Here is a 115,343-nt window from a genome sequence, read left to right as displayed (position 1 = left end):
GGCAAGAATGTTTCAGAAGCATCCAATACCGTTACTTGGCTGCCCAAGGTATTATAGAGATGAGCAAATTCCAATCCGATTGGTCCACCACCAAGGACACCCAGGCGTTTAGGTAGGTTTTCCAAACGTTGAATGCCGGTTGAATCCACGGCAAATTTACTTTCAGCCAAACCTGGAATCGGAAGGACAGTTGGCACAGCACCAGTATTAATAATAATGGTTTCAGCTGTCAATTCTTCCTTTTCATCTCCAGCTTGAATTTCGATGACCTTGTTAGAAACGAAACGAGCCGTCGCGTCGATAATGTCTACACCAGTTCCAGCAATAGTTGCATAGTTCTTGCCATTGAGACGAGTAGTGACTGCATTTTTCTCATTCATGGCTTGCTCAAAATCCAAGCCTTTTTCTGCTGCGACGATTAAGGTCTTAGTTGGAATACAAGCGATATTGATACAAGTACCACCATACATAGACTTGCTCTTTTCAATCAGAGCAACTTTTTTTCCTTGGCTTGATAATTTCGCTGCGAGTGTTTTACCAGCTTTACCAAATCCAATCACAATAACATCATACATTAACATATGTTACACCTTCTTTCGCTTTCTATTGTATCAAACCCATTTTAAAAAGTCTGAAATCTGCTACGGTATTTTTTAGGAGCTCATGAGAAGGGGGAAAGAGGGACAAGAAGTCTTGTTTCATGGTATAATAAAGGGTCGGTGGCCCGGATGGTCACACAAGAGTTAGAAAGAGCAAATCAGATGGACGGAATTATCAATGTAAAAAAGGAAGCAGGCATGACCTCACATGATGTGGTCTTTAAACTGCGAAAAATCTTAGGAACTAAGAAGATCGGCCATGGGGGAACGCTGGATCCAGATGTGGTGGGAGTGCTTCCGATTGCAGTTGGAAAGGCGACCCGGATGGTCGAATTCATGCAAGATGAAGGTAAGGTCTATGAAGGAGAAATCACTCTGGGATTTTCTACCACGACGGAAGATGCCAGCGGGGAAATCGTAGAGCGGACCCCAGTGGAAGCGCCTTTAGATGCAACAGAGGTCGATCGCATGATTGCCCAGATGGTGGGAGAGATCGAGCAGGTACCACCTATGTATTCAGCGGTCAAGGTTAATGGACGTAAGCTCTATGAATATGCGCGGGCAGGAGAAGAAGTGGAACGTCCTGTCCGGCAGGTAACCATTTATGAATTCACACGCACCAGTGAGATTGGCTACGAGGAAGGTCTAGCCCGTTTTCGTTTCCGGGTCAAATGCAGCAAGGGCACCTATATCCGGACCTTGTCTGTGGACCTTGGTCAGAAACTGGGCTATGCTGCCCATATGTCTCATCTGACACGGACCAGTGCTGCCGGTTTGTCACTGGCTGATGCCCTGACCTTGGAAGAAGTGGCTGAAAAAGTAGCCCAAGGAGATTTGAGCTTCCTTCACCCACTTGAAATTGGCACCGGGGATCTGGAAAAAGTAGAGCTGACAGTAGAAGAGGTTAGCGAAGTCCAAGTGGGACGCTTTATTCCAGTTGAGAGTGACTCCAAAGAGTTAGCTGCTTTTTACCAAGGAAAATTGGTAGCCATTTTAGAAAAAAGAGAAGAACTTTACAAACCTCGAAAAGTCTTTCTAACAGAAAGTGTGTTACAATAAATTCATGAATATTCGTACGATTACTACTGCTAACCAGATCCATTTGGAGAATGAGACAGTTTTGGTTCTGGGCTACTTTGATGGCCTGCATCTGGGGCATCAAGAACTCTTTAAAAAGGCGCGTCAGATCGCGGATGAAAAAGGCTTGAAGGTTGCTTTGTTAACCTTCCCTGAATCTCCTAAGTTAGCCTTTGTTCGCTACCAACCAGAATTACTACTTCATTTGCAGAGCCCTGAGGATCGGTTCCAAAAATTAAACGAACTAGGAGTGGATGAGCTCTTCCTCATTGATTTTACGACCGATTTTGCTTCTAAAACTGCGAAAGAATTTGTCGATCAATTTGTCAAAGCCTTGAGAGCCCGAGTTTTAATTGCTGGATTTGATTATAGTTTTGGCTCTGATAAGAAAACGGCCTCTGACTTAGTTGCTTATTTTGATGGTCAAGTGGAAGTCATTTCTCCTGTATTGGATCAGGGGGAAAAGATTAGTTCGACCCGCATTCGTCAAGCTGTCCTAGAAGGACGCGTCAAAGAAGCTGCCCGTCTACTTGGTCACCCTTTATCCAGTCGGGGAATCGTCGTGCACGGGGATGCGCGTGGCCGCACCATTGGCTATCCTACCGCCAATTTAGCGCCGATTGACCGGACCTATTTACCATCAGATGGGGTTTATGTAGTTGATGTCGATTTTAAAGGGCAGACCTACCGTGGGATGGCTTCTGTCGGGAAAAATGTCACCTTTGATGGGAAAGAGCTTCGTTTCGAAGTCAATCTCTTTGATTTTACAGGAGATATCTACGGTCATACCCTGACCATTCATTGGTTAGATAAGATTAGAGAAATGGTTAAATTCGATGGGATCGATCAACTAGTGGCGCAACTAGAAGAAGATGAAGCAGTTTCACGAAACTGGACCAAGAGGCTGGGACAAAAGTCCTAGCCTCTCAATTGTTTTTGGATTGTCGAGCAAAACGCAGTGGTTGAGTGGGCTCTACTACGCTGATTTCATCAGCTTTCACAGCCCTACTCAACTGTGCGGAGGTGGGACGACGAAATCGAATTCTAACGAATTACCGATTTCTGTCCCACTCTCTTTTTTCGGGCCTCTTCTTGGGAAAAATGAAAGGGATTTCTTTTTTCCACTGAAATTCAGAAAAATCGTCGAGAAATCAAAAAAGCGCTTTTCAAGCACCTATTTTTTTTGTATAATAGAGTCAGATAGTTATATATAAAAAAAGAAGTGAACCACATGATTACATTATTTTTATCGCCGAGTTGTACATCATGTCGAAAAGCTCGGGCTTGGTTAAAAAAGCACGATGTTCCATTTAAAGAACACAATATTATGACAAGTCCTTTGAGCAAACAGGAGTTGACAAGTATATTGGCCTTGACCGAAAACGGAACAGACGACATTATTTCAACTCGTTCAAAAATTTTTCAAAAATTGGATGTTGATGTTGAAGATTTATCCATCTCAGCCTTGATCCATCTGATTGAGGAAAATCCTAGTCTCTTGCGGAGACCGATTATTTTAGATAACAAACGCATGCAGATTGGCTTTAACGAAGATGAAATTCGGGCCTTCTTGCCACGGAGTTATCGCAAACAAGAGTTACGCTCTGCCACTCTAAGAGCAGAAATAAACTAAGAAGTATGTCGAATGCAAAAAAATTATAGTTACCCACTGGACTTATCGTGGAGCACTGAAGAGCTTGCTTCAGTGCTTTCTTTTTTCAATAAAGTTGAAGAAGCCTATGAAAGTAAGGTAGAAGCCAAAGAATACATGGAAGCCTACCGCGCTTTTAAGAAGGTCGTGCCTAGTATCGGAGAAGAAAAGCGTCTTGGACGGGAGTTCGAAGAAGTGAGCGGTTATTCTCTTTATCGTGCTACCCAGGCTGCAAAGCAAAAAGAGGAAGGATGGTTTTCTCTTGAAGAATAAATTAGAGTTTGCCAAACAAATCGTTTTAGAGGCTGGAGACTACTTGCGTCTTCATCTCCATGATGACTTGATGATCTCAAAAAAGACTGGGCCGACAGATTTAGTCACCCAGATGGACCAACAGGTTCAAAAGGATTTGGTTGAAAAAATCACACATCGCTACCCAGATGATCGGATTTTTGCGGAGGAAGATGGCCTTCGTTCACCGATTTCAGAAGGATCCGTTTGGGTGATTGATCCTATTGATGGGACCAATAATTTTGTGACCCAAAAGGAAGATTTTGCGGTAATGGTGGCCTATTTTGAAGACGGAATTGGTCAGTTTGGCCTGATCTACGATGTGATGCGGGATCACCTTTTTTACGGGGGTGGAGAATTCCCTGTTTATCGAAATGAGGTTGAACTAACACCCTTTGTGGACCAACCTCTAGAAAACTTTTTGATTGCTTCAAATGTCGGCATGCTTGAGAAAAATGACTGGGGCATGGCCGATCTTGGCATGGATTCTCTTGGAATTCGGGTTTACGGAAGTGCCGGTATTAGTTTTTCAAAAGTTCTCTCAGGTGGGATTCTAGCTTATTTTAGCTACATCTGGCCCTGGGATTATGCCGCAGCAGCGATCATGGGCGAACAGTTGGGCTATACCGTTTTAAATCTAAATGGAAATAAACCAAATTACCAGACGGTGGAACCCATTATGATGGTTCCAAAAGTGAAGTTAACAGAAATTCAAACCTATCTTAAGAAAGGGAGAAGTTAAATGAATTTTCCCAATGGTTTTAAAGAAAAATACCAGCATCTTCTAGGTGAGGATGCTGCTGCTTTTTTTACGACTTTTGAACAAGAAGCAGTATCGGCCTTTCGCACTAATCCCTTGAAAGAAGCTCAAAAAGTATTTGATGATCCGATTCCCAATACTCCTTGGGGACATTATGGAAAGGTCTCAGGAAAATCCATCGAGCACGCAACAGGCTTGGTCTATTCGCAAGAGCCAGCTGCACAGATAGTGGCCCAAGTCGCTCAGCCGAAGCCAGGGATGAAGGTCTTAGACTTAGCCGCAGCTCCTGGGGGAAAGACCACCCAACTCTTGTCTTATTTGGACAATCAGGGACTCTTGGTCTCCAATGAAATCCACAAGGGCCGCTCGAAAATTCTTGTAGAGAATGTCGAACGCTTTGGTGCGCGAAATGTGCTACTAACCAATGAGTCTGCCGATCGTCTGGCCAAAGTTTTCTCAGGCTTTTTTGATCTGATTGTACTAGACGCCCCGTGTTCAGGTGAGGGGATGTTCCGCAAGCAACCAGATGCCATGGACTATTGGTCCATCGATTATCCTCGAGAGTGTAGTCTTCTTCAAAGAGAGATTCTAGAGGATGCTCTCAAGATGTTGGTTCCAGGTGGTTCCTTGGTTTATTCAACCTGTACCTGGGCTCCTGAGGAAAATGAAGAGATCGTATCCTGGCTCTTAGATAATTTTGATCTAGAATTGGAAACGATCGAGAAGATCAATGGTATGGCAGAAGGCATTGACCATCCAGAAACGGCGCGCATGTATCCTCATCTCTTTAAAGGGGAGGGACAATTTGTTGCTAAGTTTCGTTATCTAGGAGAGAATCAACCTGCCAAAGTCCCTTCGAAGAAGGACCAATTATCTGCAGAACAAAAGAAATTATGGCAGGAGTTTGCTAAGAAACACTTGAAGATCACTCTAGAAGGTGTCCTCGAAACCTTTGGGGACGAACTCTACTTGGTTCCACTTGGTTTACCAGATTTGCGTAAAGTAAAAATTGCCCGAAATGGCTTGCACCTAGGGACCTTCAAGAAAAATCGATTTGAACCTAGTTTTGCCCTTGGTCTAGCATTGAGACCGAGTGAAGTCAAAGAGACCGTTTCGATCACGTCTGAAGACTTTGTTCATTATGTTGCGGGAGAGACGGTTCAATTGAAGGAAACGCATCCAAATGGATGGTACCAGGTCCTGGTTGAAGGCAATGGTTTGGGCTTTGCCAAAGTGACCGGACAGACCCTGAAAAATTTCTATCCAAAGGGGCTTCGTTTTAGGTAAAATGCTGGGCAAAGAACCCGTTCTATGATATAGTGGAAGTACAGGTTTTTTTGAAAAAAACTTGTCAAAATCATAAGTGAAATAGTGAAATATCAAGGAGACATGATTTGAAAAAGTCTAAAAAGCTGATCCTAGGACTAGCGACGATCGCATTAGCAGGAAGTTTATCTGCTTGTGCTTCTTGGATCGATCGCGGAGAATCCATCACTGCTGTCGGATCGACTGCCTTACAACCCTTGGTTGAAGGAGTAGTAGATCGCTACATTGAAGAACATCCTGGTAAGATTGTAAATGTACAAGGAGGAGGTTCTGGTACAGGACTTTCACAAGTTCAATCAGGCGCTGTGGACATCGGAAATAGTGACCTCTTTGCAGAGGAAAAATCTGGGATTGATGCCTCTAGTCTGGTCGATCATCAGGTAGCCGTAGCAGGGACAGCCATCATTGCCAATAAAAATATCTCAATCGACAATTTGACAACAGAGCAATTGCGAAAGATCTTTACGGGTGAATATACCAACTGGAAGCAATTGGGAGGTCCAGATCTTGAAATCACGATTGTGAACCGGGCGGTTGGTTCTGGTAGCCGTGCTGTCTTTGATGCCATTATCATGGATGGCAAACAACCCAAGCAGGCCCAAGAGCAAGACTCTAATGGAATGGTGAAAAACATCGTTTCTCAAACGCCAGGAGCCATCTCTTATCTAGCCTTTACCTACTTGGATAGCAGTGTCAAAACCATGAAGCTTAATGGCTATCAACCAACCAAAGCTAATGTCGTCAACAATAACTGGCCAATCTGGTCCTACGAACACATGTATACCAAAGGAAAACCCAATGAGTTGTCTAAAAAATTCATTGACTACATGATGACCGATGAGGTTCAGCAAAAAGTTGTTGGCAAGATGGGTTATATCCCGATCAATGACATGAAAGTAACCCGTGATTTAAAAGGGAATGTGTCAAAAAAATAAAAGAATTAGGTAAAAAATGAACGAAGTAGCAAAAAAAATGCTGACGAAATCAAAAAACTCCCGCCTAGAAAAATTTGGGAAAACCATTACTTTTTTATGTATGAGTTTGATTGTTGTCGTCGTTGCCATGATTTTGATTTTCGTGGCCCAAAAAGGTTTATCGACTTTCTTTGTCAATAAAGTCAATATCTTTAGTTTTCTATTTGGGAGTACTTGGAATCCTGCTGCAAAGGAATTCGGAGCCCTACCAATGATTCTAGGTTCCTTTATTGTAACCTTGCTTTCTGCCCTCTTGGCAACGCCGTTTGCCATTGGTGCAGCAGTTTTCATGACAGAAGTCTCTCCTAAAGGAGCTCGTTTCTTGCAACCAGCCATTGAGCTCTTAGTGGGGATTCCTTCAGTTGTTTACGGATTCATTGGCCTTCAAGTGGTCGTTCCATTTACGCGTAGTCTCTTTGGAGGGACTGGTTTTGGGATCCTCTCAGGGGTCTTTGTCCTCTTTGTTATGATCTTGCCAACAGTCACCTTTATGACGACCGATAGCCTCCGAGCTGTGCCCCGTCATTATCGGGAAGCTAGTATGGCCATGGGAGCGACCCGCTGGCAAACCATTTGGCATGTCACGCTCAAGGCAGCCCGCTCTGGAATCTTTACAGCGGTTGTCTTTGGTATGGCGCGTGCCTTCGGGGAAGCCTTGGCTATCCAGATGGTAGTCGGAAACTCGGCAGTGGTACCAACCTCGCTCACAACACCAGCTTCCACCCTCACCTCTATTTTGACTATGGGAATCGGAAATACCGTCATGGGTACGGTCAATAACAATGTTCTTTGGTCACTCGCCTTGGTATTGCTCCTGATGAGTCTTGCCTTTAACAGTGTGATTAAACTGATTACGAAAGAAAGAGGTAAGAAGAACTATGCACGCTAAACGAATGGATAAAATTGCGACAGGAGTGCTGTATGCTATTTCAGGGATCATCGTTGCGATTCTTGCCTCATTGATCCTTTATATCTTGGTCCGTGGCTTGCCCCATGTATCTTGGCACTTCTTGACTGGGAAATCTTCTTCTTACCAAGCAGGAGGAGGGATCGGAATTCAATTGTATAATTCCTTCTTCCTCTTGGTCATTACCTTGGTGATTTCTTTCCCACTATCTCTTGGAGCTGGGATTTACCTCTCTGAGTATGCTAAAAAAGGTCGCTTGACCAATTTGGTTCGTACCTGTATTGAGATCTTGTCTTCTTTGCCATCTGTCGTTGTAGGTCTCTTTGGTTACCTGGTCTTCGTTGTCCAGTTTAAATATGGATTTTCGATCATTTCAGGTGCCTTGGCCTTGACCGTCTTTAACTTGCCACAGATGACCCGCAATATTGAAGATAGCTTGCAGCACGTCCACCATACGCAGCGCGAAGCAGGTCTAGCACTGGGTTTGTCTCGCTGGGAAACTGTGATTCATGTCGTGGTACCAGAAGCTCTTCCAAGTATTATCACTGGGGTCGTCTTAGCTTCAGGACGGATCTTTGGGGAAGCTGCTGCCTTGATCTATACAGCAGGTCAATCGGCTCCAGCCCTTGATTGGTCAAACTGGAATATCTTTAGTGTGACCAGTCCGATTTCGATCTTCCGTCAGGCTGAAACCTTGGCCGTCCATATCTGGAAGGTCAACAGTGAAGGAACCATTCCAGACTCGATCGAAGTTTCAGCCGGTTCTGCCGCCGTTCTTTTGATCTTTATCTTGATCTTTAACTTTGGAGCGCGCAAACTCGGAAGTTACCTCCATAAAAAACTAACATCTGCTTAAAGGAGAAGAAATGTCAAAATACAATTGGGATGAGAGACACATCATTACTTTTCCTGAAGAAAAGGTGGTCCTATCGACCAAAGATTTGCATGTCTATTATGGAACGAACGAGTCCATTAAAGGCGTCGACATGCAGTTTGAAAAGAATAAGATTACAGCCTTGATCGGTCCCTCAGGATCTGGGAAATCAACCTACCTTCGTAGTTTGAACCGGATGAATGATACCATCGATATTGCGCGTGTTACGGGTGAAATTTGGTATGAAGGAATCGATGTCAATCGTCCAGATATCAATGTTTATGAAATGCGCAAGCACATTGGGATGGTTTTCCAACGGCCCAATCCTTTTGCCAAATCGATTTATAAAAACATCACCTTCCCGCATGAACGTGCTGGGGTGAAAGACAAGAAGATCTTGGACGAATTGGTCGAAACTTCTTTGAAACAGGCAGCTCTATGGGATCAGGTTAAGGATGATCTTCATAAATCAGCCCTGACACTTTCGGGTGGCCAACAGCAACGACTCTGTATCGCCCGGGCCATCTCTGTGAAGCCAGATATCTTACTCATGGATGAGCCTGCTTCAGCGCTTGATCCGATCGCGACAGCGCAATTAGAAGAAACCATGCTTGAGTTGAAGAAGGATTATACCATTGTCATCGTGACCCACAGCATGCAACAAGCAGCGCGTGCTAGTGATTATACCGGTTTCTTTTATCTTGGAAACCTCATCGAGTACGATAAGACTTCGAATATTTTCCAAAATGCGAAATTGCAATCGACTAACGATTATGTATCGGGTCACTTTGGATAAAGTAATATGACAACAAAAAGGAAAATAGAATGACAGAACCAATTTTGCAAGTCAAGGACTTGTCGGTTTATTACAATAAAAAGAAGGCTTTAAATAGTGTCTCCTTGGACTTTGCTCCAAAAGAGATTACAGCCTTGATTGGTCCTTCAGGATCAGGGAAATCTACCCTTTTAAAAGCCATTAACCGCATGGGGGACCTTAACCATGAGGTTACAACCACAGGCACTATCCTCTACAACGGTCACAATATCTACGGACCACGGACCGATACGGTCGAATTGCGTAAGGAAATCGGAATGGTCTTTCAACAGCCCAATCCCTTTCCAATGTCCATTTATGATAACGTGACCTACGGCTTGATGATTAATGGTGTCAAGGACAAGGCTGTCTTGGATGAGGCGGTTGAAACCTCACTGAAACGCGCTTCCATCTGGGATGAGGTCAAGGATCGCCTGCATGATTCAGCGATCGGACTTTCCGGTGGTCAGCAGCAGCGGGTCTGTGTAGCGCGGGTTCTTGCGACCAGTCCAAAGATTATTCTTTTGGATGAACCAACTTCAGCGCTGGACCCGATTTCAGCTGGTAAGATTGAAGAAACCTTGTATGGACTAAAAGACCGCTACACCATGCTCTTGGTGACACGCTCCATGCAACAAGCAAGTCGGATTTCCGATAAAACAGCCTTTTTCTTGGATGGGGATTTGATCGAGTACAATGACACCAATGAAATGTTCTTGAACCCAGCTAAGAAAGAAACAGAAGACTATGTCTCTGGTAAATTTGGATAGGAAGAAAATAAAATGTTACGAGTTCAATTTGAAGAAGATTTAGAGAAGTTGCATAATCAGTTTTATGCAATGGGAAATGAAGTGTTGAGTCAGATCAACCGTACAGTTCGTGCTTTCGTGACCCATGACCGTGAATTGGCCCGTCAGGTCATCGAAGATGATGCGGAGATCAACGAATACGAAGTGAAGCTTGAGCGCAAATCTTTTGAGATTATTGCTCTTCAACAGCCGGTTTCACAAGACCTTCGTGTCGTGATGACCGTCTTAAAAGCGGTCTCTGACTTGGAGCGGATGGGGGACCACGCAGTATCGATTGCCAAGGCAACGATTCGCATGAAAGGGGAAGTCCGTATCCAATCTGTTGAGGAAGAAATCAGCAAGATGGGCCGTGAAGTCAAAGATTTTGTCGAAGCGACACTAGATGTTTACCTCAAAGGCGATGTGGATTTGGCCTATGAAGTTGCTTCACGAGATGAAGTCATCAACCATTACTTCGATAGCATCCAAGAATTAGCAACAGAAGAAATTCGGAAAAATCCAGAGTCCATCGTGACGGGTCGTGATTATTTCCAAGTGATCAACTTCTTGGAACGCATCGGAGATTATGCAAAAAATATCTGTGAATGGGTAGTTTACTTTGAAACAGGTAAAATTATCGAAATGTAAGATCATGGAGTCTTTTCGATCTTAGACAGGCATTGTTATGCTTGTCTTTTCTTTTATCCCAACTTTGTGATAAAATAGTTTTATTAGGGCTTTTGATTGGAAAAGCGTAAAACATTTAAAGGAGGAAATTATGCAAGCAGTTGCACATTTTGTAGAAACATTCGTTCCAGAACATTATGAAGTGTTTTTGGATTTAAGTCGTAAAACCAAGACCTTTAGCGGTCGTGTGGTGATCACAGGTCAAGCCAAGGCGGACAAGATCTCGCTTCACCAAAAGGATTTGACCATCGAAACAGTAGAAGTAGCAGGTCAAGCCCGTCCATTTACGGTTGATGATGCCAATGAAGCAGTTTATGTTGAATTGGAAGGCACAGGTCAAGTGACAGTTACTCTGACCTATTCTGGTAAGATCACTGACAATATGACTGGGATTTACCCATCTTACTACAGCATTGATGGCGTGAAGAAGGAAGTCCTCTCAACTCAGTTTGAGAGCCATTTTGCGCGTGAAGCCTTTCCAAGTGTGGACGAGCCTGAAGCCAAAGCAACGTTTGATCTTTCTTTGAAATTTGACCAAGAAGAAGGTGAAATTGCCCTTTCAAATATGCCTGAAATCGATGTGAAAAACCGCAAAGAAACAGGAATTTGGAAATTTGCTACGACTCCACGGATGTCTTCATACCTCCTTGCTTTTGCTGCTGGAGATCTTCAAGGGATCACAGCCAAAACAAAAAATGGCACTCTCGTAGGTATCTATTCAACCAAGGCGCATCCGTTGAAAAACTTAGAATTTTCTCTTGATGTAGCGGTACGTGTCATCGAATTTTATGAAGACTATTATGGCGTGAAGTATCCAATTCCTCAATCACTTCACGTAGCGCTTCCTGACTTCTCAGCTGGAGCCATGGAAAACTGGGGCTTGGTGACTTATCGTGAAGTCTATCTCCTTGTAGATGAAAACTCAACTGCAGTTAGCCGTCAACAAGTTGCTCTTGTAGTCGCTCACGAATTGGCTCACCAATGGTTTGGTAACCTAGTAACTATGAAGTGGTGGGATGACCTCTGGTTGAACGAAAGTTTTGCCAACATGATGGAATATGTATCTGTCAATGCCATCGAACCAAGCTGGAATATCTTCGAAGACTTCCAAACAACAGGTGTTCCATTGGCCTTGAAACGCGATGCAACCGATGGAGTTCAATCTGTCCATGTGGAAGTTAAACACCCTGATGAAATCAATACTCTTTTTGACCCAGCTATCGTCTACGCTAAAGGTAGCCGTCTCATGCATATGCTCCGCCGCTGGTTAGGGGATGATGCTTTCCGTAAAGGTCTTAAAGCTTACTTTGAAAAACATCAATACGGCAATACCATCGGTCGTGACCTTTGGAATGCCCTAGGTGATGCATCTGGCCGTGATGTAGCAGCCTTCATGGATTCTTGGTTGGAACAACCTGGTTATCCAGTTCTTACAGCAGTGGTGGAAAATGATACCTTGAAGATCAGCCAAAAACAATTCTTCATTGGAGAACATGAAGACCAAGGCCGCCAATGGGTTGTGCCATTGAACAGCAACTGGTCTGGTATTCCAGACACACTTGAAACAGAAACGCTTGAAATCCCAGGTTATGCTGCCCTTGCTACTGAAAATAGTGAACCGCTTCGTTTCAATACGGAAAATACAGCCCACTACATTACAGATTACCAAGGAGAGCTCTTGGATGCGATTGTAGACAACATGGCTTCCTTGGATAACTTGAGCAAGCAACAAATCCTTCAAGAACGCCGTCTCTTGGCAGAAAGTGGTGTCATCTCTTATGCAAGTCTCTTGCCAGTCATCGAGAAATTGACCCAAGAAACGTCTTATTTGGTTGTATCTGCAGTATCATCAATCCTTCAAGGTCTCAGCCTCTTTGTGGACGAAGGGACTGAAGTAGAAGCAGCCTATAAGAAGTTGCTCGTAACCTTCAACCAATTCAACTTTGAACGCCTTGGTTTTGAACCAAAAGCTGGAGAAGCCGATGAAGATGAAATGGTTCGTCAATTGGTTATTTCAAATATGATCAAGGGGGATGATGCCAAAGCAAGCGCCAAAGCAAGTGAAATCTATGCAGCCCATGCAGAGGATATCAGCAAGCTTCCAGCCGCTATTCGTTTGCAAATCTTGATTAACCAAATCAAACACCATGAAAGCAAAGAATTGACTGATTTGTACTTGAACACTTATGCTCAAGCGACAGATGGCAACTTCAAGCGTCAATTGTCTACAGCTCTGGCTTATACAACCGATGCAGACACAGTTGAAAAGATTTTGACAGAGTGGAAGAACAAGGATGTTGTAAAACCACAAGACTTGGCAATGAGTTGGTATTTCACCTTCTTACACCATGAGTTCACTCAAGAATCTGCCTGGACTTGGGCGCGTGAAAACTGGGAATGGGTCAAAGCAGCTCTTGGCGGAGACATGAGCTTTGACAAGTTTGTCATCTACCCAGCCAATACCTTCAAAACAGCAGAGCGCTTAGCAGAATTCAAAGCCTTCTTTGAACCACAATTGTCTGATATGGCTATCAGCCGAAACATCAGCATGGGAATCAAGGAAATCGCAGCGCGTGTGGATTTAATCCAACGGGAAAAAGCAGCAGTAGAAGCCGCTATCCTTGCGACAAAATAGATTTAAAAAAATCGGTACAGAAATTTCTGTATCGATTTTTTAATGGACTTTGTATCTTATTTGAAATACCAGTGGTGTTTGAGGCTGGCAAAAATCGCCTTGCTGGTGATCGTGATGATGACCAGTTTGATGAGGTCAGCAAGGATAAAGGGAGCAACGACCAAAGTAAATGCTTTTTGGAGATCGGTATGCGTGACCAGCATAAAGCCGATAGCTCCTGACACAAAGAGGAGAGCACTACTGAGGAGATTGGCCAAAAAGATAGTGACAAGGCTGGATTTAGCACTCGTGAACAGAGACGTGATCCATGCTCGGAATGGGAAGAAGAGGAGGAAACCAGCAGTAGGACCAAGGAAATGCGAAGCGCCACCAGCACCGCCGGCAAATACTGGAAAACCTAAGAAGCCTAAAAGTAGGTAGAGACAGACTGTGACAAAGGCATGGCTGGGTTTATAGATGGTCCCGATGATCCCGATCATGAGTGTCTGCAGGGTCAAAGGAATTGGACCAAAGGGAATGGTGAATTGAGATAGGACGGAGATCATGGCCACTCCAATAGAGATGAGAACTAAGGGAAAGATTTTCTTCATAACAGTTAACCTCTTATTTATTTTATGGTAACTATTCTACAATAAGGGGTTCATCCTGTCAATAGCCCACGCTTGTTTTAGGTTTTTTTAAGTAAAAATTTAGTCAGGCTTAAGACTCCTGAAGTATAATCGCCTTACTAAAGGATCGAGCTCCCTTTAAATTTTAAAAGACAAGTACTTGTACAAAAAGATAAAAGGTAAAAAGATGAATCAAAAAGAAACAAAACAAGTTGTCGAAACGCAAGAATCAAAAGAAAAAATGGTTGTCCTCAAACGAAGCCCTAAGTGGTGGATTGGCATGGCAGCAGTTGGTGGATTGTTGGTCGGTGCTGGAAGTGGCTTTGGTGTCGGTGTCATCGCCTCTCAATCTTCCAATAACCAACAATTTTCTCAACCGGTCCAAACGGGTCAAAACCAAGGATCCAATCAGCAACAAAATAGTCAAAATGGCCATGCTTCACAAGGAAACCAGCAAAATGGCGGCCCACAGGAAGGCGGCCCTCAAGGCGGTGGTCCACAAGGTGGTGGCCAAGGACAAGGCGGCCCGCAAGGTGGCGGTCCGGGTCAAATGCCACAAGAAGGCAATGGTGGCCCACAAGGGAATGGTCCAGATAATGGCATGAACCAATCTGGCGGACAAGAAGGGAACCAGGGGTCCTCTAAAAAGTCCAATAAGAAGAATTCAAAAAATAAAAACAAGACGAGTGATAGTCAAAGTAACAAAGAAAACACGACAAATTCATAGAATAAGCCTTCCTCAGGCAGGCTGAATTTGATCATAAAACCAGGTTCTAAACTATAGGAAATGAAGGCAACTCGTGTTATAATGGTTAAGAATAGATTAGAAAGACTCACTCACGAAAGAGAAGAGGATACGACGATGATTAAAATTCTATTGGTCGAAGATGACCTTGGTTTATCAAATTCAGTATTTGATTTTTTAGATGATTTTGCGGATGTCATGCAGGTCTTTGACGGAGAAGAAGGTCTTTACGAAGCAGAAAGCGGGATCTATGATTTGATTTTGCTGGACCTGATGCTTCCTGAAAAGGACGGGTTCCATGTCTTGAAAGAATTGCGTGAAAAAGGCGTGACAACCCCTGTTTTGATCATGACAGCTAAAGAAAGTCTGGATGACAAAGGGCACGGCTTTGAGCTAGGGGCAGACGATTACCTCACCAAGCCTTTCTACCTAGAAGAGCTTAAGATGCGGATTCAAGCTCTCTTGAAGCGCTCAGGAAAGGTCAATGAAAACACCCTTAATTATGGCAATTTGAAGGTCAATTTATCTACCAATTCGACTTATGTGGATGGGAAAGAAGTGGAACTTCTTGGGAAGGAATTTGATCTTTTGGTCTATTTCCTTCAAAACCAAAATGTCATCCTTCCAAAGACCCAGATTTTCGATCGTCTCTGGGGCTTTGATAGTGACACAACCATCTCAGTGGTTGAAGTCTATGTTTCAAAAATCCGTAAGAAATTAAAAGGTACTGATTTCGTTGAGAACTTGCAAACATTGCGCAGTGTGGGGTATATCTTAAAAGATGCTAACCAGAATTAAGAAAACCGTCGGGGAAGATGATTTTTCCTACTTCATCCGATATTTTGGGCTCTTTACCTTGATATTCTCGGCCATGACCTTGATTATCATTCAGGTCATGCGCTCGAGTCTCTATACAACGGTTGATGAGAATCTCAAGACTCTCAGTCAGGATCCCTACTCACTTGTAGCGATTGCTTATCGAGATCAGCGACAGTCAAATACCAAAGGAGATGATAATGATCATGAGATGATGATCCCAGATCATGATAAATCAGAACCTAAAGGGGATGTCACATCCAATACCACTGTTGTTTTGCTCAATAAAAAATATGAAAACTTGACAACCGGTAATGGGTTTTTAAACTTCAAAACGGTGACGTTTGGTCGAAAGCTCCTCAAGAAGGTTTCCCAGCTTCAAATTACAAATAGCTATGGGAAAAAAGAAAGTTACCGGGCCTATATGGCAGAGTTGAGTTTATCTGATGATGAAAGTGATAGTGATATCAAGTATGCGGTTGTCATGACCAATATCAGTCAGCTAGAGCAGACCAGTGAAGAGCACGAAAGCCAAATCGCCCTTGTCATGATCTGCTTCTGGGGAATCTCTTTATTCGCTAGTCTCTTCTTAGCACGTCTCAGCGTCAAGCCCCTTCTTGAGAGTATGCAAAAGCAAAAGGCTTTCGTGGAAAATGCTTCCCATGAGTTGCGGACGCCCTTAGCAGTCCTGCAAAATCGTCTCGAAACGCTTTTTAGAAAGCCTGAAGCGACCATTATGGAATCGAGTGAGAATATTGCATCCAGCTTGGATGAAGTTCGAAATATGAAGCTCTTGACTACCAACCTTCTTAACATTGCCCGAAGAGATGACGGCTTGAAGCCGGAGATGGAAGATATCGAACCAAGCTTTTTCGATCAGACCTTCTCGAATTTTGAGATCATTGCGGAAGAAAATGACAAACTCTTCCGAGGAGACAATCAGGTGGACAAAGTCATTTGTTCTGATAGAACGCTCCTCAAGCAATTGATGACCATTCTCTATGACAATGCCTTGAAATATACCGATGAAGATGGCGAGATCCAGTTTGAAGTTCAATTGAAGGATAAAAATCTTCTTTTGAGAGTGCTGGATAATGGTCCAGGGATTCGAGATGAGGATAAGAAACGGATCTTTGATCGTTTTTACCGGGTCGACAAGGCCAGAACCCGTCAGAAAGGTGGTTTTGGTTTGGGGTTATCCCTCGCTAAGCAGATTGTAGAAGCCTTTAAAGGGACCATTCAAGTCAAAGATAATAAACCAAAAGGGACCATCTTTGAAGTGAAATTATCCATTAAGACGGAAAGTCGTAAAAAAAATCGTTCATAATCTTTAAAAAATAGAAAAGAGGAAAACCTATGAGTTCAAAAATGTTGCACACTTGCCTTCGTGTGGAAAACTTAGAAAAATCAATCGCTTTTTACCAAGATGCTTTTGGTTTTGAAGAAAAACGTCGGAAAGATTTCCCAGACTACAAGTTCACGATTGTTTATTTGGCCTTGCCTGGAGATGACTATGAGTTGGAATTGACTTACAATTATGATCATGGTCCATATGTCATCGGAGATGGCTATGCTCACGTTGCCTTGAGTACTCCTGATTTGGAAGGTTTGAATGCGGAACACAAGGCTAAAGGCTATGAAGTGACGGAACCAAAAGGTCTTCCAGGAACACAACCGAATTATTATTTCGTTGTAGATCCGGATGGATATAAAGTAGAAGTCATTCGCGAAAAATAAGAGGGACTAAAAACAAGGGCCGCTGTCGGCTACGACAGTCGCCCTCTTTTTTATGAAACCATTTACAAAAAAGGAATGTTTTTTCGAGAGAAATTTGCTATAATAAAGTTATGAGATTCAAACACACGAAAACTATTTTATTAATCATTACAAATCTCCTTTTATTGAGTCTTTTGTATATCGGCTATCAAAAGATTCAAAGGGTTCGTGAACAAAAAGCCTATCAGGATCAGTTTGCTAAGGTTACCCAACTTGAGAAAAGCTCTGAAAAAGGGAAAGATGTTCAAGTTCAGGAAGGGATTTTAGGAACTTCTTATGTGACAGCTTATTATCCTACTAAGGATGGACAAGCTGTTGAAATTATTAAAGAGAAGATCCAAAAAGACCTTCAGCGTCTAGGATCCGATGAGAAAACCAAAGAGCCAAAGCATTTGACCTTCTACCATAGTGAAGAAGCAGAAGCGCCTTTTGTCGGCTATCACCCTATCCAAATCAAGCGGGCGGAGTATCAGTACAAAAAAGGGAAATTCATCAAAGATGAGACGGTGAAGTTGCCCCTCTTTTACTTGGATGATGAGAACAATCCTCTGACCCTGAGCCAAGTTTTTGCGGATCCAGATGGAGCCAAACAGATCTTTTTGGAGGAATTACGAGGGAATCTAGCCTTTCGTCAGTTGGATGAGGAAAGCATTGATCAAATGGTTGCCCACTTCTCAGAGTTGGATTTGAGCCAATGGGAATTCCAATATGAAAAAGGAAATTTCACCATTCCATTTCCAACTAAGGTTAAGGGAGATGATACCTTCACTGTTCCCTTGTCTAAATTCTATGACGTGATTGATACAGAGCGCTTGCTTCCTGATGATCTAGCTTCTTATCAATCCTATATTGAAGAACGCCACCGTAAGATGATTGCTCTGACCTTTGATGATGGACCAGATCCAACCACGACTCCTCAGGCACTAGCCATCTTAAAGAAATACAATGCCAAAGCTACCTTCTTTATGGTCGGAAAAAATGTCAGTGCGAATCCCGATATTGCTAAGCAAGTCCGCAAAGAAGGTCATCAAATCGGGAACCATACCTGGGATCATCCTCAGTTGCCAAAATTGAGCTTGGATAATGCTAAAAAAGAGATCTTGGATACCCAAGAAGCTATTCAAAAAGCGACAGGTGTGCAGACCAAGATTACCCGTCCTCCGTATGGAGCTATCAATAACGCCATCCAATACGGTGTCGACCAGTCCTTCATCATGTGGGATGTAGATAGCCTAGATTGGAAGACACATAATACGACGGCCATTCTCAATGAAGTGAAGAAAGAAGTCAAACCGGGTTCGATTATCCTCATGCATGATATCCATCAAACCACGATTGACGCTCTACCGACCGTCCTTGACTACCTCAAATCACAAGGCTATACCTTTGTAACGGTGGATGAATTGTTGGATTATCAACTTGAAAGTCATCGCATTTATTACAATGGAAATTAACATAAAAATCCTCTGCAGTTCATTCACTAGCAGAGGATTTTCTTATTCATTTAAAAAGAGTTCGGAATTTTTTAAAACCAGTTCACGGACAGAAGCGTATTTTTTTAAGGATTTGAGTTCTTCTGGGTGGGTGATAAAGGTGATTACATAGCCCTCATGCCCCATTCGTCCTGTTCGACCGGCACGGTGGGTATAGGTCTCTACATCACGGGGAATATCGTAGTTAATCACACACTCAAGATGTTCAATATCGATGCCACGAGCGACTAAATCGGTGGCCAGCAAGAGGGTCAGCTGATGGTCTTTGAAGCGTTCCAGAATGACCTTGCGGTATTTGACATTGACATCACTGGCGAGAGATATGGCTTCGACCCCACGGTATTGTAGTTTTTCTTCAGCACTACCCAGATCAGACAGGCTGTTGAAAAAAGCCAGACCACGAAAATCTTCAACGTAGGCGAGTTTGCGGAGCAATTCGACCTTGTCCCGCTTATCCACTTGCATATAAAAATGTTGGATATTGTCCAAAGAAACTCCATCAACCGTAACGCGAAGAGTATTTTCCTCTAGTTGGTCTGGATCGACCTTGGCTGTGGCGCTCATATAGATATATTGGTGGTCACGGGGAGCATAGTGGCTGATCTTGTCGACGAAGTGGTACTGAGAATCGCTCAGTAATTGGTCGAATTCATCTAAAATGATAGTTTCCACATTCATCATTTTGATCTTTTTCAGCTTGATCAGTTCAAAGATCCGACCAGGCGTCCCAACCAGGATTTCGGGTCCTTTTTTGAGACGTTCGATTTGCCGTTTTTGACTAGATCCTGAAAGGAAGAGTTGTGTCTGGAGCCCGAGAGGCTCTGCCCATTGTTTGGTGACATCAAAAATTTGTCCTGCTAACTCTGTGTTAGGAGCCAAAATCAAGAGTTGTTGGGCCTTCTTCGGTTTGAGTTTGAGCAAGCTCGGAAAGAGGTAGGCGAGTGTCTTACCAGTACCGGTAGGACTGATTCCGAGGACATTTTCTCCTTCATAGATAGGGGAGAAGATCTGTTCCTGAATTTCAGTGAATGTATCAAATCCAAGTGTTTCTAACTGGTCTTTCCAGCTTTGTGGAAATTGTTCTTTCATTCTTTTTCATCCTTAAATTGTATTCCAGCGCTTTGACGCATCTGGTAGAGGGTTTCATGGACCTGCTCAGCTGTTTGTAACCATTCAAGATAAGCAGCTGGCTTTTGATGAGCGATGGCAAGGGCAAAGGCTTCCGCCTCTTCTTGCATTTGGTGTGGGCAGGACTGGATCGGAAGGTCGATGACTTCCCCAGAATGGCTGACGAAGCGAGCCTGGTTGATGGCTGCTACAGCATTGAGAGTTAGTGTTCCAGTCTTGGTGTAGATTTCAGCAGGTAGATGGCTGGTGATATTTTTCCCTGCCTGAATGGCAACCTGAAACTCTGGATAAATCAAGACACCTTGACCATAGAGATCAACCGAATTGGGTAATTGCTGAGCGGTGTAGTGGCTGGAGATCGGTTCTCCAAAGAAGCCGATCGCCAAGTAGAGGCAGTAGACTCCCAGATCCATCAAGGCTCCACCTGCATAGACATCTGAGAAAATATTGGGCATCTCACCTGCAAGAAGGGCAGGCAATTTAGAAGAATATTTGGCAAAGGTGAAGTTGGCGCCCAGTATTTCCTGGTTAGAGAGGAAGTTTTTAACTACTTGAAAGGCTTCTTCTTGGTAATTTCTGGCAGCTTCAAAGAGATAGACCTGATGCTCATTAGCGAGCTTGACCAGCTCCTTCCATTCAGAAGGGGTGGTCACAGCGGGTTTTTCAATGATGACATGCTTCTTGGCCAGAATAGCAAGCTTGGCCTGAGCGAAATGAAGAGAATTGGGGCTAGCAATGTAAATCACATCCAGCTCACTGTCTAAGAAGTCGATGAAATCCGTGTAGCAAGAGATCGCTCCATAAGGCTCACAAAACTCTTGAGCAGTCTTCATCTTTCTCGAATACACAGCCTGCAAGTGATAGTGACCTGTCTGATGAGCAGCTGTAATAAATTCGTGTGAAATCCAACTCGTACCAATAATTCCCAGCTTTAACATAAGGTGTCCTTCCGTCATCGATTCACTCTATTATACCATGAAAAGGGGGAGGGGACAGTATAAAGTAGAAAATATGCACTGATTATTGTATAATGAAGTGATATGCTTAGAAGGGAAAACAATAGGATTGAGAAATTCAGAATTATTGATCATTATTCCTGCTTATAATGAGAGTGGAAATATTGAAAAAACAATCAAGATGATTGAAGAACATACACCTGAATTTGATTATGTTATTATCAATGATTGTTCTACAGATCATACACTTGAAATTTGTCGCAAGAACAACTTTAACGTTATCGATTTACCGATTAATTTAGGAATTGGTGGTGCTGTCCAGACTGGTTATCAATATGCAGTTAAAAATGGCTATCAATATGCTGTTCAAGTGGATGGAGATGGTCAGCATAATCCTGAATTTATCAGAAAGATGCTTCAAGTCCTTCAAGAGAAGAATGTGAATATGGTGATTGGCTCTCGTTTCATTGAAAATCAAGGTTTCCAATCCTCCTTCGCGCGACGGATTGGAATTTCATTTTTTGAAAAATTAATTAAGATTTTAACTGGTCAAAAGGTAACAGATCCAACCTCAGGATTGCGGGTGGCTGATCGAAAAGTGATTGAAGAATTTGCTAAACAATATCCAAGTGATTATCCAGAACCAGAGACGATTGTGTCCCTCTTAACCTCAGGCTATTCCGTTGCAGAAGTACCGGTCTTGATGAACGAGCGAGAACACGGAGAATCATCGATTACATTCAGTAAGTCTGTTTACTATATGATCAAAGTGACAATGGCAATGCTATTGGCTAGAATTGGTGGAGGATATAAGAAATAACATGTTAAATATTTGGTTAACCCTTATTGTAATTATTTTTATTATTTATATTCTACGCCTAGTAGCAAAGAAAGTCGTTGAAATGAGAAATGTCATTTCGTGGCTTATTCTTTGTTTACTCTCGCTTCCAGTCATTTGGTTTCCTAATTTGATTGGACAGGTGTCAAAAATGTTAGGAATTCAAGTTCCAAGCAATCTAATCTTTTTCTTAGGCTTCTGTTTACTTGTCTATTTAAACTTCTCTTTAACTCGGATTACCTCAAAACAATCCGTTCAAATTCGACAATTGTCTCAGAAGATTGCATTACAGGTAAAAGAGCATGAAGAATAATCAACCTGTTTCAACGGAGAAGGTGTATTTTTGGAATCTGTTAGGGAATTTGGCATTTGCTGGATCATCTGTACTATTTACATTGATCGTTACACGCATGACCTCGCCAATGGAAGCAGATTCTTTTAGTCTTGCCTATGGGATTGCTGCGATTCTAGTAGTAGTAGGCATGTTTCAAGTTCGAAGCTACCAAGGGACAGATGTTCTCTTTAGACACTCCTTTACCAGTTACATTATTGCCAGATGTCTCTCTCTCCTACTCATGATGGCGATCTTTTTTCCTTACCTTTTTGTTTCAGGAATTGATCTACATGAGAGTTCAAAAATTACGATTATTGGCTTGTACGTTCTATTTCGTATGTGTGAGGCAATTTCAGATCTTTTCCAAGGATTGTTTCAACGTCACGAACGATTAGATATCGCTGGCAAATCAATGACCATTCGTTATTCTTTCAGCACGATTCTTTTGTTGGCATTTTTGCTTATTACAAAGTCATTAACACAATCATTGCTTTACTTAGTTGTTTTAAACTTTATCTTTGTATTTTGTTATGATTATGTAAAATCAAAAGAATTTGAAACAATTGATTTCTCAGTAAAAAATCTCAAAAGAGACCTATTTGATGCGATCACTATTTTAAAGAATTGTATTCCTCTCTTCATTAGTGGATTTTTACTAGCTTATATTTTCAATGAGCCTAGAATCGCGATTGACTCTGAAATTAGACTGGGACACTTTATTGCAGGGACACAACGGGACTTTAATATTTTGTTTATGCCTGTGTTTTTTATGAGTCTCTTTATTTTAATTCTTAGACCCTTAACAACGCAATTAGCGATCTTATGGAAGAATAAAGAATTGAAAAAATTTGATGCCATCATTGCGAAGATGTTTGTCATTGTTTTGGGTGTCGGCTTGGTATTAACTGTGCTAGCTTATTTGATCGGGACGCCGATATTAAGTCTTGTTTTTGGTTTACCTTTAAACCAGCATAGTACTACTCTAGCCATCCTTGTTTTTTCTGGAATTCTGTATTCTATTGGGATTGTTTTTGGGGATGTCATGACGGTTATTCGAAAACAAACGTATCTATTGCCTGTGTATTTATTCATGTTTATAGCTTCCAAATTGACAAATAATGATTTGGTACAAAAAATGGGACTTCTAGGTGCGTCTTTAAGCTTTTTCATCGTGATGTCTGTTTATTTTAGTGGAAGTTTACTTGCTTATTTTATTGCAAGAAAAATAGAAAGGAAGGACTATGCTCATTAATCAACAACATACGTGGGTGATTTGTGCTTATGGTGAGAGCGAATACTTGGAAGCTTGTATTCAATCCTTGAAGAATCAAACTCTCCAATCACAGATTATCTGTTACAGTTCAACACCACTGGATTCGATCAAGGAACTTTGTCAGCGTTATGCTATTCCATTTTACACCAAGCAAGGTGGTGGGATTGGTAAGGATTGGAACAATGCCATGTCTTTTGTAGAGACGAAGTATGCTACCATCGCCCATCAGGATGATTATTATGAGCCGGACTATGCTGAGAAAGTTTTGGCTAAGATGGAAAAAAATCAAGATGTGTTGATTGGGTATTCTGATTATTTTGAAGAAAAAGATGGCCATAAAATTCCTGCGAATACAAATCTGAAGATCAAAACCTTGATGTTAAAAACCATGAATCTTTTTCCTGCTAGTCATTTTTGGCGAAACCGTGTGATGGCTTTTGGGAATCCGATTTGTTGTCCAGCTGTTACCTATAATCGTGAAAATTTGAAGAATTTCTATTTTGATGAAGGAATGAGAGTGAGTTTGGATTGGTACGCATGGTATAAGATCAGCGAGTATAAAGGTCGTTTCGCTTATGTATCTGACAAGCTCATGTGCCACCGTATCCATGGAGAATCTGAAACATCAAAAACCATTGCAGACAACACTCGAAGTAAAGAAGATCTATACATGTACCAACTCTTCTGGCCCAAATGGATGGCCAAGTTGTTGATGAGACAATATGTGAAGAGTCAAAATTCGAATAAGTAGGAGAAACTGATGGGATATTTTGTTGATAGTTATGAGCGAAATAAAAAGTATTTAGTAACTTTCGCAGTTTTGGCCTTTTGTATTGCAGTGATTTATACAAAGCGCTTAGTAGATTTTCCTAAAATTGGTGTAGCGTTATTTGTTGTATTGGCTTTTTTCATTTTTCTTTTACCGAAGAAGAGTGTTGGGACATTCCTTGCGATGCTCATTGGTGGTCTGTCCTTTGCTTTCATTACACCCGTTTTGAATACACCAGATGAACAAGTTCACCTTTCAAGAACCATTCATATTGTGGAAGGCAACGTCAATATGGGGAATAAAAACATCCATATTACGGAAGATTACTTTGATGTTTATAAGAACTTCAAAAAACCATTTACTAAATCTTCTTTATTTGAAGAAGGGCAGACGACCAAACAAGTGAAGTTTGGGAAAGAAACAGATTACAGGGCAACCAACTCATATTGGTTTATTGGTTATATCCCTCAGGCTCTTGGATTTGGGATTGGAAAATTTTTGAATTTGAGTGTAGGAGTCTCCTATTATCTTGGTCGAATTTTTAATGTCATTGCTTACTGTATTTTAGCTCTCATTACCATTAAATTAAGTGGGAAAGCGAAGCAGTTGATGACAATGGTAACAATGTTTCCAATGAACCTGGTTCTAGCTGCTTCTTATAATCAAGATAGTGTAGCCTTAGGTTTAACCTACATCATTATTGGACTGTTTTTGAATTATGTAACAGATGATGAAAAAGTAGTTAAAATAAAGGATTTATTGCTTTATGCTTTCCTTTGCGTGATCCTTGTAACAATGAAGCTTCCTTATGTCTTGCTTGTGGGATTATTGCTATTTATACCGAAAAAGAAAACGCAATGTAAAAACTACTATCTCATTTCTCTCGCTTTGATTATCTCAGTCTTTGTCTTTACGATTTTTTGGTATGTTCTTACCCAGCAAGTTCGAATTGAGAACTTTAAACTGGAGGGCGCAGATGTAAAAGGGCAAATTAGTAGCATCATTTCAAAACCTCATTGGTATCTTCCAGTGATTTTGAAGGAGATGTTATTATCAGTCAGTCATTTGAATCAACTCTATACCTTTGGTTGGTTAGATTTGTCGATGTCAGAAGTCCTTATTCCAATTTATGCTCTTTATACTTTGATTACTTTTTCAAATATTGGGAAAATCAAACTTCCTAAAGTATCAGTAGTAGGAGCAAGTTTGGTTTCTTTTGCAATTGTTGGTTTAATTTCTTTGACCTTGTATCTGACCTGGACACCAGTTGGAAATTTTGAAGTTTTAGGAGTTCAAGGCCGATATTACTTAGGTGTTGTCGCTCTTTGTCTACCAGTTATTTGTAGTTTATTTAAGCAAAGAGTTCCAGATGAACAAAAGTTCTCTGATCATTTTGTGGTACAAAGTAGTCTCATTATTTTATCTCTAACATTACTACAAACCATCTCTGTTTTATATGCTGCAGTTTAATTAAAAGACTAAAATAAGTTATCACTAGGGGAAACCCTAGTTTTTTGTTACAATAGAAAGTGAATAAGTCAAGGAGTAAGAGATGACCATATCAGTTGTAGTCCCATGTTTTAACGAAGAAGAATCCATTCCATTGTTTTATCGAGAGATGGAACGTGTTCGGATGAAAATGGGAGAAAAGTTTGAATATATTTTTATAAATGATGGCTCTTCAGATGGTACGCTATCCGTTCTTCGAAAGCTACATGTTACAGATTCAAATGTGCACTACCTTTCTTTTTCTCGAAATTTCGGGAAAGAGGCGGCGCTGTACGCTGGACTTGAACGTGCTAATGGCGAATATGTGACGGTTATGGATGTAGATTTGCAGGACCCACCGGAGTTATTGATCGAAATGAAGCAGAAGTTGGAGGAACAACCAGATCTAGACTGCGTCGGAACGAGACGCGTAACCCGTGATGGGGAACCGCCGATCCGCTCTTTCTTTGCGCGGATGTTTTATAAATTGATCAATCATATTAGCCAAGTGGAAATGGTGGACGGGGCCCGTGATTTCCGTTTGATGCGACGTCCAATGGTTGATGCTATCATGGAATTATCGGAGTACAATCGTTTCTCAAAAGGAATTTTTGCTTGGGTAGGATTTGAGACAGAATACCTCGAATATAAAAATGTAGAGCGTGTGGCAGGAGAGACGTCCTGGAATTTTTGGTCCCTCTTTAAGTATTCGATTGAAGGGATTGTCAATTTCTCGGATGCTCCATTAAACATTGCTTTTATTGGTGGACTGTTATCTTGGATTTTGGCCTTTATCATGATGATTTTGATTGTAATCCGCACCTTGGTCTTTGGGGATCCTACTTCAGGTTGGCCATCTCTTATGACAGTGATTCTTTTCCTGGGAGGGTTCCAATTATTGACCATCGGGATTTTAGGGAAATATATTGGTAAGATCTTCATGGAAACCAAGAAACGTCCAATCTATGTGATCAAAGAGAAAAGTGAAGAATGAAGAATATCCTAAGTATGAGTCTTGCTGCTAAGCAAAGGATAGATAGATTTTACGAGGGAATGGATCGGCTCCTCGATAAGATCAATCAGTTGGATATGGTAAAAGGGATCCGCAGTTATATTGACCGGCTTATAGATGTTTTCAATCAAATCAGCAATAAGTTGGTCTTTCTATTACTAACTTCCTATGCGCTCATTTTTACATTTGTATCTTTCAATCTGATCAATTTTCAAAGTCGCTCATATGACTATGTCTTCCATTTATCCCGCATTGTCGGCTTAGCAGAGTCCATTGAGCATTGGGATTTACTCCCCAATCTGAATTTTTTATTTGCATTCGGTACGGGATATGCTTCTCCTATGTTTTATGGAAATTGGCAGTTTTATCCGTCAGCCATCGTTTATATGATGACCAACGATGGAAATCTTGCTTATTCTATATTTGCATTTTTGATCACTCTTGGTACAAGCCTAACAAGTTATATTGTTGTTTCAAAAATAGTAAAAAATAAGCTGACTGGTATAGTAGTGGCCTTGACCATTCCTTGTTATTACACCTCATTTGGTTTTGGAATGACCATGGTAGTGCCACTTGTCCCAATTCTTATTTATTCTATTTATCGTGTGCTCTACTTAAACAAAAAGAACCCTCTTTATTTGGGGATTGTAGTAGCGCTTTTAATTCAAACCCATATTTTATCAACGATCATATTAGCAATTTTTTCTGCGGTATTTTTATGTTTAAATTATAAAAGGATCACACTTGAAAAGATTATCTCTTTTGTATTTTCTATCTTGTTTGCCTTATGTTTGTCGGCAGGATACATTTTTCAATATCTGGAACAGGTTTCATCACAAAAATTTTTCTTCACATGGACAGCGAGAAATTTTCCTGTCAATGTGAAAGATACTTTTTTGGTTCCTTTTCCATTTCAAGCAGATCGATATGGTTTTTATAAACCTTTCACACCATTAGAGTGGCCGATCCATCAATTCGTACAAGATGGCCTATTCTATGCGAGTATGATGGTGATCTTATTTTATCGCCGTCTAGGGAGTTTAACTAAAACCATATTTTGGACTTGTTGGATCTTATATTTTTCTGCAACGAGTCTTCTGCCTTGGAATTCCGTATTGAAATACACTTTTTTAGGGAGTATGCAGTATTCAGGGCGCCTATTGTTTTTCATTCCCCTCTTGTTCCTATTCTTTCTTGCTGTTACAAATAGAAATGGATTTTTCTCTATTGTCTTATGCCTCTTGACTTTATCTTTTTATTTCAATCATGTTGTCCCTCAATTTGATACATCTTCAAAAAACTATAAACAGATGCGGGATGATAATAAAAAGAATGAAAAATTACTTAAATCAGTATATAAAGGTGACAAATCCAAATATATTGATCCTGTAGGTGATGAATATTATAATCTTGATATCAATAACCAAGATATACGCTTACCACAATTTACAGAATTTCAAACAGCTAAGGATGTAAAAATATCAACTATTAAAAAGAGGTACAATCTTTTAGAATTTGATATAAAGGTTCCTGACGATAAAAAGGAAACTACTATCTCTATACCAATGATATGGTACAAAGGATATCGCGCAGAATATTCTAAGGGAGCAGAAGGTTCTCAACCTGTGTTGAAACAGCGTGCTTTTACCGAATCAGAATTAAAAGAAAATAAAAAAGATCGGAAACCAACTGTCTCAGAAAAAGTTTTAAATGATGGTAAAATTTATTTATCTATTCGAAATTCTGGCCATGTCAAAGTTTCTTATCACAAGACATTTATACAGTATCTTGGTTTCATAATAGAATGGATCTCTTGGATACTGGTGTTCTTCATTTTTAAACAGAAGTATTCAAAAAATAAGGAGCAATTCCCATCCTAAAAAGCAGAAAACTTCTGCTTTTTTTGCTATAATGATAGAGAAAAAGCATTCGAAAGGAACTTAACATGATTTTAATTACAGGTGCAAATGGGCAACTTGGAACAGAACTTCGCCATTTGTTGGATGAACGAAATGAAGAATATGTAGCCGTTGATGTGGCTGAAATGGATATCACAAATGCAGAAAAAGTAGACGAGGTATTCGCAGAAGTGAAACCAACCCTAGTCTACCACTGTGCTGCCTATACAGCTGTTGATGCGGCAGAAGATGAAGGAAAAGAGTTGGACTATGCTATCAACGTGACGGGTACGGAAAATGTAGCAAAAGCGTCTGAAAAACACGGTGCAACCTTAGTTTATATCTCAACGGATTACGTTTTTGATGGGAATAAACCGGTGGGACAAGAATGGGAAGTAGACGATCAACCAGATCCTCAAACTGAGTACGGTCGTACCAAACGTATGGGGGAAGAATTGGTTGAGAAGCATGTTTCTAACTTCTATATCATCCGTACAGCTTGGGTCTTCGGGAACTACGGTAAGAACTTTGTCTTCACCATGCAAAATCTTGCGAAGACTCACAAAACACTTACAGTCGTCAACGACCAACATGGTCGTCCAACCTGGACCCGTACTCTTGCAGAGTTTATGACTTATTTGGCTGAAAACCGTAAGGAATATGGTTATTACCACTTGTCAAATGATGCAGCAGAAGATACAACTTGGTATGACTTTGCAGTTGAAATCCTCAAAGATACGGATGTAGAAGTGAAGCCAGTGGATTCCAGCCAATTTCCAGCTAAGGCAAAACGTCCTCTCAACTCAACGATGAGCTTGGCTAAGGCTAAGGCTACAGGATTCGTTATTCCAACTTGGAAAGATGCTTTGAAAGAATTTTATAAACAAGAAGTGAAATAAGAACAAATAGAAGCGGCCCTCAAGGGTCGCTTTTCTGTTTGGATTAGGCAAAAAGCCTAGAAAATGGTATAATTGAATAGACTGTGAATGATTTGAAAGGGAACTCTATGCAACATGTTTTTATTATCGGAAGTCGTGGGCTTCCGGCTCAATATGGCGGTTTTGAGACTTTTGTGGACCAATTGGTTTCGCATCAAGTGTCTTCAGATATCCAGTATCATGTTGCCTGCCTTTCTAATGATCAAGCTTATTATCATTTTGACTATAAGGGTGTCGATTGTTTTACGATTAAAGCTCCCAAGCTTGGGCCTGCGCGTGTCATCGCCTATGATATGATGGCCATCAACTATGCCTTGAAGCTTATTAAGAAACAAGGAATTGAACAGCCGATTTTTTACGTCTTGGGCAATACAATCGGAGCCTTTGTGGCGCCTTTTGCGCGTAAGATCCATAAGATGGGTGGACGATTCTATATCAATCCAGATGGACTGGAGTGGAAGCGGGCCAAGTGGGCTAAACCAATTCAAGCCTATCTCAAGTATTCTGAAAAAATCATGACACGCCACGCTGACTTGGTAATTTCAGACAACCCAGGTATTGAGTCCTATATCAAGGAAGCCTATCCTTGGTCCAAGACGACCTATATTGCCTACGGAACGGACTTATCTCCTACTAGCCTAAATAGTCAGGATAATAAGGCCCGAGAATTCTATCACAAGTGGCAGACACAGGAGAAGAACTATTACTTGATCTTGGGTCGTTTTGTCCCAGAAAACAATTACGAGACCGCCATTCGTGAATTTATGGCCTCTTCTACCAAGCGGGATTTGGTGATCATTTGTAACCAGGAAGGCAATCCTTATTTTGAGGAGCTCCGAGCTCGGACTGGATTTGATCAGGATCCACGCGTCAAGTTTGTAGGAACGGTCTATGATCAAGACCTATTGAAATATATCCGTAAAGAAGCCTTTGCCTATATCCATGGTCATGAAGTGGGCGGAACCAATCCTGGTCTCCTAGAGGCTCTTGCCCAGACGGATCTGAATTTAGTTTTAGGAGTCTCCTTTAACCAAACGGTCGCTAAGGATTCGGCTCAATATTGGACTAAAGAAACTGGGAATTTAGCGCATTTGATTGACCAGGTAGATTCTTTAGAAGATGTATCTGAATGGGGTCAACGTGCCAAGGCCAATATGAAACAAAACTTTACCTGGGAAAAAATTGTAGGTGAGTACGAGGAATTATTCTTATCATGAAAGTAAATATCTTGTTGTCCACCTATAATGGTGAACAGTATCTAAAAGAGCAGGTCAAAAGTATCCAAGACCAGACCTATCAAGACTGGCAACTCTTGATCCGAGATGATGGATCGACAGATGGTACGGTGGAGATCATTCAAGAGTTGGTGGCCCAGGATGAGCGCATTCGCTTTATCAACCAAGGAGCTATCGAAAATCTCGGTGTTATCAAGAGCTTCCATGCCCTCTTGAAGTATGAGAAAGCAGATCTTTATTGCTTCAGTGACCAAGATGATGTCTGGCTTCCTGAAAAAATTGCTCTTCAAGTAGCAGAAGCCGAGAAGCATCCTCAAGAAGTGCCTTTGCTGGTCTACACAGATTTAAAAGTGGTCGATGAAAACTTGAATGTGCAGCATGAGAGTATGATTCGCACCCAGTCTGATTATGCCAATACCGAACTGATTCAAGAGTTGACGGAAAATACGGTAACTGGCGGAGTTGCCATGATTAACCACGCTCTGGCTGACTTATGGACAGGTCAAGAAAAACATGCGCTCCTTATGCATGATTGGTATTTGGCCTTGTTGGCAACTGCCTTTGGGAAGCTCATCTATATCGATCAACCAACAGAATTGTACCGTCAGCACAGTAGCAATGTTCTGGGTGCTCGAACCCTCAGAAAACGGGTTAAAAATTGGATCCGACCCCATGTGCTGTTTGCCAAGTATTGGAATCTCATAGAGTCTAGTCAAGAACAAGCAAAAAATCTATTGGATCTGCCTGTCAGTTCCCAAACTAAAGAAATTATTGAAAACTTTGTCACCATTATGGATGTTCCACTAAAAGAACGTCTGAGACGGATTCGTCAGTATGGTTACCGGAAGAACCGAGCCTTTCATACGGTTGTGTTTACCAGCTTGATTCTGACAAAGTTTGCATATCGAGGTAAAAAATAATGTTTGACGTTTTTAGTCAGAAAAATCGAATTTTATTACGAGAGTTAATCAAAACAGACTTTAAATTACGCTACCAGGGATCAGCAATCGGTTATCTTTGGTCGATTTTAAAGCCCCTGATGACTTTTACGATCATGTATATTGTCTTCATCCGATTCTTACGCTTGGGTGGAGATGTGCCCCATTTCCCAGTTGCCCTCTTGTTGGCCAATGTAATCTGGGGCTTCTTTTCAGAAGCCACATCTATGGGGATGGTGTCGATCGTTAGTCGAGGCGACTTGTTGCGAAAATTGAACTTCTCCAAACACATCATTGTCTTGTCTGCGATTTCAGGAGCAGCCATCAACTTTGTTATCAACCTTGTAGTGGTCTTGATTTTTTCATTCTTCAATGGGGTGACATTCTCTTGGACAGCCTTGATGGTCATTCCGCTATTCTTTGAGTTATTCTTGATGGCGACAGGATGCGCACTGATCTTAGCGACATTTTTTGTTCGTTTCCGTGACTTAGGTCAAGTATGGGAAGTACTCCTGCAAGCAGGCCTATATGCGACGCCAATTATCTATCCGATTACCTTTATTGCAGACCGCAATCCATGGGCGGCTAAGTTGGTCATGATGAATCCTTTGGCTCAAATTATTCAAGACATGCGTTATTTCTTGATTGATAAGGCCAACACCCCTGTCTGGCTTTTGGTGGAAAATAAGTTCTTGGTTCTGATTCCTTATGTCTTGCCAATTCTTATTTTTGTTGCTGGCTTTGCTTACTTTAACAAACATGCTAAGAAATTTGCGGAGATTCTCTAATGACAGATAAACAAATTGCAGTAAAAGTAGACCATGTCAGCAAGTACTTTAAGTTGCCAACAGAGGCAACCAATAGCCTTCGAACTGCCCTGGTCAATCGCTTCAAAGGAATCAAAGGATACAAAGAACAACATGTTCTTAAGGATATTTCTTTTGAAGTAGAAAAAGGAGACTTTTTCGGGATCCTCGGAAGAAATGGTTCTGGAAAATCGACTCTCTTGAAAATTATTTCTGAAATCTATGTGCCAGAAAAAGGAACCGTCACTATTGATGGGAAACTGGTGTCCTTTATTGAGCTTGGAGTGGGCTTTAACCCAGAACTGACAGGTCGAGAAAATGTCTATATGAACGGGGCTATGCTAGGCTTCTCAACAGCTGAAATTGATGCCATGTATGATGATATCGTAGACTTTGCTGAGTTGCATGAATTCATGAACCAAAAGCTTAAGAACTACTCATCAGGCATGCAGGTTCGTCTAGCCTTTTCGGTTGCCATTAAGGCCCAAGGCGATATCTTGATTTTGGACGAGGTCCTAGCAGTAGGAGATGAGGCCTTCCAGCGAAAGTGTAACGATTACTTCCAAGAACGCAAGAAATCAGGGAAAACCACGATTCTGGTTACCCATGATATGGGAGCCGTCAAGAAATATTGTAACAAGGCTGTTTTGATTGAAAATGGCTTGGTGAAGGCCATTGGGGATCCTTTTGACGTTTCTGATCAATATAGTTTTGACAACTTGGAATCGAATTCACATCATCATGGAGATGAAAATGAGGGCCTGGTCACAACGGTAGTTGAAGATTTTACAGCTAGATTGCTTTCTCCTAAGAAAGTAACTCCTGATGATGAGGTGGTGATTGAGTTTTCATTTAATCTACTAGATGAGTCTGTGAATCCTCATATAGCCTTTTCATTTGTTGATATTTCTACTGGGAATGGACTGTATAACGATAATTCCATGGATGTTCCATTATCTGGTGTCGGACCTAAAAAAATCACTTATAAATGTAAGTTGCCGTACTTTAATCATGTGAAGTTAAGACTAGTAGCATTTTTAAGAGATGAAAATCAAGAAAACTTAGCAATATTATCGACAACGAACCCTCCCGTCTTTTCAATTGATCGGGTTGTGGATCGAACAAATCGTTCAGAATTGGATTCTTCGACTGGTTTGTTGATCCGTCAAGGTAAGTGGGAATAATTTCTTTGGTGTAGGCTATGAAAATTTTATTTGTTTCTCCTGTTGGAGCCATGTTTAGTGGAGCAGAAGTATCAATTCTGAATCTAATGAAGTTATTAGTTCAAGAAGGTCACGAAGTTTATAATGTGATACCGGATAATGCTCCACACATTGATAAAGACTATCTCCGTCATATGGATACAACTGGAATTAAACTATTTCAGTTAAAAACCAATCAGTGGTGGTGGCCTGAGTCTAAGACGCTGAACATTTCAGAGTTAGAAATCCAAGCTTCTCAACAAAAGAATATTGAGGAAGTAAGAGAAATTATCCGGAATGAACAGATCGAACTGGTTATTTCGAATACAGTCAATGTGTTTCAGGGGGCATTTGCAGCTGCGTGTGAAAAGGCCAGACATTTTTATATTATTCATGAATTTCCTTTTGGCGAGTTCGGTTATTATAAGGACCTGATTCCCTTAATTGATGATTTGTCTGATAAAATTTTTGTAGTAGAAGGGGAATTGTATCACACTCTAACGAATTATTTTACGACTGATAAATTGATTCCGTTTATCCCCTATACAGAAGTTCAAGAGCGACCTCTTAAGAATTCTACTGTTTCTCGTTTTGTATCAATCGGTGGAATTAATGAACGAAAAAATCAGCTTGAGTTGCTTGCAGCCTATAATGGTTTAAATCGGAAAGATATCGAACTGGTTTTTATCGGAGGATGGGATGAGCAGTACAAAAAGTTGATGGATGACTATATTCAAACGCATCATCTAGATCGTGTGACTTTTGTTGGTTTTCACTCGGATCCATGGTCCTTGGTGACAGATAAAGATATCCTCGTCTTGCCTGCTAAATTAGAAACATTTTCTTTAGTATTTGTGGAATCAGTCCTCAATGGAGTTCCGGCAATCATTTCCGATAATTTAGGTCATTTGTCTTCGAGTAAATTTTTAGAATCTGGGAATTTATATCCACTAGGAGATAGAGATCTGCTAAGTCAACAAATGGCTACAGTGATTGAGAATTTTGATAGCTATAAAGAAAAACAATTACTGGATCAAGAACTCGCTCGAAAGAAATATAATCTTGAGACGATCTATGCTGTTTTTAAAGATAACATTGAAGTAGAAACGCCAATTGGTAACCAAAAGCTTTCCTCTAAGTATGCTCGATTTTTGGGGATGAAATTCAATAATCGTGATCTCGAAGTAATTGGTAAATCTCAGGTGGTGATTTCAGCTTCTAACGATGGACTTCACTCAGCCTACCATGAAATAACAAAAGAGAGAATGGAAAATAAGGGCTCTATTATCTTCAAGCTTGAAAAGGAAAAGAGTCTAAAAATATTACTTTCAGAATTTCCGGGATCCTATAAAAAATTGTCATTGATTGCATTGGAGGATCAAAGAGAAATTCCTCTTGTAACTTCAAACGGAATTGATTTCGAGGATGTTTTGGTTTTCTTTAATACCCATCCACATATTCTGTTTGATCTTTCGAATAGTTCAGGTAATCAATTTCAATTCTCCTATGAAAAAGAAAGTGACGAAGAATTTAGCAGACACCTATTCAACTTACATGAGAATCATAAAAAATTATCTCATGAATACAATTCCATCATCCATTCTCGCCGTTGGACTATTCCAACAAAGATCTTGAAATTCTTTAGAATAAGGAAATAATATGCAACGTTTACTTTTATATGTTCACTACAATAAGTTTAATTTTATTAGTGGGCATGTACTCTATCAATTAGAAAAGATTCGTCCCTTATATACACGGGTGGTCTTTATCTCCAATAGTCAACTACCAGAAGATGTGAAGTCTAATTTAGTAGCACAACATCTGGTAGACGATATTCTAGAGCGCCAAAATAGTGGCTTTGACTTTGCGGCTTGGCGGGATGGAATGAAGACAGTCGGCTTTGATCAACTGGCTCATTTTGATTCGGTTACCCTCATGAATGATACCTGCTTTGGACCTCTTTGGGATCTAGAACCAATCTATCAGCGGTTTGAAAATGATACTGAAGTGGATTTCTGGGGAATGACCAATTACCGGAAAGACAAGGATTTTAACGAGCATATTCAGAGTTATTATCTCAGTTTTAAAAAACAGGTGTTGACATCAAGCGCCTTCCTAGAATTTTGGCAGGGTGTTCAAGACTTCACCAATGTTCAAGATGTGATTGATAACTATGAAACCAAAGTCACAACGAATTTCTTGGATGCTGGTTTTCGCTATAAGACGGTCTTTGATACCATTCATGAAGACACCACAGGGATGCTCTATCCGGACTTTTCTTACTACAATCCTACAGCGATTCTCCGTCATAAGGTTCCTTTTATCAAAGTCAAAACCATTGCAAACAATGAAGGGATTATGCCTTATATTTTTGATGAGTTGGAGCGTGTTTCGAACTATCCATTAGATTTGATTCTCAACCACATGTCTATGATCGATCGTCCGGACTATCCTTATCTCTTGTCTCGTAAGTACTTGAAAAATCAGGAATTGGCAGGAGATTTTGATAAAAAAGTTGCGGTTCATCTTCATGTCTTTTATGTGGATCTCTTGGAAGAATTTCTAGATGCTTTCCAAGCTTTTCATTTCACCTATGACTTATGGATTACGACAGATGAAGAAGAGAAGAAGCAGGCTATTGAACAAATCCTTTCTAATCGAGCACAAGATGCGACGGTTGTGGTGACTGGAAATATTGGACGAGATGTGTTGCCAATGTTGCTCTTAAAAGAGCAACTCTCTCGTTATGACTATGTTGGCCATTTCCATACCAAGAAATCCAAAGAAGCAGATTTTTGGGCAGGTGAATCTTGGCGCAAAGAATTGATCGAGATGCTAGTTAACCCGGCTGATCAAATCCTGGCCAATATGGAGGCCAATCCAAAAGTCGGAATCACTATCGCAGATATTCCAACTTTCTTCCGTTACAATCGAATAGTGGTTGCCTGGAATGAGGCTCTTATTTCACCAGAGATGAACAAGCTCTGGGAACGGATAGGAGCGACCAAGACGATTGACTTCAAAAATCTCAATACCTTTGTTATGAGTTATGGAACCTTTGTTTGGTTTAAATACGATGCTTTGAAACCACTCTTTGATTTGAATTTGACAGCAGCAGATGTTCCAGCAGAACCTCTACCACAGAATTCAATCCTTCATGCGATTGAACGCTTGTTGATCTATATTGCTTGGGATCAAAAATATGACTTTAGGATCTCTCAAAACCCACATGTTCTGACACCGTTTATCGATAATAAGCAATTGAACAATCGTGAGGATCTCCAACCGCATACCTTTGTGGACTTTAATCAAATAGGAGGGATTAAAGGGGCCTTGAAGTATATTGTGATTGGACCAGCAAGAGCTGTGAAATATATACTAAAAAGAATGATAAAGAAAGTGAAATAATGAAACGGAAAAAAGAGTTTAATGTTAAAGAATTTATCCTCTCAGCATTATCGAAAGTCTCAAGAACTCAGTGGTATTATGGGGTTACTTTCGTTCTATTTTCTTTTTTTAATTTTTACCTAGCTCAGAACAATCTTGCAGTACATAACAAAGCAACGGGGACTGTCCTACAATATGTCAATTTTTTAGGAATTCTATTTGGAATTAGTTTCCTATTGTTAATTCCAATATTATCCCAATTTAATTTTAAAAAATGGTTTCCATTAAAGTTGATTGTCAGTTATTTGGTCTACAATACCCTTTCTTATTTGACGGAAATCACAATTTATTTGAATAATCCGAAATACAAGGTTTGGAATTTTGATCAGAATCCATTCTTTAGAACGGACTCCTTCCTAGTCATTTTCCTTCTGTTTGCTTCTACAGGTGGTTTGGTTCTATTGCGACAGCATTATGATAAGCTACCAAGTCGGAAAAAAGGAGGAGAAGAGATTGGCGAGAACTATCAGTATCTGGTCTTGTCGCAACTCTTGATCACCTTTATCGTAACAGACAAAAATTTTTCGACCCTTATTTATAGAACAGATAATTTTTTGTATAAGGCCTTTGAAATTGGCAAATACTCAGCTCAGCAATTTTGGTTAACAAATGAATTCTTATACATTCTATTTCCATTGATTTCCTTGCTTGGATTCTTGTATACAAAAGGGCAGCGAGATTTCGTCAAGAACAAGCCGAGTTTCTCTTTAGTGTTCTTCTCTAGTACCACTATTGCAATTGTATTGAATTATTTTATCCAATTCAGTTTAGGTCGAACAGAACCCTTCTTAGGCGTTCATTACACGATTCCAGATGCCATCTTATTTCAAATTCTCATTCTGACAGCGATACTTATCTTTGTTTACATTTGTATCAATCAATATTGGATTGCTACCTGTCTCATTTCCATTGTTTCCATTGCTTTTGTAGTTGCAAATTCCATCAAGTTTGGCATGAGGAATGAACCAGTTTTACCGAGTGATTTAACTTGGTTAACCAAGCCAATGACGCTTTTGAGCTTTATGGACAAAGCGCAAATATTTTACATCTTTTTATTGGTGGTCTTTCTGGTTTGTCTACTGATTGTCGGGAAAAAGTACCTCTTTAAAGGAAGAATTATTTCTTCATGGAAAATACAAATCGGAGCTATTGCAGTGATGCTCTTATGCTTTAAGAGTGTCAATGGGATATTCAGTGATAAAGAAAACGGGAAGATCAAGGATAATGTACCAATTATTAGCACCCTGAACAATTACCAAGATATTAATTGGCTAGGGAATACGACCAATGCTCGTTACAAAGGATTGTCTTATGTTTGGATGAATCAATTGACGACGGAGGTTGTTCCAAAACCGGATGGTTATTCCAAAGAACGTCTTGAGAAAATAGCCCAAAAATATACCAACTTGTCGAATGCGATCAATAAGGAGAGAAGTAACTACTTAAACGATCAAACGGTCATTTATATTCTGAGTGAAAGTTTTTCTGATCCTAGAAAAGTCGAGGGAGTTGAGCTTACGCAAAATCCGATTCCCAATATTGAGAACATCATGAAGACCCACACGAGTGGGCAAATGCAATCGGATGGATATGGTGGCGGAACTGCAAATATGGAGTTCCAGACTCTTACAGGTTTACCATTCTATAATTTATCACAAACTGTATCTGTCTTGTATACGGAAGTTCTTCCTAAGATCCATGATGTGCCGTCTATCAGTAATGCATACTCAAAAAAGAATAAGATTGCTGTTCACTTGGCAGGTAAATCGAATTATTCTCGGGATATCGTGTATTCGAGATTGGATTTCAAAGATTTTATTACGACGGATACAAAGGGAATCAAGTACAGAAAAGAAGGAATTAGTCCGAGTGATGAATCCACCTATAATATTGTGTTGGATAATTTAAACGACAAAACCGGACAATTCTTTTCTGTGATGACTATGCAAAATCATACTCCATGGTTAGAAGCAAATCCAGAAACCTTGGATGCAAAAGGTAAAGGGTTTAGTGATGAAGAAAATTCAAAACTGACTTTCTACAGTCGTTTACTTTCACAAACTGACACCGCCACCCAATCCTTCCTGGAAAGTCTTTCTAAAATAGATAAGAAGATTACAGTGGTATTTTATGGGGATCATTTGCCAGGTCTTTATCCTGAGTCCGCCTTTAAGAATAATCCGGAGAGTCAGTATCAGACAGACTACTTTATTTGGAGTAATTTTGATGCACCGAAATTGAACTATCCTTTGGTCAATTCAAGTGATTTCTCTGCTATGGTCTTTGAACAGACCAATTCAAAAGTTTCGCCTTACTATGCTTTGTTGACAGAAGTACTGAAAAAAGCAAGTGTCGATAAAAAGGCCTTGGAAGGAGAAGCACAAGAAATTGCAGAGGATTTGAAAATGGTTGAATACGACTTGATTAGTGGGAAAGGTTACCTTTCTAAAGACTTCTTTAAAGTCCCAACCAACAAATCCAATTAAAAGGAGTGCTAGCAGGTAAAAATCTTTGTGATTTTGGCTGTCTGGCTCCCTTTTTTTTGTTTTTTATGCTAAACTATTAGATGGGGGTACGCTCATGATTAAGATATTTGGAAAGGTCCATTATCATTGGCAACCGGACTTATCTATTCTTGTGACTTATTGGTCCATTGCAGTGATTCCGGTCTTTATTGGACTGGCCTTGATGTATGAGAGCTCTAGTGTGCCAACGCTAGTTTTGTTTTCGTTCTTTTTATTTATGGTCTTGCTCGCGATTGGGGTCCATCGTTACTTCACGATCTATGAGGATGGGATCTTGCGGATTATTACAGCTAATCCTTTTACTCCAATCAAGGTGAAGATTGACTCGATTGAAAAGGTCGAAGTAAATAAGAAATCGATCAAGCTCATTTTTAATGATGGTTCGCGCAGTCGGACATTCTGTATGCGTAAATGGCCGAAGAAATATTTTATCAATGCACTTGCCTTAAATCCTTATTTTAAGGGAGAAGTAATCCTTACGGACAATTTCATCCATGTGGATTACTACGAGATGTATTATGCAAACAAATAAAAAGCCCTCTTAATCTTTTAAGAGAGCATGAGTGGGGCATTCTTTGATAGCGTCGAGAACATCGTTTGTGACAGGAACTTCCTTTTCAAGGAGGTCGTCCTCTTCAGAAGCGAATTTAACGATGCCATTGTCATGGTAATCAAATAATTCAGAATAGGTCTGACAGAGACCGCAAGCGATGCAACGATCTGGAATTAACGTAACTTTCATACTTCTATTGTAATGATTTTTACGAGAAAAAACAAGGAGGAAGTCATGGCAAAAGAACCATGGGAAGAAGATATTTACGATGATGGAGAAGAAACATTGAAAAGAACGAGTAAGTTAAACGGAATGAAGGCAGATCGTCTATTGACAATTTTAGCCATTATTTTCTTTGTAGTAGTAGTGGCGATGGTCTGCTTGTTGATTTTCCTTTCAACAGGTGGCAGCAACAAATCAAAACAAATGTCTGGTTTCTACAATGGAGAGACTAAGGTTGAACAGAAATCATCAGCCCCTGCAGCACAAACTGACCAAGCGGCTAAAGACGATAGTTCAAAAGATGAGAACGCTGAAGAAGGGACGATCACTGTTCAAGCAGGTGAAGGGGAAGCAGCGATTGCTGCGCGTGCTGGTATTTCCATTGCCCAATTGGAACAATTAAATCCATCTCACATGTCTACAGGATCTTGGTATGCCAATCCTGGTGATGTCGTTAAGATTCAGTAGGAGTTGAGGACAACATGAAACAAATTCAAATTGCCATTGATGGACCGGCTTCTAGTGGAAAGTCCACAGTTGCAAAGATCATTGCCAAGGATCTAGGCTATACGTATCTAGATACGGGGGCTATGTATCGTGCAGCGACATATCTAGCTTTGCAAAATAATCTGACAGCTGAACAGGTTGATGACCTCTTAGCCCTTTTAGATCAGTATCCAATTAGTTTCGGTCGATCGGAAGAGGGAGAGCAGCTTGTCTTTGTAGCAGACGTGGATATTACCCACCCAATTCGCGATAACAAAGTGACCAACAATGTTTCATGGGTTGCAGCACTTGCGCCAGTCCGTGAAAAACTTGTCGCTCTACAGCAAGAAATTGCAGCAGAGGGGGGCATCGTTATGGATGGACGTGATATTGGGACAGTCGTCCTTCCACATGCAGAGTTGAAGATCTTTTTGGTCGCTTCTGTTGAGGAGCGGGCAGAACGTCGTTATAAGGAAAATGTTGAAAAGGGCATCACAGCGGATCTTGAATTGTTGAAAAAAGAAATCGCTGAGCGGGACTATAAGGACAGCCACCGTGCCGTTTCTCCTTTGAAACCTGCAGCTGATGCCATTCATTTTGACACAACGGGTGTTGGAATTGCAGACGTTGTTGCATTTATTGAAGAAAAAGCAAAAAAACTTCTTGACAAAGAATAAAAAACTTGATATCATATAAAAGTTGAGAAAAGCAGAAGTGAGAACTTCTCGCCTTGTGACGCAAGTTGCCTGGCCCCTACGGATCAAGTTTCAGTAATGAAATACATCATGTAGTTCGGGCCTGTTTTGCACAGGTCCGTTCTTTGTTTTTCTCGAATAATAAAAAAGAGGTGAAAACCATAGCAAAGCAAGACTTATTCATCAATGATGAAATTCGTGTACGTGAAGTTCGCTTAATCGGTCTTGAAGGTGAGCAATTGGGTATCAAACCACTTAGCGAAGCGCAAGCACTTGCGGACGACGCTAATGTTGACTTGGTTCTCATTCAACCTCAAGCTAAACCTCCTGTTGCGAAAATTATGGACTACGGTAAGTTCAAATTTGAGTACCAGAAGAAGCAAAAAGAACAACGCAAAAAACAAAGCGTTGTGACCGTGAAAGAAGTTCGTTTGAGCCCAGTGATTGACAAGGGTGATTTCGATACAAAACTTCGCAATGCTCGCAAATTCCTTGAAAAAGGAAATAAAGTGAAGGTATCCATTCGCTTTAAGGGTCGTATGATTACCCACAAAGAGATTGGTGCTAAAGTTTTAGCCGACTTCGCTGAAGCGACACAAGATGTGGCGATCATCGAACAACGAGCTAAGATGGATGGACGTCAAATGTTCATGCAATTGGCGCCAGCAACTGACAAGAAATAATCTGTCAGAAAGTTAAAAAAAGGAGAAAATATCATGCCAAAACAAAAAACACACCGCGCATCAGCTAAACGTTTCAAACGTACAGGTTCTGGTGGACTTAAACGTTTCCGTGCTTACACTTCTCACCGTTTCCACGGAAAAACTAAGAAACAACGTCGTCATCTTCGTAAAGCATCTATGGTGCATGCAGGAGATTTCAAACGTATCAAAGCAATGCTTACTCGCTTGAAATAATCGCGTATTCGTAAGTAAAGAATTCTAGGAAATATTGGAGGAAATATAAATGGCACGTGTTAAAGGTGGCGTTGTATCACGCAAACGTCGTAAACGTATTCTTAAATTAGCTAAAGGTTACTATGGAGCTAAACATATCTTGTTCCGTACTGCAAAAGAACAAGTAATGAACTCTTACTACTATGCATACCGTGACCGTCGTCAAAAGAAACGTGACTTCCGTAAATTGTGGATCACACGTATCAATGCGGCAGCTCGTATGAACGGACTTTCATACTCACAATTGATGCATGGTTTGAAATTGGCTGAGATCGAAGTTAACCGTAAAATGCTTGCTGACTTGGCTGTTAACGATGCAGCAGCTTTCACAGCTCTTGCAGATGCAGCTAAAGCAAAACTTGGTAAATAATGTTTATAATAGGCTGGGCAAAAGTTGTCCAGCCTTTGATGTATGATAGAAATAACTGTATGACGCAGTGGTTGATTGGTATCTTTATTCGCTTTTTAAGCTCTAAAGATGACCTAATCAACTGTGCGGGGGTGGAAAACGAACTCTTTTTTACTAGTCAGAGTTCTTTCCCACTCCCTTTTTTTCTTGCTGATTTCATGCTATAATGAAAATAATCGTAACCGATATGAGGAGAGATGGAGGATATAAAGGTGACACACAATCGACTAGCATGGGATGAATATTTTGCAGCACAGGCCTTACTGATTTCGAATCGAGCGACCTGTAATCGAGCTAAGGTTGGGGCTGTACTAGTTAAGGATAATAAGGTCATTGCAACAGGTTATAATGGATCCGTTTCTGGGACAGATCATTGTCTAGAGGATGGCTGCCTCATGGTCGAGGGACATTGTGTCCGGACGATTCATGCGGAAGTCAATGCTATTTTGCAAGGAGCTGAACGTGGAATTCCCAAAGGCTTTACAGCTTATGTGACGCATTTTCCTTGCCTCAATTGCACCAAGCAGTTGCTTCAAGTCGGTTGCAAGCGGGTCGTTTATATCCATCAATACCGCATCGATGAATATGCCGAATACCTCTACCGCGAAAAAGAAGTAGAACTGGTCAATTTACCAATTGAAGAAGTGAAAAGAGCTATTGCAGAGGCTGATTTTATTTAGGGAAGGCTTTTAGTCCATTTCATGATATGTTAGTAATCTAATTGGAAACCTGTCCAAATTAATGTTTAAGAGATAGCATTGAATAGATGGCTATCATGAAAAGAATAATGGAATCAAGTATAATGGTGTTAAAGGAAAAACATAAAAATATAAGAAAGGTAGGAGAAAATGATGACAAACCAAGAGAAACATCTTGAGGAAAATAAAGAACATAGTAAGATCAGTGAAGATCATCCCAATTCTATATTTGTTCAGAATCCTCCAAAAGAAAATAGCTTACATTCTATTTTTCTTTCAGTAACCTTTTACCTATCCATTATCTATCTTGTATTGTTTGTCTTTTTCTTTAATATTTTGGGATTTTTCATGTTGTTGATTTTTCTAACACCAAACTTCTTAGGTGTTGTTATTGGAACCATTTTACTTGGACTAGGGATGAAGAAGGGGAATAAAAGCCTCCTCTATACGAGTGTTGGACTCTATCTGCTGTCTATCATCTTGGGTTTTGAACTAGATTGGGAAATTTTTCGAATCGCTCCGTTACTGCTAGGTATTCTGGTTTTAATTGGAACACTCTTAGTTGAAGAAGAGAAAAGCTCTTAATTAAAAAATGGGTATGGTCAACTCTACTCAATAAAAAGTATTCGGGTCGATCAAAGAGATGGTTAAATCAGTTCTTCCGCTCTATTTTTAAGCGCTATTATTTGAAAAAATAACTAAAAATGTTAGGAGAAAGTTATGACTGATCAACAGAAAAATCTTGAAGTAGATAAAGAAAAAGAGGCATATGCTTCAGATGAAAGTCTTTTTCCGAACAATGAAATGAAGCCAGAGAAGAGAATTGGAAATTCTGTAATCCTTTCTATTGCTTTGTTCTTGGCCATTGTTTATATAGTTTTACTTTTATTAGGTCTCTTTTCAATGGGAGCGTGGGCTGGTGGTTTTTTGTACTTTTTGGGAATCCATATGATTAGCTTTGTGATTGCAATTATCCTGCTTTGGAATGGGAATGTGAATGGCAATAAAGCAACTCTTTATATAGCAGTAGCTATTTATGTTTTTTCATTTATTGCTGCGGGTGATCCGGATTGGGTGATTAATCATATACCACCGCTTGTGGTAGGAGTGCTGGTATTGATTGGAACTGTATTGTTTAAAAATGAAGACTGATGATAGGGGGTAGGGTGTTCAATCCCATCTTTTTTATTTATTTAGTACTGATAACGCACTAAGAAAACGGTTACAAATTGTGTTATAATTTAAATAAATGAATCCTTAAATACTTTTCTTAGAAAGTGGAGGAGAATCTATGTCTAGAAAAAAATGGTATGGTATACTGCTAATTCTTGAAGCAATTCTTTATCTTGTTTCTTATGGTAGTAGTATAGTAGTGAACTATAGTTCCCAAAATTTAAATGGAAATACACCACTGTTCACTGTCTCTAGTATTTTTTCTATATGGAATGGAATGATTATTTGCTGGGTAATTTGGAGAATCATGAATCAGCGTTTAAATGTTGAAGGATTGATAGCTGCTCTTCTCCTCTCAATTACCCAACTACTGATGTTTTTTTTACCACCTTTCTCCCCAACAAATCTGATGAACATTTCCTTTGTGCTAAATATCATTTGTTTAATATGGATTTGCTTGCTTATAAAGAATGTAGAAATGAGGGAGCTTTTAAACAATTGGAAAAGTAAAGATGGTTGGAAATCATCGATAGCTTATTTAGTACTATTTGTTGCCTCTACAAATATTTCTCCACTATTTATATTGATTGGTATGGATAGAACGAGTGATATTTACGCTTTTACACTTCGATACAGTGTAATGGAGTTAATGTTTTTACTTCTGATTAATGTTATGATCACAAGTACAAGTGAGAAACTTCAGAAAGTCTTTTCTCTTTTGCTCATTTTATCTTCCCTTGTTGAGATAGGTATAGTATACTCTTTCATCTCTCGTATAAGCTTTTACGGTCTCTTTTATCTTCTCTTATCGATTTATATTGCTTGTCGTGTTTTTAGTTTACTTGAGAAAGTTGCAGCTAGCTGGGAGTCCAAGGTGAAAGTACAAGAAGTATCATCTATTGAAATTAAACCAGAGATGGAATACCCTCAAGTAGAAGGAGAGATAGATGTAAACGATCAGTTGAATGCTGATATACAATCAAACAATGATAAAGAAAATTCGCCAAAGAGGATCATTCTTCATTCGTCTTGGTTATGGAGCGCCCTTATAATAGCAGTCTGCCACCTTGGTATTATGATTTTTCCTTTATTTTTAGGAAACCCCATGTATCTACTGATCTTATATATTGGTGCCATCCATTATATTTGTTTTATGATTGCGACTATATTACTTTTCATAGGTATGAGGAATGGAAATGTGGGTCTCTTAAATACATCAGCCGTCTTATTTATTGTTTCCATCATAGGTACGCTAGATCCTTATTGGACAGGTCCAAATATTTTATCCTTGGTTTTAGGAGTCCTGGTATTTATTGGAGGTATATTTCCTAAAAATCTAAATAAAGAATAGGAAAATTTGGAGTATTCTACTAAATGTGGCAACTGTTATATCATTCGCGTTCAACTTTCTACTTTAAACAACTTGAAATTTCCTATTAGGGATTAAGGAAAAAGATATAGTTTTAAACTATATCTTTTTCTTTTTAGAAATAAAGAAGTTATGAGAGAAATTGTGTTATAATTAGATGTTATATGGTCCCGATAAGGTGGTAGAAATCTTCTATCAGTACTTTGTAACTCTATAACAATATTTTTTAAGGGGGGACATTTTTATGTCAGAACGTAAACTTTTCACGTCTGAATCAGTATCTGAGGGGCATCCAGATAAGATTGCAGACCAAATTTCAGATGCTATTTTAGATGCTATTTTAGAGCAAGATCCAGAAGCTCACGTGGCTGCCGAAACAGCTGTTTATACTGGTTCCGTGCATGTCTTCGGTGAGATTTCAACGACTGCTTATGTGGATATTAACCGTGTGGTTCGTGATACCATTGCAGAAATTGGATATACTAATACGGAATATGGATTCTCTGCTGAGACGGTAGGAGTACACCCATCTTTGGTGGAACAATCTCCTGATATTGCCCAAGGGGTTAATGAAGCCTTGGAAGTACGTGGAAATGAAGATCAAGATCCACTTGATTTGATCGGAGCGGGAGACCAAGGTCTTATGTTTGGTTTTGCGGTGGATGAAACAGAAGAACTTATGCCATTGCCAATTTCACTCAGCCACAAGTTGGTTCGTCGTTTGGCAGAGCTTCGTAAGTCTGGTGAAATCAGCTATCTTCGTCCAGATGCTAAATCACAGGTCACTGTTGAGTACGATGAAAACGACCGCCCTGTGCGCGTGGATACAGTCGTTATTTCAACTCAACACGATCCAGATGTCAGCAATGAACAAATCCACGAAGATGTGATTAACAAGGTCATCAAAGAGGTGATTCCAGCTTCTTATCTAGATGCTGAGACCAAATTCTTCATCAACCCTACTGGTCGCTTTGTTATTGGTGGACCTCAAGGGGACTCAGGTTTGACAGGTCGTAAGATTATCGTGGATACTTATGGTGGTTACTCACGTCACGGTGGTGGTGCCTTCTCTGGTAAGGATGCCACTAAGGTGGACCGTTCCGCTTCTTATGCAGCTCGCTACATTGCCAAAAATATCGTAGCAGCAGGTCTTGCTAAGAAAGCAGAAGTGCAATTGGCTTATGCCATTGGGGTGGCTCAACCTGTCTCTGTTCGGATCGATACCTTCGGTACGGGAACAGTTGCTGAAAGCAAATTAGAAGCAGCAGCGCGTCAAATCTTTGACCTTCGTCCTGCAGGGATTATCCAAATGCTGGATTTGAAACGTCCAATCTATCGTCAAACAGCGGCTTATGGCCATATGGGACGGACAGATATTGACCTTCCATGGGAACGTTTGGACAAGGTAGAAGCCTTGAAAGAAGCTGTAAAATAATTCGTTGAAATGGAAAAGTTAGGGTCAAGTTGATCCTAGCTTTTTTTCGTTTTGAAAATTCCTACAGATGGAAAAATAGGTCGATCTGTGGTATAATAGATGCAGTATTTTGAATACGTTGTCCCTTTTATTTTCGTTACAAAAAACGATAGTAAAAGGAAAAAGACTTGAAAGAGCTAATAAATTATTAAGATGAAAAAAATTGTAATAAATGGTGGTCACCCTCTAAAAGGAGAGGTGACCATTAGTGGTGCAAAAAATAGTGTAGTAGCCCTGATTCCGGCGACCATTCTGGCGGATGATATCGTGACCCTTGATGGGGTACCGGATATCTCCGACGTGGCGAGTCTGATTGAAATCATGACCATCATGGGGGCTAAGATCGAGCGCAAAGAAGACAGTTTGGTCATTGATCCACGTGGGGTGAAGAATATGCCCATGCCATTTGGAAAGATCAACAGTCTGCGAGCTTCCTATTATTTCTATGGCAGTTTGTTAGGGCGCTATGGTCAAGCAACTGTTGGACTTCCTGGTGGGTGTGACCTTGGCCCACGTCCGATCGATTTGCATTTGAAGGCCTTTGAAGCGATGGGAGCTGCTATGACCATGGATGGCTCTAGTATGAAACTTGCGACTGATGGCAAGCCTCTTCAAGGAGCAAACATCTACATGGATACTGTTAGTGTCGGTGCAACGATCAATACGATTTTGGCAGCAGTCAAGGCTGAAGGTCGGACAGTGATCGAAAATGCGGCGCGGGAACCTGAAATTATCGATGTGGTGACCTTGCTCAACAACATGGGAGCCCATATTCGTGGAGCAGGGACAGATATTATTATCATTGATGGTGTTCCACAATTGCATGGAACGAGACATCAGGTGATTCCAGATCGTATCGAAGCAGGAACCTATATTGCCCTTGCAGCTGCTATTGGGGAAGGTATCCAGATCAATAATGTCCTGTATGAGCATTTAGAGAGCTATATTGCTAAGTTAGAGGAAATGGGTGTGCGCATGACCATTTCTGAAGATAGTATCTTTGTAGAAAAGCAGACGGGCTTGAAGGCCATCCAGATCAAAACGTCTCCTTATCCTGGTTTTGCGACTGATTTGCAACAACCGATCACACCTTTGCTCTTAACGGCTGCAGGACGTGGACGCATTGTTGATACAATTTATGAAAAGCGGGTCAACCATGTACCAGAATTGGCTAAAATGGGGGCCAACATTTCGACCTTGAACGACCACATTATTTATGAAGGGCCAAATCAATTGACAGGATCCAGTGTGAAAGCGACGGATCTTCGAGCTGGTGCGGCTTTAGTGATCACCGGTCTCATGGCTTCTGGAACAACAGAAATTACAAATGTGGAATACATCCTTCGCGGGTATTCAGATATTATTCATAAATTGACCCAACTTGGAGCAGATATCCAGTTGGTAGAGGAATAGTGACAGAACTTGGGATCTGATAGTGGCGGCTGGATACACGAACAATGGAGTTTGAAATGAATATTTGGACGCACTTAGCTGCCTATTCACTAATTGAAACACAAAGGTTGTATTTACGACCTTTTCTCTTTGAGGATGCGGAAGATTTTTATAAGATTGCTTCGAATCCTGAAAATTTACAATTTATCTTTCCTTCACAAGCCGATCTTGCTGAAACTCAATATGTACTAGCCAACTATTTCATGAAAAATCCTTTGGGGGTTTGGGCGATCTGTGATAAGGAAACCAATCAGATGATCGGCTCCATTAAGTTTGAAAAGTTGGATGAGATTAAGGGTGAGGCTGAGTTAGGCTACTTTTTACGCAAAGATTTTTGGGGAAAGGGTCTGATGACAGAAGCGGTCAAAGAGTTGGTTTATCTATCATTTGAGAAATTTCAACTGAAGGAGCTTAAGATTGTCACCCATGTTGAAAATGCAGGGAGTCAAAAGGTCGCTTTAAAGGCTGGTTTTCGTCTTTTTCGTCAATTCAAAGGGAGTGACCGCTATACGCGTAAAATGCGCGATTATTATGATTTCCGCCTAGGTAGAGGGGACTTCTATGAGTAAACACCAAGAGATTTTAGACTATCTCGAAAAATTACCGATTGGAAAACGGGTCAGTGTCCGCAGTATCTCCAATTTTTTGAATGTCAGTGATGGGACGGCCTATCGTGCCATTAAAGAAGCTGAAAATCAAGGAATTGTCGAAACGCGTCCTAGAAGCGGGACCATCCGTGTCAAATCGCAAAAAGCTGTACTAGAGCACCTGACTTATCGGGAAATTTTAGAAATCACCGGTTCTGAAATATTAGCTGGTGAAGAGGGACTCGAAAAAGAATTTAATAAATTTTATATCGGTGCCATGACAGAAAAGCACGTCCTTGACTATGTGTCTGAAGGGGGGCTTTTGATCGTGGGTGACCGCACTAGCATCCAACGATTGGCTCTTAAGCATGACAATGCGGTCTTAGTGACGGGTGGCTTTGAAGTGAGTGAGGATGTGATTGATCTGGCCAATCAGGTACAAATCCCAGTCATCCGAACTTCACACGATACCTATACCGTCGCGACCATGATCAATAAGGCTTTGTCTAACATGCAGATCAAGACGGATATCTTGACAGTCGAGCAGGTCTATCGGCCCTTCCATGAGTACGGCTATCTTTCTGAGACGGATACGGTCCGGGATTATTTAGATTTGGTTCGAAAGAATCGCTTTAGTCGTTTTCCGGTTGTCAATCAGCACCAGATGGTAGTGGGCGTCGTAACCATGAGAGATGCTGGAGATAAGGCGCCTCAGACGACCCTTGATAAGGTGATGTCACGGACCATTTTTACCACTAATTTGTCCACCAGCATTGCGACGATTAGCCAACGGATGATCGCTGAAGATTATGAAATGATTCCTGTTGTTCGTAATAACCAGACCTTGCTGGGGGTTATTACGCGTCGGGATGTCATGGATCGGATTAGCAAGGTGCAGTTTTCGAGCTTACCAACCTTTAGTGAGCAGATCGGTCAAAAGATTCAGACAGAGAACGACCATTACCAATTCACAGTGGAGCCAAGTATGCTGGAGAAAAGCGGTGTTTTGGCCAATGGGGTCATGATCGAAGTGCTGATGAAGATTATTCGCAAGATGATGCAACACAGTGGGCGTAGCTTGATTGTCGAACAGTTGATCATCAATTTTTTACAGGCTGTGCAGGTGGATGATGTGATCCGCATTGAACCACAACTAGTTCGACGAACCAGACGTTCGGCCTTGGTTGATTTTAGCTTGTATTTAGATCTGCAGCTAGTTGCGAAAGCAACCATTACAATTAAGATTAATTAAACAAAAAGAAATGAGGAGACAATGATTACATTAAAATCACAACGTGAAATTGAAGCCATGGATCGTGCAGGTGATTTCCTTGCCAGTATCCATATTGGATTACGTGACTTGATCAAGCCAGGGCTTGACCTATGGGAAGTAGAAGAATATGTCCGTCGTCGCTGTAAAGAAGCCAATGTCTTGCCGCTTCAAATCGGTGTAGAAGGTAGTCTCATGGACTATCCTTATGCGACTTGCTGTGGTTTGAATGACGAAGTAGCCCATGCTTTTCCACGTCACGTCATTCTCAAAGATGGTGATCTCCTCAAGGTAGACATGGTCTTGTCAGAACCGCTTGATAAGTCTGTTTTGGATGTATCGAAATTAGATTTTGATAATGTAGCGCAAGTCAAGAAATACACGGAGTCTTATAGTGGTGGCTTGGCGGACTCTTGCTGGGCTTATGCGGTTGGAAATGTTTCGCAAGAAGTCAAAGATTTGATGGACGTGACCAAAGAATGTCTCTATAAGGGAATTGAGAAAGCGGTCGTTGGCAATCGCTTGGGAGATATTGGTGCAGCGATTCAAGAGTATGCAGAAAGCAAAGGCTATGGCGTAGTGCGTGATTTGGTCGGACACGGTGTCGGGCCTACCATGCATGAAGAACCAATGGTCCCGCATTATGGTCGTGCTGGACGCGGTCTTCGCTTACGTGAAGGGATGGTCTTGACGATTGAGCCAATGATTAATACCGGTACTTGGGAGATTGATACAGATATGGAAACTGGTTGGGCCCATAAGACCCTCGACGGTGGCCTTTCTTGTCAATACGAGCATCAATTTGTGATTACAAAAGATGGTCCAGTGATCTTGACTAGTCAAGGTGAAGAAGGAACATACTAAAACTAGAGAGGAAAGAATGGAGCTGAAGGCAAGTGTCTGGTTTCGCTCTTTGCTCTTTTTTAGTAAAATGGGGAGGTGACGAATGAAAAAGGTCCTACAAAAAGTACTGGGACAGCCATTTATAAAGGGCTTCGTGCGGTTTTATCAGAGTGCAGAGTCTGACATCACTAGCATTGCGGTGGCCTATTATTTGCTGATCTCCATTTTCCCTTTGATGCTGATTGCAGCCAATATTTTACCCTACTTTCATATTCGTCCCACTCAGATTCTTTTAAGCTTACAAAAAGTCTTGCCAGCCTCCTTATATCGAATAGTGGCACAGATGATTTCGAGTGTCTTGACCAAACCTTCGACAGGCTTACTGAGTTTCTCGATTATTTCTGCTTTGTGGATCTTCTCTCAGAGCATTGCCTACCTCCAAAAAGCCTATAACAAGAGTTATGGGGTGGAAAAGGAGCGTGGTATTATCTGGGGGCGACTCTTTAGCTTCCTGATCAGTTTTGCCTTGCAGGGCTTGTTTGGACTCTCGCTGATCCTTTCCATGTTTGGGAAAATGATCGTTCGCTATCTCTATCGGACCTTTTCATTTGATCGGACGATTTATGTGCGCTTACTGAATTTGACAGAGCCGACCATCTATCTCTTGCTTTTTGTCAGTCTGGTCTTGCTCTATTACACCCTTCCAAATGTCAAAATTCCGAAATTTAGATATGTATTGCCAGGGGCGACCTTTGTTGTTGCTGTCCTGTATGCGATCTTGAATATCTTTTGGAAATATGTGGATCGTTATGTGAGTCATTTCTTAGATGCTCGTTTCTTCGGTTCGGTCGTCCTAGCGGTCATCATGTTCTGGTTTATCTTGGTGGCAAAAATCATGATTATTGGTTGTATTTTAAACGCCAGTATCCAATTTGCCAGAGAAGCCAAGTTCCAAACGCGCAGTGGAGAAATTGTCTCTAAGTTAAAATCAGAAGAAGTGGACTTTCGGCATAGAGAAGTTTCACAAACATTAAAGCGTCGATTACGCTTGATAAAAAAAGATAAAAAGGAATAAGGGAGAGTGGGACAGAAATCGGTAATTCGTTAGAATTCGATTTCGTCGTCCCACCTCCGCACAGTTGAGTAGGGCTGTAAAAGCTGATGAAATCAGCGTAGTAGAGCCCACTCAACCACTGCGTCTTGCTTCACAATTCAAAAATAATTGAGAGGTTAGGACTTTTGTCCCAGCCTCTTTTTTCTTATCTATTTTTATTGCATTTGCAATAAAAATGTGTTATGCTATTGTCAATAGGAAAGGAGGAGTGAGATGAGTATTTTGCGTGAGATTGGCATCATTGCGCGAGCACTGGATTCTATAGCAAATATTGAATTTCGAGATTTGGATCTGGCGCGTGGTCAATACCTCTACTTGGTGCGAATTGCCGAGCAACCTGGAATGATTCAGGAAGAACTATCTGAAGTCTTGAAAGTAGATCGATCCACCGTTGCAAGGTCTGTAAAAAAACTAGAAGAACGAGGACTGATTCAGCAGCGTCCAAGGGGTGAAAACCTTAAAACAAAGGAATGGGAATTAACTGAAAAAGGCAAGAAGATTTACCCCTTCATTTTAGGGGAGCATCTTTATTCTGAGGCAACTGCCTTAAAAGGATTTTCCAAAGAAGAAGTCGCACAGTTAGAGGAGTATCTGATCCGAGTTCGTGAGAATATTACCCTAGATTGGGAACTAGTTAAAAAAGGTCAAAAAAGAAATTATAGTGAGGTAAAGCAATGAAAGTAACAGTCGATCAAGAATTTTGGGATTTGTTTCCAACAGCTAGCATTACAGTGATGTCCTTGTATGGCATTGATAATACAGTAGATGAAGCCAAGGATCCTTATTTCAAAGAATTGTTGGACAAGGGTGCCAAGCGAGCATGGGAATTTATCGATGAAGAAAACTATACCCAGAGTGAGTTCGTTCAAGAGTGGCGCCAAGCTTTTAGCAAGTTTAAAACAAAAAAAGGAGCCCGATCTTCCATCGAAGCACTCTTAAAACGGGTTCACCAGGGACGTGAATTCTATCCGATTAATCCTTTGGTGGATCTTTACAATAGCGTGTCGATGGCTTATGCCCTTCCTTGTGGGGGAGAAGATATGGATAAATTGGTGGGTGGCCTCTCACTAGGACAAGCGAAAGGAGGCGAACCTTTCTTTCCATTAGGAGCTGACGAAGATGCGCCAGCTTTGGAAGGGGAGATCATCTACTACGACCAAGAAGGCGCCGTTTGCCGTTGTTTGAATTGGCGTGAGGCTCAAAGAACCATGCTAACGGAAGATACCAAGGACGCTATTTTGGTCATTGAAGCCATCAACGAGGAGCAGGCCAAACGAGCCCAAACAGCCATGCAGGAATTGAAAGATCTAGCCAAGGATTATTTTGGGGTTGAAGGCACCATCTATCAATTAAGTGCAGAGCATGCAAGTATAGAAGTTTAAAAGAATAAGGCTTGAAACAATCGTTTCAAGCCTTATTTTTGTTTTTAAAGACAAAGAGTTTACTAAAGACGTAATTGAGGACCACAATGGCCACTTGTGCAAAGAGGGTTTCAATCAGATTGATTTGACTCTTGTTATTGTGGACAAATTGCCCGATAATTCCTGGGAACTGCTTGACAAAAATCTCAGTCAAGGCCATGTCCAGTATAAAGGTTCCAGAGCGCGCAATCGCAAATCGGATCAAGCGCTGAAACCAGCCCTTTCTTTCTTGTTTAAAGACAATGGTATCGTTGGTCGCAAAGGCAAAGAGGATCCCGGCAATGTTTCCAATCGCTGTCGCTAATCGTTCATCACGAGACACATGATAGATGAAGAGGCGGGTTCCGACGGAAACAATGGTTGTGGCAACCCCAAAAAAGAGATAGGATAAAATTTCATTATCAAAAAATTTTTTAATTAGTATTTTCATAAATTCAGTCTACCATAAAACCTCAAAATATGCTATACTTGAAAGGTTGAAGAAATCAAACCTTCAACCCTTGGTGCTTAAGATCCTTTCGCCAAGCATATTACACGCGGGAAAACCGCTAAAGGAGAATAAATGAAACAGTTAACTGCTCGTGATATGGCACAAATTGCCATTGTTGCTGCGATTTATATCGTATTGACCATTACCCCACCTCTTAACGCTATGGCCTACTATGGCTATCAATTCCGTGTTTCGGAAATGATGAATTTCTTAGCTTTTTACAATAAGAAGTACTTGATTGCGGTGACGCTTGGTTGTATGATTGCTAACTTATTTAGTTTTGGATGGATCGATGTCTTTGTCGGTGGAGGTTCAACCTTTGTCTTCTTAGGACTTGGACTCATTCTATTTGGTCGATTCAAAAACAAGTTCTTGTTTGACGGTCTTATTCGCTTGGACCATTTCTTGTTTGCGATTTTCTTTTCCATCTCCATGTTTACGATTGCCTTGGAACTATACTACCTTCAAGGCCAACCATTCTTCTATAACTGGTTGACTATGGGATTGGGTGAATTCGCATCCTTGATTTTTGGAGCGATTGTGATCAATCAACTTTCTAAACGGATCGATTTTACAAAATAAGAAAAGGGAGCTTTGGCTCCTTTTTTTAATGCTAAGAATGCAGTAAATTCAAGGCTAAATTAAGATTTTATGATAAAATAAGAACATGAAAACCAGAATGAAAGAATTAGTGGAATTACTCAATCGATATGCTTACGAGTATTACACAAAAGACGCTCCATCTGTTTCAGATAGTGAATATGATCAATTATATCGGGAGTTGGTGGAACTAGAAACCGCTCATCCTGATGAGATCTTACCAGAGAGTCCAACTCACCGTGTAGGTGGGGTGGTTTTAAAAGGTTTTACCAAATACCAGCACCAGTATCCCCTTTATAGTTTGCAGGATGCTTTTTCGCGTGAAGAATTAGAAGCCTTTGATCAGCGTGTCCGTAAGGAATTTCCTTCTATCAGCTATGTATGTGAGCTGAAAATCGATGGCTTGTCCATTTCCCTCACCTATGAAAATGGAGTCCTCGTAACGGGGGCGACACGTGGGGATGGTTCTGTCGGTGAGGATATTACAGAGAACCTCAAGCGGGTCAAGGACATTCCTTTGGTGTTACCAGAGCCAGTGAACATTACAGTTCGAGGCGAGTGCTATATGCCACGGGCTTCCTTTGATCGGGTCAATCAGATCCGTCAAGAAAACGGCGAGCCGGAGTTTGCTAATCCACGAAATGCTGCTGCAGGAACGCTTCGCCAATTGGATACGAAAATCGTGGCCAAGCGAAATCTCGCAACCTTCTTGTATCAAGAAGTGAGTCCAACTGATCAAAGCAGTCAGGAAGGCGTGCTTGAGAAATTAGCCCGCTTAGGCTTTGTCGTGAACCAAGAGCGAGTGCTGGCTGAGGATATGGAGCAAATTTGGGACTTCATCCAAAAAGTAGCTCAGCTTCGGGAGGATCTTCCCTACGACATCGATGGGATCGTCATCAAGGTCAATGACCTAGCTGTTCAAGAAGAACTAGGCTTTACCGTAAAAGCTCCTAAATGGGCTGTCGCCTATAAGTTTCCAGCTGAAGAAAAAGAAGCAAAAATCCTATCGGTGGATTGGACGGTTGGACGGACCGGTGTGGTGACGCCAACTGCCAATCTAACTCCAGTCCAGCTAGCCGGAACTACCGTTAGTCGGGCAACCTTGCACAATGTGGACTATATTGCTGAAAAAGATATTCATCAGGATGATACCGTCATCGTCTATAAGGCGGGTGATATCATTCCTGCGGTCTTGCGTGTCGTCAAAGATAAACGGGTATCTGATCAAGCATTAGCTATTCCAACTCATTGTCCGAGCTGCCAGAGTGAGTTGCTTCATTTCGAGGATGAGGTGGCCCTTCGCTGTATCAATCCACTCTGTCCAGCGCAGATCAAGGAAGGATTGAACCACTTTGCAAGTCGGGATGCTATGAATATCACAGGCTTGGGTCCAGCTGTTGTAGAGAAACTCTTCGCAGCTCAGTTGGTAGAGGATGTAGCTGGGATCTATCGTCTGACAGTCGCGGATCTATTGACCTTAGAAGGCTTTAAAGAAAAATCTGCTGAAAAACTCTATGAAGCCATTCAAGCTTCAAAAGAGAACTCAGCTGAAAAGTTACTCTTTGGTTTGGGGATCCGCCATGTCGGTAGCAAGGTTAGTCAAATCTTGCTCCAAGAATTCCATGACCTCGATCAATTGGCTACAGCTGATCCAGAACGGATTGCCAGCATTGACAGTCTCGGTATGGTCGTGGCTGAAAGCCTCAAGCGTTATTTCGCACAAGAAGGATCCAAGCGCCTATTGCAAGAGCTTAAAGAAGCTGGTGTCAATATGGCTTATCTTGGTGAGAAAGTCGCTGCTGATGCGGCCCTATCAGGAATGACAGTCGTTTTGACTGGGAAGCTAGAGCGACTCACGCGTTCAGAAGCCAAGGCAAAATTAGAAAGTCTGGGCGCTAAGGTAACTGGATCGGTTTCCAAAAAAACAGATTTAGTTGTTGCAGGCAGTGACGCTGGTAGCAAGTTAACCAAAGCACAAGAATTAGGAATCCAGGTAGAAGATGAGGCCTGGCTTGAAAGTTTATAGAGGATCTTTATGGTAGAACGAATCAAAAAAGCCCGTTTAATTTATAATCCGACCTCTGGGCAAGAAATTATCAAGAAAAATATTGCGGAAGTCTTGGACGTACTCGAAGACGTGGGCTATGAAACCAGCGCTTATCAAACGACTCCAGAACCATTTTCTGCCCAAAATGAGGCAGAAAGAGCCGCTAAAGCAGGCTTTGATTTAATCATTGCTGCTGGTGGAGATGGTACGATTAACGAAGTGGTCAATGGGGTCGCAGGTCTGGAAAATCGTCCGCAGATGGCCTTTATTCCGACCGGTACCACCAATGACTATGCGCGTGCCTTGAAGATCCCGATGGGAGATCCTGTGGCGGCTGCTCGCATTATCGAAAAGAATCAAACCATTCAGATGGATATTGGTCGTGCCTATGGCAGCAAGTATTTCATCAATATTGCTGCAGCAGGAACCATGACAGAATTGACCTTCAGTGTTCCAAGTAGTGTTAAATCTCGCTTGGGTTACTTTGCCTATGTGGCTGAAGCAGCTAAAATGTTGCCGCGAAACAAGGCTCGTAAGGTGCGGATTGAGCATGACAATGGTGTCTTTGAAGGGCCAGCGTCGATGATTTTCGTGGCCTTGACCAACTCCATTGCTGGTTTTGAAAGTGTCGCGCCAGATGCTAAGCTTGATGATGGGAACTTTACCTTGATTATCGTAAAAACTGCTAAGCTCTTTAACATGTTGTCCTTGATGATTCAGGCCATCAATGGAGGCAAGCATGTGCACGATGAAAATGTAGAATATCTTAAGACCAAGAAGTTGACGATTGAAATGTTAGGGGAAAATGCCCAACCATTCCGCATCAATCTAGATGGGGAGTACGGAGGAGATACTCCAGTTGAATTGGAAGTCTTCCATAACCACTTGGAATTCTTTGCAAATATTGATGAAATCAACAACGATGCTTTGGTTCACACATCTGAAGAATAAAAACAAATAGTTGGATTCCATTACGTGTTTTACGAGGAATGGTTCCTTCGGTATTAAATTGGAAATAGGAAAATGTTATGCGACAATACCATGTAAAGCTTCATTTTCATAAGCAAAAAGGAAATTATTTTGCCTATGATATGTGGCAGTGGCAGGATCAAGTAGAAGGAAAATCAGTCTCTTTCTCCAAGTTGGATTATTTTGGAGTAGAGGGAAATCTGGTATACGAGAGTGAGGATGCCTTGAACCGGGGCCATGTCCTGGTTAAAGAAGGGGATTGGCTCACTAAGACCCGGGACTTTGAAATCGAACTTTTACCAGAAGGGCATGTTCGAGAAGTGTGGATTCTTGATGGAGACGATACAGTCTATTATTCTTTGCAAGCTGCTTTGACGAGTCATGCATACAGCCATCGTCAGCCTCATGCCTACGATATGGCGATGCGCCCTAGAGAGTTTGATGCCAAGTGGGCGTATCAAGGATGGCTCGGTCATCGGGAGGAAGAAGGAGAGCATTGCTTTAAACTGTGGGCTCCTACTGCTAAGAAAGTTGAATTGTTGCTCTATCAATCTACAGACTTGGATGCGCCTATCTGGAAGAGCATGCCGATGACACGTGGCAAACAAGAGTCTAGCTACCACCCAGAAAATACCCATGGTGTTTGGATTTTAGATTTTTTAGGAAATTTAAGTGGCATGGCTTATCAATATCGTGTCCATTTTGAACACCATACTCAAGTGACGCGCGATCCTTATAGTATTGCAACGACAGCGGACGGGATGCGCTCTGCCATTCTTTCAAGAGCAGATCGTCAGTTTGATTGGGGCACTATAAAAGGAGCCGATGCGACTCCTTGGCGCTTGGACAATCCTTGTCAAGCAGTGATTTATGAGATGCACCTTCGGGATTTGACCAAGTCACCGACATCAGGTGTGGACGAGTCTTTACGTGGAACCTATCTGGGGGCTTGCCAAGAAGGAACCATTAATAGCCATGGTGATGCAACTGCCTTTGATTATATCCGTCAGTTAGGGGTCAATGTCGTGCAACTGCAGCCGATTTCTGATCGCTTTAAACAGTATGACGATGAAGGCCAGGTGACCTACAATTGGGGCTACGACGTTCAGAATTATTCTGCACCAGAAACTAGCTTTTCAACGGATCCATCCAATCCGAAACAAACCATGAAAGAGCTCAAAACCATGATCCGGGCTTATCATGAGGCAGGAATTTCTGTGGTCTTGGATGTGGTCTACAATCATATCTATTCGACCGAACATGGTCCTTTCCAAAATACAGTACCCGATTATTATTACCGGATGGAGCCAGATGGTCGTTTCCAAAATGGGACAGGTGTCGGGAATGAAACAGCTAGTGAGCATGAAATGTACCGCAAGTACATGATTGATTCCCTCACGCATTGGGTCAAAGAGTACCAGATCGATGGCTTCCGCTTTGATTTGATGGGGATTCACGATGTAAGGACGATGAATGTTATTCGGGAGGCAATGGACGCTCTGGATCCTCGGATTCTTCTTTACGGAGAAGGTTGGGACATGGGAACAGGTCTCGCCCCAGAGGACAAGGCTAAGAAGGACAATGCAGCGCAATTGCCAAGAATTGGATTCTTTAATGATACGGAGCGCGATGCCATTAAAGGGGCTGAGGTTTATGGTTCCATCAAACGTGGCTTTGTCAGCCGAAAATCGACGGAGAATATCGTTGCCCGTGCTGTTCTAGGTAGTGCAGAGCTTGGCAATTATTTAAGTCCCAATCAGGTCTTGAATTATGTGGAGGCTCATGATAATTATAATCTCTATGACTTGCTTCAGACCCTTCATCCGAATGTAGAAGTAGCAGGCTTGGTCAAGCGCTCAGAGTTGGCTACGGCCATGAATCTGCTCTTTCAAGGCATGGCCTTCATGCAATTGGGTCAAGAGTTTATGCGGACCAAATTGGTAGCGACAGGTCCTGATGGAGAAATCACACCTTTGGATCGTGAACGGGCCATGAATTCCTACAATGCTCCAGATTATGTGAATCAGGTTAATTGGGATCTGGTCAGTCAGAACAAGGAATCAATTGCCTATATCCGAAGCTTGATCGCCTTGAAGACAAGTCTTCCTGTCTTAGGGCTTGAAAGTTATGATAAAATCTACCAACAAGTCTTTATTCAATCTGCAACTGATACCAGTGGCCTTGTCATCTATGAACTAACAGGAGATAAGAAGTACTTGGTCATCTTCAACGCCAGCGGACTTCCATATTACCTCCAAAATTCAAATAAATTGAAATTGATGGTTGGGAATAGTCGTCATAAACGACCATTCTACGTGGAGAATTTAACAGCTTCTGTTTTTGAAGTCCTAGACTAAGTTTTTTTAAAAGAAATCATAAAATCCCTGAGTTTTTAAACTCAGGGATTCTTTTTATTTAGAAGAACTGCTACTGGTCTCTGTTGAGGAAGAACTATCGTCTTCTGGGTGCAATTCTTTATAAGTTGGTGCTTTGAAGAGATCAACGGTAGACTGGTTGCCACGTTGGTTATAAAGGCTGGTTGATTTGTCACCTTTTTCCTTTTCAATCTTCTTCAATGCCTTGAAGGAATTGGTGTAGGAATAATCTTCTGGATTGACTTTTCCAAGATCATTGCCCTTGAAGAAGCGAAGGAGGTCACCGGTCTGGATACTATCGCTAATCTTCAATTGCAGGTTAGCAGCTTCCCTGATCTTGTCCAGTTCTTCCTTGGTTTTTTCGTCTGGGTTCGTGATTTCCTCACCTGTTTTGGTGTAATAGGTCCGGCCACTATAGCTCGTATACTCTGGAGTAACAAAGTAGTTAGCAGAGCGGAAGGCGACGATTTGATCATGTTCTGGTGAGAGCATATCTTGGCCAACTTGGAGGAATTTATTGGATTCAATACCTAGCAAATGTTCCAAGGTTGGGAGCATATCAATTTCGCCACCGTAGGTATCAATGATGCCACCCTTGTCCATTCCAGGAATAACTACCATATAAGGAACGCGTTGCAACATGGCATTGTCATAGCTTGACCACGTTTCAGAGTTCTTACCAAGTAGAGGGGCAAGAGCTGGGTTGCGGGAGTTTGAAATTCCGTAGTGGTCCCCATAGAGAACGATGATGGAATTTTTGTAAAGACCAGATTCTTTCAGGTAATCAAAGAAGGCCTTGATCGAAGAATCTAGGTAGTTAGCGGTCGCAAAATAGCCATTGATGGTTTCGTCCTGAGTCTTAGCTAGAGGGAAGCCGAGATCATCTCCTGACAAGCTAGTTGTATAAGGATAGTGGTTGGAAACCGTAATGAACTTCGTATAGAAAGGCTGTTGCAATCTTTCTAGGTATTTGATGGAATCCTTGAGCATGTATTTGTCATTAAGACCATACTGGAAGGAATTGCTGCTGTTTTGTTTGGTGAAGTAGCTGGCATCAAAGAAGTAATTGTAGCCCCATTGTTTATAGGCGGTATTTCGATTCCAGAAACTTCCAGCATTCCCGTGGAAAACAGCGCTTGAGTTGTAACCATTTTTTGAAAGAATAAATGGTGCAGCCTGTTGGGTATTGGTTCCACCATAGTTCACCATAAAGGAACCTTGGTTGAGTCCGAAGAGGCCTGTTTCAATCATGGTCTCCGCATCAGACGTTTTCCCTGCCTTAACTTGGTTAAAGACATTTGAAAAGGCAAAGGTTTCTTTCGAGTGGTAAAGTGAGTTTAAGAAAGGTGTCACTTCATATTCTTTATCGTCTACTTTCAACTTGTAATCGATCAAGAATTGTTGGAAACTTTCCAAGTGAATGTAGATGACGTTACGGCCTTTGGCCATTCCAAAGTACTCAGGATTAGGCTTGGCGTAATGCTGTTGGATATATTCTTCCACCGGTTTTAGATCTGCTTCGGAGGCTTTGGAACGTTCTTTGTTGGCAGCATAGGTCTGATTAGCGCTATACCCCAGAAAGGCTGGTAATCCTAGGGCACGAACGACATAGTAGTTTGAGAACCCACGAGTCAAGAGCTCAGGTCGGTCAATTTCTGCGAGGAAAAGGTTGGCCGAAAAGAGCATAGCCGATAAAGAGGTAACCGCAAAACTAGCTCGTTTATTGAAGGGACGATTGTCCATTCGAATCCATTTCTTAAAGAAGAAGAAAGCGAGGATAGGGAAATCTAGAATGTAGATCACATCCCAAGGGCGGAACAATTCTAAAGCAGCAGCTCCGAGACCGGCAGAAACCTTGCTGGAAGCCAACATGGTATTGACCGTTACGAAGTCTGTAAACTCTCGATAATAGATGGAATTGGAAATCAACCAAATAAATAAGAGAAGGTAGATCCCAAAGGCCAAACTATAAAAGAGCTTGGTTCGTTTGATATAGAGTGCTAGACCGATGAAGAGCAGACTGATCGGCAATGGGTTGATCACTGCTAGAAAAATCTGATAGGGTCCTTGAATGTCTAAGTTAAAATCAACTGAATAGGCCCACATGGTTTTGAACCAGTAGAGCAACAGAAGGGTCAAGACAAATCCTAGTCTGGTACTCATGAAATTGAGTATCGAATTCGTAATTTTTTTCACAAAATGTTACTTCCTTGTCTTATTTCCTAAAAATTTTCATATACAAGTATACCACAATTTTATGGAGAAAGAAAAAAATGACTGTAAAGCAGAGGAAAGAAATAGGAAAGATCAGGGATATGAAATCGTAAAAAGCTAAAGGATAAGAGCTGAAATAAAATGGTAAAAAAAGTTCTAGTAAATAAAGCCTCCCTTTGTGAAAAACACAGACTTTTGCTATAATAGAGGATATGAAAAAACTCACAGTTAGTCGCCAAGTCGCAACAAAAATCAAACAAGGACAATCCCTTCTTGAAAAGCAAGATTTTGACTCACTTCCCGCTTTGGATCAAGCGGTTCAATTGCTTTCAGGAGATGGACAATCCCTCGGGGTCGGATACTTATCTGAACAAAATAAAGGGATTGGATGGTTTGTTTCACAAGAGTTGGTCGCTTTTGATCAAGACTTTTTTAAAAAGCTTTTCATCAAAGCCAAGCAATACCGTCGTTCTTATTATGCGGGTGAAACGACGACAGCCTTTCGTCTTTTTAACCAAGAGGGAGATGGTTTTGGTGGCTTCACGGTTGACTTGTATGGTGAGTTTGTTGTCTTTTCTTGGTACAATCCCTTCGTATTTCAGATCAAGGAAACCATTCTAGCGGCCTTTCAAGAAGCTTTTCCAGAAGTCCGAGGTGGCTATGAAAAGATTCGCTTTAAAGGCTTGGACTATGAATCGGCTCATGTCTATGGAGAAGAAGCTCCGCAAGAATTTTTGATTCTTGAAAATGGGGTCTCTTACCAAGTCTTTCTCAATGATGGCTTGATGACGGGAATTTTTTTGGATCAGCATGAAGTTCGAGGTAGCTTGGTAGAGGGCTTAGCAGCTGGCAAGTCCTTGCTCAATATGTTCTCCTATACGGCGGCCTTCTCTGTGGCTGCGGCAATGGGTGGAGCAGTTGAGACAACATCGGTCGATCTGGCTAAGAGAAGTAGAGAACTATCAGAAGCGCATTTTGTGGCAAATGGCTTGGCGTTGGATGCTCATCGTTTTGTCGTGATGGATGTCTTTGACTATTACAAATATGCCAAACGCCATGACCTAAGCTATGATGTGATCGTGCTTGATCCGCCTAGCTTTGCGCGGAATAAAAAACGGACATTTTCAGTCGCTAAAGATTATCATCGATTGGTCAGCGAGGCACTCGAGATTTTAAATCCAGGTGGGACCTTGATTCTCAGTACCAATGCAGCAAATGTGACCAAAGATAAATTTAAAAAACAAATCGAAAAGGGATTTCAAGGCCGTAAGCATCGCTATGTAGCGGAATACGGACTTCCGGGAGATTTTCGATGGAACAAGAAAGAAGAAAGTAGTAATTACTTAAAAGTATTTACGATTAGGGTGGATGTATGAAGTTAGTTGTTTCGATTATGCCTCGCTCCTTAGAAGAGGCGCAACAACTAGATAGTTCGCGTTACGAGGATGCAGATGTTATTGAGTGGCGTGCGGACTTTTTAGAAAAAAGCGAGATCTTAACCGTCGCTCCTGCAGTTTTTGAAAAATTTGCTGGACGCGAAATTTTATTCACCTTGCGGACTCGAGCTGAAGGTGGAGAGATGGAGCTGACCAACGAGGAATATGTTGGAATCCTGAAAGATATTCAATCCATCTATCATCCGGATTATATCGATTTCGAGTATTATAGTCACCGTGAAGTCTTTGAAGAAATGTTGGAATTTTCAAATCTTGTTCTCAGCTATCACAATTTCCAAGAGACACCGGAAAATATGATGGAGATCTTATCGGAATTGACCAGCTTTTCTCCAAAATTGGTCAAGGTATCCGTTATGGCCCACAATGAACAAGATGTTCTTGACTTGATGAATTATACGCGTGGTTTCAAGACGCTGAATCCTGAGCAAGAATATGTAACCATTTCCATGGGCAAGGTCGGGAAGATTTCGCGCTTGACAGCTGATTTGACAGGTTCTTCCTGGTCTTATGCTAGAGTCGGAGATGAAAGTGCCCCAGGTCAAATTCCTCTTGAAAATATGAGAAGAATTCGGGAGTTATTGAATGAAGATTGACGGATATACTCGGATGGCAGCGGTCATTGCCCATCCCATTCGTCATAGTATTTCTCCTTTCATCCATAATCTAGCCTATGAATTAACAGCGACCAATGCTGCTTATCTAGCTTGGGATATTGCTGAAGAAGACTTAGAAAGCACCATCAGCCAAATTCGTAAGTTGGATATGATTGGGGCCAATATCTCCATGCCCTACAAGCAGAAGGTCTTTCCTTACTTAGATGAAGTGGATGAGATGGCCCGAAAGATCGGTTCTGTCAATACTATCGTTCACCGCGATGGTAAGCTTAAAGGCTATAATACAGATGGGATAGGTTTCTTTCGTAGTTTACCTCCTGCTTTCTCTATTAAGGGAAAAACAATGGTTCTCTTAGGTGCAGGTGGTGCAGCTTTAGCGATTATTGCACAGGCGATTCATCTAGGTGTAAAACGTATCCTTGTCTTTGTGAGAGAGGAAAGATTGGTTCATTATAGTTCAATAGTTCAGTTGATTGAAGAAGGCTTTGATTTCTTGATAGAATTGTATGCGATTGAGAAAGATGAAGACGTTCAAAGCTCCTTTAATCAAGCCGATCTCATCTTAAATGCGACTGGTGTTGGGATGGATGGTCAGTCTCTTCCGATAGCGAGTCACTTGACCTTTCCCCCACAGGCCTTAATCGTAGAGATGGCTTACTATCCGGCAGTGACCCCCTTTCTGCAATTAGCAGTGAATCAAGGAAACCAGAGGGTAAATGGGCTGGGAATGCTCTTTTATCAAGCTGAAGCAGCCTTTGAATTAATGACTGGGAAAGTATTTCCTACAGAGTCTGTATGGGAAGCATTGACAACAGAATATCGCCAATTTGTATGTGACTAAGAGAGAGTTTTACCTTTCCCTATTGAAAAGCTTTATGAGATTAGAACAGGAACTGATTTTTTAAAAAACAGTCTTGCTCTAGTCTCTTTTTCATTTTGATTGAGACATGTGCCCTATTTCATGATAAGATAGAATCAAAGAAAAACGTGAAGGAGATTCCTATGAACGTATCGGTACCTATTCCAGGACATTCCTATGATATTGTGATTGAAAGAGGTGGTCTCAACCAAGTTGGCGACTGGTTGCGCACTCTTTGGGGCGATAAAAAAGTCGCCATTATTTCCGATAACCGCGTGGCTAAGCTATATGCCTCTATCGTAGAGAAGAGCCTTGAGAAAGCTGGTTTTCAAGTGGTGCGCTTTGAGTTTCTTCAAGGGGAAGCCAGTAAGAATCTAACCACTGTTTCAAAAGTTTATGAATTTCTAGCTACTCAAGGTATGACGCGCAGTGATGGAATCGTCGCTCTTGGGGGTGGCGTAGTTGGTGATTTGGCTGGTTTTGCTGCCTCGACCTATATGCGGGGAATTTCCTTTGTTCAGATCCCGACTAGCTTGACCGCACAGGTGGATTCTTCTATCGGGGGAAAGACTGGAGTCAACACAGCGCTTGCCAAAAACATGGTAGGGACCTTTGCCCAACCAGATGGTGTGTTCATTGATCCTGAAGTGTTGAGTACTTTGGGGCAACGTGAATTGATCGAGGGGATGGGCGAAGTCATCAAGTACGGCCTCATCCAAGATACTGAACTTTGGGAAGAATTGGAAGCCATGGATGGTTCTGTCCAGAGTATTTTAGAGCATGCAGAGAGCATCATTTCCCATTCTTGTCTGGTGAAGCGAGACCATGTTGTGGCAGATGAGTTGGACAATGGCATTCGCCTGTATCTCAACTTTGGGCATACTATTGGACATGCTATTGAAGCGACAGCTGGTTATGGGCAGGTTATGCATGGAGAAGCCGTCAGTATGGGCATGGTGCAGCTCTCCCGAGTTGCAGAAGAAAAGGGCTTGATGCCAAAAGGAATCAGCCAACAAATCGAAGAAATGTGCCGGAAATTTGGCCTTCCGGTGACCTATGAGAACTGGGATAAAGAAGCCCTTTATCAAGCCTTGACTCATGACAAAAAAGCGCGTGGGACGAACTTGAAATTAGTAATTGTTCCAGAGTTGGGGCAAGCAGCGATTCATCAAATCCCTCTTCAAGAAATGAAGGACTTTTTAGAAAGAAAGGTATAAGGTCGTATGAGATATTTAACAGCAGGAGAGTCCCATGGACCTCGACTCACAGCCATCATCGAGGGGGTTCCGGCAGGCCTTCCTTTATCTGAAGAGGATATTAATAAAGAGCTCAAACGTCGACAAGGTGGCTATGGTCGAGGTGCTCGGATGAAAATCGAGAGTGACCGTGTCGAGATCACATCAGGGGTCCGTCATGGCTTGACCATGGGAGGCCCGATTACTCTGAATGTGACCAATTTGGATCACCAAAAATGGCTGGAGATCATGAATGTAGCACCGGTCGAAGAGAAAAAGAAAAATCTGCGTAAGATCACCAAGCCACGTCCTGGTCATGCCGATCTAGTCGGAGGGATGAAATACCGTTTCGATGATCTCCGTAATTCCTTAGAGCGTTCTTCTGCACGTGAGACGACCATGCGTGTAGCCGTTGGTGCAGTTGCTAAACGGATTTTAGAAGAGATCGGCCTTGAAGTAGCCAGCCACATTGTGAATTTTGGGGGAATCGAGATTGCAATTCCCGAGAATCTAACCGTTTCAGAAATCAAGGAAAAGGCAGGTCAGTCGGAAGTTTCGATCGTTGTGCCAGAACAAGAAGAAGCCGTTAAGGCCTATATTGACCAAGTGAAAAAAGATGGCGATACCATAGGGGGAATTGTGGAAACCTTGGTTGGCGGTGTGCCTGTTGGACTAGGATCCTATGTGCAATGGGACAAGAAATTGGATGCCAAAATCGCTCAAGGAGTGGTCTCTATCAATGCCTTTAAGGGTGTTGAGTTTGGCCTTGGTTTTGAAGCAGGTCGCCTAAAAGGTAGTCAAGTCATGGATGAGATCATCTGGTCTCAGGACACTGGCTATACCCGTCGCACCAATAATCTTGGTGGTTTTGAAGGGGGCATGACCAATGGTGAGCCCATTCTGGTTCGTGGCGTCATGAAGCCTATTCCGACCCTCTACAAACCTTTGATGAGTGTGGATATTGAAACTCATGAGCCTTATAAGGCGACGGTTGAGCGCAGCGACCCAACAGCTCTGCCAGCTGCAGGTGTGGTGATGGAAGCAGTGGTCGCAACGGTTCTTGCGACAGAAGTGCTTGAAAAATTCTCATCCGATAACTTGGAAGAATTGAAAGAAGCCGTTGCTAAGCACCGGGACTTTACGAAGAATTTTTAAGAGAAAGAGTTTTCCTTTGGAGAAGAAAGTTGTATATATTGCAGGCTTGGGCTTGATTGGTGCATCCCTCGCGCTAGGCATTAAGAGAGCCCACCCACATGTGACAGTTCTTGGGTACAATCGTAGTGAAGCCTCTCGAACCATCGCCCTTGAAAGAGGAATGGTGGATCAGGTGACGGATGATTTCGCAGCCTTTACCCCTTTAGCAGATATCATTATTTTGGCCCTTCCCATCAAGCAAACCAAGTCTTACTTAGAAATCTTAGCTGGTCTGAATTTGAAAGACCAGGTACTAGTGACAGATGCAGGCTCTACCAAGTCAGAAATTGTCGCACAAGCTGAAAAGGTATTTAAAGATAAGGCTGTACGTTTTGTGGGAGGGCATCCCATGGCTGGTAGTCATAAGACAGGTGCAGCAGCAGCAGATGCCACCTTATTTGAGAACGCTTATTATATTTTTACCCCTTCCAGCTTGACGACAGGGGATGCCATGGAAGAGTTGAAAGAGCTTCTGAGTGGATTGGGATCTCGATTTATTGAAATCGACGCCGAGGAACACGATCGGGTGACTTCCCAGATCAGCCATTTTCCTCATATTTTAGCCTCGACTCTGGTCGAGCAGGCTGTAGCTTATGGGGAAGAGCATGAAATGACCCGTCGTTTTGCAGCTGGTGGCTTTCGGGATATGACACGGATTGCGGAAAGTGAGCCAGGCATGTGGACTTCTATTCTCTTGTCCAACCCTCAAGCGATATTAGAACGGATTGCAGATTTCAAAGAGCGTTTGGATCAAGTGGCTGAAACCATCCAAGCAGATAACGAGGAGGCCATTTGGTCTTTTTTCCAAGAAGGGCGGAAGCACCGAAAAGAAATGCAAATCCATCAGCGTGCTGGACGCGATAGTGCCTATGATCTCTTTATCGATGTCCCCGATAAGGAAGGTGTGATCCTCGAAATCTTACAACTTCTACAAGGGATTTCCTTGGTCAATATTCACATCAATGAAGAGAATCGTGAAGATATCCACGGGATTTTGCAGCTGACTTTTAAAAATGCAGAGGATCAAGAGCGAGCTCAAACATTGATCAGCCAGGCGACGTCTTATACCGTTCTTGCTCGCTAGGTCTACAGAAGGATTTGCATCAAAAGGCCTGCTTCATTTTAGGAATATTGAAGGAAAAGCAGTATAATAGAAGTATCTTATCAGTAAAGGAGCCTAGAAAATGGCAAATATTTATGATGTAGCAAACGAACTCTCTCGGACTCTGCGAGACCTTCCTGAATATAAGGCTGTCGTAGAAAGCAAGCAAGCGATCGAAGCAAATCCAGAAGCGAAAACGCTGTTTGACGAATACGTCGCTTTCCAAAATCAACTACAAGGCTTGATGCAATCCGGTCAACTTCCAACAGAAGCTGTGCAACAAGAAATGAAGGACTATATGGAAAAAATCCAAGCAAGTCCGATTGTGAATGAATTCTTCACCAAACAACAACAATTGTCTATTTATCTTGCAGATCTTGAAAAGATTATCTTTGAGCCAATTCAAGATTTATACAAATAGAAATTTCTACCAGAGTTGTCATTTCGACTCTGGTATTTTCGTTCGCCACTAGAGGAAAACAAGCTCAAAAAATGCTTGGAAACATTCGTTTTTTGTTCCAAATTTTTGATCAAAAATTGAATTCATGTCCTATTTATGATAGAATATGTGGAAAAGCACTCTGGAGATGGCAATGAAATTAAGAACCAATAGCAAGGGTCTAAAGGGAACCATTCGAGTCCCTGGTGACAAATCCATCAGTCACCGATCCATTATTTTTGGAAGTCTTGCAAAGGGCGAAACTAAAGTCTATGATATCTTGCGAGGCGAAGATGTGCTTTCTACCATCCAGGTGTTTCGAGATTTAGGAGTCTCCATCCAAGATGACGGGGATGTGATTCGGATTCAAGGAGTAGGCTTTCAAGGTCTTCAAGCCCCGACATCTCCCCTTGATATGGGCAATTCAGGAACTTCTATTCGTTTGATTTCAGGTGTCTTAGCAGGTCAGGATTTTGCTGTGACCATGGTCGGAGACGACAGTCTTTCCAAACGGCCCATGGATCGTGTCGCGATCCCACTGCGTCAGATGGGGGTAGAGATTGCTGGTCAGAGAGATCGCGATTGCCCACCTTTACATGAAAAAGGGACCCGTCAGCTCCAACCGATTCATTACCGTTTACCAGTGGCATCGGCTCAAGTCAAGTCTGCTCTCATTTTTGCCGCTCTACAAGCTGAAGGTGAATCGACGATTATCGAGAAGGAAAAGACGCGTGACCATACGGAGGATATGATTCGCCAATTTGGTGGAGAGATCCAGGTGGATGGAAAAACCATCCGCATCCAAGGTGGACAAGAGTTCCAAGGTCAAGAAGTCATCGTTCCTGGAGATATTTCCAGTGCAGCCTTTTGGTTAGTGGCCGGCCTCATCCTTCCAGATAGTGTGATCAAGATTGAAAATGTTGGCATCAACCAAACGCGGACAGGGATTCTCGAAGTGATTCAAGAAATGGGGGGAGATCTCACCATGGAGGATCGCGATGAAAAAGCGGTCTCTGCAAGTCTCACTGTTAAGACTTCGTCCTTAAAAGGGATTCGGATTGATGGGGAGTTGATTCCACGCTTGATTGATGAATTGCCGATTATTGCCTTACTAGCGACACAAGCAAATGGTCAAACCGTGATTGCGGATGCTGAGGAGCTTCGTGTGAAAGAAACGGACCGCATCCAGGTCGTAGCAGATAGCCTCAATGCTATGGGAGCCAATGTCGTGCCAACGGAAGACGGCATGATCATCACTGGACCGACTCCTCTACATGGAGCTGACTTAGAGACCTTTGGAGATCACCGGATTGGGATGATGGCTGCCATTGCTGCCTTATTGGTGAGAGATGGAAATGTGGTGTTGGATCGGGCAGAGGCCATCAACACCAGTTACCCTAGTTTTTTTGAAGATTTGGAGACCTTACTGCATGGCTAAAATTTTACTTGGTTTTATGGGAACAGGTAAAACGACCGTTGGTCGCATTCTTGATCCAAAATTCCATGATATGGATGAATTAATTGTTGAAGAGATCGGCATGTCGATCAATGATTATTTCTCAGTGGAAGGAGAAGCTGCCTTTCGTCGTCGCGAGGCTGAAATGTTAGAGCGTTTATTGGAAAATGAAGTGGCCATCATTTCCCCCGGAGGTGGGATTGTGGTCAATCCTCATAACCGTGCGCTCTTGGAAAAAAATCCTCACAACATTTATCTGCGGGTAGATTTTGAAACCTTGTACAGACGAATTCAAAATGACAAAGCTATGCAACGTCCCCTCTTTTTAAACAACACAAAAGAAGAATTTAAGAAGATTTTTGATGGTCGTTTGCCTTTGTATGAAGCGATTGCTACCCATATTGTGGATGTCGAGGACAAAACACCTGAAGAAATTGCGGAGATCATTCGATGCTTGTAGGCTATCTTGGTCCTAAGGGATCTTTTACCCATGATGTGGCCACTCATAGCTTTCCAACTTCTGAACGCATCGCCTATCAGACGATCACAGATGTCATCAAGGCTTATGAGAATCAAGAAATTGATTTTGCAGTCGTCCCAGTTGAAAACTCGATTGAAGGCAGTGTCCATGAGACCCTTGATTACCTCTTTCACCAAGGGACCATCCAGGCCGTTGCAGAAGTGGTCTATCCCATCAAGCAACAGCTCTTGGTGGCTAAAAAAGACCGGCCCATTCGAACGGTCTATTCGCATCCACAGGCCTTGGCCCAAGGGAAGGCTTTTTTAAGAGCCCATTATCCAGATGCGGCTATGGAAATGACGGCTTCAACAGCCTATGCGGCTCGCTATGTAGCAGAGCATCCAGACTTGGAAATTGCAGCGATTGCCCCTCTGGCAGCAGCCAGTGAATACGGCTTGGAAGTCCAGGCCAAAGACATCCAAGAAATCGAGGACAATTATACACGTTTTTGGATTTTAGGGGCCAAAGAGCCAGCGATCTCAGAAACTTTAAGTCCAGCCCTTCAAAAAGTTAGCTTGGCCTTGACCTTACCAAGTAACTTGGCAGGAGCCCTCTATAAGGGCTTGTCTACTTTTGCTTGGCGGGGGATCAATTTAACCAAGATTGAAAGTCGCCCCCTAAAAACAGCTTTAGGAGAATACTTTTTCATTATTGACCTCCTAAACGAAGCGCCTGATCTTCTGCAATTTGCCTATCAAGAATTAGACAGTTTGGGCATTCAGACAAAAGTCTTGGGTCAGTATCAGGTCTATACCTTAAAAGATAACGGAATGGAGAAAAGATGAGTAACGAATCCAACTTTCTATCTCACCACGAGCGAAAGCGATTAGAGTACTTATACTCAAATTTTCATTATTTAAATGAACGAGAACAACTAGAATACAATTACCTGCTCAAGAAGAGCCAAGGAGCTTATGAGGAAGCAGAAGCCCTTCAACCTGAGGTAGACGCTACAGAAGAAGTGCAAGGAGAGATTGCTGAACCGATTGGGGATCTCCCTGTTTACCAATCACGTAGCAAAAAGTCTAAGAAGAAAGCAGTTGCTGCGACGAGCGATATACCTAAGAAACCACGGAAAAAAATTCGCGTCAAGCGGATTCTCAAGTGGATTGCTCTCTTTTTCTTGCTCATTATCGGTGGCATGGTCTTCATGTTTGTAAAAGGCCTCAACAGCAAGCCGACAGGTCCAGATGCCAAACCGGCTGTCGTTGAGAAATTTAACGGCAAGAAGTCAAGAGATGGGGTCAATATCCTGATCTTGGGGACAGATGGTCGGATCGGTGAGAAATCAGATGAGACCCGGACAGACTCCATCATGGTAGTCAATGTCAATAACAAAGAAGGCAAGATCAAGATGGTCAGCTTCATGAGGGATACATTGGTCCATATCGATGGTGTCAGCCAGCAAAATATTCCTGAATATGATGGCTACTACGACCAGAAGCTCAATACTGCCTTCACCATCGGGGAGCAAAATAACAACCAAGGGGCTGAATTGGTGCGTCAGATGCTCAAAGACAACTTTGACATTGATATCCAATATTACGCTATGGTCGATTTCAAGACCTTTGCGACAGCGATCGATACCCTCTTCCCAAATGGGGTCGAGATGAATGCGCAGTTTTCAACGGTTGACGGCGAAAAGGTCAGTGAAGTAGAAGTACCAGATGATTTGAACATGAAAGACGGTGTCGTTCCGCAACAAACCATCAAGGTTGGAAAACAACGGATGGATGGCCGGACCCTTCTCAATTACTCGCGTTTCCGTAAGGATGATGAAGGAGACTTTGGTCGGACCCGTCGCCAGCAAGAGGTCATGTCCGCTATCATGCATCAGATCAAGGATCCAACCAAACTCTTTACGGGATCAGAAGCCCTAGGGAAAGTCTTTGCTATGACGTCCACCAATGTTCCTTTCTCTTTCCTATTGACCAATGGACTTGGACTAGTCGGAAGTGCTGGAAAAGGAATTGAACGAGTGACCATCCCAGAAAATGGGGATTGGGTCGATTCCTACGATATGTACGGTGGCCAAGGCCTGCTGGTCGATTTCGATGCTTATAAAAAGAAATTGTACCAAATGGGACTGAGATGATATAATAAGGGGATAGGAGTTTTGGACTCCACCCCTTTTAATTTGTAGAAAGATAGAAAACGATGTTAAAGAAAAATGAAATTGTAACGGTTGAAATTGTCGATTTGACACACGAAGGAGCAGGAGTGGCTAAGGTCGATGGCCTGGTCTTTTTTGTGGAGAATGCCCTGCCAGGAGAAGTCATCCGCATGCGCGTGCTCAAGGTCAACAAGAAGATCGGCTACGGAAAAGTAGAGGAGTACTTGGAAAAATCACCTCACCGCAATGAAGAGCTAGACCTAGCTTACTTGCGAAGCGGCATTGCCGATTTGGGGCACCTGGCTTATCCGGAGCAGCTGAAATTCAAGGCCAAACAGGTCAAGGATAGCCTCTACAAGATGGCAGGAATCTCTGATATCGAAGTACCCCTGACCTTGGGGATGGACCATCCTGTCCAGTATCGCAACAAGGCTCAGGTTCCTGTCCGTCGTGTCAATGGTCAGGTCGAAACAGGCTTCTTTCGGAAGAACTCTCATGATTTGATGCCGATTGAAGACTTTTATATCCAAGATCCCGTCATTGACCAAGTGGTCTTGGCACTTAGGGATTTGATTCGTCGTTTTGACCTCAAGCCTTATGATGAGCAGGAACAATCTGGCTTAATTCGAAATCTTGTGGTTCGTCGAGGACATCATTCAGGAGAAATCATGGTCATTTTGGTCACCACTCGTCCCAAGGTGTTCCGTGTGGACCAGTTGATCGAGCAGTTGATCAAGCAATTCCCAGCCATCAAATCCGTCATGCAAAATATTAATGATCAGAATACCAATGCCATTTTTGGAAAAGAATGGCGGGTTCTCTATGGTCAAGACTATATTACGGATCAAATGTTGGGCAATAGCTTCCAAATCTCTGGACCAGCCTTTTATCAGGTCAATACCGAAATGGCAGAGAAGCTCTATCAGACAGCCATTGACTTTGCGGAGTTAAGAGAAGATGATGTGGTGATTGATGCCTACTCAGGAATCGGGACCATTGGCCTATCAGTTGCCAAGCATGTCAAGGAAGTCTACGGGGTCGAAGTCATCCCAGAAGCGGTAGAGAATAGCCAGAAGAATGCTGCATTAAACAATATCACCAATGCCCACTATGTCTGTGACACAGCTGAAAATGCCATGAAGAATTGGCTCAAGGAAGGCATCCAACCAACCGCCATCCTAGTTGACCCGCCACGCAAGGGCTTGACCGAAAGCTTTATCAAAGCAAGCGCCCAAACAGGAGCTGACCGTATCGCCTATATCTCCTGTAACGTCGCCACCATGGCGCGTGATATCAAACTCTACCAAGAGTTGGGCTACGAATTAAAGAAAGTCCAGCCGGTGGATTTGTTTCCACAAACGCATCATGTTGAGGCGGTAAGTTTGCTAGTCAAGGAGTAAAACGACGAAGATTAGCATTTACTTCCGCCCATGCGATAGCTGTCCGTGATTGACAAGTGCTAGCACGCAGACAGAACGGAGATAGCGAACCGCTGAGTGTGTCGCTCTGCTCGTAAAAGCTTAGAAACCTTTGAACGAAAGGGATAATGAAAGCCTTGATTGCAAGGCTTTTTGCTTTATGGTGGGTAAGTATCAGAGTGAGAAAATTTTTGGAATGAGTAGAAGTGATAGCTAGAAATTATCAGTTTCTATTTCCATTTACCCTGTGGGTACGTGTTTGTTTCCATTGACAAGGAGTTTGTGGGAATAGAAATGTACCCACCTTGTTTGAATCAAGTGAAGTGTAGTTGAAGGAAATCTGTTGAAAGCAATACTTCATTTTACCGAATAAGTAATAATTTAGGCAACTTCAAATCGATTAAAAAAAACTATTTTAAAGGTTAAGAGTAGACAAAAATTGTCCACTCTTTTTTGCAAACTCAATTTATCAATAAATGAAATGAGGGAATGTAAAATGAAATATTTTGAGGTTGAGTTAGAAAATCCTGATGAATTTTTAAAACTACAAACAGAAGATTTTGTGAAAGCTAATCGCTTGCTACTAAGGAAGATAATCCAGAGCGTTACAGTCTATGAAGAAAACTTCGTCATATCCTTTAAATCTGGCATCGAATTGGAAGTATGAGTCTCATTCCATAACTTTTATATTGAACATATCATCTTGTTGTGTTATACTATAAATTGATATAAACAAAGATGTAGGAGGAACCGAAACTATGACAGCCTCAATGCGTTTAAGATAAGCTGGCAATAAAAAAAGCAGAATCTATACCCGATGATAGGCTTTTTTGTTGTGCTTATTTATACGATATTGAGCATTCATTAGTTACGGTGAGGATATTGGTTATTTAACTATACCTTTATTTAACTATGTCTTTAATATGAATGTTTCCAAATTGTATGTATGCAGACCAAAAGCCACATTGTGGGGTTTGGCCTGCATTTTTTATTGCCTAGAATGCTATTCAAAATAGAAATTCAAGCAAAATAATATGCAGGAGATAATATAAATGGAAAAATACAACAATTGGAAACGAAAATTTTATGCAATATGGGCAGGGCAAGCAGTATCATTAATCACTAGTGCCATCCTGCAAATGGCGATTATTTTTTACCTTACAGAAAAAACAGGATCTGCGATGGTCTTGTCTATGGCTTCATTAGTAGGTTTTTTACCCTATGCGATTTTGGGACCTGCCATTGGTGTGCTAGTGGATCGTCATGATAGGAAGAAGATAATGATTGGTGCCGATTTAATTATCGCAGCAGCTGGTGCAGTGCTTGCTATTGTTGCATTCTGTATGGAGCTACCTGTCTGGATGATTATGATAGTATTGTTTATCCGTAGCATTGGAACAGCTTTTCATACCCCAGCACTCAATGCGGTTACACCACTTTTAGTACCAGAAGAACAGCTAACGAAATGCGCAGGCTATAGTCAGTCTTTGCAGTCTATAAGCTATATTGTTAGTCCGGCAGTTGCAGCACTCTTATACTCCGTTTGGGATTTAAATGCTATTATTGCCATCGACGTATTGGGTGCTGTGATTGCATCTATTACGGTAGCAATTGTACGTATACCTAAGCTGGGTAATCAAGTGCAAAGTTTAGAACCAAATTTCATAAGGGAGATGAAAGAAGGAGTTGTGGTTCTGAGACAAAACAAAGGATTGTTTGCCTTATTACTCTTAGGAACACTATATACTTTTGTTTATATGCCAATCAATGCACTATTTCCTTTAATAAGCATGGAACACTTTAATGGAACGCCTGTGCATATTTCTATTACGGAAATTTCCTTTGCATTTGGGATGCTAGCAGGAGGCTTATTATTAGGAAGATTAGGGGGCTTCGAAAAGCATGTATTACTAATAACAAGTTCATTTTTTATAATGGGGACCAGTTTAGCCGTTTCGGGAATACTTCCTCCAAATGGATTTGTAATATTCGTAGTTTGCTGTGCAATAATGGGGCTTTCGGTGCCATTTTATAGCGGTGTGCAAACAGCTCTTTTTCAGGAGAAAATTAAGCCTGAATATTTAGGACGTGTATTTTCTTTGATCGGAAGTATCATGTCACTTGCTATGCCAATTGGGTTAATTCTTTCTGGATTCTTTGCTGATAAAATCGGTGTAAATCATTGGTTTTTACTATCAGGTATTTTAATTATTGGCATTGCTATAGTTTGCCAAATGATAACTGAGGTTAGAAAATTAGATTTAAAATAAACAATATTGGAGGAATATTTATGTATCTTATTTTCATGTAACTCTTCCTGCTAAAATCGCAGGGTTTTCCCTGCATACAAGCAAATGAAAGCATGCGATTATAGACAGGAGGAAATGTTATGGAATTAATATTAAAAGCAAAAGACATTCGTGTGGAATTCAAAGGACGCGATGTTTTAGATATAAATGAATTAGAAGTATATGATTATGACCGTATTGGTTTAGTAGGAGCAAATGGTGCTGGAAAAAGCACTTTACTCAGGGTACTTTTAGGAGAATTAACTCCCCCAGGATGTAAAATGAATCGTCTGGGTGAACTTGCCTATATTCCCCAGTTGGACGAAGTAACTCTGCAGGAGGAAAAAGATTTTGCACTTGTAGGCAAGCTAGGTGTTGAGCAATTAAATATACAGACTATGAGCGGTGGTGAAGAAACAAGGCTTAAAATAGCACAGGCCTTATCGGCACAGGTTCATGGTATTTTAGCGGATGAACCTACGAGCCATTTAGACCGTGAAGGAATTGATTTTCTAATAGGACAGCTAAAATATTTTACAGGTGCACTGTTAGTTATTAGCCATGACCGCTATTTTCTTGATGAAATAGTAGATAAAATATGGGAACTGAAAGATGGCAAAATCACTGAGTATTGGGGAAACTATTCTGATTATCTTCGTCAGAAAGAGGAAGAACGTAAGAGCCAAGCTGCAGAATACGAACAATTTATTGCGGAACGTGCCCGATTGGAAAGGGCTGCGGAGGAAAAGCGAAAACAGGCTCGTAAAATAGAACAGAAGGCAAAAGGTTCTTCAAAGAAAAAAAGTACTGAAGACGGAGGGCGTTTAGCTCATCAAAAATCAATAGGAAGTAAGGAAAAAAAGATGTATAATGCTGCTAAAACCCTAGAGCACAGGATTGCGGCCTTAGGAAAAGTAGAAGCTCCGGAAGGCATTCGCAGAATTCGTTTCAGGCAAAGTAAAGCATTGGAGCTCCATAATCCATACCCTATAGTCGGTGCAGAAATTAATAAAGTATTTGGGGATAAGGCTCTGTTTGAAAATGCATCTTTTCAAATTCCGTTAGGAGCAAAAGTGGCGTTAACTGGTGGTAATGGAATCGGAAAAACAACTTTAATCCAAATGATCTTAAACCATGAAGAAGGAATTTCTATTTCGCCTAAGGCAAAAATAGGTTACTTTGCACAGAATGGTTACAAGTACAACAGTAATCAGAATGTTATGGAGTTTATGCAGAAGGATTGTGACTACAATATATCAGAAATTCGTTCAGTGCTAGCATCTATGGGGTTCAAACAGAACGATATTGGAAAAAGTTTATCTGTTTTAAGCGGTGGAGAAATTATAAAATTGTTGCTTGCTAAAATGCTCATGGGTAGATATAACATCCTAATAATGGATGAACCCAGTAACTTCCTTGACATACCAAGTTTAGAGGCTTTGGAAATACTAATGAAGGAGTACACCGGAACTATCGTGTTTATCACCCACGATAAACGATTACTCGAAAATGTAGCAGATGTAGTTTATGAAATTAGAGATAAGAAAATAAATCTGAAACATTAAATTTAAGGTAGTCGCTGGTCAGTATAGTCTGTTCTGGTTGGCGACTCCATTGTTAAAGAGTATAAAGACTTTAGATTTTATGAATATTAAAAATAGGAACAGTCAATTGAACTGCTCCTATTTTTCTGCTAAATATATTGTAGTTTTCTTATATGTATAATGATAGATTAGCGGATTCTCATCTACGGTACTTACTTCAAATATGAAGAAGTGATCGCGGTTATCTCTGGACTTTTCCTTATTGAGGACAAAGTAATTCTTACGTGAAGTCGCCATTGTTTTTAGGATATCATCAGTTAGGAAGGTCAATGGAATATTCATGTTAGAGTAGCGGTAGAAGTCACGTTCAAAATCTTGGTAGCTCTCGCTATAATAGTCCATTTGTAGGTGATTACGCTGAAACTCAAGCTGATTCATAGAGCACCTCCTCGACAAGTTCAATACTAATAATGTCTTTTAATTTCAAATTGATGTGACCTGTTGTAGTTTTTATCAAAATGAAATCTTTGGTCAGACTTGGTATTGTTCCAGTGTAGGAAACACGCTTGTTTTTTTCAATCACTTGAATGCGTGTGCGTAGCTGCCCGGCGTATACTTGACTGAGGAGTAATAATTTCTTCTCTAGTGATAAGTCAGACATGTACGTTACTTTGTTTGTATCATCAGAGAGTGCTGATGCATGTTCAGATAGGAAAAAGCCCATCCATTTTTGCATCTTTGTATCCTGGTACTCTCTTGCTGATTGAAATGGTAAATATGAACGGTCAATCATATCAAATCCTTTCTATGCAGAGGCAAGGGTATTTTTATCAAATTGAATCGTAAAACCTTGAATTCCCCCACCTGTGTAACATTCTTTAAAGCGATTGATTACCTCAGTATAGATTATCACAGATGAGCTTGTTGGCTTAATGCTAAATGTAAATTCCAATGGTAATCGGTTTTCAGATTTAGCATGTACTAGTCGTATCGATATTTCAGTTGTTTTGAGTTTTCTCTGACGAAGTTTTGAAGTTGCTGTTTCAACGATTCCATGTAAAAATCTTTCAAGCATTTCAATATCATTACATCCTTTGCTACGGATTTCTGAAAATTGTACTGTATTTTTTTCTTGTTTCATTTTAATCCCTCCAATCCACCCGCGGAATGACCACCGATAAGTTTACTGCGTTCAATATTTCTGGAACCTTCAGTTAGGACGGTTCCTTTTTGTATGGCTAAAAAACCAAACTGTTCTCTGACAACATCAATAGCTGTCTGAAGTCTATTATCTTTTTCAATTTGTTCTACATCATCAAAGAGTGATAGTAGAGTATAGCTTTCATCTACGAAGCCACTATAAGATACACCAATTTGTCTCACTGCACCAGAGGTGTATTTTTTCGGAATAATACAAGTACATGACTCACCATTGTTTTGGGGAGATTTGCGGGTTCAATTTTATTCTGAGCATTTATAGATTTTTTCATCTCAGTCCTAGAATAGCCAATATGAATAGAAACGACAGTAGTCAATACTAGGGCTACTGTTCCGTTCCACAGTATCATTTAAAAATCATTTTCACACCCTTTCGTCTATTAGTATAGAAGAAAGCTCTCAGCACATGTGGAGTGTATAGCGTTGATACAAAGAGTCAAATCATGAAAAATCCTTCATTTGAAATGATTGTATAAACAGTTGGAATTTAAGGAGAGAAAAATGATTTTAGAAACGGAAAGATTGATTCTTCGCCCATGGGAAGAAAAAGACGCCAATGATTTATTTCAATATGCCAGTAATCCCGAGGTGGGTCCGATTGCAGGTTGGCCAGTACATACAAGCGTTGAAAATAGTAGGGAGATTATAAAAAGTTATCTTTCAGCACCTGAGACATACGCCATTGTTTTAAAAGAAACGATGCAGCCAGTGGGTAGCATAGGACTGATGATTGGCTCTGCAAGTGATAAAGGGATTCCGGATACTGAGGCGGAGATTGGTTACTGGATAGGAGTTCCCTATTGGGGTCAAGGCCTGATACCAGAAGCAGTTCGTGAGATGATGAGACATGGATTTGATGACCTGAATCTGGAGAAATTATGGTGCGGTTATTTTGACGGCAATACAAAGTCGCAGAGAGTTCAGGAAAAATGCGGGTTCCGTTATCGTCATACAAAAGAGAACGTTCCGTGTGCATGGGAAGGTGTTCTTCGTACAGAACACGTAACCTGTCTATCAAAAGAAGAATGGATTTCATTTAAGTAAATCACTGCTTGTACAAGCTGAGTCATCAGCGAAGTAGAAGTAGATGTTTGGCCCATGCGACAAGGTGAGACTGAAGGTTGAGAAGGTGCCCTGGGCATAGGACTCGTAGAATGAGGAGGGAAACCGACGAAATGATACGGTAAGTCCGAACCGCTGAGTATGTGGATCTGCTCTTCCAATCTGAGACAGTCGAAAAGTAGAAAGGGATGGTATTGGTATCAACCAATGAGTAACAAAGTAACAGCGTGATTCGAAACATTTGCTTGTAATTTGAGGAGGAACATCAATATGGATGGAATAACAAAAGATTCTATAAAAATGGCTAAACAAATGAAACAATTATGGCCCCAATTGACCGATAAAGAAGCTATTGATGAAGTAAAAAGATATACGAATGGCAAAAATACTGCAATCTTTACTGAAGTTGAAGGTGACACAATCGTAGGTCTAGCACTATGTTCACTCAGATTTGATTATGTTGAAGGATGTAAATATAGTCCTGTTGGATTCTTAGAAGGGATTATTGTCGACGAGGAATATCGTTTAAAGGATATTGCTAAAAATCTCTGTACAAAATGTGAGGAATGGGCGAAAAATAAAGGATGTAAGGAATTTGCAAGTGACTGTACTTTAACGAATACGGATTCTATAAGATTTCATCTCAATATTGGATTTCAGGAGGCAAATAGAATTATTCATTTTAAGAAGAAATTATAATTTCAGAACGTGGTCAAAATTTATGTATCTTTAGGAAGTGTGAAAGAATGGACGGACTACGAATTACTTTTCATTAGTTAAGAATATAGTAATGTTGTAAAGTTAATCGAGGAGTTATTGATGGATTTTAGTAGTAAGATAGCTATAAATAAAGGCTGGTCAGATGATAAAAAATATTGTGTGACAGATCAATATCAGCAAAAATATTTCTTGCGTGTTTCTGATAAGGAGAAGTTAGATTCAAAAAAATTTGAATTTGATATGATGGAGAAAGTAGCTTCTCTTGGAGTTCCAATGTGTAAACCAATTAGCATTGAACTCCGCGATGATGAAGTACATTCTTTACACGAATGGATAGATGGGAAAGATGCAAGAGAAACCATTTTAACTTATTCGAAAGAACAACAATACACTTATGGACTAGAAGCAGGAAGAATCCTTCAAAAAATTCATTCACTCCCTATAACAGAAGTTCGTGAAGAGTGGGAGGTCTTTTATAATCGAAAAATTGATGACAAAATCAAAAAATACAAAGAATGTCCCGTTCAATACGAAAATGGTCAGATTTTTATTGATTATTTAAATGCAAATCGAGAATTGTTAAAAGATAGACCTCAGGTTTTCCAACATGGAGATTATCATATCGGGAATTTCATGATTGGTGAAGATTGTAAAATTTATATCATTGACTTTGATCGATTTGATATTGGTGATCCTTGGGAGGAATTCAATCGTATTGTTTGGTCTGCTCAAGTCTCGCCTTCTTTTTCATCTGGTATGATAGATGGATATTTTGATGGTAAGGTTCCAGATTTATTTTGGAAACTTCTTGCTATCTATATTATAAATAATTTAGTTGGATCACTTCCCTGGGCTGTACCTTACGGACCTGAAGAAATATCAGTAATGCAAAATCAAGCTAAAGAAATTTTAGAATGGTATGATGATATGAAGCAAATCATTCCTAGTTGGTACTTGAACAAGAAGAAGACTGAATAATATAAACGTTGGAATATCAATTTTGGAAAATATGCCACAATTATTTGCTCAAATTCAAACACATCTAACTATCTTTAATATAGGTAATTTTAATCAATACAAGTTAAACTGGTACAGTAAGGAGTTTAAATATGAAATTCCATGAATTTGGTGATAGGGATTTGCCTCCTATCTTGCTGATACATGGCGGTGGCAGTTCTTGGTGGAATTATCTTCGTCAAGCACGGATTTTGTCAGAAGACTACCGTGTTATTCTACCCACTTTGAATGGCCACGGTGAAGAATATCCACTCGATTATATTTCTACGGAAGATTCTGCTTTGGAGATCCTAGACTATGTCAAAGCAAACTGTGGTGGGAAGGTGTTTGCGATCGGTGGCGTTTCACTGGGTGGTCAAATTGCCATGGAACTTTTGTCCTTAGACAGCGAGATAGCTGAGAAGGCCATCATAGATGGAAGCCTCTGTATTTCTCAACCAAGGTTGGCTAAAATCAGCATCTTTCTAGTAGCTCTATTTGGTAAATTGATGTTCAGTAAATTCTCTTGCAAACTTCAATTAAGCATGATGAACAAACTCTATCCTAACCTGGCTTATCCAGAGGAAATAAAAGCTTATTATTTAGAGGATCTGCCAAGGACGCCTATCAAAACATTGGTGACCATTTACAAAACCTATATGGGGCGTTACAAGTTGAAGGACACGATTTCTGCTAGTAAGGCGCAGGTTCTGTATATCTATGGTGAAAAAGAATTAAACTGTGTGAAAGCATCGGCGAAATTATTTCAGCAGCTACATCCAAATACGATTTTGTATGAAGCAAAGGGCTATAACCATGGCTATCTATCGGCTTACCTACCTCAAGAATGGATTGATTTGGTTGAGCCGTTTTTAAAGAGTGATCTATTGGAAATCTGATATGCTGTAAGGAGAAATCTTATGTTAGGAGCAATAGTAGGAGACATTGTAGGTTCTGTTTACGAATGGGGCAATATTAAAACGAAAGACTTTCCATTATTTCGTGAGGATTGTTTTTTCACAGATGACACTGTTATGACCTGTGCTGTTGCTGAAGCAATTCTAAATGGTGGTCAGAAGGATGACTTTATTGATGCCATGAAGAAATATGGTAGGATGTATCCCGATGCTGGTTACGGGGCTAGGTTTAATACATGGATTCAAAGCAATGATTATTCCCCTTACAATAGCTTTGGCAATGGCTCTGCCATGCGTGTTTCTCCGTGTGCTTGGGTGATGGATTGTGGTTTCTATGCACGAACAGGTACTTGGCCATCTAGTAGAAATCTTGCGAGAATTTCTACAGAGGTGACTCATAATCATCCAGAGGGTGTCAAAGGAGCAATGGCGACGTCTGATGCTATCTTTCTGTGTCGTTATTACTTTGGAGGCTACTTTGGCGACTACGAGCAACCAATCAATGATGATCCGGCAGAATGTAAGAGACGCATCAGGGAATACATAGAGAAAGAGTACGGATATAACCTTTCTCAATCACTCGATGACATTCGTCCTAACTATCATTTCAATGAAACCTGTCAGGATACAGTTCCTCAAGCTATCATTGCCTTTCTTGAAAGTACAGATTTTGAAGATGCGATTCGAAATGCCATCTCTCTTGGTGGGGACAGTGATACTCTTGCTGCTATCACCGGAAGTATAGCAGAAGCAGCTTATGGCATACCTGATTGGATTAAAGACAAGGCCTATAGCTATCTTGATGAGCCTTTAAAAGATGTGCTTAGCCGATGGGAGCAAGAAGTTTCAATAACATAACAGAGATTAGATAAAGACAACCAAAAACACTAAAGCGACGAGATAAGTAACAATCTCGTCGCTTTTTGCTTAATAGTTAATGTTGCTATGGATTTATTCAGGCACCTAGTTAGATTTTTGCTGATTCAAGAGGAGGATACAAGTCATTACTGAGATACAGGATACAAGAATCAGATACCAAAGATTTTCAAGACCCAAGCCATGATCTAGCATCAAGCAGTATCCCCAAGAAGCGGGGAAAAGACCCCCTATTCGTTTAAGAAAATCAGGTAGTAAGTTGCTAGGAAACATGATTCCTGAGAGCATAATTGAGGGTAAAAAGACAAGTTGCGCTATCATGGTAAGCTTTGCTTGATTTTTTACAGTAAGGCCCAGTATACTTCCGAAACTCAACGATACGAAAGTGTAGATGCCCAGTGCGAGAAAGAAAAGGGGAAGTTGACTCGGTAGACTTGCTTTAAATAAAATTGGAGCAAGTAGTAGGATCACTAGGCAAGTCATTATTAAATGAACAAAGGCAGAGAGAAGCATGGTCACCAATCCTAAGTGAATAGGCACACCATTTGCTTTATAAATCTTTTTTATGTCGCTTCCGTATGTTTCAATCAAGGAAGCCGGTAAGCCGAGAAAGGCCCCCATGGAAACACTCATAACAATCATTGACTGAATGAGTGTACTACCCATTTCAGGCATAACGGAAGTAAAAATACCACCCATGAGAAGAAAGAAAATAAGCGGTACAATATAGTAAGTAACCAAGAGAGACTTACTTCGTATGTCCAATTTCCACTGTAATGCTAGGCTATATAAGAATCCATTCATTCCGATCCCCTCCTTGCCATTTCGATGAAATGCTGCTCCAGTGTGCCACGATCAACCTTAATATCCAATACCTGGATATTTTTCTGTTTGCATTCTTCCAATAATGAAATCAAAGTGTCCTCGATCGTATCTGTTTCAAAAGATTCCTCTCCGTCCCGGGTCTTTAAATGGATGAAATATTTTCTTCCCAACCTGTCTGTTAGTTCTGAAGGAGTACCACAAAAGACAATCTTTCCACTATTCAAAATAGCAATGCGGTCACATAAGGTTTCAACTTCGGCCATATCGTGGCTTGCCAAAACAATTGTCTTGCCCTGTGATTTGAACTTTCGGATATGTTCATGGAGGGACAGTCTTCCTTCAACATCAAGTCCCGCTGTCGGTTCATCGAGAAAAATAATATCTGGATTACTGATAAGTGCAAGAGCAAGATGTAATCTTCTTTTTTGACCGGTGGATAATTCTATGTATTGCGACTCCTTCATTTCTTTTATGCCAAGGGCCTTTAGCATAGCATCATCAATGTATGTATGATTCCATTTTGCAAAGAGCTTTATGGCTTCCATTGGTTTGATGTGGGCGGGTAGAGAGGAGGACTGTAGTTGAATTCCGGTTTTCCCGTTTACAATTATAGTGCCTTCATCATATTTTCTCAGACCTTCGATACATTCAAGCGTGGTTGTTTTACCAGCTCCGTTCACTCCGAGCAGAGCAAAGATTTCTCCTTGTTTGATTTGAAAAACGAGACCTCTAAGAACCATATTGCTACCATAACTTTTCTTTAATCCAGAAACCTCTATTGCGTCTTTCATGGTTCTACCTCCTCAAGGGGATTGGTTCCAAGCCTTGAAAAATAGACTTGTAAAGCAGGCCCTAAATAATCATTAACGATTTTTTGCTTTTCTTCCCAAGCGTTTGAGGCGGTATCGATATTCCCTATCTCCATCAACTTCGGAAGCATGCTCATATCACCATTTGTAAACTCCATAATCAAGCTCCAGTATTCTTGCACAACCTGTTGGCATTGTTCGCTTTCAGCTGGTACGTTTTCTTTCTGAAGCTCCACGATTTGATCACTTAGGCGGTTCAACCTATCCATAAAATCTTGCCCGCTTTTCTTGTCAAATCGACTGCGTATCTGGTCGAGCGTATCATCATCAAAGCGCTTAATGAGAGAGTAGGAGTCATTCTTCATCTGTAGATTGACGATGATGTCTGCATACTTCTTAAAATTGACCGTCTGTATTTGTAAAACTTCTGCCTTTAACTGCTCTATTGCGACTAAAGAATCCTTAAGTTGTTCAATATTTTTACGAAGAATATCTGCTTGCTCTGTAAGAGCCTTAGCAACATCATCAGGTGTTTTCAAAGAGATCAAACGCCCCTTTATATCCTTGAGAGAAAAGCCTAATGATTTTAATGATAGAATCTGATGGAGTAGCACTATATCTTTATCGGTATAAAGCCTGCGACCTCCCTCACTTTCTGCCGATGGGGAAAGTAGCCCCTCTTTATCGTAATATTGTAGAGTACGGATGGTAATGCCCATTTTCTTAGCAAGTTCCCCCACTGTCATAAATCCTTCCGGAATTGCTCTATATTTAGCCATCATTACCCACCTCCTCATACCTATTATACATCGTTACGTAAGGTCATGAACAAGGATTTTTAATAAAATTTAAACTGTAAATCTTTTAGCATTAATGAAGAATCTCATAAAAAATATAGACTTGATGAATTGGTGAGCTTGTTTTCTATTTCAAAAGGTTATTTGGTCCAATAATAAATATCTGATATGTGAGTGGAAACGTGTTATAATTGAGGATGAGACAAGAGGAGGTAAGCTGGTGAAATTTTTAGCAATCAATCCTATTTAGTAAAAATAATGCTTGAATCTCTATCCTCACGTGTTGAGTATATTAGTTTGCTAAAAAACTATCTTCTATCTAAATATTGAAAGGATTAAGGATGTATCTATTAGAATTTTACCAAAACAATTATTCAAAAGATTTAGTCGTGTTTGATTCTTTAGAAGAGGGAAGAGCCTTTGTAGCGCAAATCCCGGGATATACTTTAGAAAAAGAAGATAGTTTTGATGTGGAGTATTTTAATCCAAAAAATCTACCGGATTATATGGAGATTGTCTTCAATGGAAATATTGTCCCTTTATCTAGATTTTCGTTTAATTCTGAGGAAAATGTGGACATTATTTGGAAAGAAATTTCGAATCTATCCGTTAAAAACGATAAAATGATCGAAGGAGCTACAAAAGTAGATGCATATGTCGTGAATAACGATGAAGTGAAAGCTTATGTCGAAGCACGAGAAGCAAACTTCCGCAAGGCAAAAGTATTCCTAGAAAACAAAGGGTATGAAGTTGACAGAAGCTTTTTCGGAAGTGAAGACGGCGAAGCGATTCTCTACAGAAAACGCGGCACCGAAGATTGGCACTTCTTATGCCACTTAGACCCGCTGTTTGTAGAGATTGAAGATGTCGAAGAATATGTGAAAGAAGCGATGGAAGATATTCAATAGTCAAACAAAGTTCTTTGTGAGTGTATGCCACTGCTTGAGTAGACGGATTGAGCAGTAAAGAGAAACATCTAGCACTATCTAGCTTCTTAAGGAGAAATATCTATCATGAAAATGGAAATCAGGAAAACCTATCTTGTAAAATAAGATTATCGCATTAATTCCTCAAGATATGATTAAACGGATTCCATTTTTTGTTAGAAAACATGCCATTACATGTACTGTTAAGAGAGTTTCGCTCGAGTATCCGGAGTTGTATGCAGTAGCTGAACAAGAAGGCCAACTTCCTGAAAAGGAAGCTCAAGAATTGCAACAAATTCTTACAGATATTTTCCAAGAGAAAATGAACAAGCATAAGATTAAATAAGTTTTGAGATTTATCAATAAGGTGTCGATTGAGCATTAGGAGTTGAGAATGGCTATTGATGGCGTTAATATCATTGACAGTGATCAAGGTTATGATATTTACAATGAGGTAGTTGGTCGCTATAGAGATGGTGAACATGTGACGAATATCATCAAGTATATCCTCGATGCAGAGAAAGATTACTGTCAAACAGACTTTTTTACAGAAATTTATTGGACTGCTCTTGCCTACTCACTGTGGAAGATTGGTCACCTGACAGACGATATTAGAGATAAAACCTTGGAGCTTATCAAAAAAGGGGCTGATCCATTTTGGTTGGAAATAGATTCAAAGGCTTTGAAGCAAAGGCAAAAGGTCTTGGATAAACTTGCTATCCAGTTGCAAACTGAAAATCCTAGACCTCTAAAGGTCACTAAAGCCAAAACTAAACGTAAACCTTATTTTGAAGAAGGAGATCTCCTTACTGTTAAGTTCCAAGATGAGTATGGTCTTGTCTTTGTATCTATGGTTGAGCAGAGTCCTAGAAAGCTTGAGTATCATTTGGCTTGCACACGCCTCTTACAAACAAAAAAGCCCTCCATCGATGATTTTTTGACCAGTCAAATCTCCTGTAAGATGGACAATACAAAGTTTGCTCTCGTTACAGATTGCTGGTTCAATCACAAAGATTTAGGGCAATTATTAGAAAATATTGAAAAAATTGGACAGGTGAAACTTAGACCTTTTAGTCTTTGGATGTTAGCACCTGCCCAAAATTTAGAAGATATTTATGAAGAAATCACTAGAGATAAAGGTTCCTCTGGCCTTCGATTCATCGAAACCTATAAACTTGTCGACGATATTTTTCCAGTTTAATGCTTATGTGATAAAGTGGGAAATGGTGAATCATTCCCACATGCTATGCTGGGCTCTGACTCCATAGCTATCAATCGAACCATCTGAATTGAACTTGGATTCAATCCGGTATCTTTTCCAGAGGTCGTAATCTGCTGTTTGAATAGTCAGAATGAAGTTGGTATCCTTATCAGAGACATTATAATCAGCTGGATTGACTTCAAAGATATCGATTAATTTTCGTGTTTGAAAATCTTGGAGCTTGAGATTTGCTAGCTTGACATGATTGATGGAAATTTTTTCTAGTTGCTTGCTATCCTTAGGTGTTCTGTAATAGGTGATGACGCAGTTTTTGAGTTGATCAGTATCTCTTCCCGTAGGAGTAAGGCTCATAAAGCCACAGGACTGATCATCCCGCTTGACTTCAAGAAGCTGACCGTAGTAGAAGTGGTCGTTTTTGGGATTGGTGATGGAACTCTCTGCGCCTTTATCTCCAAAGGTATAGCCTTGGTCTAAAAGCTCGGAAGCCTTGGTTTCACCGATGATGACAGTGGTATCTTGAATGGTTACTGGAACTGGTTGAGCTGGAAGACCACTCATCATCATGCAGAACATAAAAACATAACTTGTTAAAAAAGTTGTCCCGATAACAGCGTTGGTTGATGCATAGACATGACTGTTATGAAAGTTTTTGCTTATAGCCAGTACAACAAATTTACCAATACTTTTTAAAACCATACTAACAAGTACGATGAAAAATTGTTTTTTCAAACATTCATAAATGGCTTGAGGAAAGCTATTACTATGATAGTAGAGGACAGCCAATACGAGTAGATTTACGATTAAATAGATCAGCAAGAACCAATGAATCTCTTTAAGGGCATTAGCATCAGTGATTTCTTCATAGTCAACGTGAATTCTACCTTGAATGGCATGGCCAAGTTTATAAATCCATTTTGGGACAGCTTTCCCTTGTCTAACAGCAACTACAAGTCTGATATAGAGATAGATAGTAAAAGATAAGGATAGAAAGAAAAGAGCATAAAACCCCAAAATAATACTAGTGAACATTACGGTTTCCCCTATTTAACATTCATTAAAACAATTTCTTAGCTCCATTATAGCATTTTCTATAGAAATAGAGCTAGAAATATCAGTATTATCCTACAAGATTCAAAGGAGAAAAATCATGGGAATGATTGCCAATTATCAATATTTACCAGACAATGAATTAGAACAAATAAAAGCTCTTTCTAACCAAGAAGATGACTTGTTAGACTTTGCTGAGGACTCCGCTGACACTCATGATATCATAATAGATATCGACAAAATGTGGGATGCTCTTCTCTTTGTCATGACAGGATTTAGTAGTTCAGAATTTTTGGATGACAATCCCTTGAGAGAAGCTGTTTTAGGGGTGACTCCTCTAGAGGATGTATCTGAATATATCGCCTATACTGAAAAATCGAGAATTGCGGCTATCAGTCAAGCTTTAGAAGAATTTGATATGGACAAGGCTTTGAAAGACTTTAGTATGGAAGCATGCAAGAAAGCCGACTTGTATCCTGATATTTGGGATTATCTTGAGGAAGAGGAAGAAATCAAGGATGATATTTTAACCTGCTTTGTCAAAATGAAAGACTTTTACAAAAAGATTCTGGAGCTCAATGGAAATGTCCTGGTCACTATTTGTTAGATAGTTTATTAAACATTCCTAAAAGAATAAAACTGCTTGAGGTAATAAATGAACAAAGAAGATTTATTGGCATTATGGAAGGGAATAAACTGGGAAAAACATGAATCGGGGATCTATTTTCTAGGGCGATATCTAAATAAAGACATAAATATTTATTTTACAGGTTACTGTGAACAGGATTTAGTCTTATTATCAGATGATTTGATGACTAGTTTATATAGAAACTTGGAACACCTTGATAAAAAAGCTCAAAAGGTTATCCATGATAATTGGCCTGATAAAGCAGTTACAGAACTGGAATTAAGGGAGTTAATCTTGGATAAAAGTAGTTCTTATGGCGAATTTGCTCTAGGTTATGATGCCGGTGTCTCTCCAGCTGGAGCCCTTTATCTTTTAGTGAAATTCGATAAATATTTTCAAGCTGATAGAGAGCTTGTGTATGAAATTTACTAACTGTCTGACAATAAGAGGTTAAAATCAGGTGATGAAATGAAAGATTTATATAAAGCAATGTTAGGCTTAAATGGTATTGTCCTTGTTACCATTTGTTAAGATTTTATGTCATCCATTAGGAAGGTGGTCAGATGAATCCATATTTACAAGAATATATCACTCGGACAAGGGAATACCATGCTAAAGATGGAAATTCTTCCAGTGTTGCGGAACTCTATGATTTGGCTGATGAATTAGCTAAGTCTGAGGATTTAGAAGCTAAAAAAGTCTTAGTTGACCTCTATGACCAATTGGGTCTCTACACTAGTGCCTATAGCTTATTTACCGAAATCTTAGATAAACCAGACCGAAAACAATTAAAGAAACTGAGCCGTTTACAAGAAATGAGTCAGAGTCATGGCGATCGTTTTGCCCTTCCTCGTCCTCTAAGAAAAGAAGAGAAGAAGCAAAGACAGGACTTGTTAAAAAAATTGCCTCATTTTCTCTATCATCCAGATCCGTTGGGTACAGGTTCATTTGTTGAAGGAGAAGCCAAGGTTTGTCCATCTTGTGGGAAAGAAAGCAATGTTTATTATGCTCTTAGACCCTACAGTATTGAAGAGATAGAACATCTCTGCCCAACTTGCATTGCAAACGGTCAAGCAGCTAAGAAATTCGATGTGGAATTTATCCAAGATGCCGAGTGGCAAGGTGAATTGGATCCAGAAAAGAATCAGCTGCTTTTTTGTCAGACTCCAGGCTACTCTAGTTGGCAGGGAGAATATTGGCTTTCTTGTTGCCAAGATTATTGTGCTTACTTGGGTACAGTTGGAACTCGAGAATTGAAGGCCATGGGAATCGCTGAGCAAGTCTTGGCAGACTATGAAGCGCGTGAGGAATATCAAGAGGTAGAAGACTACTTGGTAAAAGACGGGCCTATCTGTGGTTATTTGTTTAGATGTCTACATTGTCAAAAATACCAGATCTGGGTTGATGCAGATTAATTCGAAATGTGATTCGCTATGAAAATTAAAGAGAAGACTATGGAAGAACTAGAATTATTCGAAGCCGCCTCCAAAGATTTATTAGATACTATACAGGGATTTAAAGACAATCTATCTGTTCAATTTCCCCTATTAGATAGTGATAACTGGCAGTATGATAAGGGATCGATAAAAGTTTGTAAGGCTGATGAGTCAGGATTCAAAAAAAGATGTAGGGTCGGAATCAGCTACAACTTGAAAACCACGTTATCTAATGAAGATGCCGAGCAAATCTGGTTACTGTTTAAAGACTGGTTCAATACTAGCAGATTGAGTCAAGTTGAAAGAAATCCTAATAATGAGGATTTGGGAAGATATGTCTTCTTAGCAAGTTCCCCTCTAGGTGATCAGGTAGATTGTTCCATTTATTTGCCTAATGAGTGGAATATCCCTCAGATTAGCTTTTCAGGCTATCTAACAGCTCGTTATAGGGCTTGTGAACTTGATAAATAGCAAGAATAAGATGGAGGTTTTTAGAGATGAGAAAGATTAATTGGGACAAGATAAAGACTCGCTTAGATGCCTTGCTAGTCATTGACGAATATCTGACAGATCCGAGTGAGGATTGGCTCAGACTCGTGATTAAGACTGAGGAAGACTATGGAGTCCGCTATCTTATTGATAATGGATCTGGTGATTCTTTAGATGTGATTTCGACTGATAAAATGATCCTTATAAAAGGCTTTGATCATGAAAGTAGTTTAAGCCAGTTTGGTGCTGACGAGTGGAATCAAGATATCATCGATAGTTTTTATAAAGGACTGGATGAAAAGTATATCTCACTTTATTCAGAAGAACAAAAAGATGAAACAACCTTCTTTATCTGGTATGACGGTCACGCGCATCAACAGACTTACCAAGATCAGGATGGCGGAGAATGGTTGCTCTCTTACCTTTTTGATAGCTTTGAGAGATTTCATGAGTTTGTGACTGACTATTATGAAATTACCGTAGATGAAGCCTTGTTAAGTAAACTATACAATCATGGATATCTTTCAGAAGTAGAATTGGAGCAATTAATTCATAATTCCTAGATTAGATAAAAAATCAGGCTTATTCTTATTTGGATAGGCCCTTAAAGCGATGGGATAAGTACATCTCAGTAAACTAATATGTACAGTGAGAAAGGATTTCCCTATGGGATTTTTCGATAGATTTAAAAAGAGAGATGATAGTTATAAAAGAGAAAAAGTTATAGAGGTTATCACAAATATTTTAAAAGATATTCACTTAAAAAATTATGAAGATATAAAGAATTATGTTGACGAATTTGAGATTGACGATTTAAATGAATTCTTTGGATATGTTGAAAAAACACTTGAATTAAATGATTTTGACACGATTGATGAATATGGAGTGGCATGTAATTTCCATCCACCTTATGAGTATTCTCAATTGGAGATTTATGATTATAATGACCATTCTGGGTTTGCCGTTGACTATGAGATGACTTCTAATTCAGAATTAGTGGATATGACCCTTCAATTAGAATTTTTATATACCAAAGATGGCTATAAGGTGAGATTTCTTAATATTGATTCAGATTAGTAAGGACCCCCATGTTAAAATCGAATAAGCTAATTATTTTTTTAATTTCTCTACCTTTTCTGATGGTCATTGTTTTCTATTCTCTTAGTGAGCATCCTGGATACAGTGATGATGGGAATTTCGTTAGAAAACATGAGGCTGCTATTAAGAGTGAGATCATCGCACACTTAGCCCAGGAAAAGCAGGACATAGAATCTGTAACCTTATTACCAAATACTGCTAGGGGCGAGTATGATAATGGTGGTGATGTGAGTGGACATTACCATATCTATTTTACAGCCTACGTCAATCATAATCGCGAGCGAACGATAAACGTAGAACTATTCTTCCCCGATGCCAGCATTCCCCCTTTTACCTTGTTTCCTCCCAATCCTTATAAAGACAAGGGAAAAAAGATGTCCAATTGGTTGATGGGGAATATTGAAGTATCGGAAGAAATCTCTAAATAGAAATAAGAAGAAGTCATGATGAATAGAATAGTAGACGAACAGATCACTCTTATTCCCTATTATAGGAATGATGCCATCTCCCTTCTTTGGTATCAAGATAGTGAGGTTTGCAAACAAGTGGATAATACTGATCAGATTTACGATGTAACAAAACTTCATAAAATGTATGATTACCTAACTTCACATGGTTCTTGCTATTATATCCAATATGAGGGAGTGTTAGTTGGAGATGTGACACTTCAAGATAATTCAGAGCTTTCTATAGTGATCAGCAAAGAGTATCAGAATTTACAGATTGGAAGACGATGTATTTCTGAAATGATACAACTGGCCAAAGAGAAAGAAATGGTACAGGTCTCTGCTCAAATTTATCCTTTTAATACTCAAAGTCAAAGAATGTTTTTGGCTTTGGGATTTCAGAAAGTAGATGAAGAGTGGTATGAATATCAGTTGTTTTAGAATAGCTGTGTATTATTTTATGTATTAAAATAATAATCCTTATTTTAAATACTAAAGAATATTAAAGTAAAAATAAACTCATTAAAAAATCTAATTGACATAGGAGAAGAAATTGCCTATCTTCTATGTTTGTAACCGCTTTTTATGCTATAATATCACTAGATAGAAATGTGGGAGTTTCAATCATGGTTACAAAAAGGTTTTTGAAAAATGTTATTGTTGCGATGGTCTCGGTATTTATATCCTTGGCTTTTGTTCAAGGGGCTCATGCCCAGCAAACTGGACTTGATTACCAGAGTCTTCATCTACTGCCTTTTAATGGCAGTAAGCAGCTTGTACTGGGGGATTTTGATCATTTAGGTCGTGCGACCTCAGCCCATATTCAGCTTCAGGACAAGGATGAGCCAAAGAAAAAAAGAGAACCACATCTCAACTATAATCCGGTTGGTTGGCACAATTATAAGATTGCTTATGGAAACAAAGGGAAGAAGGCCTGGCTGTTCCATCGAGGGCATCTGATTGGCTATCAATTTAGTGGCCTGACCAATGAAGGGAAAAATCTGGTTCCTCTAACTGCATGGACCAATACGGGGAATTATAAAGGGACAGCGGATAGTAATGTGGAAGGTATGCTTTACTACGAGAAACGGCTCGATAGCTGGCTGGCCACCCACCCCAATTATTGGCTGGATTATAAGGTGACGCCTGTCTATACGGGGGATGAATTGATCCCTAGGCAGGTGACCTTGCAATATGTTGGAATTGATCGAGATGGCAATCTTCTGCCTATCAATTTAAGTAGTTCCAAAGAGTCAGTAGATGCTTATGGGATCACCACCGTTACCTTGGATAACTATTCTAAGAACGCGACCATTGATTATCTGAAGGGAACCGCCAAGCCATCTTTAGTGCCGACGGAACCAAGTAGTCAACCACAACCAGCCAGTCCTTCTGTAGAGACGCAACCAAGTCAAGCCCCTCAACCTAGTCAGCCAGCAGTGCCTGCACAGCCCGTTCAACCTGTAGAGCCTGCAGCGCCAACTCGTCAACTGGCTCCAGTTGTTTATGTGGCCAGAAATGGAAGTGCTGAGGTTTATTGGTACTCTTTGGACAGTATGCCTCGTAATACCAATTTTTCTAAGGTGGTTCAGATGTCAGAAGAGCAAGCGCTAAGTCTTGGGAAGCGACATACAAGTAAGGAATAAGTATCAGTCATTTAGATGATTAGAAAGCCCCCAAATACTGGGCTTTTTGTGTGGTATTACAATCTTAAAAAGTTAGTAGTCTAAAACTATCTCTCAGAATCTTGCAAACGTTTTTATAAAGTAGTATACTAGAAATAGCTTGTGGAATCGTTTGCATAAAACAGTGAATGATGAAAAGAGAGTATAGTAGGAGACGAGACAGATGGAATTAACAGCGATTTATCACCGGCCTGAATCGGAGTATGCCTATCTTTATAAGGATGGCCAGCTCCACATTCGCATTCGGACCAAGAAAGAGGATGTCAAACGGATTGTCTTGCACTATGGGGATCCTTTTATTTTTATAGAGGATCTATATGAAGCAACCAAGGAAATGGACAAGGTGACGACCGACGACCTCTTTGATTATTGGCAAGTGTCGGTGTCTGTCCGTCATGCCCGGATCCAGTACCTCTTTGAATTAGAGGATACAGCGGGAGAGAAGATCTTGTACGGAGACCGGGGTGTGGCAGCTTACACCAAGGAGAACCTAGACTTCGTCATGAACGGTTTTAAGCTTCCTTTTATCCATGAGATTGATGGGTGTGCTGTTCCGGACTGGGTGGCGCAGACAGTTTGGTATCAGATTTTTCCTGAGCGCTTTGCAAATGGGAATCCAGCTCTGTCGCCAGAAGGCGTCCGTCCTTGGGATGCCTCTATTGCTCCTCAAATCTTGGATTTCTTTGGTGGAGATTTGCAGGGGATCATCGATCACTTGGACTACTTGAAGGATCTAGGAATTACAGGGCTCTACCTTTGCCCGATTTTTGAGTCTCCAAGCAACCACAAATACGACACCATTGATTACTTTGAAATTAATCGACATTTTGGTGATAAGGGAACCTTTCGCCAGTTGGTGCAAGAGGCTCACGCGCGTGGGATGAAGATCATGCTGGATGCCGTCTTCAACCATATCGGCTATGATTCACCCCAATGGCAGGATGTGGTCAAACACGGGGAGAATTCGATTTATAAGGACTGGTTCCATATTAAAAAGTTCCCTGTCTCCTCAGAAAATCTGTGGAATAGTCGCGACTTGTCTTACCATGCTTTTGCCTTTGCGGGCTATATGCCTAAGCTCAATACGGCTAATCCAGAGGTGAAGGCCTATCTCTTGAAGGTGGCGACATACTGGATTGAAGAGTTTGATATCGATGCTTGGCGGCTGGATGTAGCAAATGAAATCGACCATCAATTCTGGCGAGATTTCCGTAAGGCGGTCTTGGCCAAGAAGCCGGATCTCTATATCCTTGGAGAAATCTGGCATTCGTCCCAACCCTGGCTTAATGGTGATGAGTTCCATGCCGTGATGAACTATCCTCTCTCTGAGAGTATCAAGGATTATTTCCTGCGTGGGCATAAGGAGACGCAACGCTTCATTTGGGAGATCAATAGCCAGTCTATGTACTACAGGCAGCAGATCTCTGAGGTGATGTTCAACCTCTTAGACTCCCATGATACAGAGCGCATCCTGACAACGGCCAAAGGTGATCTTCAGTCCGTCAAGTCTGCTCTTGCCTTCCTATATCTGCAACGAGGAACGCCGTGTATCTATTATGGAACGGAGCTAGCCCTCATCGGTGGCCCAGACCCAGATTGCCGCCGTGTCATGCCTTGGGAGCGCGTGTCAGCAGACAATGATATGCTAAACTTTATGAAGGACTTGATCCAGCTCCGAAAAGAAGTGGCAGAGTTGATCCAACATGGAAAAGTGAGTCTGAAAGAAGTAGAGCCAGATGTAGTGGCAGTAGAATGGCAGCATGAAGGCAACCTTCTCAAAGCCTACTTTAACCACTCCAAGAAAGACGTTGTTCTAGAAAGAGGACAAGCAGATCTGATTAGTCTTGGAAGCATCTCGGATGATCGAGTGATCATTCAGCCAAATGGATTTGTTATTTATAGGGAAGAGCAGTAAGAAAGAAGCCTGGAATCGAGAGATTGAAGGCTTCTTTTTATAAATGGTTGGTTTATGGTTGTCAGTATAGTATAATAGTAGCAAATGATAAAGGAGGAGACGGTGATGAAGATGTTAGCAATCAATCCTATTCCGTTTAAAAAAAGAATAAAGGAATTTCTATTCGATTATCTTTTCATTTTAGCTTACTTAGTTCTTCTGTTTTTAGGTTCGATGCTTATTTACATCATCTTTTTTAATGGCGTCCCAGAGTTTACAGAAGTTCAGTCGCAGTGGCTTGTATTTTTCACCTCTGTTTTGCCAATCACGCTCCTTTTCACATTCTTGGATTATAAAAATGATGGCAGTTTTGGGAAGGTAAAAGCGGGACTTGAATTGGTCTACCAGAAAAAAACAGTGCAAGCTAGCTTAATCAGAAACACCATTAAATTTTTACCTTGGCAACTCGGTCATATGGGCACGATTCATGGCTTCTATAGTGATTTTGATGGGTTATCCATTATCCTTTCTATTTCGGCGACTCTACTTGCAGTTTCCTTACTAGCAATGACGATGTTTCGGAAAGATAAGAAGCATCTAGGTGACCTGCTAGCCCATACGCAAGTGCAACTAAAAGTAGAATAGGGTACAGATTGTTTATCCTATCCTTAAAGAAAAAGACAAACATAGTTAGGAAGTATCTGTATGAATGAGACCGTTGAGTTTACAAATCTTTGTATGGTAAGAGACGGCGATAGAGTTCTTGTTATGGATCGTAAAAAAGAGGACTGACCAGGCATTACATTTCCTGGTGGTCATGTCGAAGCGGGAGAATCATTTACGGAAGCAGTAATCCGTGAAGTGAAGGAAGAAACTGGCTTAAGGATCGCATCTCCCCAGATGTGTGGAATGAAAGATTGGGTAGAAGACGGCATTCGTTATGTAGTTCTCTTTTATAAGACAGAAAAGTTTGAAGGAGACTTAATATCCTCTGAAGAGGGGGAAGTCTGGTGGGAGGACCTGAAAGAATTGCCAAATCTAGACCTCTCTCTAGATATGGAGGATATGCTTCGTATCTTTCTTGAAGAAGACCTGTCTGAATTTTTTTACTACCAAGATGGAGAAGGCTGGAAGTACAATTTAAAGTAAATTCAAATATTGATTCTTCTAATAATTAACTTGATAACTTTTTAGCAGTTAACCCATTGGTTGGCTGTTTTTCTTTTTTAATGACTGATTTATTCGTGGAAGCTTGTTATAATAAAGGAGGGAAGTAAATAGGAAAATGATCGTCTTCTGTTTATAAGGTAAAGGTTGACATGCCCCTTGGGGACAGGAGTATCATATAGTAAAGGGGGTGCAAGATCATGTTAAGAAATGATATTCAAAGAATAACAGGTTTAACTCGAAAAGCACTAGAATACTATGAAGAAAAAGGTTTTATTCATCCTCGGAGGCTAGAAAATGGGTATAGGGAATATTCGGAAAAGGATGCAGAGATTCTGAATAAGATTGCCTTGTTTAAAAAATTAGGGCTAACCATAACAGAAATAAAGGACTGTCTGAAGACAGATGGGGCTACTGCATCTATTTTTCTCAGAAGAAAAGAGCAGGAACTAGAAAGTGATAAGAAACGGAAAGCAGTGTTCGATCTCTATATAAAAGGAGAAAACACGGATCTGATCAATGAAAAACTTACGGTCATCGAAGCTGAGGACTCCATTTATAAGAGACTCGAAAGAGCATTTCCAGGATACTTAGGTCAATGCTTATTTGCTGCCTATCAACCTTTTTTACAAGAGCCTTTGTCAAAAGATGGAGAAGAGGCATTTGAGAAGTATATTCAATATTTAGATAGCCTTCCAACCTTTAAATTAAGCAGAGAAGAACAGGATTATATTGATGAACTCAGTTCTAGTTTTAATATGCAGACCCTAAAAGACGTTAATGAAGCCAAGATAGCTGCGGTAGAAAATTATGAAAAGTGGCATAATGAAAATAAGGAAACGATTTCTATTTATGATAGCTATTTGAACAGTGATGATTACAAAACAAGTCCAATGAAACACATTCAAGATCAACTGAAAACATTTTTGGTCGACCATCACTACTATGAACTCGCTATTCCTCTGATTAGACAATTTAGTAAGAGTTACGATCATTATTATAAAAAACTAACGGAGGCAAGTGACTTTTACTTAAAACAGAGAGGAGATGCTCCACAATAAATTGGAGATCGATAAACTTCATAAAATTTAACGACTAAAATATAGAGTGAGGGTTGACTTACCCTTGCTCTATTTTCTGAAATCCTTTAGTTGTACTTTCCTCTACATAGGTGTATAATGTGTCCTTAGATAAACAAATGAGGAGCTTACTATGGAATTAAAAGATTTTACAGAAAAAGAACAAGAACAAATCAAGCAAGGATTGAGCACGGCTGAGCTTTCTGATAAGGAAGCAGCGAAGAAATTACTTGCTCTTGTACCGCAAGAATGGATTAAACGTATTCCTTTCTTTGTCAGAGGGCATGCGACGACCAAGACAGTTGAGCGTGTAGCCAAACAATACCCTGAACTCTATGCCGTGGCGAAACGTCAAGGGGACCTTCCTGAAAAAGAAGGCGAAGAGCTCCGCAAAATTATGACAGCTATCTTTGAAGAAAAGATGAACAAACATAAGATTAAATAAGAGTTTTAAAGGAAATGTATTTATTTCTACAATTACGATTAAACATTCCGTAAAAAAGACAATATCAGTTTTCTGAATTCCAGAATTCTAATATTGTCTTTTTTCTTATTTTTTATGCTAAATCAAATTAGACTTGTAATCTTATTGTTTGCCAGTCTCCTTACATGAATGTTCAGAAATCCATTTTGAGTAGATTGCTAACTTTTCATCAGTTAATGATTCCACAGCTATTTTAACACACATCTCAACGGCCTCTTCAACTGTGACAGAAAAATGATAACCATTTAATCGTAAAAATTTCACCAAAACGTAAAAGGCTGTTCGTTTATTGGCATTGGCAAAAACATGCTTTTTTATTAATTGAACAAATAAAATTGTTGCCTTATCAAAAATGGTTGGATATAGGGGCTTTCCAAACACAAATTGTTCCGGTAAGTTGACAATCATATTTAAGGCTGAAGGACTAACGAGCTTGATTTGTTCACTAGGAGAATATCGTTGAATAGCTAATGCATTAATATTTTCTATTTGCTTTTCTGTTAGATAGACTGTCATTTTTCCACCAAAGCCTTGAAAATATCATCGTATTCGTCAAAAATCTCATCTATATTTACATCAAAATCTTTATCAGATACATAGGATACTTGATCGTTAGACTCTTCAGGTGTAAAAATAATTTCCCCACTTGGCAATAATTTCGCTTCATATTTAACACCACTTGGGATATTAAATTCGCTTGGTATTGTAATAGTGATTGAATTTCCTTGTTTTCTTGTTTTTACTACCATTTGCCTACCTCCTCAGGAGTATTATATCAAATAATTACGGTAATTACAAAGAAGTTTAAAAATGTTATTAATGCCCAGCACCCTCAACTATAGTTTTAAATTCAGTATTATAGTAGAGAGTTTTTTCTTTCTGTTTCAATCTATTTATTGATATAATGAAACTAAGAAACTTTAAAATAAATGATGCTTACAACAATCATTAGAAGGAACCATTTTATGAAACCATCTAAAAAAATCATGCTCCTTACTAGCTGTACCTTGGCGCTCTTTGCTTTAGCGGCTTGTGGTAGCAACCAAAAGCAATCCAAAGAAAAGAAGGAACCCTCAACGGTTCAGAAATCTAGTTCAGATAAGGAGCGCTACAGGGGAAGCTACAGCAACCTCAACAACAAGGCGAGTGTCGAAGAAGTGCGGACTCTTTTGTCTGCTTATTTGGATCGGGAAAGTGTAGATAAATTTCTGGGTCTAGTAACGGATTACGATAGCATTGTCGGCTCGGTCGGCTTGACGGGTGACTTCAGCACCTTCAAGAAAACAGACTACAATGTTGAGAAGATCAGTGACTTGTGGACCAAGAAAAAGGGCGATTTCGTCGGGACCAACTGCCGGATCAATAGCTATACTCTTCTGAAGAATCGCATCGAGATTCCTAAGATGAAAGCGGATAGTGAACTTTTGTTCGTGGACAATGATGCGATTGACAAAGGGAAGATCTTCGGTGAGGCAGACAAGGAAGCCTTTAACATTCTGTATTCACGGGTTCCGACAGAGGCGACAACGGATGTCAAGGTCCATGCCAAGAAGATGGAAGAGTATTTTGCTCATTTCAAGTTCAATGAAAATGCGCGCATGCTTTCTGTTATCGTTCATGATAACCTGGATGGAAATACCCTTTTTGTCGGCCATGTCGGCGTTTTAGTTCCTGCAAAGGACGGCTATCTCTTTGTCGAAAAGCTGACCTTTGAAGAACCCTATCAAGCCATCAAGTTTGCGACCAAGGAAGATGTCTACAAATACTTAGAGACCAAGTACCAAGACTACACAGGCGAAGGTCTGGCTAAGCCCTTTATCATGGATAATGAAAAATGGGTTGAGATGAAGTAGAGGATGAAAGACAGCGTGTTAGAATTTAGAAAGATAATGGAGAGTGCTCCGATTCTATATGTGCTCGTTTTCTTGCTCTCTTCTACTGTTCTCCTTTTCCTGAGAAGAAGGGCAATTGTGAGACGTAGCGGCGGTCCCTTCTTTGCTCCCTTCCATATTAACCGTGGAATCTTCTATATCCATGCCGCTCTGTGTTTCAGTCGTCGCAGGATCCCACTGAAAGAGATCAAGCAAATCACCTATGCAATTTTTCGTGGACGATCTGGTGGTGGGGCTCGCTATGCTTTCTATATCGAACTCAGAAATGGAAAGACTATTCCCTTCTTTTTTGGAAAAAGCAAGCGGAATGAAGCTCTGGTTGAGAAGCTCAAACGAAATGCAGGTAAGTATGGGTTTAAAGTAGATAGCACTGGTAATTAATTGAAAGAAAAAGGAATCGCGAATGAGTAGAAAGCAAGCCCTATCTATGTATTTGTTAGGGACCTTTGGTCAAGTATTAGGAGTCAGCCTTCTGGTTTGTTTTTTAAGAGCAGGAGGAGTCAAGGTTGATTTTACATCATCATTTGGTATCATCGCTATTATTGTAGGTGGCTTATCATCTGCATTTTGGGGTAGTCTTGCTAGTATTGGCTACTATCAATCTAGTTTCAAACAACTTCTAAAAGATTTTTTTCAAGTCAAAGACAGTTTGGCAAATTATTGCTTGGTGCTCGTTTTCTTGTTACTCGACTTTTTCCCATTTATCTTAGGTGGTAAGATCACCACTCAATCGTTGGTCTTGCCAGTAGTGCTCTTTTTCAAGGCTCTTCTTTTTGGTGGAGTTGAAGAAATTGGCTGGCGTTATTTCTTTCAACCAACTTTGCAGGAAAAAATACCTTATTTTTCAGCTTCTTTGATCACCTTTTTAGCTTGGTCTAGTTGGCATCTACTATACTTTTATATCGACGGTTCTTTAGCTGTCATTCAATTGTTTCCGTTTCTAGTAGGTCTGCTAACTAACTGCTTTATCTTGTCGGCCTTGTATCATAAAACGCAAAATTTATGGCTCTGTGTCATGACTCATGCCTGTATTAATTCCTTGTCTCAGATTCTAGTGAATGAAGAGGGATGGCTATCTATAGTCAGTAAAATTCTTATTATTAGTTTAGCAATCATGATTGCAAGAAAGAAGTATGTAACTCTAAAGGAGGAAAAATGAGCAAATTTATTTCAAAACAATCAGTCGCTATCTGGTATGCACTGACAGCCCTCCTTGCTACATTTCTAGTAGGGCAAGTTATCCTTTGGTTTTTCCCAGATAGGAGTAGTATGGGGGCCTCACTCCTGTTTATCCTAATGAACTTGATTCCCATGATAACGGCTCTTTGCTTTTCCATCGTCTTAGGTGAAACTAAATCCCTGGGAGAATTTTTCAAAAAGGTCTTTCTTCAAAAAGAAAGTTCCCTGGCCTGGATCCTAGCTTTCTTCATCCCCGTCATTTATTATGGGATCTCCATCCTGCTCATAAATGTTCGCTTTACAGGAAACTCCCTCTTGGCCTTCTTCCTCTATTTCCCCTGGACCTTATTATATGGCGGTCTAGAAGAAGTCGGTTGGCGTTGGTTTTTACAAGATCATCTTTCCTATAGTAAGCACTTTATACCTAAAATGATGCTTCTTTCCATTGTCTGGTTCCTCTGGCATATTCCTATCTATCAACTCCCTTGGATTACAGCAGGTTCGTCCAACTACCTCATCTTTTACCTGATGATCTTAGGGAATACCTTCCTATTTGGAGCGCTTAGGGAGTACTCGAAAGGAGCTGTCCCTTGTATCCTCGCTCATATGCTAATTGATAGTCTGGCTGTCCTTATGCTGGTTCAAAGTTCTCTTCCTCAGATTATCTTTCTAGTTATTTTCGAAATCCTTGTATCCTCTTGGCTAGTGGCTATACGAAAATCAGAGAAATAGAGTTGTACCTCTTCGGTGGAAGTCTGTCATCTTTACCCTTTAGGAATTCAATGTAAAGTCCATAAAATGCTATAATCAGTTTAATGAAGATGCTAGATATAGGATCAAAGTATCAACATAGTGTTATTTTTATCTATAATGAGAGGGGGAAAGACCATGCAAAAAACCTTTCAGTTGTTGCGAAGAGGAGATATAGAGGGAGTCCGTCAGATATTGGATAAAAAGCCTGAAGAAGTCAATGCTGTTTCGGGTGACAAACCTAAAAGAGATCAGGGACAGTCACTCCTTCAAGTCGCTATCAAATCGGGACATTTAGATATTGCAGACTTACTCATTGATAGAGGGGCAGATCTTAACTTTATCGAAGAGCCGACAGAGCTGAATCCATTTTGTCAACCAGTCATCCAAACAGCCGGTGGACGAGCTGTATTTGACTGCAGGCGCATGATCAAACGCTGGAATGGCCAATATGAAATGTATTCGTCTAAGGAAAAGGCTGACCTGTCTTTCAAGGTTTTTGAGAAAATGTTGGAACTTGGAGCCGATATTTCTCAGAAAGACAGTCATGGTGGGACTTTGTTGCAAACTATTTTAATTGAAACCAAGGAAGTGCTGCCATCTTATTATTGGAAAACAAAAGAAACGAGCGATAATGTCCTCATTACGGATGAATTACGTCATGATTTAAATCGTATTTATGATCTCCTGATTCGTTACGGTGTAACATCAGAAGAGATTTCTGCCTATCATAAGATTCCTCTCAAAGAACTTTACCAGGACAGTCCGACCATGGAGTTCTTAAATCGCTTAGATCTGAGCAAATCTTGAAAACATTTGAAATACTAAGAAGAGCCTTAGGGCTCTTTTAATTAGATCTGATAGAGTTAGAAGCAGTTGGAAAATTTAGACAGTAATTTATTAAAAAAATGGATACAATTCCTAGATGAAATAGAGTATACTAGTTTATGAAAGAACAAGATGTTTAAGTACCTTATTTAGGAGGACAGTTTATGTCACCAGAAACCTATATCATGGCGATTGACCAGGGAACCACTAGTTCGCGGGCCATCATTTTTAACAAAAAAGGCGAGCAAGTTAGCTCTAGCCAAAAGGAATTCACTCAGATTTTTCCGCAGGCTGGTTGGGTGGAGCACAATGCCAATGAGATTTGGAACTCTGTTCAGTCGGTGATCGCTGAAGTCTTTATTGAAAGTGGCATCAAGCCCAATCAAATCGAGGCGATCGGTATTACCAATCAACGGGAAACGACAGTTGTTTGGGATAAGAATACGGGTCTTCCCATTTACAATGCTATTGTCTGGCAATCACGGCAAACTGCTCCACTAGCTGAAGAGCTCAAAAACCAAGGCTATGTAGAAACCTTCCACCAAAAGACAGGTTTGGTCATCGATGCTTACTTTTCAGCAACTAAAGTTCGTTGGATTTTGGATCATGTTAAAGGAGCACAAGAGCGTGCGGAAAAAGGAGAATTGCTCTTTGGGACTATTGATACTTGGTTGGTCTGGAAGCTGACGGATGGAGCAGCCCATGTGACAGACTATTCCAATGCTGCCCGTACCATGCTCTACAATATCAAGGATCTGAAATGGGACGATGAAATCTTAGAAATCCTCAACATTCCTAAAGCCATGCTTCCTGAGGTGCGTTCAAACTCTGAAATCTATGGCAAGACTGCCCCTTTCCATTTCTACGGTGGACAAGTACCGATTGCGGGGATGGCAGGAGACCAGCAAGCCGCCCTTTTTGGTCAATTGGCTTTTGAACCTGGTATGGTCAAAAATACTTATGGAACTGGATCCTTCATCATTATGAATACGGGTGAAGAGATGCAGTTGTCAGAAAATAACTTGCTGACGACTATCGGATATGGGATCAATGGCAAGGTCTACTATGCATTAGAAGGTTCTATCTTTATCGCTGGAAGTGCTATTCAATGGCTTCGCGATGGTCTGCGTATGATCGACAGTTCTCCTGAATCGGAAGCCTATGCTCTGAAGTCCCAGAACCAGGATGAAATCTATGTGGTCCCTGCTTTTACGGGTCTTGGAGCCCCATACTGGAATCAAGAGGCGCGTGGTTCTGTCTTTGGACTTACTCGGGGAACGACCAAGGAAGACTTTATCAAAGCAACCCTTCAATCCATTGCTTACCAAGTACGCGATATCATTGACACCATGCAGGTGGATGCTAAAACTCCTATCCCTGTCCTAAAAGTAGACGGAGGAGCAGCGAAAAATGATTATTTAATGCAGTTTCAGGCAGATATTCTTGGAATTGCAATTGCTCGTGCCAAAAACTTGGAAACGACGGCTTTAGGAGCAGCTTTCCTAGCAGGTCTGACAGTAGGCTATTGGAAGGACTTAGATGAATTAAAATCTCTTCATGGAGCAGCTCAAATCTTTGAACCCAAGATGGATGAAGCTCGCAAAGAGAAATTGTACAAGGGATGGAAGAAAGCAGTCAAAGCCACTCAAGTATTTGCAGAGTCTGATGACTAAAGGGACTCATCAAATGAATCGTTTATGAGAGAGAGTGGGACAGAAATCGGTCATTCGTTAGAATTCGATTTCGTCGTCCCACCTCCGCACAGTTGAGTAGGGCTGTAAAAGCTGATGAAATCAGCGTAGTAGAGTCCACTCAACCACTGCGTCTTGCTCGACAATCCAAAGACAATTGAGATGCTAGGACTTTTGTCCCAATCTCTTTTTATGTAGCTATTACAGAATAGAATAGTGATCCGTTGTAGGTAAAAGCTATACTCTATCTCATGGTTTAGTTCATTTATCACTAAATAAAAATATCATATAAATAAACTTTTTTTAAAAATAACAGGCCAGAGTTTGACACTTTTTTCACAAAGGAGTATACTATTAGCATAGTTTTGGAAGGAACTGATGATAGACTCACCCAAAACTAGTTGTCAACCCTTGCTGTTCTTCTATGAACGTTTGCTGGTATCGTTGATACCAAGGAGGAATCATATGTCTAAAGTAGCTATTGTCACTGGTGCTGGTCAAGGAATCGGTTTTGCAATCGCAAAACGTTTGGTGCAAGATGGCTTCAAGGTCGGAGTATTGGACTACAATGCTGAAACAGCTGAAAAAGCAGTTGCTGAGTTGTCCGCAGAAAATGCTTTTGCGGTCGTTGCTGATGTATCCAAACAAGCAGAAGTAGCTGCAGCTTTCCAAAAAGTTGTTGACCATTTTGGAGATTTGAATGTTGTCGTGAACAATGCAGGTGTTGCGCCAACTACACCACTTGATACAATTACAGAAGAACAATTTACACGTACATTTGCTATTAATGTTGGTGGTGTGATTTGGGGTGCACAAGCGGCTCAAGCTCAGTTCAAAGCACTAGGTCATGGCGGAAAAATCATCAATGCAACTTCACAAGCAGGTGTTGTAGGTAACCCTAACTTGACTGTCTATGGTGGTACTAAGTTTGCTGTTCGTGGGATTACGCAAACTTTGGCACGTGACTTGGCTGATTCAGGAATCACTGTCAATGCTTATGCACCAGGTATCGTTAAGACTCCAATGATGTTTGACATTGCTCATGAAGTAGGTAAGAACGCGGGCAAAGACGACGAATGGGGTATGCAAACATTCGCTAAAGATATCACTTTGAAACGTCTTTCAGAACCAGAAGATGTAGCAGCAGCGGTCAGCTTCCTTGCTGGACCTGATTCAAACTACATCACAGGACAAACCATTATCGTAGATGGTGGGATGCAGTTCCATTAAGATAATAAATAGAGGTTGGGATCAACATCCTAACCTCTTATTTTTTATGCTATTTCGTTAATACAATGGTATCAGAAGGATCGCGATCGTCATCTTCAATAGTGAGTTGGTTACCTTCTAGTTTGTAATATTTGAGATCATCCCCCACAGTGAGAGTATGATTGTCGGCGTGAATGGTTACAGGCTTGCTTTCTTTCTCGCCATCTCTTTCAACCTCCTCCCATGTGCCCGTCGTACCAGACAGGGTCAGAGTGATCTGATCATTTTCATCAGTCCCTTTGTATGTACCGTCTAGATTTTCAGCTTGGCTAGCCGTTTGAGAATCTTTAGAGATTGAAGCGCTCGAAGAAACCTGTTGTGAACTAGCAGAGTTTGCAGGTGTTTGAGCTGTCTGGTTCGAGCAGGCTGCTAAAAGACCAAGAACTGCCAGTGAGGCAAGAGAAAGTGTGAATTTATTGGACAATGTCATCGGCTTGTCTCCTTTCTTTGATAATCCAAGTATAGCAGAGGATAGAGGAGAAAACAATGAAAATGATTTTTCAGAAAAGGGAGAAAGTGTTCCTTATATGTTCATATTTTTAGATCAAAAAAACCACTCCCGAAAGGGAAGTGGTTCTGTGTTGGTACTTATTTGAGACCGTATTTTTTGTTGAAACGATCCACACGTCCATCTGCTTGAGTGAACTTTTGACGTCCAGTGTAGAATGGGTGTGAGTCTGATGAAATTTCAACACGGATCAATGGATAAGTTTCACCTTCGAATTCAACTGTTTCGCTAGAGTACTTAGTTGAACCGCTGACGAACTTGTAACCAGTAGTAGTGTCCATGAAGACAACAGGGCGATATTCTGGATGGATATCTTTTTTCATTTTGCAATATTTCCTTTCTGCCATGGTCTCTTTCCGAGCCATAGATTGTTACTTAGCTAGTGTACCAAATTTCCAGGATCTTGACAAGTATTTTCACTAATTTTATTTAAAATAATGGTCAAAAAAATCACCCTGGCTAAGCCAAGGTGATTCTGATATTATTATTGTTCAGATTGGTTTGGATCTTTTGGTGCTTCAACCGGTTGATCAGCTTGTCCCTCAGTATGTTCGTGAGTTTCTTTTTTGATTTCATCTACAGCAGTTTTTACAGTAGAAGTTGTCACACGTCCAACAGATTGGGCAAATCCTTTACCTGATTCAGCAAGTTCTTCGAAGGTTCCTTTAGTGATTTTACCACCTGACATTGCCAAGAGACCAGTCACAACAATAGCGATTGATGCGATCAAAGCAAGGATCAACCCAAAGCCAATTGAAACGCCATAACCATTGAAGTCAGCAGCGTACTTGTTTACACTGAATACATCAATCAATGTTACAACAGTTGAAAGAGCCCCAGATACGATAACACCAATTGCAAAACCTTTTGGTAGTGAAGATTTTACATCATTCAAGCATGCAAGGACAATCGCAACGACTGCGAAGATAATAACGAACCATCCATCTCCGCGAAGACCATTCCAGCTGTATGAACCAAAAGCACCAGCATTCAGGCTTGCCCATGGCAAGAAAGAGCTAAGAATCGCTACCGCAGCAGAGATAATGATAAACAAACGATTTTTTTCCATAATAAGTCTCCTTAAAAATTTATTAGCTTTATTTTACCATAAGAAAGATCAAATGAAAACCCCATGACCATGATAAAAAGGCTGAGAAACCGTTCTCAGCCTTCGTTTGTGCGTGCCACTTCTTGTAGCTCTTGGTAGATTTGGTCATTTTCTTCGAGGGAGTAGGAGTTAGCTCCACTAGCTAGTGGATGGCCACCACCATTATGACGTTTGGCAATTTCGTTGATCACTTTTCGTTTGCTACGCATCCGGACACGGAAGTGACCGTCGGCCTGCTCGACAAAGATAGCCCAAACAGATACGGTATCGATGCGTCCAGGAGCTCCGACAATTGCAGCAGTCTCGGAATCTCGTAGATCGAATTTTTTCAAGAGCTCTTGTGTCAAGGTAACACGCGCAGCACCATATTCATCGATCTCTAGATGATCATAGACATAGCCTTGAAGCTTAGCTGTCTTAAGGTTGATCGTATCCATCTGCCGAGCAAGTGCTGTAAAATCAAAGGGAATGCTGCGAAGGGTTGCAGCAATCTCAAAGGTCCGAGTCGAAGTAGCAGGATAAAGGAAGCGACCTGTATCGCCGACAATCCCAGCATAGAGAAGACGCGCAGCACTTACAGGAAGTTCAAGATCCAATTCCTTAGCAAAAAGTGCGATTAACTCACTGGTAGAGCTAGACTCAGTATCGACCCAGAGCAGATCCCCATAAGCATCGTCGTTTGGGTGGTGGTCAATCTTAATCAGGAAATCACCATTCGTATAGCGCTTATCATCGATGCGGGGAGTATTGGCCGTATCACAGACAATCACTAAAGCCCCCTCATAATCCTCATCCTTGACCTCATCCATCTCAGCAAGCCAAGTCAAGGTCGGTTCATCATAGCCAGTTGCCAAGACCCGCTTTTGAGGGAAGTGCGCACGCAGGAGATCCCGCAAGCCCACTTGGCTACCAATCGCATCCGGATCCGGATTTTGATGACGGTGGATAATAATCGTGTCATAAGCTTGAATTTTTTCAAGAATGTCATTCATTACGTTCATACATTACCTCATTTTCTCTGTCAATTTTAACATAAAAAAGGCCCATACAGCAAGCATTTATCACTATGTAGGGGCAGTGGAAGCGGTTTTACAGAACTTCATTATTTTGGTAGAATGGATGAATAGATTGAGTATGGGAGGGACTAGGATGATTGAAATTAAAAGTAATGCTGAGACAGCACAAGAGTTAGCGGCTTCTTTAAAAGATAGTGGGGATACACTTTCGGGAGTTGCAGCAGCTACAAAAGATGAGAAAACGATTCTTGCTGGAAATGATGCAGCTCATCAAGCCATTGATACTGCTAAAACCAAAGCAGAAGAAATTGAAGCAGCGATTGAGTCAATTGGGACCAATCTTCAAAGTGTTTCAACTGGATTTACAGAAGTGGATGAAGCGACTGCTGCGAGCATGCAATAGGTTGAAAGAGTAGGAAGATGGATTACGATCAACGACTGTCAGAATTAAGAAAAAAAGAAGACCAACTTTTCCAGAAAGAAAGAGCTATTATAAAAGAAACAAGAAAGTTGGAAGAGGATTTTAACCGCTTTGAAGCGTATAGCTATGATGCAAACCGTTTTTTATGGAATGCATTTGAATCTTATCCTTCCTCTAGAAATTTTTTTGACCACCTTCAGGAGGAAGCCCTTCATGAATCGCGAAAAATTTCAACTAGTTATTTGGAAGAAATAGATGAATTAGCTATCCAAAAAAGAACAATCGAAGATGATTTAAATGATATTTATCACGAACGAAAAAAACTAAACTTTGAAAAGGAGAGTGAAGATGGGAATTGAAGTTTATCGCGGTAGTTTGGATAGCCAAGCAAGTAGCACAGGTACTATGATTGAGCAACAATTGAAAGCCTATGAATCACTAGAAACATCATTAACTCAAATAGAAAATTCTGCCTCGCGCTTGTCTGGCCAAGCTTACGACTCTTTTAGAAGCTTTGTGACAAGTGTTGTCCAGCCATTGAAGGAGGCTGGGGTTGCTTTAGCAGAAGCTACACAAGAAAGTGTGAAGAAGCTTCCAGCATCCTATCGCTCGGAGGTGGCTGACGAGGACTTACAGGAAGAAAAGTTGGTTTCTGATATTGAACAGTGTGATCGGATGATTGCTATCTTTCATGCAGAGATCAATGAAATTGCTGCTAGTAAATCGACTAGTGCTGGAGATTTTCAACGGTTGCAGAGATTACAGAGGATTCAAGGATTAAACGTATTAGAAAGTATTTTTAAAGCTACTAAAAATAAACTACAAGAAAAATTAAATAAACTCAGAGCGTTTAATGCATCATCGCCAAGTATCTTCTGGGAAATTGATGTCTTAGCCCAAGCTATTCAAATAGCTGTCAATCAAATTAACGTAGCGTGGAATCCAAATACTGGAATGTATTCTATTCCAAAGGATTTATCCTGGTCTGATCTCGTAAATGAAACGATTAAGAATAAAGAGTTTGAAAATGAATATTTGCCAAAGAAACCAAAGGATGTAACAGCGTTCGAATATAACCAATTTCTTACGGGATTACGTGAACAATCAGTGAACCTTAAAGAAATAGATGGCTGGGATAAGGATGCCATCAAAGGTTATGTTAAAGGCGTTTCAAAAAGAACTGCTGATGCCAAGACAGGCAGTGAGTTAAATGCAAGGAGAGATGCTTTGTATGCAGAAACCAAGGAGATTGGATCAGATATCTATACAGAAATGTATGCTAGTAGTAAACTAGATTCAAAAGCAAAAGTAGAACTGGTTCTTAAGCAATTGGGTGCAGAAACGGACAAAAAGCAGTTTATGCATTTGACAAGCAAAACGCATAAGATTTCAGAGAATCTACCACCACATGGTGATTTCAACATGTATTTCAGACGTGATGTTGTAAAAGCATTCGGTGATAAACATCTTAATTACAAAAAAGATTTACTTAGGCAGCAAGTTCATTTCTTCCGCTACTATCTGGATCGTCAAGCAATTTACTATATTCGCAATCATTACGAAGGTGCAAATGATTACGAGAAACTGTTAGCATATGGTAAAGAAAATAATATTGAATTTGATTACACAACCGGCTCTAACTACCATAACCGCTTTAATCCAAAAGATGGCTTCAAACGTCCCTATAATATGAAAGTTCAAGTCCCTCAGGGCAATTCAGCTAAAGGAAAAGATTTGAACAATGCCCGGATGGTGGAATTTATTGTGAATTTGGATACCGGCGAGTTTGACAGTCAATGGGATGCCTATGATAATCACAAGCTAGCAAATGGTCGCTATGATTCTAATCCAAATAATTATTTTAAAGATGAATTAAGGGAAATTGCCAATACGGAATCCTTCAACTATGGTCCTTCAAAAGGTCAAAATTCAGATGTTACTAAGTTTTACGAAGGTAAACATGGAATGCTTGATGTAGGTGGTACCCCTGAGCCAGCTACTCGAACTGAAGCAAAAAGACTATTTCGCTATGAAAATGATTTGGGTAAAACAGATGAAAAAACTGCTCATGTAGGTCAATTTGCGGATATTGTAAAAGGAGGAGGACATGAAGACTATGAAGCATGGCAACGTAATACAAAAGGAATGTCAGAAAAAGAAAAAATGGAAGAGTATAATAAATATAAAAGTTATGCTAGTGGCATTAAGCCTAGCGATCGCGGGTATAATAAGTATACTCGTAGCCCTGAGTACATCAAAGAGCATAAGTGATACTCATTCAATATTAATAAATAAACGTTATATTGAGACTCAAAGTATTTCAGATAATGATAAAAAATTATCAATCAGTGCAGGTTTTGATTTAAAAGAAAAAGATTTTTTTTATTACCATGGAGCTGCAATAAAAAATAATAAATTGTATGGTGGTAGTCAGGAATATAGTGCTGCGGAGTATTATAAAAGAGCTTTGGATATTGAGCTCACTTCAGCACTTTTAAATCACCAAATTAATATTAAAGATATAAAAGATTCCAACTATCAAATCACTCGTTCAACTGATTCATTCATCAATAAAAAATTATTAGAAGAAAAACAACCGCCTGAATTTGAAGGTAGATATTCTATCAAGGATAGTCAGTTTTCCAAAGTCCGTATCACCTACAACAAAGAATTTCTACCAACAAAAATTGAGTGGTACTATAAGGGTGAAGAAGGACTAAAATGGTACACTTGGCGCACCTATTCGTATCCCTTCAAAAATAAGTCTGATTTTGATAAAAAGCTGGATGAAGAAATCGAAAATATTAAAGAAATTCAAGAGGAAAATGAGGGAGATTAACCTAGTTTTGAGATAAAGCTGAGCTTACATATGTCTCAGCTTTTTGAATAGTTTAACACTTCACTTTGGATGTATATTTTGCTAGAATGAAATGGATATGATAAAAGAAGTTAAACAATTAATTAAAAGAAAACGATGGTTAGAATTTCCAAAAAAAATTGTGGTAGTGTTGCTCGTAATACTTATTGCAGTATTCCTAAGTAGTTGCAGTTACAATCAACCGGCATTGAATGTTTTAAAGAAAAAGCAATTTGTTATGATTAAAATGGGAGATTCTACCGATGAGCATTTTGAGGTTGGGGTGGACCTTGAGAAAAAAGAATATTACTATAATGATGAAACGGCAGTGAAAGACGATACAGTTTATGGTGGTTATAAAGCGGACTGGGATCGTAAACAGTATTACAAATCTGCAGTAAATGAAGAACTATCGTCAGTTCTGTTAAGTAAGAAAATTACTACTGATGAAATTAAGAAATCTAACTATCAGATTACAAGTTCACCGAAAAGATTTGTGGATGATAAATTAATGAAAGAGGAATATCCGCCTGAATTTGAAGGTAGATATTCTATCAAGGATAGCCAATTCTCCAAAGTCCGTATCACCTACAACAAAGAATTCTTACCTACTAGAATCGAGTGGTACTATAAGGGTGAAGAAGGTCTAAAATGGTACCCTTGGCGCACCTATTCGTATCCCTTCAAAAATAAGTCTGATTTTGATAAGAAGTTGGATGAAGAAATTAAAACTATTAAA

At 40.6% G+C, this 115,343-nt stretch carries 126 protein-coding genes, 1 riboswitch and 1 other annotated feature (2 of these 128 running past the window's edge); of the genes, 105 read left to right on the top strand and 21 right to left on the bottom strand.

The features are described from left to right. On the bottom strand, nt 1-581 hold the beginning of the coding sequence (locus NML76_RS02615; RefSeq protein WP_254732598.1) for an FAD-containing oxidoreductase. The gene continues 736 nt to the left of window position 1, outside the view; 581 of the gene's 1,317 nt are visible here — the first part of the coding sequence; the start codon lies at nt 579-581; its stop codon lies beyond the left edge, outside the window. Between the two features lie 180 nt (nt 582-761). On the opposite strand from NML76_RS02615, the gene truB reads away from it, so the two are divergent. The 13 genes from truB to NML76_RS02550 all read left to right on the top strand — a co-directional run bounded on the left by truB (nt 762) and on the right by NML76_RS02550 (nt 13,383). After that, entirely contained in the window at nt 762-1,658 is an 897-nt protein-coding gene (gene truB, locus NML76_RS02610; RefSeq protein ID WP_254732596.1) for a tRNA pseudouridine(55) synthase TruB, read from the top strand. Between the two features lie 4 nt (nt 1,659-1,662). After that, nucleotides 1,663-2,598 (top strand): bifunctional riboflavin kinase/FAD synthetase, encoded by a 936-nt coding sequence (locus NML76_RS02605; protein WP_254732594.1) that lies wholly within the window; start codon nt 1,663-1,665, stop codon nt 2,596-2,598. A gap of 309 nt (nt 2,599-2,907) precedes the next feature. Beyond that, a complete protein-coding gene (locus tag NML76_RS02600) occupies nt 2,908-3,309 on the top strand; it encodes a Spx/MgsR family RNA polymerase-binding regulatory protein (RefSeq protein WP_009732658.1) in 402 nt (133 codons plus the stop codon). Nucleotides 3,310-3,321: 12 nt separating this feature from the next. After that, on the top strand, nt 3,322-3,600 hold the full coding sequence (locus NML76_RS02595; protein WP_003003480.1) for a UPF0223 family protein: 279 nt from the start codon (nt 3,322-3,324) through the stop codon (nt 3,598-3,600). Then, on the top strand, nt 3,590-4,360 hold the full coding sequence (locus NML76_RS02590; RefSeq protein ID WP_214259816.1) for an inositol monophosphatase family protein: 771 nt from the start codon (nt 3,590-3,592) through the stop codon (nt 4,358-4,360). The genes NML76_RS02595 and NML76_RS02590 overlap by 11 nt, the downstream gene beginning before the upstream one ends. Beyond that, the gene (locus NML76_RS02585) at nt 4,361-5,665 is read left to right on the top strand and encodes an RsmF rRNA methyltransferase first C-terminal domain-containing protein (RefSeq protein ID WP_214259815.1); all 1,305 of its coding nucleotides are present in this window, start codon (nt 4,361-4,363) and stop codon (nt 5,663-5,665) included. It abuts the gene before it with no gap. Nucleotides 5,666-5,772: 107 nt separating this feature from the next. Continuing rightward, entirely contained in the window at nt 5,773-6,639 is an 867-nt protein-coding gene (locus NML76_RS02580; RefSeq protein ID WP_129824200.1) for a phosphate ABC transporter substrate-binding protein PstS family protein, read from the top strand. A 16-nt stretch (nt 6,640-6,655) separates the two neighbouring features. Beyond that, the gene (gene pstC, locus NML76_RS02575) at nt 6,656-7,567 is read left to right on the top strand and encodes a phosphate ABC transporter permease subunit PstC (protein ID WP_003003307.1); all 912 of its coding nucleotides are present in this window, start codon (nt 6,656-6,658) and stop codon (nt 7,565-7,567) included. Continuing rightward, entirely contained in the window at nt 7,557-8,441 is an 885-nt protein-coding gene (gene pstA, locus NML76_RS02570; protein ID WP_003006597.1) for a phosphate ABC transporter permease PstA, read from the top strand. The genes pstC and pstA overlap by 11 nt, the downstream gene beginning before the upstream one ends. 10 nt (nt 8,442-8,451) lie before the next feature. Next, on the top strand, nt 8,452-9,255 hold the full coding sequence (gene pstB, locus NML76_RS02565) for a phosphate ABC transporter ATP-binding protein PstB (RefSeq protein ID WP_003006600.1): 804 nt from the start codon (nt 8,452-8,454) through the stop codon (nt 9,253-9,255). A 29-nt stretch (nt 9,256-9,284) separates the two neighbouring features. Continuing rightward, a complete protein-coding gene (pstB, locus tag NML76_RS02560; protein ID WP_003003393.1) occupies nt 9,285-10,043 on the top strand; it encodes a phosphate ABC transporter ATP-binding protein PstB in 759 nt (252 codons plus the stop codon). A 12-nt stretch (nt 10,044-10,055) separates the two neighbouring features. Then, nucleotides 10,056-10,709: a phosphate signaling complex protein PhoU gene (gene phoU / locus NML76_RS02555; RefSeq protein WP_003006603.1), complete on the top strand. Its 654-nt coding sequence runs from the start codon at nt 10,056-10,058 to the stop codon at nt 10,707-10,709. Nucleotides 10,710-10,839: 130 nt separating this feature from the next. After that, complete coding sequence (locus tag NML76_RS02550) at nt 10,840-13,383, top strand: M1 family metallopeptidase (protein WP_254732592.1); 2,544 nt, start codon at nt 10,840-10,842, stop codon at nt 13,381-13,383. A gap of 56 nt (nt 13,384-13,439) precedes the next feature. On the opposite strand, the gene NML76_RS02545 is transcribed toward NML76_RS02550, so the two are convergent. Then, nucleotides 13,440-13,973, bottom strand: a complete 534-nt coding sequence (locus tag NML76_RS02545) for a biotin transporter BioY (protein WP_003006609.1) — start codon at nt 13,971-13,973, stop codon at nt 13,440-13,442. Nucleotides 13,974-14,178: 205 nt separating this feature from the next. Here NML76_RS02545 and NML76_RS02540 point away from each other — a divergent pair, with 205 nt between their 5' ends. From NML76_RS02540 to NML76_RS02520, 5 genes are all read left to right on the top strand, one after another. Further along, entirely contained in the window at nt 14,179-14,718 is a 540-nt protein-coding gene (locus NML76_RS02540) for a hypothetical protein (protein ID WP_254732591.1), read from the top strand. A 135-nt stretch (nt 14,719-14,853) separates the two neighbouring features. Beyond that, nucleotides 14,854-15,534, top strand: a complete 681-nt coding sequence (locus tag NML76_RS02535; protein WP_021152983.1) for a response regulator transcription factor — start codon at nt 14,854-14,856, stop codon at nt 15,532-15,534. Next, nucleotides 15,518-16,879, top strand: coding sequence for a cell wall metabolism sensor histidine kinase WalK (locus tag NML76_RS02530; RefSeq protein WP_254732590.1), 1,362 nt, complete (start codon nt 15,518-15,520; stop codon nt 16,877-16,879). The genes NML76_RS02535 and NML76_RS02530 overlap by 17 nt, the downstream gene beginning before the upstream one ends. A 29-nt stretch (nt 16,880-16,908) precedes the next feature. After that, a complete protein-coding gene (locus tag NML76_RS02525; protein ID WP_003006623.1) occupies nt 16,909-17,289 on the top strand; it encodes a VOC family protein in 381 nt (126 codons plus the stop codon). Between the two features lie 110 nt (nt 17,290-17,399). Beyond that, on the top strand, nt 17,400-18,782 hold the full coding sequence (locus NML76_RS02520; protein WP_254732589.1) for a polysaccharide deacetylase family protein: 1,383 nt from the start codon (nt 17,400-17,402) through the stop codon (nt 18,780-18,782). A gap of 42 nt (nt 18,783-18,824) precedes the next feature. Here NML76_RS02520 and NML76_RS02515 read toward each other — a convergent pair whose 3' ends face one another. Both NML76_RS02515 and NML76_RS02510 read right to left on the bottom strand, forming a co-directional pair. Then, a complete protein-coding gene (locus NML76_RS02515) occupies nt 18,825-19,910 on the bottom strand; it encodes a DEAD/DEAH box helicase (RefSeq protein WP_254732588.1) in 1,086 nt (361 codons plus the stop codon). Continuing rightward, entirely contained in the window at nt 19,907-20,887 is a 981-nt protein-coding gene (locus NML76_RS02510; RefSeq protein WP_254732587.1) for a Gfo/Idh/MocA family protein, read from the bottom strand. Before NML76_RS02510 ends, NML76_RS02515 begins: the two co-directional genes overlap by 4 nt. A 127-nt stretch (nt 20,888-21,014) precedes the next feature. Here NML76_RS02510 and NML76_RS02505 point away from each other — a divergent pair, with 127 nt between their 5' ends. The 16 genes from NML76_RS02505 to NML76_RS02430 all read left to right on the top strand — a co-directional run bounded on the left by NML76_RS02505 (nt 21,015) and on the right by NML76_RS02430 (nt 40,140). Beyond that, on the top strand, nt 21,015-21,725 hold the full coding sequence (locus NML76_RS02505; protein WP_287294608.1) for a glycosyltransferase family 2 protein: 711 nt from the start codon (nt 21,015-21,017) through the stop codon (nt 21,723-21,725). Nucleotide 21,726: 1 nt separating this feature from the next. Then, on the top strand, nt 21,727-22,056 hold the full coding sequence (locus tag NML76_RS02500) for a DUF2304 domain-containing protein (RefSeq protein ID WP_254732586.1): 330 nt from the start codon (nt 21,727-21,729) through the stop codon (nt 22,054-22,056). Further along, nucleotides 22,046-23,329 (top strand): lipopolysaccharide biosynthesis protein, encoded by a 1,284-nt coding sequence (locus NML76_RS02495; protein ID WP_254732585.1) that lies wholly within the window; start codon nt 22,046-22,048, stop codon nt 23,327-23,329. The genes NML76_RS02500 and NML76_RS02495 overlap by 11 nt, the downstream gene beginning before the upstream one ends. Continuing rightward, a complete protein-coding gene (locus NML76_RS02490) occupies nt 23,325-24,101 on the top strand; it encodes a glycosyltransferase family 2 protein (protein WP_125826376.1) in 777 nt (258 codons plus the stop codon). The genes NML76_RS02495 and NML76_RS02490 overlap by 5 nt, the downstream gene beginning before the upstream one ends. A 9-nt stretch (nt 24,102-24,110) precedes the next feature. After that, a complete protein-coding gene (locus NML76_RS02485; protein WP_254732584.1) occupies nt 24,111-25,589 on the top strand; it encodes a DUF2142 domain-containing protein in 1,479 nt (492 codons plus the stop codon). An 82-nt stretch (nt 25,590-25,671) separates the two neighbouring features. Next, nucleotides 25,672-26,601 carry a glycosyltransferase family 2 protein gene (locus NML76_RS02480; RefSeq protein WP_155169001.1) on the top strand — a complete coding sequence of 310 codons (930 nt, stop codon included), beginning with the start codon at nt 25,672-25,674 and terminating at the stop codon, nt 26,599-26,601. After that, on the top strand, nt 26,598-28,499 hold the full coding sequence (locus NML76_RS02475; protein ID WP_254732583.1) for a hypothetical protein: 1,902 nt from the start codon (nt 26,598-26,600) through the stop codon (nt 28,497-28,499). Before NML76_RS02480 ends, NML76_RS02475 begins: the two co-directional genes overlap by 4 nt. 65 nt (nt 28,500-28,564) lie before the next feature. Next, nucleotides 28,565-29,416 carry a dTDP-4-dehydrorhamnose reductase gene (gene rfbD, locus NML76_RS02470; RefSeq protein WP_070465686.1) on the top strand — a complete coding sequence of 284 codons (852 nt, stop codon included), beginning with the start codon at nt 28,565-28,567 and terminating at the stop codon, nt 29,414-29,416. A gap of 107 nt (nt 29,417-29,523) precedes the next feature. Beyond that, the gene (gene cps2T / locus NML76_RS02465; protein WP_195323799.1) at nt 29,524-30,672 is read left to right on the top strand and encodes a beta 1-4 rhamnosyltransferase Cps2T; all 1,149 of its coding nucleotides are present in this window, start codon (nt 29,524-29,526) and stop codon (nt 30,670-30,672) included. Then, entirely contained in the window at nt 30,669-31,610 is a 942-nt protein-coding gene (locus NML76_RS02460) for a glycosyltransferase family 2 protein (RefSeq protein ID WP_070465692.1), read from the top strand. The genes cps2T and NML76_RS02460 overlap by 4 nt, the downstream gene beginning before the upstream one ends. Further along, entirely contained in the window at nt 31,610-32,416 is an 807-nt protein-coding gene (locus tag NML76_RS02455; protein ID WP_003003247.1) for an ABC transporter permease, read from the top strand. Before NML76_RS02460 ends, NML76_RS02455 begins: the two co-directional genes overlap by 1 nt. Then, entirely contained in the window at nt 32,416-33,618 is a 1,203-nt protein-coding gene (locus NML76_RS02450) for an ABC transporter ATP-binding protein (protein WP_254732582.1), read from the top strand. Before NML76_RS02455 ends, NML76_RS02450 begins: the two co-directional genes overlap by 1 nt. A 17-nt stretch (nt 33,619-33,635) precedes the next feature. Next, the gene (locus NML76_RS02445; RefSeq protein WP_254732581.1) at nt 33,636-35,294 is read left to right on the top strand and encodes a glycosyltransferase family 4 protein; all 1,659 of its coding nucleotides are present in this window, start codon (nt 33,636-33,638) and stop codon (nt 35,292-35,294) included. A gap of 1 nt (nt 35,295) precedes the next feature. Further along, nucleotides 35,296-37,044, top strand: a complete 1,749-nt coding sequence (locus NML76_RS02440) for a rhamnan synthesis F family protein (RefSeq protein WP_254732580.1) — start codon at nt 35,296-35,298, stop codon at nt 37,042-37,044. After that, nucleotides 37,044-39,569, top strand: a complete 2,526-nt coding sequence (locus NML76_RS02435; RefSeq protein WP_254732579.1) for an LTA synthase family protein — start codon at nt 37,044-37,046, stop codon at nt 39,567-39,569. The genes NML76_RS02440 and NML76_RS02435 overlap by 1 nt, the downstream gene beginning before the upstream one ends. 94 nt (nt 39,570-39,663) lie before the next feature. After that, nucleotides 39,664-40,140 carry an EbsA family protein gene (locus NML76_RS02430; RefSeq protein ID WP_023917814.1) on the top strand — a complete coding sequence of 159 codons (477 nt, stop codon included), beginning with the start codon at nt 39,664-39,666 and terminating at the stop codon, nt 40,138-40,140. Between the two features lie 9 nt (nt 40,141-40,149). On the opposite strand, the gene NML76_RS02425 is transcribed toward NML76_RS02430, so the two are convergent. Then, nucleotides 40,150-40,350 (bottom strand): ferredoxin, encoded by a 201-nt coding sequence (locus tag NML76_RS02425; protein WP_070673913.1) that lies wholly within the window; start codon nt 40,348-40,350, stop codon nt 40,150-40,152. Nucleotides 40,351-40,395: 45 nt separating this feature from the next. Between NML76_RS02425 and NML76_RS02420 the strand changes: the two genes are divergently transcribed. From NML76_RS02420 to NML76_RS02340, 17 genes are all read left to right on the top strand, one after another. Continuing rightward, nucleotides 40,396-40,851 carry an SAG1386/EF1546 family surface-associated protein gene (locus NML76_RS02420; protein WP_070673914.1) on the top strand — a complete coding sequence of 152 codons (456 nt, stop codon included), beginning with the start codon at nt 40,396-40,398 and terminating at the stop codon, nt 40,849-40,851. A gap of 14 nt (nt 40,852-40,865) precedes the next feature. Further along, entirely contained in the window at nt 40,866-41,546 is a 681-nt protein-coding gene (gene cmk, locus NML76_RS02415; protein WP_070589255.1) for a (d)CMP kinase, read from the top strand. A 23-nt stretch (nt 41,547-41,569) separates the two neighbouring features. Further along, nucleotides 41,570-41,700, top strand: a sequence feature (ribosomal protein L20 leader region). A 16-nt stretch (nt 41,701-41,716) separates the two neighbouring features. Continuing rightward, the gene (gene infC / locus NML76_RS02410) at nt 41,717-42,247 is read left to right on the top strand and encodes a translation initiation factor IF-3 (protein ID WP_003003721.1); all 531 of its coding nucleotides are present in this window, start codon (nt 41,717-41,719) and stop codon (nt 42,245-42,247) included. A 33-nt stretch (nt 42,248-42,280) separates the two neighbouring features. Then, nucleotides 42,281-42,481, top strand: a complete 201-nt coding sequence (rpmI, locus tag NML76_RS02405) for a 50S ribosomal protein L35 (protein ID WP_003003453.1) — start codon at nt 42,281-42,283, stop codon at nt 42,479-42,481. 49 nt (nt 42,482-42,530) lie between these two features. Then, nucleotides 42,531-42,890: a 50S ribosomal protein L20 gene (gene rplT / locus NML76_RS02400; protein ID WP_000124834.1), complete on the top strand. Its 360-nt coding sequence runs from the start codon at nt 42,531-42,533 to the stop codon at nt 42,888-42,890. A 251-nt stretch (nt 42,891-43,141) separates the two neighbouring features. After that, nucleotides 43,142-43,609, top strand: a complete 468-nt coding sequence (locus NML76_RS02395) for a deaminase (RefSeq protein ID WP_049490930.1) — start codon at nt 43,142-43,144, stop codon at nt 43,607-43,609. A 171-nt stretch (nt 43,610-43,780) separates the two neighbouring features. Then, nucleotides 43,781-44,212, top strand: coding sequence for a hypothetical protein (locus NML76_RS02390; protein WP_118095645.1), 432 nt, complete (start codon nt 43,781-43,783; stop codon nt 44,210-44,212). Between the two features lie 135 nt (nt 44,213-44,347). After that, complete coding sequence (locus NML76_RS02385; protein ID WP_118095644.1) at nt 44,348-44,779, top strand: hypothetical protein; 432 nt, start codon at nt 44,348-44,350, stop codon at nt 44,777-44,779. Between the two features lie 139 nt (nt 44,780-44,918). Then, on the top strand, nt 44,919-46,151 hold the full coding sequence (locus NML76_RS02380) for an ABC transporter permease (RefSeq protein WP_118095643.1): 1,233 nt from the start codon (nt 44,919-44,921) through the stop codon (nt 46,149-46,151). A gap of 262 nt (nt 46,152-46,413) precedes the next feature. After that, the gene (gene metK / locus NML76_RS02375; protein WP_070673920.1) at nt 46,414-47,604 is read left to right on the top strand and encodes a methionine adenosyltransferase; all 1,191 of its coding nucleotides are present in this window, start codon (nt 46,414-46,416) and stop codon (nt 47,602-47,604) included. 192 nt (nt 47,605-47,796) lie between these two features. Then, nucleotides 47,797-49,056, top strand: coding sequence for a UDP-N-acetylglucosamine 1-carboxyvinyltransferase (locus NML76_RS02370; protein ID WP_254732578.1), 1,260 nt, complete (start codon nt 47,797-47,799; stop codon nt 49,054-49,056). Between the two features lie 56 nt (nt 49,057-49,112). Further along, nucleotides 49,113-49,664 (top strand): GNAT family N-acetyltransferase, encoded by a 552-nt coding sequence (locus NML76_RS02365; RefSeq protein ID WP_070589245.1) that lies wholly within the window; start codon nt 49,113-49,115, stop codon nt 49,662-49,664. Next, the gene (spxR, locus tag NML76_RS02360) at nt 49,657-50,934 is read left to right on the top strand and encodes a CBS-HotDog domain-containing transcription factor SpxR (RefSeq protein WP_003006721.1); all 1,278 of its coding nucleotides are present in this window, start codon (nt 49,657-49,659) and stop codon (nt 50,932-50,934) included. The genes NML76_RS02365 and spxR overlap by 8 nt, the downstream gene beginning before the upstream one ends. A 21-nt stretch (nt 50,935-50,955) precedes the next feature. Then, entirely contained in the window at nt 50,956-51,816 is an 861-nt protein-coding gene (locus NML76_RS02355; RefSeq protein ID WP_003003694.1) for a methionyl aminopeptidase, read from the top strand. 82 nt (nt 51,817-51,898) lie between these two features. Then, complete coding sequence (locus tag NML76_RS02350; protein WP_201090168.1) at nt 51,899-52,870, top strand: YihY/virulence factor BrkB family protein; 972 nt, start codon at nt 51,899-51,901, stop codon at nt 52,868-52,870. A 252-nt stretch (nt 52,871-53,122) separates the two neighbouring features. Then, nucleotides 53,123-53,587, top strand: a complete 465-nt coding sequence (locus tag NML76_RS02345; protein WP_254732577.1) for a MarR family winged helix-turn-helix transcriptional regulator — start codon at nt 53,123-53,125, stop codon at nt 53,585-53,587. Then, a complete protein-coding gene (locus tag NML76_RS02340; RefSeq protein ID WP_254732576.1) occupies nt 53,584-54,291 on the top strand; it encodes a B3/4 domain-containing protein in 708 nt (235 codons plus the stop codon). Before NML76_RS02345 ends, NML76_RS02340 begins: the two co-directional genes overlap by 4 nt. Nucleotides 54,292-54,316: 25 nt before the next feature. Here the strand turns inward: NML76_RS02340 and NML76_RS02335 are convergent, their stop codons facing one another. Further along, a complete protein-coding gene (locus NML76_RS02335) occupies nt 54,317-54,760 on the bottom strand; it encodes a GtrA family protein (RefSeq protein WP_195412029.1) in 444 nt (147 codons plus the stop codon). A 28-nt stretch (nt 54,761-54,788) separates the two neighbouring features. Then, nucleotides 54,789-54,895, top strand: a riboswitch (PreQ1 riboswitch). On the opposite strand from NML76_RS02335, the gene NML76_RS02330 reads away from it, so the two are divergent. From NML76_RS02330 to pulA, 4 genes are all read left to right on the top strand, one after another. Beyond that, nucleotides 54,893-55,402, top strand: a complete 510-nt coding sequence (locus NML76_RS02330) for a QueT transporter family protein (protein ID WP_003006740.1) — start codon at nt 54,893-54,895, stop codon at nt 55,400-55,402. Its footprint overlaps the riboswitch before it by 3 nt. An 85-nt stretch (nt 55,403-55,487) precedes the next feature. Then, nucleotides 55,488-57,446 (top strand): NAD-dependent DNA ligase LigA, encoded by a 1,959-nt coding sequence (ligA, locus tag NML76_RS02325; protein WP_254732575.1) that lies wholly within the window; start codon nt 55,488-55,490, stop codon nt 57,444-57,446. 9 nt (nt 57,447-57,455) lie between these two features. After that, nucleotides 57,456-58,418 carry a diacylglycerol kinase family lipid kinase gene (locus tag NML76_RS02320; RefSeq protein WP_254732574.1) on the top strand — a complete coding sequence of 321 codons (963 nt, stop codon included), beginning with the start codon at nt 57,456-57,458 and terminating at the stop codon, nt 58,416-58,418. A 77-nt stretch (nt 58,419-58,495) separates the two neighbouring features. Then, a complete protein-coding gene (gene pulA / locus NML76_RS02315) occupies nt 58,496-60,793 on the top strand; it encodes a type I pullulanase (RefSeq protein WP_070586092.1) in 2,298 nt (765 codons plus the stop codon). 54 nt (nt 60,794-60,847) lie between these two features. Here pulA and NML76_RS02310 read toward each other — a convergent pair whose 3' ends face one another. After that, nucleotides 60,848-63,007 carry an LTA synthase family protein gene (locus tag NML76_RS02310; protein WP_049497311.1) on the bottom strand — a complete coding sequence of 720 codons (2,160 nt, stop codon included), beginning with the start codon at nt 63,005-63,007 and terminating at the stop codon, nt 60,848-60,850. Between the two features lie 230 nt (nt 63,008-63,237). Here NML76_RS02310 and NML76_RS02305 point away from each other — a divergent pair, with 230 nt between their 5' ends. From NML76_RS02305 to msr(D), 15 genes are all read left to right on the top strand, one after another. Further along, complete coding sequence (locus tag NML76_RS02305) at nt 63,238-64,401, top strand: class I SAM-dependent rRNA methyltransferase (protein WP_254732573.1); 1,164 nt, start codon at nt 63,238-63,240, stop codon at nt 64,399-64,401. Then, a complete protein-coding gene (gene aroD, locus NML76_RS02300) occupies nt 64,398-65,075 on the top strand; it encodes a type I 3-dehydroquinate dehydratase (protein ID WP_003014374.1) in 678 nt (225 codons plus the stop codon). The genes NML76_RS02305 and aroD overlap by 4 nt, the downstream gene beginning before the upstream one ends. Further along, a complete protein-coding gene (gene aroE, locus NML76_RS02295; RefSeq protein ID WP_254732572.1) occupies nt 65,065-65,937 on the top strand; it encodes a shikimate dehydrogenase in 873 nt (290 codons plus the stop codon). Before aroD ends, aroE begins: the two co-directional genes overlap by 11 nt. Before the next feature lie 161 nt (nt 65,938-66,098). Beyond that, the gene (aroB, locus tag NML76_RS02290; protein ID WP_247913651.1) at nt 66,099-67,172 is read left to right on the top strand and encodes a 3-dehydroquinate synthase; all 1,074 of its coding nucleotides are present in this window, start codon (nt 66,099-66,101) and stop codon (nt 67,170-67,172) included. 6 nt (nt 67,173-67,178) lie between these two features. Next, the gene (aroC, locus tag NML76_RS02285; RefSeq protein ID WP_223344517.1) at nt 67,179-68,345 is read left to right on the top strand and encodes a chorismate synthase; all 1,167 of its coding nucleotides are present in this window, start codon (nt 67,179-67,181) and stop codon (nt 68,343-68,345) included. Nucleotides 68,346-68,361: 16 nt separating this feature from the next. Next, nucleotides 68,362-69,468, top strand: coding sequence for a prephenate dehydrogenase (locus NML76_RS02280; RefSeq protein WP_254732571.1), 1,107 nt, complete (start codon nt 68,362-68,364; stop codon nt 69,466-69,468). 100 nt (nt 69,469-69,568) lie between these two features. Further along, the gene (locus tag NML76_RS02275) at nt 69,569-69,907 is read left to right on the top strand and encodes a YlbF/YmcA family competence regulator (protein WP_003014453.1); all 339 of its coding nucleotides are present in this window, start codon (nt 69,569-69,571) and stop codon (nt 69,905-69,907) included. 172 nt (nt 69,908-70,079) lie between these two features. After that, a complete protein-coding gene (aroA, locus tag NML76_RS02270) occupies nt 70,080-71,363 on the top strand; it encodes a 3-phosphoshikimate 1-carboxyvinyltransferase (protein ID WP_254732570.1) in 1,284 nt (427 codons plus the stop codon). Continuing rightward, the gene (locus NML76_RS02265) at nt 71,356-71,841 is read left to right on the top strand and encodes a shikimate kinase (RefSeq protein ID WP_070595227.1); all 486 of its coding nucleotides are present in this window, start codon (nt 71,356-71,358) and stop codon (nt 71,839-71,841) included. Before aroA ends, NML76_RS02265 begins: the two co-directional genes overlap by 8 nt. Further along, a complete protein-coding gene (pheA, locus tag NML76_RS02260) occupies nt 71,832-72,686 on the top strand; it encodes a prephenate dehydratase (RefSeq protein ID WP_070595228.1) in 855 nt (284 codons plus the stop codon). Before NML76_RS02265 ends, pheA begins: the two co-directional genes overlap by 10 nt. After that, entirely contained in the window at nt 72,683-73,996 is a 1,314-nt protein-coding gene (locus NML76_RS02255) for an LCP family protein (protein WP_045759339.1), read from the top strand. The genes pheA and NML76_RS02255 overlap by 4 nt, the downstream gene beginning before the upstream one ends. A 62-nt stretch (nt 73,997-74,058) precedes the next feature. After that, nucleotides 74,059-75,414 (top strand): 23S rRNA (uracil(1939)-C(5))-methyltransferase RlmD, encoded by a 1,356-nt coding sequence (rlmD, locus tag NML76_RS02250; RefSeq protein ID WP_129824163.1) that lies wholly within the window; start codon nt 74,059-74,061, stop codon nt 75,412-75,414. 514 nt (nt 75,415-75,928) lie between these two features. After that, on the top strand, nt 75,929-76,099 hold the full coding sequence (locus NML76_RS02245) for a hypothetical protein (RefSeq protein WP_000873143.1): 171 nt from the start codon (nt 75,929-75,931) through the stop codon (nt 76,097-76,099). Nucleotides 76,100-76,484: 385 nt separating this feature from the next. Beyond that, the gene (mef(A), locus tag NML76_RS02240) at nt 76,485-77,702 is read left to right on the top strand and encodes a macrolide efflux MFS transporter Mef(A) (RefSeq protein WP_000417519.1); all 1,218 of its coding nucleotides are present in this window, start codon (nt 76,485-76,487) and stop codon (nt 77,700-77,702) included. A 119-nt stretch (nt 77,703-77,821) separates the two neighbouring features. After that, the gene (msr(D), locus tag NML76_RS02235) at nt 77,822-79,285 is read left to right on the top strand and encodes an ABC-F type ribosomal protection protein Msr(D) (protein WP_000420313.1); all 1,464 of its coding nucleotides are present in this window, start codon (nt 77,822-77,824) and stop codon (nt 79,283-79,285) included. Nucleotides 79,286-79,402: 117 nt separating this feature from the next. On the opposite strand, the gene NML76_RS02230 is transcribed toward msr(D), so the two are convergent. From NML76_RS02230 to NML76_RS02215, 4 genes are read right to left on the bottom strand one after another with little or no spacing between them, the layout of a single operon-like run. Continuing rightward, nucleotides 79,403-79,702, bottom strand: a complete 300-nt coding sequence (locus NML76_RS02230; protein ID WP_001072467.1) for a DUF5960 family protein — start codon at nt 79,700-79,702, stop codon at nt 79,403-79,405. Then, a complete protein-coding gene (locus NML76_RS02225; protein ID WP_000567222.1) occupies nt 79,689-80,057 on the bottom strand; it encodes a hypothetical protein in 369 nt (122 codons plus the stop codon). The genes NML76_RS02230 and NML76_RS02225 overlap by 14 nt, the downstream gene beginning before the upstream one ends. 12 nt (nt 80,058-80,069) lie before the next feature. Beyond that, complete coding sequence (locus NML76_RS02220; RefSeq protein WP_000806926.1) at nt 80,070-80,405, bottom strand: hypothetical protein; 336 nt, start codon at nt 80,403-80,405, stop codon at nt 80,070-80,072. Further along, nucleotides 80,402-80,647: a hypothetical protein gene (locus NML76_RS02215; protein WP_001813542.1), complete on the bottom strand. Its 246-nt coding sequence runs from the start codon at nt 80,645-80,647 to the stop codon at nt 80,402-80,404. The genes NML76_RS02220 and NML76_RS02215 overlap by 4 nt, the downstream gene beginning before the upstream one ends. Nucleotides 80,648-80,983: 336 nt before the next feature. On the opposite strand from NML76_RS02215, the gene NML76_RS02210 reads away from it, so the two are divergent. The 5 genes from NML76_RS02210 to NML76_RS02190 all read left to right on the top strand — a co-directional run bounded on the left by NML76_RS02210 (nt 80,984) and on the right by NML76_RS02190 (nt 85,035). Beyond that, nucleotides 80,984-81,526 carry a GNAT family N-acetyltransferase gene (locus tag NML76_RS02210; RefSeq protein ID WP_070460561.1) on the top strand — a complete coding sequence of 181 codons (543 nt, stop codon included), beginning with the start codon at nt 80,984-80,986 and terminating at the stop codon, nt 81,524-81,526. 288 nt (nt 81,527-81,814) lie between these two features. Next, nucleotides 81,815-82,243: an aminoglycoside 6'-N-acetyltransferase gene (gene aac(6') / locus NML76_RS02205; protein ID WP_070460559.1), complete on the top strand. Its 429-nt coding sequence runs from the start codon at nt 81,815-81,817 to the stop codon at nt 82,241-82,243. A gap of 120 nt (nt 82,244-82,363) precedes the next feature. Next, nucleotides 82,364-83,242, top strand: coding sequence for an aminoglycoside phosphotransferase family protein (locus tag NML76_RS02200; protein WP_254732569.1), 879 nt, complete (start codon nt 82,364-82,366; stop codon nt 83,240-83,242). A gap of 131 nt (nt 83,243-83,373) precedes the next feature. After that, nucleotides 83,374-84,159 carry an alpha/beta fold hydrolase gene (locus NML76_RS02195; protein WP_254732568.1) on the top strand — a complete coding sequence of 262 codons (786 nt, stop codon included), beginning with the start codon at nt 83,374-83,376 and terminating at the stop codon, nt 84,157-84,159. A 21-nt stretch (nt 84,160-84,180) separates the two neighbouring features. After that, nucleotides 84,181-85,035 (top strand): ADP-ribosylglycohydrolase family protein, encoded by an 855-nt coding sequence (locus NML76_RS02190; protein ID WP_254732567.1) that lies wholly within the window; start codon nt 84,181-84,183, stop codon nt 85,033-85,035. A gap of 105 nt (nt 85,036-85,140) precedes the next feature. Here the strand turns inward: NML76_RS02190 and NML76_RS02185 are convergent, their stop codons facing one another. The 3 genes from NML76_RS02185 to NML76_RS02175 are packed head-to-tail and all read right to left on the bottom strand — an operon-like array spanning nt 85,141 to nt 87,469. Beyond that, nucleotides 85,141-85,857 carry an ABC transporter permease gene (locus NML76_RS02185; RefSeq protein WP_254732566.1) on the bottom strand — a complete coding sequence of 239 codons (717 nt, stop codon included), beginning with the start codon at nt 85,855-85,857 and terminating at the stop codon, nt 85,141-85,143. Further along, nucleotides 85,854-86,669, bottom strand: coding sequence for an ABC transporter ATP-binding protein (locus NML76_RS02180; protein WP_254732565.1), 816 nt, complete (start codon nt 86,667-86,669; stop codon nt 85,854-85,856). Before NML76_RS02180 ends, NML76_RS02185 begins: the two co-directional genes overlap by 4 nt. Then, entirely contained in the window at nt 86,666-87,469 is an 804-nt protein-coding gene (locus tag NML76_RS02175) for a MerR family transcriptional regulator (RefSeq protein ID WP_173019380.1), read from the bottom strand. Before NML76_RS02175 ends, NML76_RS02180 begins: the two co-directional genes overlap by 4 nt. Before the next feature lie 356 nt (nt 87,470-87,825). Between NML76_RS02175 and NML76_RS02170 the strand changes: the two genes are divergently transcribed. From NML76_RS02170 to NML76_RS02160, 3 genes are all read left to right on the top strand, one after another. Beyond that, the gene (locus NML76_RS02170) at nt 87,826-88,392 is read left to right on the top strand and encodes a hypothetical protein (RefSeq protein WP_049472763.1); all 567 of its coding nucleotides are present in this window, start codon (nt 87,826-87,828) and stop codon (nt 88,390-88,392) included. Between the two features lie 169 nt (nt 88,393-88,561). Beyond that, entirely contained in the window at nt 88,562-88,756 is a 195-nt protein-coding gene (locus NML76_RS02165; RefSeq protein ID WP_155199490.1) for a hypothetical protein, read from the top strand. Between the two features lie 48 nt (nt 88,757-88,804). Beyond that, nucleotides 88,805-89,611 carry a hypothetical protein gene (locus NML76_RS02160; protein ID WP_155199491.1) on the top strand — a complete coding sequence of 269 codons (807 nt, stop codon included), beginning with the start codon at nt 88,805-88,807 and terminating at the stop codon, nt 89,609-89,611. A gap of 30 nt (nt 89,612-89,641) precedes the next feature. Here NML76_RS02160 and NML76_RS02155 read toward each other — a convergent pair whose 3' ends face one another. Then, a complete protein-coding gene (locus NML76_RS02155; protein WP_254732564.1) occupies nt 89,642-90,661 on the bottom strand; it encodes a hypothetical protein in 1,020 nt (339 codons plus the stop codon). 118 nt (nt 90,662-90,779) lie between these two features. Between NML76_RS02155 and NML76_RS02150 the strand changes: the two genes are divergently transcribed. The 14 genes from NML76_RS02150 to NML76_RS02085 all read left to right on the top strand — a co-directional run bounded on the left by NML76_RS02150 (nt 90,780) and on the right by NML76_RS02085 (nt 101,046). Continuing rightward, nucleotides 90,780-91,286, top strand: a complete 507-nt coding sequence (locus tag NML76_RS02150) for a YfbM family protein (protein WP_254732563.1) — start codon at nt 90,780-90,782, stop codon at nt 91,284-91,286. A gap of 48 nt (nt 91,287-91,334) precedes the next feature. Beyond that, entirely contained in the window at nt 91,335-91,739 is a 405-nt protein-coding gene (locus NML76_RS02145; RefSeq protein ID WP_155171665.1) for a hypothetical protein, read from the top strand. 131 nt (nt 91,740-91,870) lie between these two features. Then, the gene (locus NML76_RS02140) at nt 91,871-92,722 is read left to right on the top strand and encodes a CbrC family protein (RefSeq protein WP_254732562.1); all 852 of its coding nucleotides are present in this window, start codon (nt 91,871-91,873) and stop codon (nt 92,720-92,722) included. An 18-nt stretch (nt 92,723-92,740) separates the two neighbouring features. Then, complete coding sequence (locus tag NML76_RS02135) at nt 92,741-93,214, top strand: hypothetical protein (RefSeq protein WP_254732561.1); 474 nt, start codon at nt 92,741-92,743, stop codon at nt 93,212-93,214. A 26-nt stretch (nt 93,215-93,240) separates the two neighbouring features. Then, on the top strand, nt 93,241-93,795 hold the full coding sequence (locus tag NML76_RS02130; RefSeq protein WP_151378982.1) for a hypothetical protein: 555 nt from the start codon (nt 93,241-93,243) through the stop codon (nt 93,793-93,795). A gap of 103 nt (nt 93,796-93,898) precedes the next feature. Beyond that, the gene (locus tag NML76_RS02125) at nt 93,899-94,309 is read left to right on the top strand and encodes a hypothetical protein (protein WP_061455498.1); all 411 of its coding nucleotides are present in this window, start codon (nt 93,899-93,901) and stop codon (nt 94,307-94,309) included. A gap of 11 nt (nt 94,310-94,320) precedes the next feature. Further along, complete coding sequence (locus NML76_RS02120; RefSeq protein WP_254732560.1) at nt 94,321-94,758, top strand: hypothetical protein; 438 nt, start codon at nt 94,321-94,323, stop codon at nt 94,756-94,758. Nucleotides 94,759-94,776: 18 nt separating this feature from the next. After that, nucleotides 94,777-95,217, top strand: a complete 441-nt coding sequence (locus NML76_RS02115) for a GNAT family N-acetyltransferase (protein ID WP_254732710.1) — start codon at nt 94,777-94,779, stop codon at nt 95,215-95,217. A 185-nt stretch (nt 95,218-95,402) separates the two neighbouring features. Next, on the top strand, nt 95,403-96,422 hold the full coding sequence (locus NML76_RS02110; RefSeq protein WP_254732559.1) for a DNA/RNA non-specific endonuclease: 1,020 nt from the start codon (nt 95,403-95,405) through the stop codon (nt 96,420-96,422). A 202-nt stretch (nt 96,423-96,624) separates the two neighbouring features. Beyond that, nucleotides 96,625-98,376: a glycoside hydrolase family 13 protein gene (locus NML76_RS02105; RefSeq protein ID WP_254732558.1), complete on the top strand. Its 1,752-nt coding sequence runs from the start codon at nt 96,625-96,627 to the stop codon at nt 98,374-98,376. An 84-nt stretch (nt 98,377-98,460) separates the two neighbouring features. After that, on the top strand, nt 98,461-99,000 hold the full coding sequence (locus NML76_RS02100; RefSeq protein WP_254732557.1) for an RDD family protein: 540 nt from the start codon (nt 98,461-98,463) through the stop codon (nt 98,998-99,000). A 153-nt stretch (nt 99,001-99,153) separates the two neighbouring features. Continuing rightward, the gene (locus NML76_RS02095) at nt 99,154-99,504 is read left to right on the top strand and encodes an NUDIX domain-containing protein (RefSeq protein WP_254732708.1); all 351 of its coding nucleotides are present in this window, start codon (nt 99,154-99,156) and stop codon (nt 99,502-99,504) included. A gap of 218 nt (nt 99,505-99,722) precedes the next feature. Further along, on the top strand, nt 99,723-100,583 hold the full coding sequence (locus NML76_RS02090; protein ID WP_254732556.1) for a MerR family transcriptional regulator: 861 nt from the start codon (nt 99,723-99,725) through the stop codon (nt 100,581-100,583). A 151-nt stretch (nt 100,584-100,734) separates the two neighbouring features. Next, nucleotides 100,735-101,046, top strand: coding sequence for a hypothetical protein (locus NML76_RS02085; RefSeq protein WP_003003574.1), 312 nt, complete (start codon nt 100,735-100,737; stop codon nt 101,044-101,046). A gap of 141 nt (nt 101,047-101,187) precedes the next feature. Here NML76_RS02085 and NML76_RS02080 read toward each other — a convergent pair whose 3' ends face one another. Both NML76_RS02080 and NML76_RS02075 read right to left on the bottom strand, forming a co-directional pair. Continuing rightward, nucleotides 101,188-101,601: a type II toxin-antitoxin system death-on-curing family toxin gene (locus NML76_RS02080; protein ID WP_003003613.1), complete on the bottom strand. Its 414-nt coding sequence runs from the start codon at nt 101,599-101,601 to the stop codon at nt 101,188-101,190. Beyond that, on the bottom strand, nt 101,598-101,834 hold the full coding sequence (locus NML76_RS02075; protein ID WP_003003313.1) for a hypothetical protein: 237 nt from the start codon (nt 101,832-101,834) through the stop codon (nt 101,598-101,600). Before NML76_RS02075 ends, NML76_RS02080 begins: the two co-directional genes overlap by 4 nt. Nucleotides 101,835-102,050: 216 nt before the next feature. Between NML76_RS02075 and NML76_RS02070 the strand changes: the two genes are divergently transcribed. From NML76_RS02070 to NML76_RS02040, 7 genes are all read left to right on the top strand, one after another. Next, nucleotides 102,051-102,938, top strand: a complete 888-nt coding sequence (locus NML76_RS02070; protein WP_254732555.1) for a DUF4300 family protein — start codon at nt 102,051-102,053, stop codon at nt 102,936-102,938. A 3-nt stretch (nt 102,939-102,941) separates the two neighbouring features. Further along, a complete protein-coding gene (locus NML76_RS02065) occupies nt 102,942-103,358 on the top strand; it encodes a hypothetical protein (protein WP_049472779.1) in 417 nt (138 codons plus the stop codon). Nucleotides 103,359-103,380: 22 nt separating this feature from the next. After that, nucleotides 103,381-104,136, top strand: a complete 756-nt coding sequence (locus tag NML76_RS02060; RefSeq protein WP_254732554.1) for a CPBP family intramembrane glutamic endopeptidase — start codon at nt 103,381-103,383, stop codon at nt 104,134-104,136. Next, nucleotides 104,133-104,888 carry a CPBP family intramembrane glutamic endopeptidase gene (locus NML76_RS02055; RefSeq protein WP_254732553.1) on the top strand — a complete coding sequence of 252 codons (756 nt, stop codon included), beginning with the start codon at nt 104,133-104,135 and terminating at the stop codon, nt 104,886-104,888. Before NML76_RS02060 ends, NML76_RS02055 begins: the two co-directional genes overlap by 4 nt. Before the next feature lie 156 nt (nt 104,889-105,044). Then, nucleotides 105,045-105,716, top strand: a complete 672-nt coding sequence (locus NML76_RS02050) for an ankyrin repeat domain-containing protein (RefSeq protein WP_254732552.1) — start codon at nt 105,045-105,047, stop codon at nt 105,714-105,716. A 182-nt stretch (nt 105,717-105,898) separates the two neighbouring features. Further along, the gene (glpK, locus tag NML76_RS02045; protein WP_254732551.1) at nt 105,899-107,407 is read left to right on the top strand and encodes a glycerol kinase GlpK; all 1,509 of its coding nucleotides are present in this window, start codon (nt 105,899-105,901) and stop codon (nt 107,405-107,407) included. Between the two features lie 483 nt (nt 107,408-107,890). Further along, complete coding sequence (locus tag NML76_RS02040) at nt 107,891-108,655, top strand: (S)-acetoin forming diacetyl reductase (RefSeq protein ID WP_003006860.1); 765 nt, start codon at nt 107,891-107,893, stop codon at nt 108,653-108,655. Nucleotides 108,656-108,704: 49 nt separating this feature from the next. Here NML76_RS02040 and NML76_RS02035 read toward each other — a convergent pair whose 3' ends face one another. Next, nucleotides 108,705-109,124: an SP_0198 family lipoprotein gene (locus tag NML76_RS02035; protein ID WP_254732550.1), complete on the bottom strand. Its 420-nt coding sequence runs from the start codon at nt 109,122-109,124 to the stop codon at nt 108,705-108,707. Between NML76_RS02035 and NML76_RS02030 the strand changes: the two genes are divergently transcribed. Then, nucleotides 109,102-109,290 (top strand): hypothetical protein, encoded by a 189-nt coding sequence (locus NML76_RS02030; protein ID WP_254732549.1) that lies wholly within the window; start codon nt 109,102-109,104, stop codon nt 109,288-109,290. The genes NML76_RS02035 and NML76_RS02030 overlap by 23 nt on opposite strands. On the opposite strand, the gene NML76_RS02025 is transcribed toward NML76_RS02030, so the two are convergent. From NML76_RS02025 to NML76_RS02015, 3 genes are all read right to left on the bottom strand, one after another. Continuing rightward, complete coding sequence (locus NML76_RS02025; RefSeq protein ID WP_021153079.1) at nt 109,283-109,525, bottom strand: type B 50S ribosomal protein L31; 243 nt, start codon at nt 109,523-109,525, stop codon at nt 109,283-109,285. The genes NML76_RS02030 and NML76_RS02025 overlap by 8 nt on opposite strands. A 161-nt stretch (nt 109,526-109,686) precedes the next feature. Beyond that, nucleotides 109,687-110,271: a DUF5336 domain-containing protein gene (locus NML76_RS02020; RefSeq protein ID WP_118397966.1), complete on the bottom strand. Its 585-nt coding sequence runs from the start codon at nt 110,269-110,271 to the stop codon at nt 109,687-109,689. 95 nt (nt 110,272-110,366) lie between these two features. Next, nucleotides 110,367-111,311, bottom strand: coding sequence for a bifunctional oligoribonuclease/PAP phosphatase NrnA (locus NML76_RS02015; RefSeq protein WP_254732548.1), 945 nt, complete (start codon nt 111,309-111,311; stop codon nt 110,367-110,369). Between the two features lie 148 nt (nt 111,312-111,459). On the opposite strand from NML76_RS02015, the gene NML76_RS02010 reads away from it, so the two are divergent. The 5 genes from NML76_RS02010 to NML76_RS01990 form a co-directional block, all read left to right on the top strand. Further along, a complete protein-coding gene (locus NML76_RS02010) occupies nt 111,460-111,729 on the top strand; it encodes a TIGR04197 family type VII secretion effector (RefSeq protein ID WP_031575732.1) in 270 nt (89 codons plus the stop codon). Nucleotides 111,730-111,746: 17 nt separating this feature from the next. Then, on the top strand, nt 111,747-112,106 hold the full coding sequence (locus tag NML76_RS02005; RefSeq protein ID WP_031575735.1) for a DUF3958 family protein: 360 nt from the start codon (nt 111,747-111,749) through the stop codon (nt 112,104-112,106). After that, nucleotides 112,096-114,018, top strand: a complete 1,923-nt coding sequence (locus tag NML76_RS02000) for a DUF3114 domain-containing protein (protein WP_254732547.1) — start codon at nt 112,096-112,098, stop codon at nt 114,016-114,018. Before NML76_RS02005 ends, NML76_RS02000 begins: the two co-directional genes overlap by 11 nt. Continuing rightward, a complete protein-coding gene (locus tag NML76_RS01995) occupies nt 113,939-114,586 on the top strand; it encodes a hypothetical protein (protein ID WP_229289614.1) in 648 nt (215 codons plus the stop codon). The genes NML76_RS02000 and NML76_RS01995 overlap by 80 nt, the downstream gene beginning before the upstream one ends. 97 nt (nt 114,587-114,683) lie before the next feature. Then, nucleotides 114,684-115,343, top strand: partial view of a hypothetical protein gene (locus tag NML76_RS01990; protein ID WP_230454166.1) — the 5' portion only. 30 nt of this gene lie beyond the right edge of the window; the window shows 660 of its 690 coding nt (coding positions 1-660); its start codon is at nt 114,684-114,686; the stop codon falls past the right edge of the window.

Origin of the sequence: Streptococcus sp. CF8_Ac1-9, assembly GCF_024295565.1 — a bacterium.
Taxonomy (GTDB): Bacteria; Bacillota; Bacilli; order Lactobacillales; family Streptococcaceae; genus Streptococcus; species Streptococcus parasanguinis_X.
The sequence above is the reverse complement of the archived record's forward strand: the minus strand, read 5'-3'. Positions and strand labels throughout refer to the sequence as shown.

Coding starts and splice junctions, on each gene's coding strand:
- NML76_RS02200 (WP_254732569.1), top strand. CDS start 82,364: ATGGATTTTAGTAGTAAGATAGCTATAAATAAAGGCTGGTCAGATGAT.
- aroD (WP_003014374.1), top strand. CDS start 64,398: ATGAAGTTAGTTGTTTCGATTATGCCTCGCTCCTTAGAAGAGGCGCAA.
- NML76_RS02535 (WP_021152983.1), top strand. CDS start 14,854: ATGATTAAAATTCTATTGGTCGAAGATGACCTTGGTTTATCAAATTCA.
- NML76_RS02040 (WP_003006860.1), top strand. CDS start 107,891: ATGTCTAAAGTAGCTATTGTCACTGGTGCTGGTCAAGGAATCGGTTTT.
- pstA (WP_003006597.1), top strand. CDS start 7,557: ATGCACGCTAAACGAATGGATAAAATTGCGACAGGAGTGCTGTATGCT.
- NML76_RS02540 (WP_254732591.1), top strand. CDS start 14,179: ATGAATCAAAAAGAAACAAAACAAGTTGTCGAAACGCAAGAATCAAAA.
- NML76_RS02230 (WP_001072467.1), bottom strand. CDS start 79,702: ATGAATCAGCTTGAGTTTCAGCGTAATCACCTACAAATGGACTATTAT.
- aroA (WP_254732570.1), top strand. CDS start 70,080: ATGAAATTAAGAACCAATAGCAAGGGTCTAAAGGGAACCATTCGAGTC.
- NML76_RS02275 (WP_003014453.1), top strand. CDS start 69,569: ATGGCAAATATTTATGATGTAGCAAACGAACTCTCTCGGACTCTGCGA.
- NML76_RS02195 (WP_254732568.1), top strand. CDS start 83,374: ATGAAATTCCATGAATTTGGTGATAGGGATTTGCCTCCTATCTTGCTG.
- NML76_RS02210 (WP_070460561.1), top strand. CDS start 80,984: ATGATTTTAGAAACGGAAAGATTGATTCTTCGCCCATGGGAAGAAAAA.
- metK (WP_070673920.1), top strand. CDS start 46,414: ATGTCAGAACGTAAACTTTTCACGTCTGAATCAGTATCTGAGGGGCAT.
- NML76_RS02085 (WP_003003574.1), top strand. CDS start 100,735: ATGGAATTAAAAGATTTTACAGAAAAAGAACAAGAACAAATCAAGCAA.
- NML76_RS02175 (WP_173019380.1), bottom strand. CDS start 87,469: ATGATGGCTAAATATAGAGCAATTCCGGAAGGATTTATGACAGTGGGG.
- NML76_RS02585 (WP_214259815.1), top strand. CDS start 4,361: ATGAATTTTCCCAATGGTTTTAAAGAAAAATACCAGCATCTTCTAGGT.
- pstB (WP_003003393.1), top strand. CDS start 9,285: ATGACAGAACCAATTTTGCAAGTCAAGGACTTGTCGGTTTATTACAAT.
- NML76_RS02355 (WP_003003694.1), top strand. CDS start 50,956: ATGATTACATTAAAATCACAACGTGAAATTGAAGCCATGGATCGTGCA.
- NML76_RS02105 (WP_254732558.1), top strand. CDS start 96,625: ATGGAATTAACAGCGATTTATCACCGGCCTGAATCGGAGTATGCCTAT.
- NML76_RS02445 (WP_254732581.1), top strand. CDS start 33,636: ATGAAAATTTTATTTGTTTCTCCTGTTGGAGCCATGTTTAGTGGAGCA.
- NML76_RS02115 (WP_254732710.1), top strand. CDS start 94,777: ATGAATAGAATAGTAGACGAACAGATCACTCTTATTCCCTATTATAGG.
- NML76_RS02595 (WP_003003480.1), top strand. CDS start 3,322: ATGCAAAAAAATTATAGTTACCCACTGGACTTATCGTGGAGCACTGAA.
- NML76_RS02340 (WP_254732576.1), top strand. CDS start 53,584: ATGAAAGTAACAGTCGATCAAGAATTTTGGGATTTGTTTCCAACAGCT.
- ligA (WP_254732575.1), top strand. CDS start 55,488: ATGAAAACCAGAATGAAAGAATTAGTGGAATTACTCAATCGATATGCT.
- NML76_RS02060 (WP_254732554.1), top strand. CDS start 103,381: ATGAGTAGAAAGCAAGCCCTATCTATGTATTTGTTAGGGACCTTTGGT.
- rlmD (WP_129824163.1), top strand. CDS start 74,059: ATGTTAAAGAAAAATGAAATTGTAACGGTTGAAATTGTCGATTTGACA.
- NML76_RS01995 (WP_229289614.1), top strand. CDS start 113,939: ATGCTAGTGGCATTAAGCCTAGCGATCGCGGGTATAATAAGTATACTC.
- cps2T (WP_195323799.1), top strand. CDS start 29,524: ATGCAACATGTTTTTATTATCGGAAGTCGTGGGCTTCCGGCTCAATAT.
- NML76_RS02440 (WP_254732580.1), top strand. CDS start 35,296: ATGCAACGTTTACTTTTATATGTTCACTACAATAAGTTTAATTTTATT.
- NML76_RS02190 (WP_254732567.1), top strand. CDS start 84,181: ATGTTAGGAGCAATAGTAGGAGACATTGTAGGTTCTGTTTACGAATGG.
- NML76_RS02430 (WP_023917814.1), top strand. CDS start 39,664: ATGATTAAGATATTTGGAAAGGTCCATTATCATTGGCAACCGGACTTA.
- NML76_RS02145 (WP_155171665.1), top strand. CDS start 91,335: ATGAACAAAGAAGATTTATTGGCATTATGGAAGGGAATAAACTGGGAA.
- NML76_RS02050 (WP_254732552.1), top strand. CDS start 105,045: ATGCAAAAAACCTTTCAGTTGTTGCGAAGAGGAGATATAGAGGGAGTC.
- NML76_RS02485 (WP_254732584.1), top strand. CDS start 24,111: ATGGGATATTTTGTTGATAGTTATGAGCGAAATAAAAAGTATTTAGTA.
- NML76_RS02155 (WP_254732564.1), bottom strand. CDS start 90,661: ATGTTCACTAGTATTATTTTGGGGTTTTATGCTCTTTTCTTTCTATCC.
- NML76_RS02385 (WP_118095644.1), top strand. CDS start 44,348: ATGACTGATCAACAGAAAAATCTTGAAGTAGATAAAGAAAAAGAGGCA.
- NML76_RS02070 (WP_254732555.1), top strand. CDS start 102,051: ATGAAACCATCTAAAAAAATCATGCTCCTTACTAGCTGTACCTTGGCG.
- NML76_RS02605 (WP_254732594.1), top strand. CDS start 1,663: ATGAATATTCGTACGATTACTACTGCTAACCAGATCCATTTGGAGAAT.
- NML76_RS02165 (WP_155199490.1), top strand. CDS start 88,562: ATGATTAAACGGATTCCATTTTTTGTTAGAAAACATGCCATTACATGT.
- truB (WP_254732596.1), top strand. CDS start 762: ATGGACGGAATTATCAATGTAAAAAAGGAAGCAGGCATGACCTCACAT.
- NML76_RS02000 (WP_254732547.1), top strand. CDS start 112,096: ATGGGAATTGAAGTTTATCGCGGTAGTTTGGATAGCCAAGCAAGTAGC.
- NML76_RS02125 (WP_061455498.1), top strand. CDS start 93,899: ATGGGATTTTTCGATAGATTTAAAAAGAGAGATGATAGTTATAAAAGA.
- NML76_RS02500 (WP_254732586.1), top strand. CDS start 21,727: ATGTTAAATATTTGGTTAACCCTTATTGTAATTATTTTTATTATTTAT.
- NML76_RS02455 (WP_003003247.1), top strand. CDS start 31,610: ATGTTTGACGTTTTTAGTCAGAAAAATCGAATTTTATTACGAGAGTTA.
- NML76_RS02120 (WP_254732560.1), top strand. CDS start 94,321: ATGTTAAAATCGAATAAGCTAATTATTTTTTTAATTTCTCTACCTTTT.
- rpmI (WP_003003453.1), top strand. CDS start 42,281: ATGCCAAAACAAAAAACACACCGCGCATCAGCTAAACGTTTCAAACGT.
- cmk (WP_070589255.1), top strand. CDS start 40,866: ATGAAACAAATTCAAATTGCCATTGATGGACCGGCTTCTAGTGGAAAG.
- NML76_RS02515 (WP_254732588.1), bottom strand. CDS start 19,910: ATGAAAGAACAATTTCCACAAAGCTGGAAAGACCAGTTAGAAACACTT.
- rplT (WP_000124834.1), top strand. CDS start 42,531: ATGGCACGTGTTAAAGGTGGCGTTGTATCACGCAAACGTCGTAAACGT.
- NML76_RS02480 (WP_155169001.1), top strand. CDS start 25,672: ATGACCATATCAGTTGTAGTCCCATGTTTTAACGAAGAAGAATCCATT.
- NML76_RS02075 (WP_003003313.1), bottom strand. CDS start 101,834: ATGGTAGTAAAAACAAGAAAACAAGGAAATTCAATCACTATTACAATA.
- NML76_RS02225 (WP_000567222.1), bottom strand. CDS start 80,057: ATGATTGACCGTTCATATTTACCATTTCAATCAGCAAGAGAGTACCAG.
- NML76_RS02245 (WP_000873143.1), top strand. CDS start 75,929: ATGAAATATTTTGAGGTTGAGTTAGAAAATCCTGATGAATTTTTAAAA.
- NML76_RS02220 (WP_000806926.1), bottom strand. CDS start 80,405: ATGAAACAAGAAAAAAATACAGTACAATTTTCAGAAATCCGTAGCAAA.
- aroE (WP_254732572.1), top strand. CDS start 65,065: ATGAAGATTGACGGATATACTCGGATGGCAGCGGTCATTGCCCATCCC.
- NML76_RS02025 (WP_021153079.1), bottom strand. CDS start 109,525: ATGAAAAAAGATATCCATCCAGAATATCGCCCTGTTGTCTTCATGGAC.
- NML76_RS02435 (WP_254732579.1), top strand. CDS start 37,044: ATGAAACGGAAAAAAGAGTTTAATGTTAAAGAATTTATCCTCTCAGCA.
- NML76_RS02520 (WP_254732589.1), top strand. CDS start 17,400: ATGAGATTCAAACACACGAAAACTATTTTATTAATCATTACAAATCTC.
- NML76_RS02140 (WP_254732562.1), top strand. CDS start 91,871: ATGAATCCATATTTACAAGAATATATCACTCGGACAAGGGAATACCAT.
- NML76_RS02090 (WP_254732556.1), top strand. CDS start 99,723: ATGTTAAGAAATGATATTCAAAGAATAACAGGTTTAACTCGAAAAGCA.
- NML76_RS02150 (WP_254732563.1), top strand. CDS start 90,780: ATGGGAATGATTGCCAATTATCAATATTTACCAGACAATGAATTAGAA.
- NML76_RS02330 (WP_003006740.1), top strand. CDS start 54,893: ATGAAACAGTTAACTGCTCGTGATATGGCACAAATTGCCATTGTTGCT.
- NML76_RS02010 (WP_031575732.1), top strand. CDS start 111,460: ATGATTGAAATTAAAAGTAATGCTGAGACAGCACAAGAGTTAGCGGCT.
- NML76_RS02320 (WP_254732574.1), top strand. CDS start 57,456: ATGGTAGAACGAATCAAAAAAGCCCGTTTAATTTATAATCCGACCTCT.
- NML76_RS02160 (WP_155199491.1), top strand. CDS start 88,805: ATGGCTATTGATGGCGTTAATATCATTGACAGTGATCAAGGTTATGAT.
- NML76_RS02265 (WP_070595227.1), top strand. CDS start 71,356: ATGGCTAAAATTTTACTTGGTTTTATGGGAACAGGTAAAACGACCGTT.
- NML76_RS02335 (WP_195412029.1), bottom strand. CDS start 54,760: ATGAAAATACTAATTAAAAAATTTTTTGATAATGAAATTTTATCCTAT.
- NML76_RS02015 (WP_254732548.1), bottom strand. CDS start 111,311: ATGAACGTAATGAATGACATTCTTGAAAAAATTCAAGCTTATGACACG.
- NML76_RS02065 (WP_049472779.1), top strand. CDS start 102,942: ATGAAAGACAGCGTGTTAGAATTTAGAAAGATAATGGAGAGTGCTCCG.
- NML76_RS02185 (WP_254732566.1), bottom strand. CDS start 85,857: ATGAATGGATTCTTATATAGCCTAGCATTACAGTGGAAATTGGACATA.
- aroC (WP_223344517.1), top strand. CDS start 67,179: ATGAGATATTTAACAGCAGGAGAGTCCCATGGACCTCGACTCACAGCC.
- NML76_RS02530 (WP_254732590.1), top strand. CDS start 15,518: ATGCTAACCAGAATTAAGAAAACCGTCGGGGAAGATGATTTTTCCTAC.
- NML76_RS02495 (WP_254732585.1), top strand. CDS start 22,046: ATGAAGAATAATCAACCTGTTTCAACGGAGAAGGTGTATTTTTGGAAT.
- spxR (WP_003006721.1), top strand. CDS start 49,657: ATGAGTAAACACCAAGAGATTTTAGACTATCTCGAAAAATTACCGATT.
- NML76_RS02450 (WP_254732582.1), top strand. CDS start 32,416: ATGACAGATAAACAAATTGCAGTAAAAGTAGACCATGTCAGCAAGTAC.
- NML76_RS02425 (WP_070673913.1), bottom strand. CDS start 40,350: ATGAAAGTTACGTTAATTCCAGATCGTTGCATCGCTTGCGGTCTCTGT.
- NML76_RS02460 (WP_070465692.1), top strand. CDS start 30,669: ATGAAAGTAAATATCTTGTTGTCCACCTATAATGGTGAACAGTATCTA.
- NML76_RS02035 (WP_254732550.1), bottom strand. CDS start 109,124: ATGACATTGTCCAATAAATTCACACTTTCTCTTGCCTCACTGGCAGTT.
- NML76_RS02135 (WP_254732561.1), top strand. CDS start 92,741: ATGAAAATTAAAGAGAAGACTATGGAAGAACTAGAATTATTCGAAGCC.
- NML76_RS02390 (WP_118095645.1), top strand. CDS start 43,781: ATGACAAACCAAGAGAAACATCTTGAGGAAAATAAAGAACATAGTAAG.
- pheA (WP_070595228.1), top strand. CDS start 71,832: ATGCTTGTAGGCTATCTTGGTCCTAAGGGATCTTTTACCCATGATGTG.
- NML76_RS02100 (WP_254732557.1), top strand. CDS start 98,461: ATGATAAAGGAGGAGACGGTGATGAAGATGTTAGCAATCAATCCTATT.
- NML76_RS02370 (WP_254732578.1), top strand. CDS start 47,797: ATGAAAAAAATTGTAATAAATGGTGGTCACCCTCTAAAAGGAGAGGTG.
- NML76_RS02600 (WP_009732658.1), top strand. CDS start 2,908: ATGATTACATTATTTTTATCGCCGAGTTGTACATCATGTCGAAAAGCT.
- NML76_RS02020 (WP_118397966.1), bottom strand. CDS start 110,271: ATGGAAAAAAATCGTTTGTTTATCATTATCTCTGCTGCGGTAGCGATT.
- NML76_RS02110 (WP_254732559.1), top strand. CDS start 95,403: ATGGTTACAAAAAGGTTTTTGAAAAATGTTATTGTTGCGATGGTCTCG.
- phoU (WP_003006603.1), top strand. CDS start 10,056: ATGTTACGAGTTCAATTTGAAGAAGATTTAGAGAAGTTGCATAATCAG.
- NML76_RS02380 (WP_118095643.1), top strand. CDS start 44,919: ATGTCTAGAAAAAAATGGTATGGTATACTGCTAATTCTTGAAGCAATT.
- pulA (WP_070586092.1), top strand. CDS start 58,496: ATGCGACAATACCATGTAAAGCTTCATTTTCATAAGCAAAAAGGAAAT.
- pstB (WP_003006600.1), top strand. CDS start 8,452: ATGTCAAAATACAATTGGGATGAGAGACACATCATTACTTTTCCTGAA.
- NML76_RS02545 (WP_003006609.1), bottom strand. CDS start 13,973: ATGAAGAAAATCTTTCCCTTAGTTCTCATCTCTATTGGAGTGGCCATG.
- NML76_RS02550 (WP_254732592.1), top strand. CDS start 10,840: ATGCAAGCAGTTGCACATTTTGTAGAAACATTCGTTCCAGAACATTAT.
- glpK (WP_254732551.1), top strand. CDS start 105,899: ATGTCACCAGAAACCTATATCATGGCGATTGACCAGGGAACCACTAGT.
- NML76_RS02305 (WP_254732573.1), top strand. CDS start 63,238: ATGAAAAAACTCACAGTTAGTCGCCAAGTCGCAACAAAAATCAAACAA.
- pstC (WP_003003307.1), top strand. CDS start 6,656: ATGAACGAAGTAGCAAAAAAAATGCTGACGAAATCAAAAAACTCCCGC.
- NML76_RS02130 (WP_151378982.1), top strand. CDS start 93,241: ATGAGAAAGATTAATTGGGACAAGATAAAGACTCGCTTAGATGCCTTG.
- NML76_RS02510 (WP_254732587.1), bottom strand. CDS start 20,887: ATGTTAAAGCTGGGAATTATTGGTACGAGTTGGATTTCACACGAATTT.
- NML76_RS02345 (WP_254732577.1), top strand. CDS start 53,123: ATGAGTATTTTGCGTGAGATTGGCATCATTGCGCGAGCACTGGATTCT.
- NML76_RS02005 (WP_031575735.1), top strand. CDS start 111,747: ATGGATTACGATCAACGACTGTCAGAATTAAGAAAAAAAGAAGACCAA.
- aroB (WP_247913651.1), top strand. CDS start 66,099: ATGAACGTATCGGTACCTATTCCAGGACATTCCTATGATATTGTGATT.
- NML76_RS02170 (WP_049472763.1), top strand. CDS start 87,826: ATGTATCTATTAGAATTTTACCAAAACAATTATTCAAAAGATTTAGTC.
- NML76_RS02080 (WP_003003613.1), bottom strand. CDS start 101,601: ATGACAGTCTATCTAACAGAAAAGCAAATAGAAAATATTAATGCATTA.
- NML76_RS02420 (WP_070673914.1), top strand. CDS start 40,396: ATGGCAAAAGAACCATGGGAAGAAGATATTTACGATGATGGAGAAGAA.
- NML76_RS02255 (WP_045759339.1), top strand. CDS start 72,683: ATGAGTAACGAATCCAACTTTCTATCTCACCACGAGCGAAAGCGATTA.
- rfbD (WP_070465686.1), top strand. CDS start 28,565: ATGATTTTAATTACAGGTGCAAATGGGCAACTTGGAACAGAACTTCGC.
- NML76_RS02365 (WP_070589245.1), top strand. CDS start 49,113: ATGAATATTTGGACGCACTTAGCTGCCTATTCACTAATTGAAACACAA.
- NML76_RS02055 (WP_254732553.1), top strand. CDS start 104,133: ATGAGCAAATTTATTTCAAAACAATCAGTCGCTATCTGGTATGCACTG.
- NML76_RS02525 (WP_003006623.1), top strand. CDS start 16,909: ATGAGTTCAAAAATGTTGCACACTTGCCTTCGTGTGGAAAACTTAGAA.
- NML76_RS02350 (WP_201090168.1), top strand. CDS start 51,899: ATGAAAAAGGTCCTACAAAAAGTACTGGGACAGCCATTTATAAAGGGC.
- NML76_RS02180 (WP_254732565.1), bottom strand. CDS start 86,669: ATGAAAGACGCAATAGAGGTTTCTGGATTAAAGAAAAGTTATGGTAGC.
- NML76_RS02475 (WP_254732583.1), top strand. CDS start 26,598: ATGAAGAATATCCTAAGTATGAGTCTTGCTGCTAAGCAAAGGATAGAT.